The 92276-nt window shown below is 67.9% G+C and carries 83 protein-coding genes and 1 pseudogene; 33 read left to right on the top strand and 51 right to left on the bottom strand.

The window, feature by feature from the left end:
* Window positions 1–59 precede the first annotated feature (59 nt).
* On the bottom strand, window positions 60–3962 hold the full coding sequence (locus B0W80_RS13660; RefSeq protein ID WP_076999686.1) for a patatin-like phospholipase family protein: 3903 nt from the start codon (window positions 3960–3962) through the stop codon (window positions 60–62).
* Window positions 3963–4235: 273 nt separating this feature from the next.
* Here B0W80_RS13660 and B0W80_RS13655 point away from each other — a divergent pair, with 273 nt between their 5' ends.
* A complete protein-coding gene (locus B0W80_RS13655; RefSeq protein WP_076999685.1) occupies window positions 4236–4826 on the top strand; it encodes a hypothetical protein in 591 nt (196 codons plus the stop codon).
* On the opposite strand, the gene B0W80_RS13650 is transcribed toward B0W80_RS13655, so the two are convergent.
* The 3 genes from B0W80_RS13650 to B0W80_RS13640 all read right to left on the bottom strand — a co-directional run bounded on the left by B0W80_RS13650 (window position 4795) and on the right by B0W80_RS13640 (window position 7916).
* The gene (locus tag B0W80_RS13650; RefSeq protein WP_083745372.1) at window positions 4795–5808 is read right to left on the bottom strand and encodes an isopenicillin N synthase family oxygenase; all 1014 of its coding nucleotides are present in this window, start codon (window positions 5806–5808) and stop codon (window positions 4795–4797) included. The two genes, B0W80_RS13655 and B0W80_RS13650, sit on opposite strands and share 32 nt — an antisense overlap.
* Window positions 5808–6860, bottom strand: coding sequence for an ABC transporter substrate-binding protein (locus B0W80_RS13645; protein WP_083745371.1), 1053 nt, complete (start codon window positions 6858–6860; stop codon window positions 5808–5810). Before B0W80_RS13645 ends, B0W80_RS13650 begins: the two co-directional genes overlap by 1 nt.
* Window positions 6861–6992: 132 nt before the next feature.
* Window positions 6993–7916, bottom strand: coding sequence for a LysR family transcriptional regulator (locus tag B0W80_RS13640; RefSeq protein ID WP_076999683.1), 924 nt, complete (start codon window positions 7914–7916; stop codon window positions 6993–6995).
* Between the two features lie 190 nt (window positions 7917–8106).
* Between B0W80_RS13640 and B0W80_RS13635 the strand changes: the two genes are divergently transcribed.
* The gene (locus B0W80_RS13635; RefSeq protein WP_076999682.1) at window positions 8107–8565 is read left to right on the top strand and encodes a DUF4440 domain-containing protein; all 459 of its coding nucleotides are present in this window, start codon (window positions 8107–8109) and stop codon (window positions 8563–8565) included.
* Window positions 8566–8599: 34 nt separating this feature from the next.
* Here B0W80_RS13635 and B0W80_RS13630 read toward each other — a convergent pair whose 3' ends face one another.
* Together B0W80_RS13630 and B0W80_RS13625 are read right to left on the bottom strand one after the other, a co-directional pair.
* Window positions 8600–9004: a RidA family protein gene (locus B0W80_RS13630; protein ID WP_076999681.1), complete on the bottom strand. Its 405-nt coding sequence runs from the start codon at window positions 9002–9004 to the stop codon at window positions 8600–8602.
* 149 nt (window positions 9005–9153) lie between these two features.
* Window positions 9154–10404, bottom strand: coding sequence for a hypothetical protein (locus tag B0W80_RS13625; protein WP_076999680.1), 1251 nt, complete (start codon window positions 10402–10404; stop codon window positions 9154–9156).
* 117 nt (window positions 10405–10521) lie between these two features.
* Between B0W80_RS13625 and B0W80_RS13620 the strand changes: the two genes are divergently transcribed.
* On the top strand, window positions 10522–10908 hold the full coding sequence (locus B0W80_RS13620; RefSeq protein WP_076999679.1) for a YkvA family protein: 387 nt from the start codon (window positions 10522–10524) through the stop codon (window positions 10906–10908).
* 68 nt (window positions 10909–10976) lie between these two features.
* On the opposite strand, the gene B0W80_RS13615 is transcribed toward B0W80_RS13620, so the two are convergent.
* From B0W80_RS13615 to B0W80_RS13580, 8 genes are all read right to left on the bottom strand, one after another.
* Window positions 10977–11189: a hypothetical protein gene (locus B0W80_RS13615; protein ID WP_076999678.1), complete on the bottom strand. Its 213-nt coding sequence runs from the start codon at window positions 11187–11189 to the stop codon at window positions 10977–10979.
* On the bottom strand, window positions 11186–11947 hold the full coding sequence (locus tag B0W80_RS13610) for a hypothetical protein (protein ID WP_143684612.1): 762 nt from the start codon (window positions 11945–11947) through the stop codon (window positions 11186–11188). The genes B0W80_RS13615 and B0W80_RS13610 overlap by 4 nt, the downstream gene beginning before the upstream one ends.
* A gap of 231 nt (window positions 11948–12178) precedes the next feature.
* The gene (locus tag B0W80_RS13605; RefSeq protein WP_076999694.1) at window positions 12179–13114 is read right to left on the bottom strand and encodes a restriction endonuclease; all 936 of its coding nucleotides are present in this window, start codon (window positions 13112–13114) and stop codon (window positions 12179–12181) included.
* A gap of 71 nt (window positions 13115–13185) precedes the next feature.
* Window positions 13186–13608 (bottom strand): N-acetyltransferase, encoded by a 423-nt coding sequence (locus B0W80_RS13600; protein ID WP_076999676.1) that lies wholly within the window; start codon window positions 13606–13608, stop codon window positions 13186–13188.
* A 193-nt stretch (window positions 13609–13801) separates the two neighbouring features.
* Complete coding sequence (locus B0W80_RS13595) at window positions 13802–15175, bottom strand: amidohydrolase family protein (RefSeq protein ID WP_076999693.1); 1374 nt, start codon at window positions 15173–15175, stop codon at window positions 13802–13804.
* 479 nt (window positions 15176–15654) lie between these two features.
* Window positions 15655–16290: an aspartate/glutamate racemase family protein gene (locus tag B0W80_RS13590; protein WP_076999675.1), complete on the bottom strand. Its 636-nt coding sequence runs from the start codon at window positions 16288–16290 to the stop codon at window positions 15655–15657.
* Window positions 16290–17192, bottom strand: a complete 903-nt coding sequence (locus B0W80_RS13585; RefSeq protein WP_076999674.1) for a polysaccharide deacetylase family protein — start codon at window positions 17190–17192, stop codon at window positions 16290–16292. The genes B0W80_RS13590 and B0W80_RS13585 overlap by 1 nt, the downstream gene beginning before the upstream one ends.
* Entirely contained in the window at window positions 17189–18502 is a 1314-nt protein-coding gene (locus tag B0W80_RS13580; RefSeq protein ID WP_076999673.1) for an MFS transporter, read from the bottom strand. The genes B0W80_RS13585 and B0W80_RS13580 overlap by 4 nt, the downstream gene beginning before the upstream one ends.
* Between B0W80_RS13580 and B0W80_RS13575 the strand changes: the two genes are divergently transcribed.
* Both B0W80_RS13575 and B0W80_RS13570 read left to right on the top strand, forming a co-directional pair.
* The gene (locus B0W80_RS13575; protein ID WP_179106911.1) at window positions 18484–19524 is read left to right on the top strand and encodes a LysR family transcriptional regulator; all 1041 of its coding nucleotides are present in this window, start codon (window positions 18484–18486) and stop codon (window positions 19522–19524) included. The genes B0W80_RS13580 and B0W80_RS13575 overlap by 19 nt on opposite strands.
* Before the next feature lie 213 nt (window positions 19525–19737).
* Window positions 19738–21106 (top strand): annotated as a pseudogene (locus tag B0W80_RS13570) (IS1182 family transposase); the annotation flags it as partial.
* 773 nt (window positions 21107–21879) lie between these two features.
* On the opposite strand, the gene B0W80_RS13560 reads toward B0W80_RS13570, so the two are convergent.
* A complete protein-coding gene (locus B0W80_RS13560; protein WP_076999670.1) occupies window positions 21880–22338 on the bottom strand; it encodes a DUF3037 domain-containing protein in 459 nt (152 codons plus the stop codon).
* Window positions 22339–22579: 241 nt separating this feature from the next.
* Between B0W80_RS13560 and xylF the strand changes: the two genes are divergently transcribed.
* From xylF to B0W80_RS13540, 4 genes are read left to right on the top strand one after another with little or no spacing between them, the layout of a single operon-like run.
* Window positions 22580–23605, top strand: coding sequence for a D-xylose ABC transporter substrate-binding protein (xylF, locus tag B0W80_RS13555; RefSeq protein ID WP_076999669.1), 1026 nt, complete (start codon window positions 22580–22582; stop codon window positions 23603–23605).
* 19 nt (window positions 23606–23624) lie between these two features.
* Window positions 23625–24815: a sugar ABC transporter permease gene (locus tag B0W80_RS13550; RefSeq protein WP_076999668.1), complete on the top strand. Its 1191-nt coding sequence runs from the start codon at window positions 23625–23627 to the stop codon at window positions 24813–24815.
* On the top strand, window positions 24812–25603 hold the full coding sequence (locus B0W80_RS13545; protein ID WP_076999667.1) for an ATP-binding cassette domain-containing protein: 792 nt from the start codon (window positions 24812–24814) through the stop codon (window positions 25601–25603). Before B0W80_RS13550 ends, B0W80_RS13545 begins: the two co-directional genes overlap by 4 nt.
* 26 nt (window positions 25604–25629) lie before the next feature.
* Window positions 25630–26808 (top strand): ROK family transcriptional regulator, encoded by a 1179-nt coding sequence (locus B0W80_RS13540; protein ID WP_076999666.1) that lies wholly within the window; start codon window positions 25630–25632, stop codon window positions 26806–26808.
* On the opposite strand, the gene B0W80_RS13535 is transcribed toward B0W80_RS13540, so the two are convergent.
* From B0W80_RS13535 to B0W80_RS13490, 10 genes are all read right to left on the bottom strand, one after another.
* Window positions 26796–27773 (bottom strand): tripartite tricarboxylate transporter substrate-binding protein, encoded by a 978-nt coding sequence (locus tag B0W80_RS13535; protein WP_076999665.1) that lies wholly within the window; start codon window positions 27771–27773, stop codon window positions 26796–26798. The genes B0W80_RS13540 and B0W80_RS13535 overlap by 13 nt on opposite strands.
* 175 nt (window positions 27774–27948) lie before the next feature.
* Window positions 27949–29148, bottom strand: a complete 1200-nt coding sequence (locus B0W80_RS13530; RefSeq protein WP_076999664.1) for a hypothetical protein — start codon at window positions 29146–29148, stop codon at window positions 27949–27951.
* A 214-nt stretch (window positions 29149–29362) separates the two neighbouring features.
* Window positions 29363–30820, bottom strand: coding sequence for an NHL repeat-containing protein (locus tag B0W80_RS13525; protein WP_179106910.1), 1458 nt, complete (start codon window positions 30818–30820; stop codon window positions 29363–29365).
* Between the two features lie 204 nt (window positions 30821–31024).
* Complete coding sequence (locus B0W80_RS13520) at window positions 31025–32272, bottom strand: phenylacetate--CoA ligase family protein (protein ID WP_076999663.1); 1248 nt, start codon at window positions 32270–32272, stop codon at window positions 31025–31027.
* On the bottom strand, window positions 32269–33081 hold the full coding sequence (locus B0W80_RS13515) for an ABC transporter ATP-binding protein (RefSeq protein ID WP_076999662.1): 813 nt from the start codon (window positions 33079–33081) through the stop codon (window positions 32269–32271). Before B0W80_RS13515 ends, B0W80_RS13520 begins: the two co-directional genes overlap by 4 nt.
* A gap of 84 nt (window positions 33082–33165) precedes the next feature.
* Window positions 33166–34482, bottom strand: a complete 1317-nt coding sequence (locus B0W80_RS13510; RefSeq protein WP_076999661.1) for an ABC transporter substrate-binding protein — start codon at window positions 34480–34482, stop codon at window positions 33166–33168.
* Between the two features lie 55 nt (window positions 34483–34537).
* Window positions 34538–35602 (bottom strand): branched-chain amino acid ABC transporter permease, encoded by a 1065-nt coding sequence (locus B0W80_RS13505; RefSeq protein WP_076999660.1) that lies wholly within the window; start codon window positions 35600–35602, stop codon window positions 34538–34540.
* 17 nt (window positions 35603–35619) lie between these two features.
* A complete protein-coding gene (locus B0W80_RS13500; protein WP_076999659.1) occupies window positions 35620–36549 on the bottom strand; it encodes a branched-chain amino acid ABC transporter permease in 930 nt (309 codons plus the stop codon).
* Between the two features lie 4 nt (window positions 36550–36553).
* A complete protein-coding gene (locus tag B0W80_RS13495; protein ID WP_076999691.1) occupies window positions 36554–37369 on the bottom strand; it encodes an ABC transporter ATP-binding protein in 816 nt (271 codons plus the stop codon).
* 26 nt (window positions 37370–37395) lie between these two features.
* Window positions 37396–39354 carry a long-chain fatty acid--CoA ligase gene (locus tag B0W80_RS13490; protein ID WP_076999658.1) on the bottom strand — a complete coding sequence of 653 codons (1959 nt, stop codon included), beginning with the start codon at window positions 39352–39354 and terminating at the stop codon, window positions 37396–37398.
* A gap of 84 nt (window positions 39355–39438) precedes the next feature.
* Between B0W80_RS13490 and B0W80_RS13485 the strand changes: the two genes are divergently transcribed.
* Window positions 39439–40173 (top strand): Crp/Fnr family transcriptional regulator, encoded by a 735-nt coding sequence (locus B0W80_RS13485; RefSeq protein ID WP_076999657.1) that lies wholly within the window; start codon window positions 39439–39441, stop codon window positions 40171–40173.
* A 10-nt stretch (window positions 40174–40183) separates the two neighbouring features.
* Here B0W80_RS13485 and B0W80_RS13480 read toward each other — a convergent pair whose 3' ends face one another.
* Window positions 40184–40825 (bottom strand): SOS response-associated peptidase family protein, encoded by a 642-nt coding sequence (locus B0W80_RS13480; RefSeq protein ID WP_076999656.1) that lies wholly within the window; start codon window positions 40823–40825, stop codon window positions 40184–40186.
* Between the two features lie 100 nt (window positions 40826–40925).
* Between B0W80_RS13480 and B0W80_RS13475 the strand changes: the two genes are divergently transcribed.
* The gene (locus B0W80_RS13475) at window positions 40926–41690 is read left to right on the top strand and encodes an SDR family NAD(P)-dependent oxidoreductase (RefSeq protein WP_076999655.1); all 765 of its coding nucleotides are present in this window, start codon (window positions 40926–40928) and stop codon (window positions 41688–41690) included.
* A gap of 111 nt (window positions 41691–41801) precedes the next feature.
* Here the strand turns inward: B0W80_RS13475 and B0W80_RS13470 are convergent, their stop codons facing one another.
* A complete protein-coding gene (locus B0W80_RS13470) occupies window positions 41802–42764 on the bottom strand; it encodes a tripartite tricarboxylate transporter substrate binding protein (RefSeq protein ID WP_076999654.1) in 963 nt (320 codons plus the stop codon).
* 179 nt (window positions 42765–42943) lie between these two features.
* Window positions 42944–43150 carry a hypothetical protein gene (locus B0W80_RS13465; RefSeq protein WP_076999653.1) on the bottom strand — a complete coding sequence of 69 codons (207 nt, stop codon included), beginning with the start codon at window positions 43148–43150 and terminating at the stop codon, window positions 42944–42946.
* A gap of 413 nt (window positions 43151–43563) precedes the next feature.
* Here B0W80_RS13465 and kdpF point away from each other — a divergent pair, with 413 nt between their 5' ends.
* The 8 genes from kdpF to B0W80_RS13430 all read left to right on the top strand — a co-directional run bounded on the left by kdpF (window position 43564) and on the right by B0W80_RS13430 (window position 52697).
* Window positions 43564–43662 carry a K(+)-transporting ATPase subunit F gene (gene kdpF / locus B0W80_RS13460; protein WP_076999652.1) on the top strand — a complete coding sequence of 33 codons (99 nt, stop codon included), beginning with the start codon at window positions 43564–43566 and terminating at the stop codon, window positions 43660–43662.
* Window position 43663: 1 nt separating this feature from the next.
* Complete coding sequence (gene kdpA / locus B0W80_RS13455; RefSeq protein ID WP_076999651.1) at window positions 43664–45466, top strand: potassium-transporting ATPase subunit KdpA; 1803 nt, start codon at window positions 43664–43666, stop codon at window positions 45464–45466.
* 95 nt (window positions 45467–45561) lie between these two features.
* Window positions 45562–47646: a potassium-transporting ATPase subunit KdpB gene (gene kdpB / locus B0W80_RS13450; protein WP_076999690.1), complete on the top strand. Its 2085-nt coding sequence runs from the start codon at window positions 45562–45564 to the stop codon at window positions 47644–47646.
* Between the two features lie 12 nt (window positions 47647–47658).
* Window positions 47659–48234 (top strand): potassium-transporting ATPase subunit KdpC, encoded by a 576-nt coding sequence (gene kdpC, locus B0W80_RS13445; protein WP_076999650.1) that lies wholly within the window; start codon window positions 47659–47661, stop codon window positions 48232–48234.
* A 7-nt stretch (window positions 48235–48241) separates the two neighbouring features.
* Complete coding sequence (locus B0W80_RS35465) at window positions 48242–48379, top strand: hypothetical protein (protein WP_179106909.1); 138 nt, start codon at window positions 48242–48244, stop codon at window positions 48377–48379.
* A gap of 18 nt (window positions 48380–48397) precedes the next feature.
* Window positions 48398–51154, top strand: coding sequence for a DUF4118 domain-containing protein (locus B0W80_RS13440; protein ID WP_076999649.1), 2757 nt, complete (start codon window positions 48398–48400; stop codon window positions 51152–51154).
* Window positions 51155–51175: 21 nt separating this feature from the next.
* A complete protein-coding gene (gene kdpE, locus B0W80_RS13435) occupies window positions 51176–51868 on the top strand; it encodes a two-component system response regulator KdpE (RefSeq protein WP_076999648.1) in 693 nt (230 codons plus the stop codon).
* Between the two features lie 25 nt (window positions 51869–51893).
* The gene (locus B0W80_RS13430; protein ID WP_076999647.1) at window positions 51894–52697 is read left to right on the top strand and encodes a pseudouridine synthase; all 804 of its coding nucleotides are present in this window, start codon (window positions 51894–51896) and stop codon (window positions 52695–52697) included.
* A 21-nt stretch (window positions 52698–52718) separates the two neighbouring features.
* Here the strand turns inward: B0W80_RS13430 and B0W80_RS13425 are convergent, their stop codons facing one another.
* Window positions 52719–53480: an SDR family oxidoreductase gene (locus B0W80_RS13425; protein ID WP_076999646.1), complete on the bottom strand. Its 762-nt coding sequence runs from the start codon at window positions 53478–53480 to the stop codon at window positions 52719–52721.
* Window positions 53481–53622: 142 nt separating this feature from the next.
* Between B0W80_RS13425 and B0W80_RS13420 the strand changes: the two genes are divergently transcribed.
* On the top strand, window positions 53623–56982 hold the full coding sequence (locus B0W80_RS13420) for an AAA family ATPase (RefSeq protein ID WP_076999645.1): 3360 nt from the start codon (window positions 53623–53625) through the stop codon (window positions 56980–56982).
* Window positions 56983–57017: 35 nt separating this feature from the next.
* Here the strand turns inward: B0W80_RS13420 and B0W80_RS13415 are convergent, their stop codons facing one another.
* From B0W80_RS13415 to B0W80_RS13405, 3 genes are read right to left on the bottom strand one after another with little or no spacing between them, the layout of a single operon-like run.
* Window positions 57018–58472: a hypothetical protein gene (locus B0W80_RS13415; protein ID WP_076999644.1), complete on the bottom strand. Its 1455-nt coding sequence runs from the start codon at window positions 58470–58472 to the stop codon at window positions 57018–57020.
* Complete coding sequence (locus B0W80_RS13410; RefSeq protein WP_076999643.1) at window positions 58472–59119, bottom strand: hypothetical protein; 648 nt, start codon at window positions 59117–59119, stop codon at window positions 58472–58474. The genes B0W80_RS13415 and B0W80_RS13410 overlap by 1 nt, the downstream gene beginning before the upstream one ends.
* Window positions 59116–60159 carry a catalase gene (locus tag B0W80_RS13405; RefSeq protein ID WP_076999642.1) on the bottom strand — a complete coding sequence of 348 codons (1044 nt, stop codon included), beginning with the start codon at window positions 60157–60159 and terminating at the stop codon, window positions 59116–59118. Before B0W80_RS13405 ends, B0W80_RS13410 begins: the two co-directional genes overlap by 4 nt.
* Window positions 60160–60329: 170 nt before the next feature.
* Between B0W80_RS13405 and B0W80_RS13400 the strand changes: the two genes are divergently transcribed.
* The 7 genes from B0W80_RS13400 (at window position 60330) to B0W80_RS13370 (ending at window position 65269) form a co-directional block, all read left to right on the top strand.
* Complete coding sequence (locus B0W80_RS13400; RefSeq protein WP_076999641.1) at window positions 60330–60989, top strand: response regulator transcription factor; 660 nt, start codon at window positions 60330–60332, stop codon at window positions 60987–60989.
* 5 nt (window positions 60990–60994) lie between these two features.
* The gene (locus B0W80_RS13395; protein ID WP_256856567.1) at window positions 60995–62374 is read left to right on the top strand and encodes a HAMP domain-containing sensor histidine kinase; all 1380 of its coding nucleotides are present in this window, start codon (window positions 60995–60997) and stop codon (window positions 62372–62374) included.
* Window positions 62375–62468: 94 nt separating this feature from the next.
* Complete coding sequence (locus B0W80_RS13390; RefSeq protein WP_143684610.1) at window positions 62469–62783, top strand: hypothetical protein; 315 nt, start codon at window positions 62469–62471, stop codon at window positions 62781–62783.
* Between the two features lie 47 nt (window positions 62784–62830).
* Window positions 62831–63079, top strand: coding sequence for a hypothetical protein (locus B0W80_RS13385; RefSeq protein WP_076999639.1), 249 nt, complete (start codon window positions 62831–62833; stop codon window positions 63077–63079).
* Window positions 63080–63227: 148 nt separating this feature from the next.
* Window positions 63228–63614 (top strand): DUF4148 domain-containing protein, encoded by a 387-nt coding sequence (locus tag B0W80_RS13380; RefSeq protein WP_179106908.1) that lies wholly within the window; start codon window positions 63228–63230, stop codon window positions 63612–63614.
* A 61-nt stretch (window positions 63615–63675) separates the two neighbouring features.
* Window positions 63676–64821, top strand: a complete 1146-nt coding sequence (locus tag B0W80_RS13375) for an MBL fold metallo-hydrolase (protein WP_076999638.1) — start codon at window positions 63676–63678, stop codon at window positions 64819–64821.
* A 118-nt stretch (window positions 64822–64939) separates the two neighbouring features.
* Window positions 64940–65269, top strand: coding sequence for a hypothetical protein (locus tag B0W80_RS13370; protein WP_076999637.1), 330 nt, complete (start codon window positions 64940–64942; stop codon window positions 65267–65269).
* Between the two features lie 7 nt (window positions 65270–65276).
* On the opposite strand, the gene B0W80_RS13365 is transcribed toward B0W80_RS13370, so the two are convergent.
* The 6 genes from B0W80_RS13365 to B0W80_RS13340 all read right to left on the bottom strand — a co-directional run bounded on the left by B0W80_RS13365 (window position 65277) and on the right by B0W80_RS13340 (window position 70632).
* Window positions 65277–65570 carry a hypothetical protein gene (locus B0W80_RS13365; RefSeq protein ID WP_143684609.1) on the bottom strand — a complete coding sequence of 98 codons (294 nt, stop codon included), beginning with the start codon at window positions 65568–65570 and terminating at the stop codon, window positions 65277–65279.
* A 268-nt stretch (window positions 65571–65838) separates the two neighbouring features.
* The gene (locus tag B0W80_RS13360; protein ID WP_076999635.1) at window positions 65839–67872 is read right to left on the bottom strand and encodes an SdrD B-like domain-containing protein; all 2034 of its coding nucleotides are present in this window, start codon (window positions 67870–67872) and stop codon (window positions 65839–65841) included.
* A gap of 116 nt (window positions 67873–67988) precedes the next feature.
* Window positions 67989–68798, bottom strand: coding sequence for a hypothetical protein (locus tag B0W80_RS35460; protein WP_076999634.1), 810 nt, complete (start codon window positions 68796–68798; stop codon window positions 67989–67991).
* Window positions 68798–69268, bottom strand: coding sequence for a hypothetical protein (locus tag B0W80_RS13350; protein WP_143684608.1), 471 nt, complete (start codon window positions 69266–69268; stop codon window positions 68798–68800). The genes B0W80_RS35460 and B0W80_RS13350 overlap by 1 nt, the downstream gene beginning before the upstream one ends.
* Window positions 69265–69894, bottom strand: a complete 630-nt coding sequence (locus B0W80_RS13345; protein WP_076999632.1) for a hypothetical protein — start codon at window positions 69892–69894, stop codon at window positions 69265–69267. Before B0W80_RS13345 ends, B0W80_RS13350 begins: the two co-directional genes overlap by 4 nt.
* A gap of 96 nt (window positions 69895–69990) precedes the next feature.
* Window positions 69991–70632, bottom strand: coding sequence for a hypothetical protein (locus B0W80_RS13340; protein WP_076999631.1), 642 nt, complete (start codon window positions 70630–70632; stop codon window positions 69991–69993).
* A gap of 279 nt (window positions 70633–70911) precedes the next feature.
* Between B0W80_RS13340 and htpG the strand changes: the two genes are divergently transcribed.
* On the top strand, window positions 70912–72975 hold the full coding sequence (gene htpG / locus B0W80_RS13335; protein WP_083745365.1) for a molecular chaperone HtpG: 2064 nt from the start codon (window positions 70912–70914) through the stop codon (window positions 72973–72975).
* Between the two features lie 7 nt (window positions 72976–72982).
* A complete protein-coding gene (locus B0W80_RS13330) occupies window positions 72983–74242 on the top strand; it encodes a cytochrome P450 (protein WP_076999630.1) in 1260 nt (419 codons plus the stop codon).
* Between the two features lie 5 nt (window positions 74243–74247).
* On the opposite strand, the gene B0W80_RS13325 is transcribed toward B0W80_RS13330, so the two are convergent.
* The 3 genes from B0W80_RS13325 to B0W80_RS13315 are packed head-to-tail and all read right to left on the bottom strand — an operon-like array spanning window position 74248 to window position 78055.
* Window positions 74248–75372 carry a CaiB/BaiF CoA-transferase family protein gene (locus B0W80_RS13325; protein ID WP_076999629.1) on the bottom strand — a complete coding sequence of 375 codons (1125 nt, stop codon included), beginning with the start codon at window positions 75370–75372 and terminating at the stop codon, window positions 74248–74250.
* A 14-nt stretch (window positions 75373–75386) separates the two neighbouring features.
* On the bottom strand, window positions 75387–76355 hold the full coding sequence (locus B0W80_RS13320) for a tripartite tricarboxylate transporter substrate binding protein (protein ID WP_076999628.1): 969 nt from the start codon (window positions 76353–76355) through the stop codon (window positions 75387–75389).
* A gap of 35 nt (window positions 76356–76390) precedes the next feature.
* On the bottom strand, window positions 76391–78055 hold the full coding sequence (locus tag B0W80_RS13315) for an acyl-CoA dehydrogenase family protein (protein WP_076999627.1): 1665 nt from the start codon (window positions 78053–78055) through the stop codon (window positions 76391–76393).
* Window positions 78056–78166: 111 nt separating this feature from the next.
* Between B0W80_RS13315 and B0W80_RS13310 the strand changes: the two genes are divergently transcribed.
* Entirely contained in the window at window positions 78167–79045 is an 879-nt protein-coding gene (locus tag B0W80_RS13310; RefSeq protein ID WP_076999626.1) for a LysR family transcriptional regulator, read from the top strand.
* A gap of 26 nt (window positions 79046–79071) precedes the next feature.
* Here B0W80_RS13310 and B0W80_RS13305 read toward each other — a convergent pair whose 3' ends face one another.
* From B0W80_RS13305 to B0W80_RS13275, 7 genes are all read right to left on the bottom strand, one after another.
* On the bottom strand, window positions 79072–81879 hold the full coding sequence (locus B0W80_RS13305) for a pitrilysin family protein (protein ID WP_076999625.1): 2808 nt from the start codon (window positions 81877–81879) through the stop codon (window positions 79072–79074).
* A gap of 37 nt (window positions 81880–81916) precedes the next feature.
* Window positions 81917–82942 (bottom strand): serine/threonine protein kinase, encoded by a 1026-nt coding sequence (locus tag B0W80_RS13300; protein ID WP_076999624.1) that lies wholly within the window; start codon window positions 82940–82942, stop codon window positions 81917–81919.
* 45 nt (window positions 82943–82987) lie between these two features.
* On the bottom strand, window positions 82988–84100 hold the full coding sequence (locus tag B0W80_RS13295; RefSeq protein ID WP_076999623.1) for a DUF2855 family protein: 1113 nt from the start codon (window positions 84098–84100) through the stop codon (window positions 82988–82990).
* 98 nt (window positions 84101–84198) lie between these two features.
* Complete coding sequence (locus B0W80_RS13290) at window positions 84199–84627, bottom strand: organic hydroperoxide resistance protein (RefSeq protein ID WP_076999622.1); 429 nt, start codon at window positions 84625–84627, stop codon at window positions 84199–84201.
* Between the two features lie 80 nt (window positions 84628–84707).
* Window positions 84708–85163 (bottom strand): MarR family winged helix-turn-helix transcriptional regulator, encoded by a 456-nt coding sequence (locus tag B0W80_RS13285; RefSeq protein ID WP_076999621.1) that lies wholly within the window; start codon window positions 85161–85163, stop codon window positions 84708–84710.
* Window positions 85164–85350: 187 nt separating this feature from the next.
* Entirely contained in the window at window positions 85351–86166 is an 816-nt protein-coding gene (locus B0W80_RS13280) for a crotonase/enoyl-CoA hydratase family protein (protein ID WP_076999620.1), read from the bottom strand.
* 22 nt (window positions 86167–86188) lie between these two features.
* Window positions 86189–87037: a 3-hydroxybutyryl-CoA dehydrogenase gene (locus B0W80_RS13275; RefSeq protein WP_076999619.1), complete on the bottom strand. Its 849-nt coding sequence runs from the start codon at window positions 87035–87037 to the stop codon at window positions 86189–86191.
* A gap of 135 nt (window positions 87038–87172) precedes the next feature.
* Between B0W80_RS13275 and purT the strand changes: the two genes are divergently transcribed.
* The 3 genes from purT (at window position 87173) to B0W80_RS13260 (ending at window position 90897) form a co-directional block, all read left to right on the top strand.
* On the top strand, window positions 87173–88375 hold the full coding sequence (gene purT / locus B0W80_RS13270) for a formate-dependent phosphoribosylglycinamide formyltransferase (RefSeq protein ID WP_076999618.1): 1203 nt from the start codon (window positions 87173–87175) through the stop codon (window positions 88373–88375).
* A 28-nt stretch (window positions 88376–88403) separates the two neighbouring features.
* On the top strand, window positions 88404–89348 hold the full coding sequence (locus B0W80_RS13265) for an alpha/beta hydrolase (protein ID WP_076999617.1): 945 nt from the start codon (window positions 88404–88406) through the stop codon (window positions 89346–89348).
* Window positions 89349–89454: 106 nt separating this feature from the next.
* A complete protein-coding gene (locus tag B0W80_RS13260; RefSeq protein WP_143684607.1) occupies window positions 89455–90897 on the top strand; it encodes a hypothetical protein in 1443 nt (480 codons plus the stop codon).
* An 84-nt stretch (window positions 90898–90981) separates the two neighbouring features.
* Here the strand turns inward: B0W80_RS13260 and B0W80_RS13255 are convergent, their stop codons facing one another.
* The 3 genes from B0W80_RS13255 to B0W80_RS13245 form a co-directional block, all read right to left on the bottom strand.
* Window positions 90982–91233: a hypothetical protein gene (locus B0W80_RS13255; RefSeq protein ID WP_076999615.1), complete on the bottom strand. Its 252-nt coding sequence runs from the start codon at window positions 91231–91233 to the stop codon at window positions 90982–90984.
* Between the two features lie 78 nt (window positions 91234–91311).
* On the bottom strand, window positions 91312–91515 hold the full coding sequence (locus tag B0W80_RS13250) for a 4-oxalocrotonate tautomerase (RefSeq protein ID WP_076999614.1): 204 nt from the start codon (window positions 91513–91515) through the stop codon (window positions 91312–91314).
* Between the two features lie 47 nt (window positions 91516–91562).
* Window positions 91563–92276, bottom strand: a 714-nt coding sequence (locus B0W80_RS13245; protein ID WP_076999613.1) for a class II aldolase/adducin family protein, incomplete at its 5' end; no start/stop codon positions are given.

Below are 92276 nucleotides of genomic sequence, written 5' to 3'. Positions count from 1 at the left end.
GCGTGGTAACTCCAGTCTCCCAGACCCTTCCGGGTGAACAACCTATTGAGACATCACAGCTAGCTCGGTGGTGCCGGCGTCGAAGCCGGTGCGACGGGCGGCGGCGGGGCGGCAGAGGGCGCGGCAGCGGGCAGCGGCGATGCGATCCACACCTCGAGCGTCCTGGGCGCCGCCTTGAGCCGCGCCGACAGCGGCTCGACACGCCACGTCTCGCCGACGGCCGGTGCCAGTGCATCCGCGCAGGCCTTCGCGTCCAGGTCGTGGAAGCGCACGGTCGTCCGTCGGATCGCTTGGGGTTCGGGGCGGCCGCGTGCGCGCGCCGTCTGGTCGACGTCTTCCACGGGTAGCGGCCGGGCGCCGAGCTGCTGCTGCCACTTCTGCTGGTAGCCGCGAGCGGTCGGCACCTGCCCGGGGCCGTAGACCTGCACGAACACCCGGACGTCCTTGCAGGTGTCGGGCGATGGTGGCGGCGAAGGCGCCTGGGTCTGCGGGGGCGGTGGAGGCGGCGGTGGAGGGGCCGCGCCGTCGGCGGGTGGACGAGGCGGTGCCGTCGACGCCACCGTGACGGTGCCTGCGTGCATGCCGAACCACGACAGCACCCACGCCTTGGGGTCGCTCCAGACCGACTTCACGCCCAACCACAAGCGCTTGAAGCTGATGGGCTGCAGCACGGTCACGTTCTCTTCCTGCGCGTACTCCGCCGCGGGGATGTGACAGCGCTGCAGTTCGCCCGACGGAATGCGCCCGCGGTACAAGGCCGTGCTCTGCGGCGAGCTCACCTTGTTGCCTCTTTCGGTGAAGGTTTTTTCCGCGCGCGCGAGGCTGCGCACGAGCGGGTCGCAGGGGTGCCAGAAGTCGATCGACCGGGTGGCCGAGTAGTCGTACGCCCAGTACTGCGGTGGCGGAAACGACGCGCGCTTGGTCTCCGCGGCGGCCAGGCAGTTGGGCAGCCGGCTCTTGAGCTCCGGGTCGGTGGCGCTCAGCAGCAGGTTGCATGCATCGCCGCGCATGGCCAGCGGCAAGGCCGTGCACCGCTCCACCGCGTACTGGAACACGTGCGTCGCCACCGGCGAACGCGTGAACCAGTCGGCCTCGCCGCTGGGGCACAGGGTGTCGGCCGTTCGCACCAGCGCCGAGGCCAGCTTGTCGATGGGGGTCGATGTCGTGGCGGGTTCGTTGGCAACGCGCACGGGCACGTTGGCCCACAGGTCGGCCAGTTCCTTGAGCGCTGCTCTCTCGGCCTCGACCTGCTTGCCGTAGGACGTGCGCACGCTGTCGATCGCCTGCCAGGCCGACACGCCCAAGGTGGCAGCGGCGCCGAGGCCCAGCGAAGCGGTCACGGCCGATCCGCCGAAGCGCGACGGGAGCCGGCTGGCGGGCGCGCCTTTCTCGCTCTCCTTGGCCTTCTGGCCGGCGGCCTTGCCGGGCTTGCAATCGTCGTATTCGAAGAAGTCGTCGCAGTCGGCGACCAGGGTCTCGATGAGCTTCTGGTCCAGGTGGCTGCCCAGGTACTGGCCCAGCAGGAAGTAGCTTTCCCACTGCGCTTCCGAAAAGAACTGGTCCGCCGTGGTCTGCTGCGGAAAGCTCGGGTTCTGGCCCTTGAAGTTGAGCAAGTCGACCGGCAGGCCGGCGCAGATGTTCGGCTTGATCAGGATCAGGATGCCCTGGCCGGGCTTCTGGCCGCCGTACTTGACCTTGGCCAGTGCGAGGCAAGCGCTCGAATCGGCCAGCGCCAGGTCGTTGATGGAGCCGAACTGGTCCAGCGACTTCAGCCCCTTCGCGCTGCCGCCGGTGCCGGCGGGCTTGCCGGCCGACGAGCGGGGCCGCAGGAACTGGATGTCGGCCTGCAGATCGACGCGGGCCAGCCGGACCAGGTTCTCCAGGTCTTCGAATCGGTAGTCCGGGTCGGCACCGCAGTCGGCCAGCACGATCACCTCGGCCCGCTGGGCCAGCAGCGAATAGGCGGCGGTGTTGTCGAAGTGGCCGCCGTCGGTCAGGTACCAGTCCTGCCCGGTCGTGCCCTTGAAGCGGCCGAAGATCTCGTCCACCAGCCCCTTGGTCTTGGCGAAGGGCGGCGACTTGGTCGTGGCCGCCGCCGTGCGCTCGGCGTAGCTCCACCAGTAGCCGAGCCGCACGCCCGCGAAGGTCAGCAAGGCAGACAGCCCGCCCAGCGTGCCGCGGCCCATGCCGCTCGACACCGCCGCGCCCGAGATCGCCATCCAGCGACCCACGCTCATCGACGCGGCTATCGGCAAGGGCTGCCAGGCTTCCTGGCCCACCTGCATCAGGCCGCCCGAGGCCATGGTCAGGTTCAGACCGCGCCGGTCTTGATTGAAGATGCCGCCGCGCGGGTCCGTCGTCTGGTTGACGCATACGCCGAACAGGTGCACCGGCCCGCCGCCGCGTTGAGGCTGGTAGTCGGCCAGCGACAAATCGTCGTCGGGCCACACGTCGTCGATGGACGCGGTGGGCGAGTTGGTCGGCATCACCGTGTCGATGGGCTTCAGCGCGCCGAGCGGATCGGCCTGGCCGAAGCGCTTGCCATTGGCCGCGCCCATGTAGCTGCGAACGAGCCGCGCGCGGTAGAACGAGTGCAGCGAAGACAGGTTGAGAAACGCGAAGTTGCGCCCTGTCCACCACAGGTAGGCCACCACCGGAATCGCGATCAGCACCAGCACCTGGCCCGCGTCGTCGTACTGCAGCGTCTCGCCGCCGAACATCGAGCCCAGCACGGCCTGGTAGACCAGCGACACCCACCACGTGCACAGCAGGAAGGTCAGCAGGTAGCCCAGCAGCCGCCCCACCCAGCGCAGCAAGGCGCCGCTGTTGCCGCCCGCGCTGGAAGACAGGTTGGACAGCGTCGGCAGCACCGTACGCAGCAGCGCCGCGGCCACGCCCAAGCTCAGGCCCGAGGTGACCAGCGACACCCCGGTGAAGGCCAGGTACCACGCCAGGCGGTCGACGAAGCCGGCCAGCAACAGCAGCGCCACCACGCGCAGCCGATTGGCCAGCTTCTTGGTGAGCACGTTGCGTGCCGTGTCGGCCTGCAGGGCAGGCCCATGGGTCTTGTCTGCGCGGCGCATTTCGGCATCGGCCAGCGACGTGCCCCAGGCCCATACGACGATGAGCAGGCCGCAACTCCACCAGGCCACGGTGCGGACCGTGTCGCCGTACTCGCTGCCGTTGTCGCCCAGCAGCGAGAACGCGACGATCAACAGCACGCCCAGCGCCAGCACGATGCGGCTGAGGCGCCGCAGGCTGGTGCCGGCCACCTGCACCCACGGCACCGCCCAGTAGGCCGCCAGGTGGCGCGCACAGGCCAGCAACGCGAAGGGCATGCCCACCCAGACCGTGGCGAACCACCCGTTGCCCGGCACCAGCCGCAGTATGTCGAACAGGCCGCGCGACGAGTACAGGTAGCCCAGCGTCTCGAGCCCCTGCCATGCGCCCAGGTCGACGATGCACAGCAGCAGGCCCAGCAGCATCGCGAGCAGGCCCAGCTCGAAATGAATGGCCAGCAGGTTGCGCAGGTAGAGCGCCACCGCGAAGGTCGTGTCCTTGGCGCCCCTGGGAATCAAGTAGCGGCCGTTGGCCCGCAGCCACCACAGGAACCAGCTCGACGTCTGCTCCGCATTGGGGCCGTGGCGCGGCGCGGCGGGCGAGGCCAGTTGGCCGTCCAGTGCCTCGACCACGGCCTCGGCCTCCGCACGGTTGGTCGCCCGGTTCAGCAGCGAGCCGACCGCCGTGCCGATGTAGCCGCCGCCCGACACGGTCGAGAGCAGGTCGAAGCGCAGCAGCGACTTGCGATGCGCCAGAGCGCGCAGCAGCCCGAAGCAGAAGGTCGCGCTGCGGATGCCGCCGCCCGACAGCGCCAGCCCCCATTGACGGCTTGCGTCGGCGGGAATCCTCGGGTCGTCGAGCTGCTTTCGCCTGCGGACCACCTCGTTGTCGATCGGTGTCACGGAATGCCCTCCTGCGCCAGGCGAGTCGGGGCATGGTTGATGGCGTTGTCGTGGCCCCGTTCGCGTGCTCGCCGCTCGTATGTAATGGACAAGCGCGGGTTTGGCAACGGTGTTGTTCGCTGCTTGCGGCGGCGCGCCCCTGGCCTGGCGTACCTCGTGTTGTGGATGCAACCCGTCGGTCGGCTGCATGCCACGGTTGACGCAGGCTCGGCTCAGCCCCTAGTCTTGTCAGCCTTGGCCCGGTCGTCGCGCGGGCCGCGGAAGGAGTCGAGGATGTACATCGCCCAGGCGCCTTCGTGCGCGGTTCCCGTCGCATCCGTCGGCGTCGACACCACCCAGGCGCCGTTGAGCATCGGCGCCACGTACCGTCCGGCGAAGTCGCTGTTCGTGCTGGCCGTGCTGGTGCTGCTGGCACTGGCCCTGGGCTACAGCGGCCTCGCGCTGCTGGGCGCCTTCGCCGCCATCATGGGCGCCGCGGCCGGCTGGGGCGGCGCGGTCACGAGCCTGCAGGTCTTCGAGACGGGGCTGGTCATCACCAAGCGGCAAGGCGCCTTGGGCGACGGCTACGAGGCCTACGAGCTGCCTTGGGCCATGGTCGAGCGGCTATCGCTCGATCAGTCGCGGCTGCTCATCGTGCACAACGACGAACGCCTGCGTTCGCTGGTGGGCAGCCGGCTTCTGTTCTTTCCGCGTGAAGAGGGCATCCTGCTGTTGCATGCCGAGTTGACGTGGCTCAAGCGCAAGGGTGCCTTGAGAAGGGCGTTCAAGTCGCACCCCACCATTCATGCGAAGGCGACGGCGCACCCCCTGGCCAATTTGCGCCTCATGCCCATCAACTCCGCCACGACTTCCGGTCGCGCTTGAAGCCTGCGCCGACGAACTCGCCCGCCTGAATCACCGGATACCGCACCTCGCCCCCACCCGGAATGTCGGCCGGGTCCACTTCGGCGAAGTAGTTCAGGTGATGAAACTGCGGAATCGAGAAACGCTCGTTGCCCGACACATTGACCACCCGGTGCACCGCCGAGCGAAAACGCCCGTTGGTCCAGCGCGTCAGAAGATCGCCCACGTTGATGATCAACGCCCCCGGCCGTGGCGGCGCGTCGATCCACTGGCCGTCGGCCGACTGCACGTGCAGGCCGCCGTTCGCGTCGTTGAGCAACAGCGTGATCAAGCCCTTGTCGGTGTGCGGGCGTGCGCCGATGCCGCCATCCACCGCGGGCGGCTGCGGCGGGTAGTGCACCAGCCGCATGTTGGTAAAGGGCTGCCTGCAGCGCGACACGAAGAAGTTGGCGTCGAGCGCCAGCGATTCGGCCATGGCCCGCAGCACCTGCTGGCCGCAGTTCAGCATCGCGTAGTAAAGGTTCTCCACCCGATACCGAAAGCCTGCATCCTGCGGCCACGCATTGCGCGAGTAGAACGGCAGGTCCGCGAGCCGGGCTAGCGCCGCGTCGTCCAACGGAAACCCCATGTCGAAGGACTCCTTCACATCGGGCGCCTCGCCCTCGCGCTGGGTGTCGAACATCGGCTGGTAGCCGCGGTTCTGCCGGCCCGTCGAGGCCTTGCAGGCGATGCGTTCGTCCAGCGGCAGCGCGAAGAACTCGCGCGCCGCGTCGAAGGCGTTGTCGACCAGCTCGGTCGCCATGCCATGCTGTTCGAGGTAGAAGAAGCCGTAGCGGCGGCAGGCATCGGCGATGGCCTGGCTCACGGCGGTGCGCTGCTGGCGCGTGCCGTAGAGGTAGCCCGAGAAATCGATGACGGGAATCGACTCGGCCGACATGCCGGTGTCGGCTTCGACGTGGGTGTCGTACTGCGCTTCGGGTGGCGCCACCGCTGTGCTCGTCATCACGCGTAGATCCTTCGCTCGGCGGCGTTGGGCAGGAACTGCATGTCGATCAGCGCCGACGCCTTGGGCACGCTCTTGAACTCGAGCGCCTTCGCCAGCGAATCGATGCCTTGCTGGTAGCGCGCCGCGTCGATCAGCCCGATGCCGGCCTTGCGCACGTTGGCCGTGCCGATCTCGTCGTCGAGGATCACGTCGAGCCGCAGCGCCTCGATCTTGTCGTCCACCAGCGGCTCGTGCGCCTTCAGCGCAGCCACCGTGCCGGGCCGGTCCTTCACCGCTTCTTTGTACGCACGGGTGAGTGCGCGCAGGTAGGCTGCCACTGCTGCCGGCTTCTCGCGCATGAAGGCGTTGCTGGCCATCACCGCGTTGCCGTACAGCGGCACGCCGAAATCGGCGAAGCGCATCACCGCGATGTCGTCGGGCTTCACGCCCAGCCGCTGCAGCGACACGAAGCCCGAGGCGATGTACCCCGTGATCGCATCGGCCTGGCCGCGCACCAGCATCGTCTCGCGCAGTGCGGGCTCCACCGACAGCCATTTGACGTCCGACTGCGCGTTGATGCCGTTCGCATTGGCGAACAGCGGAAAGATGCGCCGCGCACCGTCGTTGGCCGGTGCGGCGATCGTCTTGCCTTTCAGGTCGACGGGCTTGCCGATCGCGCCCTTCTTCAGCGAGAACACCGCGGCAGGCGTGGTCTCGTACAGCACCATCACCGCCGTGGCCGGCGACTGCGCGTTGTTGCCCGCGAACTCGGCCAGCGAATTCAGGTCGCCCGTGCCCATGTCGAAGTTGCCCGATGCCAACCGCGTGACCGTCGCCGAGGCACCGGCGCCGACGTTGAGCGTCACGTCCAGCCCTTCTTCGGTGAAGTAGCCTTTGCGCAGGGCCAGGATGTGCGCGGCCGTGCCGGCCTCGAAGCGCCAGTCGAGCTGGTAGCGCACCTTGGTCAGGGCGCGCTGGGCGAAGGCCGGCGCACCGAGGGTCGCCACGGCGGCGGCTGCGCCCATCTGGGCGACGAAGCGGCGCCGGGAGCAGAAAAGGGTCGATGGCATGGTGGAGCGAACGAAGCGTCGAAAGTAGCAAGACGAGACTGTCTGCGTTCGAATCTAGGCCACGCCGCTCGGGACCACAAGCACCGATTTTCGGTGTCTGCGTTCTCTTCGAGGCAACGGAAGCCGGTCGTTTCAGGCGCCGGACGAGGGCGCGCCGGCCAGCGCGTCGAAGCGCGATTCCAGCAGCTCCAGCATCAGCGACACCGACGGCGAGAGCGCGCGATCGGCCCGCACGAACAGCGACAGCGACACGCTGCCGATGCCCCGGTCGGAGATGGGAATGTGCCGCAGCGCGCCCGCGTCGATCTCGTTCTGCACCGTGGCGCGCGTCATGATCGAGATGCCCGCTCCGGCCACCAGCAGCGCCACGATGGTGGGAATCGAGTTGGTCTCCACGAAGGGCGTGACCCGGCCGGACGCGCCGCGCGACACGTCTTCGACCATGCGCCGCAGCACCGCGTCTTGCGACTGGATGATCAGCGGATAGTGCAGACACTCCGCCACCCGCATCGACCGCCGCGCGGCCAGCTCGTGCCCCGACGCCACCACCACGCCCACCTGCACCGGAAACACGCGCACGTTGCGCACCGGCATCGATGCGGCCGGCTGCCAGCACAGCCCGATGTCCAGGTCGCCCCGCACCACCGCATCGACGATCTCGGGCGAGTTGCCGGTGTACACCGTGTACGAAATGCCCGGGTGGTCCTTCGACACGTCGACGATGAGCTGCGGCACGAAGCGCGCGCTCATGTACTGCAGCACCCCGATGCCCACATGCCCGCGGCTCGTGCCCTTGAGCGCATCCACCTGCGCGACGGCAGTGCCGAAGTCGCGCTGCATCCGGCGTATCTGCCCCAGCATCATCTCGCCCGCCGCAGTGAGCCGCACGCCACGCGGCAGCCGTTCGAACAACGGAACGCCGAGCTGCTCCTCGAAGCGCGCGATCTGGCGCGTGACGGCCGAGGGCGCGATGTTCAAGCGCTCGGCGGCGCGGCGGATGGATTTTTGTGCGGCGACCTCTTCGAAGTAGCGGATCGAGTGTGAGAACGCGTGCATGCGGTGATTATGTTGGGCAGCGGAATTCTGTTCGGCGTTGCGGCGGATGCCGCAAACATTCAAGACGGGCAGGGTGCAGCGCGCGCACCATCGAGCGATCAGACGATGGAGGTGCCATGCGTTTACTCTTCTTGATCGATCGACCCGAAGGCGAAGAGTCTTTGCTGCTCGGCTGCACCGAGGTGCAGCCATGAGTGGCTACGCACCCGGCAGCGACGAACTCGAGGCGTTGCTCCAACGCACCGACACCGCCAACACCGCCTTGCTGCAAGGCGACATCGACGGCTACCTCGGCCTCATCTCGCATACCGACGACTTCACCTTGATGCAGCCCTTCGGCGGCCCCGTCGTCCGCGGCCTTCACTGGCCAGAAGAGCGCAAGGCGGAGCTGAAGCGCTTCTTTCGCGGAGGCGAAGGGCAGGTCGAGTTTGTGCAGTGGTACGCGTCGGGCGACCTGGCCGTGCTGGTTGCGATCGAGCGGCAGCGGGTCGTGATTGCGGATCTGCCCGAACAGGACTGGTCGCTGCGCATCACGCTGGTCTATCGCCTCAGTGCGGAGGGCGCGTGGCAGCTGGCGCATCGGCATGCGGACCCGATCGTGCGGTCGATCAGTGTGGCGAGGGCCGCCGCCATTGCGCGCGGCGCATAACCGGTCGGACCTGAAAGGTGCGCAGTCTGCGCCCTCAGTGCGCGGCGCCTTCCGGCAGCTTGGCAATTACCTTGATCTCGAACTGAAACCCGGACAGCCACGTGACGCCGATCGCCGTTGCGGTCGGATACGGCGCCTTGCCCCAGTATTCCGCGGCCACGGCCCATGCGCGCTCGAAATTGGCGTCGGGGTTCACCATGAACACCGTCACGTCGATCACGTCGTCGAAGCTGCATCCGGCCTCGGCGAGGATGGCGTTGAGGTTCTTGAATGCGAGGCGAACCTGGTCGTCGAGTTCGGGCTCCGGAGAGCCATCGGGCCGGCTGCCGACCTGGCCGGACACGAACAGCAGGCCATTGGCGCGGATGGCTGGGGAATAGCGGTGCAGCTCGTACAGGGCGTGGCGCTCGGGCGGGCTGACGACGTCGCGTGTGGTCATGAAAGGGTTTCCTTCAAAGCAATTGCAGATGCAAGCAATGTAGGAGTTCGCAGCTCGGGGATAAACCAGCGGCCGGCAACAACACTGTTTGCATCGGCCAAACAACTGAACGCCGCGATGGATCGCGTTGAACCGCTCGGGTGCCTCGGTCAGGCGAGCGCGTCGCCCTTCGCATCCGCGGGCTTGGCGACAGGAATCTTGCCGTCGGCTTTCCAATCTTCCCCGGCTCGCAAGTCTTTCAGTTCGAGGCTCGAAGATCCGAAGTACAGGGGCTGACCCAATCGGTACCTCGGATAGTTGGCGCCCAGGTTCTTCACCAGACCGACCACGGCCGTGCGTGCCTCCAGGTACTGCGCAAGGGCCGGGCCCCTGGCACTTGCCGCCTTGATGGCGTAGCCGTGCACGAAGACGTCGAACTCCGTCGGCTGCAAGCGAGCCGCGCGGAGTTCCACCGACACGACCATCGTGCTCGAATTCAGATCGATGTTGATGCCGCGTTCGATCATTAAGCGGGCCTGTTCTGCGGTCTTCCACAGGTCTTGCTGGCCGGGCCGGTGATCGCCCTCGAACTGAATCCTCAGCGTCGCGCTGATGTCGAGATCGATGGAGCGCGCATCGCCCTGAGGGGAGTCGAACAGCTCGGCCAGCAAGGCGCGGAGCTCCTCGGCGCCGACGAACTCGGACAGCGCAAGAATGGCGAGCTCGCGCTGCGCCAAGTTCGGGCTGCTCAAGCGGTCGAAGAATGTATGAACGAGGTTCGCCACCGTGCTGCCGTGTTCGCGCGCGAGCTTGACTGCCGAGACCTCGATATCGATGTCCGATGCGCCCGTGGTTCGACGCAGCCGTTCCCGTTCGAGTTCGATTCGCTGGTCTTCGCGGCTGAGGGTGGCGAATTGGTGCGTCTCTTGAATGTCTTGGTCCCTGGCCTTCTGCATGGCTTGAAGCTGTCGATCCTTGGCCGCCAGCGCATCTGCTGCGTCGTCCTTGACCTGCTGCAGCACAAGCTCGTGTTGCTGCCTGGCTTGGTGCAGTGAAAGCTCGTGGCCGAGCTTGGTGTTCTGAAGTTCCGACTCGACATCGCGCCGCTTGTTGGCGGCGACGATGATGCCGATCAGCGAGGCAATCGCCGTGACCAGTGCGGCCAGCACGGCGGAGGTGAACCACCCGGGGCCCGTGCTGGGTTGCGGCATGCCGTCGATCTTGATGGAGACCCTGTCCGGCAGCGTCACGACGATCGGCGCGCCGCCTGACATGGCAGCCGGTGCGGCGCCGCTCACGCCCGCCGTGGGCGCGCTTGCGGGCGAAGCGATCGGAGGTGCTGGGGCGGGGGCGGCCTGGTCCTGGGCGGCAGCAGCCATGCCCCAAAGCATCAGCACGGCGAGTGTGATTGCAGCCTTCATCGAAGCACCTTTGCGCGTAGTTGGGGCCGAGTGTGCTGCGACGGCCCGAGAATTTCCATCCCCAACCGTGAGGGCTCCCGTCATCATTCCAACGTAGCATCGCCGCAGGAGGCCGCCATGGCAGTTCTCGACACGCTGCGGCACTGGGCAAAGCGCATCAAGCGCGACGGCGTCACGCTCTGGTTCGCCGCCAAACACCCCGCCACCCCGTGGTACGCCAAGGTGCTCGGCCTCTTCGTGGTCGGCTACGCGCTCAGCCCCATCGACCTGATACCGGACTTCATCCCTGTACTGGGTTACCTGGACGACTTGATCCTGCTGCCGGCGTTGATCTGGCTGGCGGTGCGCATGGTGCCTGCGCCGGTGCTCGATCAATGTCGTGCACAGGCGGATGAATGGATGCGCAGCACCGGGACGAAGCCTGTCAGCCGAATTGGCGCGGTGGTGATCGTGGCCTTGTGGATCGCTGCCGGGGCGGGACTAGGTTGGTGGTTGTTCCGGTAGAACGTCCCTCGCTGCTCATCCCGGCCCTGCAACGTCCGCCCGGCACGGGGCAGGGCGGGACTGTCCGATCAGCGCTGCCGAATGAAGGTCGTACCGTCCGGCAGCGCCCAGCTCTGCCCAGGTTCGAGCGTCTGCGTGTCGAAAGGATCGATGCTGAAGTGCCCGTCGGGGTTTGCTGCCTTGGCTGCCGCAATGTCCTTGGGGTTCATGTTGTAGATGCCATCGTCGAACTTGTAGTCGACATAGATTGGCGATCCGTTGGCGGTGAATGTCATCGTCATGTTGTTGCTCCTGGGTTGGGTGCTGCCAGTGGTGCCTGTGGTTCGGGCGCCTTGCTCACTTGCTGAGGCGGAGCGGGAGGTGGTGAACTCCCCGCAACCGCTTTTGCTGCCGCGACTGCGCCGGCCTTCGTGGCTTCTGCATCTCGCGACGTGCTCTTGGTGACGAACGATCCGATGAAGGCTCCGAGGGTGAGCTTTGCCATATCGAGAAATATCGTCGCTGCGCCGTCGAATGGCGCGCGGGGTCCAGTTTTGCCCGCTGTGCTTAATAGATCAGGAAACACGGGCGCCGCCAGCCCCAGCAGGCAAAACAGAATGGTCATGAGAATCGTCGCCAAGGGCATTCCCGAAAGCTCCAGCTTTCTGAAAACCCCCGTGCCACCCGTCAGGCCCACCAGCTTCGTCCAATCTCCGATCGGATCAGCCGAATGCTCGATAACCGAGCCGAGAAGCCGCCGCGCATCATCAGGAAGCGCATTGCCAGTCGTGGTCGCCTCGATGTTCTGCCCGGCTCGCATCAGGAAGTAGCCGAAGCCTGCTGCGAGCACCGCGACAAAGATCACTGTCTGCACCCCAACCAAAGTGGTGTTCTCCCCAAGCATCGACCGGATGACGGTAGCGGCGACAGCGCCGAGCGACCCGATGGCGACAATGAAGAAGCAGGTGCTGCAGAAGTAGAGAGCGCGACGTGCCCAGGGGCTTGGATCGTGGCGCGGCCCTTCGTTGGAGGTGTCGGACCTCGGAGCTTCTTCAGGCATGGCCATTCCTTTCCGTTCTTGCGCTTGCCCGGCTCGGAGCCGCAGCGAGTGGCAAAGTGTGCGGCTCGACCGATCGCCACGAATCATCAAATTTGAGGACGCGCGGCACATCACGCCGGGTGTTCACAACCTGACTTCCGACGACGATGCCTGTTCGTCGGGAGCCGCGACAACTCGCGCTTGCAATCCACTACGGCGACAGGTCACCCGGGCCGTCAACGCAAAGACCCATCAACTCCGCTTGCTGATCAACCATTCCACCAACCCCGCGCGAATTACAAGCTCAGCCAGTTGCGGGCCAGCCAGCACGTGAATGTTGTCTTCCTCCGCCTTGTAGTGGGCGACATCCTTGCCCGTGTGGCAGATGAAGAAGAAGTCGTCGTACTGCGGCATGTCGTTGAACTGCTCGATGCTCTTGGTCAGCGACGCAACCGTGCCATTGGACTTGACCTGCACGAATGCACGACGCCGCGTGACCGGCGCCACCAGGTCGAGATCGATGGCCTTCGTGGTCTTGCCCAGCACGTCCAGCCTTTGAAAGCCCGCGCGAGAGAACATCAGGTCTGTCAGAAGCTCGAAGTCTTTCCAGTGCATGCCGCGGATCAGCACCTCGACCGCGTCGCGCAATTGCGCCATCGTGTCCACGGCCTTCTGCACGTCGGGCGACTGTTCGCAGTTGATCCTGCGCACCAGATACTCGGCGACCTGAGGCTGCACCGCACAGATGGTGCCCCGGTACATGCCGACCTTCGCCAGCCGGTCATCCAGCGTTTCGATGTTGAGTGCGCCCCCGGCGATGTCGGTGCTCTGCCACTGGCCCTTGACCGCGCGCACGCGGCTCCCGTCGTCGAGCAGCCGCACTTGCTTCTTGGCAAAGCACCACCAGAGCTGGCGCGCGTAGAAGGTGAACCACAGCGTGGTCTCGGGCTCTTCGTAGAAGTCGCGGATCTGGCGGACATCACTGGTGGTCGTGCTCTTGTTGCCCTTGCGCTTGGCAAGCCAGTGCTTGGTCACGGCCTTCCAGTTTCCGGCAAGGCTCTCGTCGTGCAGCGGGCTGGTGTACCCGAGCCGAATGACTTGATCGTGTTCGATCGACGACTGCTCCCACGTTCCGCGACGCCCGAGCTTGATGAAGCGGACGTCGGTGGGATGGATGGCTTTGCTCATTGGGACATCGTTCTTGTTGGAGGAGCCGGCGCGGGTGTGCACCGGCTGCGGCATTCTGCGGTGCTGCGCGATCAGAGCTTCTTCATCATGTACGCCAGATAGAAGCCCTGCGTGTGGTCGTCGATGCGGCCGAACTCCTGGTAGCCGCGCTTCACGTAGAAGCCGCGCGCCTGCCATTCGAAGGTTTCGAGCTTGGCGCTGTGCGCGCCGAGGTGCTTGGCCTTCGCTTCGGCTTGCGCCAGCAGATCGCTGCCGAGCCCGGTCGCCCGGGCTTCCTCGTCGACCCACAGCACGTCGATGTGAAGCCAGTACAGAAACACGTAGCCGCGAAGGCCACCGATCGTCCGGCCTTCTTCGTTCTTGGCGTTGAGCCAGACGGGTTGCGATTCGGGGTGCTCACCGACGAAGCTGTAGTTGAAGCGGCGAAGTCGGCGGCCGAGTTCGCCAGATCTGACCTCTTCTGGCGTGGCCTCTGCGATGGTCCAGGTTTGCATGGTTGCGGTTGTCGGTAGTGGGCGCAAAGCGGCACCAAGTCTATCGACCTCGCCTTCAGCCTCATCGGCGCGCTCGCTCGTCCGCCAGGCAAGGTCGCGTCATCGGCACGCTGGCTGTGACGCTGAGCGCCGCAACGTTTGAGATCGACGAATTCACGATCGACGGGCGGGCGCCCTCACGGCAACTCAACTGCTAGGCAGCAGGATCGAACACCCTGAGGAACTCGCGTCGCGTCTTCGGCCCGTAGGTCTTGAAGTGCGGATCGGGCCGCTCCAGGTAAGCCATGCGCTTCTGCGCGACCGAGTCGCGTGCGGTGTATCGCTTCACTTCCGTCGGCGTCAAGCCGTACACCTTCGCGGCGTTGAGCCCGAATATCTTGGCCCGCAGCGCCGGCGTCATCTGGGCGTAGCCATGCCGCTCGCGCAGCTCCGTCGAGATCTGGAAGGTCCGGAAGGCCTGGATCTGATCCTGTGGTGAGCCGTACCAGATCGAATCCGTGCCCCACAGCACGTTGTTCTCGCCACACGCGGCGATCAGCTTCCCCAGTGCGTGCGCCGCCTGCTCGGGGTCACGCATCAGAAAGCGCCACGTGCTGCCCAGCTCTGCATAGACGTTGCTGTTCGGCTTGACCTGGTTTTGGCGCAAGGACGTGATCAGCGTGTCGATGCCGTCGCGCTTGCCGCTCGCGTCGTAGGCCTTCTCGGTCACCGTCGTGACGAAGCCCGAGTGGTAGATCAGGAAGTTCACGTCCGGGTAGCGCTTGGCGACGATGCCGATGTCGCTGCACTGGCTGTGCTCGTACGAGCGCTGCCCGAACGGCAGCCCCTTGTGGATGCAGATGTTCTTGACGCCCAGCGCGCGCGCCTTCTCGATGAACCGGATGCCGACGTCATCGTGCAGGAAGTAGCCCTTGCCTTCCGGTCCGTACTGCGTGTAGGTCTTCCAGGCGCTGATGCCCCACTTCTCGCGCAACTCGTCCATGCCTTCGAGGTCTCCGGGCTGGTTCGGGTTGACGCGCCCATGCAGCAGCAGGCGGTGCGTTCCTTCGAGCTTGTCGACGAGCCTGCGCACCTCGTCGGCGGCCTGGATCGTGACCGGCTCGGCGTCGCGCGCGGAGGGCACGAAGGACAGCACCATCACGTCGGTGTCGCTGTCCATGAAGATGTCTTTGAGGAAGACCTCCGCGTTCTTCGAGTTGCCCTTCGGCGTGTCGATGAAGTGGCCTTGCACGTCGAGAATGAACTCCTGCTTGGCGGGGCCGACCTGGGCGCGGGCGAGCTGCGTGTCGAGCCCGGCATCGCGGGGCAGGTCGAAGAAGCCGCCGGTTTTGCCGGCTGCGGCGTTGGCGGTGTTGAAGGCCAGCAGGGTGCTGGCTGCGCCGCATGAGGAGGTTAGGAATGCTCGCTTCGAGAAGCCCAATCGCTTCGCGTTGATTGCTGCGGTCTCGTGGGCGAGGCGGTTGGCTTCGACGTTCGCGGGCCAGAGCGAGACTGGGGCGAACTCGCCGTTTGATGTGGTGTCGAGCTTGATGGGAAGGCGCTTGCCTTCGGGGTCGCTGTCTTGCATGGTGGGTCCTCGCGTGACCGAGAAGCACTGCGCGCGTGTCAATGCCGCCATGAGCGCGCTTGGTTACGAGACTTCCTCATTGTGCTACGTACGGTGGTTGACCGCGTCAGCAGGACTGCCTCACGATGGAGCGTGGAAGGAGGGCTTTGGGTTCGGCCGAGGGGCCGCTCAAGACTGGTTGCCGAAGTTCATTTGTCCGGGATGAATGACAGCGGCTGACGAAAGCCGACCTTGGCACCTTCCTCGACGTACGACTCGTCTGCCTCGGAACTTGGCCTTCGCAAACATCGTCGATGCTCGATCCAGAAAGACGCGGGCATGAATGGCTGCTTCTGAATGCCGCGAAATGGTGGTCCGGGCCCGATGTGGTCTTGCAGTTCCCGCCGCTCAATGTCTGCCTTGCAGGCAAAAGGCGTCTTCAATGCCTGGCAACGGCGACAACTCGACTGGCTCGCTGCATCAGTAGTTTGCTAGCGGTACTACGCGAAGCTCAGCCACGCTAGGAGATCTGCCACAGGATCAATCAGCGATCGGATGCCCTCGCCACGCAAGGTTGCGGCCAACTCCAGGCCAACGGCACCCACCACGAAAATTCCGTCACCCGGAGAAGTCGCTATTTCGCGGCAGAGCTCGCGCAAACCCGCGAGCGCGGCCTCGGGCCGGGCCGCAACGGCGGATGGGGTCAAGTCCAATACGAGCCAGTCGTTGATCACCGCCCGGTGACCCGTCTCCTCGAAAGCCTGCTCGTACAGCGCGGTCATGCCGGCGTCGAAGGTGACGACGTGCAGCCGGTGGCCGAGCCTGCGGTGTTGCGAGAGCACGCTGCGGGTGAAGCCGAAGGCGGCGTTGCCCAGTTGCCTGCGCGCGATGTCATACCCGGTGTCGACCGAGGACATCATGACCACCCGGTCATAGCCGGCGGTCAACGCATGCAAGCTCTGATCCAGGACCGCTTCTGCCTCGAGGTTCTCTGCTGCCGAGCCGATGATGCTCGGTGCATCCACCACCTTCGCTACGTCCCATTGCCCGGCCGGTCCGCCACAGCGGTCAATGTGACGCCGCAGCGTTACCGTGATCTTGTCGCTCGAGTTGGGGTTGAGAAAGAGTGTCTTCATCAGCGGCCCGCAGGAAACTTCCTGCGCCAGAACTCGGCGATGTCGCGCCGGCGGCAGAACCACACTTCCGGGAATTTCGATGCCTCGAGCAGGAACTCGCGCAGGGCATCGGCGCGCCCAGGCCGCCCCGCCAATCGCAGGTGCAAGCCGATGGACATCATCGTCGGATGGCGGCTGGCCTCGCGGCGCAGGCAAGCCAGGGTACGGCGCAAGTGGTCTGTAAAGTCTTCCGGGGTGTTGAAGCCGGGCGCGGAAGCGAAGCGCATGTCATTGCAGTCGAAGCTGTAAGGCAGCACCAGGTGCGCGCGGCCACCGACATCCGCCCAGTAAGGGAGATCGTCGTTGTAGGCATCGCTGTCGTACGTCAGCCCCTGCTCGACGGCGAGGGCACGGGTGTTGGCGCTGACGCGCCCGGTGTACCAGCCCACGGGGCGCTCTCCGCACAAACGCTCCAGCACATCGAGAGAACGCACCATGTGCTCGCGCTCGGTGGCCTCGGGCATACCGTCGTGGTCGATCCAGCGCGCACCATGCGACACCACCTCGTGCCCGGCCTCAGCGATCGACCGGGCCGCCTCGGGATGCTTCTCGAGCGCGCTGGACACCGCGAAGTAGGTGGCGGGGACTCCGCACTCCTGAAGCAGGTCCAAGATGCGCCAGTGCCCTACCCGGCTGCCGTATTCGTAGTGCGACTCGACTACTAGGTTGCGGCGCCCCGCTCGGGCCACCGCACCGGCCACGTCGCTATTGAGCACCTCGGAGTGGGTGTCGCCGTCAAGGACGCAATTCTCTCCGCCCTCTTCGTAGTTGACGACCACGCTGACGGCGACCCGCCGTCCGCCCGGCCATTCGAAGTTCGGTCGGACTCGGCCGTAGCCGACGAAATCTCGAGCGGCGTTCATTGCTGCGTCCTGGCCTTCGACACGCACAGGGCAATCAGCGCGAGACCGACGGTGCAGTAGAAGGAGATGTAAAACGGATTGTCGAAGCGGTCGAGCAGCCACACGCAGATGCTCGGCGCCAGGGCGCCTCCGAAGACGCCGGCCAGCTGGAAGCCAAGCGACGCGCCGGTGCACCGAACCTTGGACTCGAACATGTCCGGAATGAAAGCGGCCAGCGGTGCCCACAGGGATGCTTGGCAGATCATGCCGATCACGGACGCCAGGATGACGAGTTGTGGGACCCGCGTCTCGAGCATCGGAAAATACGCGAATGACCAGATGACCGATGCTGCAACGCCGGCCAGGAGCATGAACTTGCGCCCGAAGCGATCCGACAAGGCGCCGAAGAGGGGGATCGCGACTACGCCGACGGCAGCACCCCACAGCACGGCGTTCAAAGCGACCTGACGCGGGAGGCCCAGGCGGGTCGGCACGTAGATCAGCAGCAGCAGCGAGAAGACGTACCAGATGATGCCTTCGCCGGCCCGCACGCCGATGGCCAGGAGGACTTGGCGCCAATGGTGGCGCAGCGTCTCCATCAGGGGTGCTTCGGCCTTCTGCGATCCGTGCTCCAGGCTTTGGAACACCGGCGATTCGGAGACGGAGCGGCGGATGAAGTAGCCGATGCCCACGAGCAGGATGCTCGCGAGGAACGGAACCCGCCATCCCCAGTCCATGAACTCGGCGTCGTTGGTGATGGTGTTCATGAAGCCAAACATGCCGTTGGCGATTAGCACGCCTATTGGACTGGCCACCTGCACGAGGCTGCCGTAGAAGCCGCGCCGGCGTCCGGTGGTGTCAAACTCGTTGACCATTAGCGCCGCCCCGCCCCATTCGCCGCCGAGCGCAAGGCCTTGCGCGAATCGCAGGATGGCGAGCATCACCGGCGCCATCAGGCCCACCTGCGGATAGGTCGGCAGCAACCCGATCAGGAATGTCGAGAGGCCCATGATCAGCAGGGTGGAGACCAGCACGAAGCGGCGCCCGATCTTGTCGCCCAGTGAGCCGAAGATGGCGGCGCCCACCGGCCGGGCGACAAAGGCAATCCCATAGGACAGGAGCGACAGGATGGTCGCCATGAAGGGATCGGACTGCGGGAAAAACAGCTTCGGAAACACCAGCGCGGCGGCGGTGCCAAAGATGAAATGGTCATAGAACTCCAGCGTCGTGCCGACCAGGCTCGCGGCGGCGACGCGCCGGGGACTGGTCGTGCGCGTCGATCGCGTCTCGTCGCGATCGGCTGGCGTGGCAATTGCGGAAGCAGTTGTCATGGCGTCTCCTGGGTTGGTGGTGTAGCGCGATTGCAGCACCGCAGGAATCCTTCGACAATCAGAATGATCTGAACAATTATTCTGATTTGATGAACATTACGTTGCGCCAGATCCGCGCCTTCCTGGCGGTTGCCGACACAGGCGCCTTCACGCGGGCTGCCGAGCGCATACACGTGTCGCCCTCTGCGCTCTCGACCTTGGTCAAGGAGCTCGAGGACCAGATCGGTCTGCGGCTTTTCTACCGCAGCACGCGCGTCGTCCAACTGACAGAGGCGGGCGCGGAGTTCCGGCCTCTGGCTCGAAAGGCGCTCGACGACCTGGAGGCGGCCGTCGCCGGTTCCCGAGCGCTCGCCCAGGTCAAGCGCGGCAGGGTCACGGTGGCGGCGTCCATCGTGGTGGCGGCCACGCTGCTGCCTTGGGTGATGCAGTCCTTCCGGCAGCGCCACCCCGGCATCCAATGCATCCTCAAAGACGGCTTCGAGGAGACAATCCGCGACCAAGTGCGCCGGGGGGAGGTCGACCTGGGCGTCGGAACGCTGATCGAAGGCGAGCCCGGCCTGTCGGAGGTGACGCTCTATCAGGACCATCTCGTCGCGCTGATTCCCGATGGCCATCTGCTCGCCGAGCGGGGCTCGGTGAGCTGGCGCGAGCTGGCGCAACAACCGTTGATCTGCCTTTCCGCCGAGAGTCCGTCGCGCGCGCTGGCCGATGCCGCGTTCGAATCCGCCGGTATCAAGCCGGTGGCTGCCTACGAAGCGACCTTCTCGTCCACCGTGATCAGCATGGTGGCCGCGGGGATGGGCGTCGCGGCGCTTCCGGTCAACGTTCGCCAGCTGTCGCGTCGCGCCGGCGTGCAGGCGCGAATGCTGGTGCGCCCGACCGTGAAGCGGGACATGGGTGTTTATTCACGCAGCGATGCGGAACTCACGCCAGCGGCGAACGCGTTTCTGCAGCACATGCAATCCTTCGTTCGCACACAGCGCGGTCTGCCGGACGAGGCGGCGGACGCTGCGGGCCGTTGATGCCAGCCCAACTGACCCCCTACTTTCACGAGTTGTCAGCGAATTGAGAGTCGACTGCAACTTTGTTTACTCTCGGAGTACGAAGCGGACGTTCGAAGCCGGAGCGTGGATGTCCGTTCCTGGCCGAGGCTGTGTGAAAACGGGTTGAATAGGTGACGGTGCTCGCCTAGATTGTGGCAACGCTACTGAAGGCCAGCCACATGAAGCGATTCATCGAACCCGGTGCGAGTTGTCGATGCCTTCGTCGAGGAGCTGGATCTGCATGCACTGGGTTTTGAAGGCGTCGATCCGGCAGCCACTGGTCGACTCTCGTATCACCCCTCGGTCCTGCTAAAGCTCTACATTTATGGCTACCTGAACTGCGTCCAGTCGAGCCGCCGCCTGGAGCGCGAGGCGCAGCGCAACGTCGAGCTGATGTGGCTCACCGGCCGACTCGCGCCGGACTTCAAGACCATCGCCGACTTCCGTCACGACAACGGAGCGAGCATCCGCAATGTCTGTCGCCGTTTCGTCGCCCTGTGCCGCGACCTCAAGCTGTTCTCTCACGCCATCGCCGCTATCGACGGCAGCAAGTTCAAGTCGGTCAACGGCCGCGACCGCAACTTCACGCCCGGCAAGATCGATGCGCGTCGGCGCCAGATCGAGCAGAGCATCCAGCGCTACCTCGACGCCCTGGAGACGGCCGACCGCACGCAGCCGGCCGAGGTGGAGGCCAAGACCGAGCGGCTGACGGAGAAGATCAAGAAGCTGCGCGAGCAGATGAAGCAGCTCGATCGCACCAAGGAGCAGTTGAAGAAGGAGCCTGATGGGCAACGCTCGCTCACCGATCCCGATGCGCGTTCGATGAACTCCCAAGCAACAGGCTCGGGCCTGGTGGGCTACAACGTCCAGGCGGCGGTCGACGCCAGGCACCACTTGATCGTGGCGCACGAGGTCACCAACGAGGGCAACGACCGTGCGCAGCTCAGCAACATGGCCAAGGCTGCGCGCAGGGCGATGGGCAAGTCCAGGCCGCAGGCCCTTGCCGACCGCGGCTTCTTCAACGGCAGGAGCTCAAGGCCTGCGAGGACGCGGGCATCACGACCTACGTGCCAAGCCGATGACCTCGAACGCCAAGGCCGAAGGGCGGTTCGACAAGAGCGACTTCATCTACATCGCCAAGGCTGACGAGTATCGGTGTCCTGCTGGCGAGCGAGCCATCTACAGGTTCACCACGCTCGAGAAGAATGGCAACAAGCTTCGTGTCTACTGGACCAGTGCCTGCCCCACGTGCCCGATGAAAGAGCAGTGCACGACCGGCGACTATCGTCGCATCCGTCGTTGGGAGCACGAAGAGGTGCTTGAGCGCGTCCAGCAACGCCTGGACCGCCAGCCTGTCGCAATGACGCTGCGCAGGTGCACGGTTGAACACGTGTTCGGGACATTGAAGTACTGGATGGGTTCAACGCACTTCCTCACCAAGACGCTGGCGCACGTGAATACAGAGATGAGCTTGCACGTGCTGGCATACAACCTGAAGCGGGTGATCGCGATCCTGGGTGTTGCCAGAACGATGAAGGCAGTCAGGCTGGCCGGGGCGTGAGCCTCTTTAACGGCCCTTTTTAGCTTGCCAGCGACTCTCGCCTTGACATCCGCGCGTTTGTGCAATGGGACCACTGGATGACTCCGTGGCGACAATGACGCCTATACGGTCGCGCCATCGGCATACTTGCTAGTCAAAGTCGTTTCCACACGGCCTCGGCCGGAAGGGGTCTTCTCCGCAAAGAAGGGGACCGGCAGCAACCGGGTGGATCGCCCGACACACTTCACCGACGCACATAACTCTTGTTTCCGTTGTCGCTCAAGCAGTAGCGTCCTCCTCGCGGCCCGATGCATATTCGGCCCGACCGGCAAGAGCAATCGCCTTCATTACCTCCGCTTCGCAACGGGAGCACCGCACGAGCAGCCCCGCTCTGCGGCCCGGAGCAGATCTTCCTCGAGCCACTGATCGATCCGTCGTTGCAAACGAAGAGTTCGCCCGCGCAATGTGAGACGCCGCCCTTGCGCCCAGAGCAAGGGTAGTTAGCAGCGTACGTTGGCGTGTTTGCCAACGTCAGCCATGAAAGCGCAATGGCGCAGCAGAGGGCCGATCGCTTCATGCGAGAACACGACGCAGCGTGGCATTGCCCGCGCTGCCAAACTCACTTCGCAAACGCTTCACGCATACCTCGGCACTTCGGAAACCCTATGCAACCCCAGAAGTCCTTTCCTGCATGCGGTAGCGAGCAGAGCGGGCATGGCATCGAGATCATTCGACGACGAAGCTATGCATCGTGACGTTTGGCACGAACTCCCCGCGCAACGCGGAGCAGAAATTCAATGTCCTTGCCGAAGCTCGTTCGACAAGACAGAGCGCTCGTAGATCGCCTGCAGCGCGGCGATCAGTGGGCCGCCTGCTCCCGAGCCAATTGGAGACCAAGGAAGGGCGCCATCCTCCAGCGGCAACACGCGGCGAATCAGCGCCATCAATGATGGTCCCTCGCAAGCCCGCAGCGTGGCGCATCGTGTTTCGTCGATGGCATCGAAGCAGGCTTGCAATCGCTTCATGCGCGCCAGAAAGACCTCGCCATCGAGCGACGGAAACATGGCCTTGACGCGCGCAATGTCTGTCCTGAACTTCGCCGCGACCTGTGGCGCATGGGTTGATGCAACGACCACGCCGACATTGACGAACTCGGCAGTGCCGATGTCATGCACGTAGCGGAGGATCGTGTACGTGAAGTGGCCAAGCGTTGTCTCATCCGCTTGCTGCCCCGTCGAGATTGGGTTCGTCATCGACCGGCGATGCTCCAGCAATCCCGCCCCGCCCGCTCTACGAAATTCGTAGAGAACCTCGCACCTCCGCCCCAGCACGCCAGCCCTGTAGTGCCTTCGCTCGCAGGGATATCCCGGATACCCGCCACCAAATCACCTCGCCATAGTTAGTTCGCCTCCCGAACTAACCCAGCGCGCCCGAGCAAGCCAGTCAAAACAAAAAGGCAAGCCGGCACGCCCAACACCCCGGAGATCCAAACCCATGAACACCCCTCAACGCGCCCTCTGCGCACTGGCCGTGGGCCTGTCCGCCATCGCCGCAAGCGCCCAGACGGTCGTCGGCGTGAGCTGGTCCAACTTTCAGGAAGAGCGCTGGAAGACGGACGAGGCCGCGATCAAATCGCAGCTTGAAAAAATGGGCGCGAAGTACATCAGCGCCGACGCGGGCGGCTCGCCCGAGAAGCAGCTGGCCGACATCGATGGGCTGATGTCGAAGGGCGCCAAGGCGCTGATCGTGCTGGCAATGGACAAGGACGCGATCCTGCCCGCGGTGAACAAGGCGGTGAAGCAGAAGATCCCGGTGGTGGCGTACGACCGGCTCATCGAGACGCCCGGCATCTTCTACATCACCTTCGACAACATGGAAGTGGGCCGCATGCAGGCGCGCGCGGTGTTCAAGGTGCAGCCCAAGGGCAACTATGTGTTCATCAAGGGATCGCCGACCGACCCGAACGCGAACTTCCTGCGCGCGGGGCAGCAAGAGGTGGTGGCCGACGCGGTGAAGAAGGGCGACATCAAGATCGTGGGCGACGAGTACACCGACGGCTGGAAGCCCGAGGTGGCGCAGAAGAACATGGAGCAGATCCTGACCAAGGCCGGCGGCAAGGTCGATGCGGTGGTGGCGGCCAACGACGGCACGGCGGGTGGCGCGGTGGCGGCGCTCACGGCCAAGGGCATTCGCGGGATTCCGGTGTCGGGGCAGGACGCGGACTTCGCGGCGCTCAACCGGGTGGCGCTGGGCACGCAGACGGTGACGGTGTGGAAGGACTCGCGCGAGCTGGGGCGCGAAGCGGCATCTGCCGCGCTGGCGCTGGTGGGCGGCAAGACGCCGGAGAAGGCGGCTAACTGGAGCGGTGGCGAGAAGAAGGTGGCCATCTCGTCGCGGCTGCTGACGCCGGTGCCGATCACGCGCGACAACCTCGACGTGGTGGTGAAGGAAGGCTGGATCAAGAAAGACGAGCTGTGCCGCGGGGTAAGCGGCGATAAGGCTCCTGCCGCCTGCAAGTAAACAACAGCAGCGCATCGCGATGAGCGAACAGCAATCGCTGTGGCAACGCAGCGGCGTGGACTTGCGCCTTGCACTGATGTGCGCCCTGCTGGTGGTCATGGCCCTGGCCTTCCACTGGCTCTCGGGCGGGCTCTTTCTCACGCCTGAAAACCTCTACAACCTCGCGCAGCAGACGGCGGTGGTGGGGATCGTCGCGACGGTGATGGTGCTCGTCATCGTCGCGCGGCACATCGATCTGTCGGTGGGCTCGGTGATGGGCTTCGTGGGCGTGCTGGTGGCGTACCTGCAGTACACCTCGGGCTGGTCGTGGCCGGCGGCGTGCCTGGCGGGGCTGGCGGTGGCGCTGCTGGTGTCGCTGTACCAGGGCGGGCTGACGGCGATGCTGGGGGTGCCTTCGTTCGTGGTCACGTTGGGCGGGCTGATGTCGTTTCGCGGCGCGGCCTTTCTGGTGGCGGACGGCAAGACGCAGCCGGTGAACGACGAGTTCTTCCAGCGCCTGGGCGGCGGCTACGACGGCGGCATCGGCACCACGGCTACGTGGGTGTTGGCGACGGTGATCGCGGTGGTGCTGTTCGCGCGCATGCTGCAGCAGCGCCGCGCGCGGCAGCGGCACGAGATGCCGGTGGAGCCGCTGGTGGTCGACGTGCTGCTCACGGCGGTGCCGGTGGTGGCGGTGTTCGCTTTCGCGTGGTCGATGAACAGCTACCAGATCGCGTCCAAGCCCGAGCCGCAGGGGCTGCCGATTCCGGTGCTCATCTGGGCACTGGTGGCGGTGGCGCTGTCGTTCATCGTGCACCGCACGCGCTTCGGGCGCTACGTGTTCGCGATGGGCGGCAATCCGGATGCGGCGGCGCTGGTGGGCATTCCGGTCAAGCGGGTGACGATGATGCTGTTCGCGCTGCTGGCGGTGCTGGTCACGGTGGCAGCCATCGTGTCGATCGCGCGGCTCAACGCGGGCACGAATTCGCTGGGCACGGGGATGGAGCTGTACGTGATCGCGGCGGCGGTGATCGGCGGGGCGGCGCTGGCAGGCGGCAGCGGGTCGATCTTCGGGTCGGTGTTGGGCGCGCTGATCATGCAGTCGCTCGACAGCGGCATGCTGCTGCTCGACGTGGCGATCGGCAAGCGCATGGTCATCATCGGGCAGGTGCTGATCGTGGCGGTGGTGTTCGATGTGCTGTACCGCAAGCGCTTCGGGGACACGCGATGAGTGCCGCGGCAACGGCCAACGCGGCGCCGCTGGTCGAGCTGCGCGAGATCCGCAAGGCCTTCGGTGGCGTGAAGGCGGTCGACAACGTCAGCATCAACCTGTACCCCGGCGAGGTGGTCGCGCTACTGGGCCACAACGGCGCGGGCAAGTCGACGCTGATGAAGATGCTGGCCGGCGCCTACCCCATCGACTCGGGCGAAACGCGCATCGCGGGGCAGGCGGTGACCATTCGCACGCCATCGGAAGCGCAGGCGCAGGGCATCGAAACCATCTACCAGACGCTGGCGCTGGCCGACAACCTCGACTCGGTGGCCAACCTGTTCCTCGGCCGCGAAAAGCTGACGCCCTGGCGCACGCTCGACGATCACTTCATGGAGACGGAAGCGCGCAAGGTCTTCAAGCGACTCAACAAGAACTTCACCAACATCCGCGTGCCGGTGCGGCGGCTGTCGGGCGGGCAGCGGCAGGTGGTGGCGATTTCGCGGGCGCTGTACTTCAATGCGCGCATCCTGATCATGGACGAGCCCTGTGCCGCGCTCGGCCCCGAAGAAACGGCGATGGTCGGCGCGCTGGTCAAGCAGCTCAAGGCCGACGGCGTGGGCATCTTCCTGATCACGCACGACATGCCCGACGTGTTCGGCCTCAGCGACCGGCTGGCGGTGATGAAGAACGGCAAGCTGGTCGGCACCTATCGCACCGCGGATGTGACCGAAGACGAGGTGCTCGGAATGATCATCGCCGGCAAGCGGCCCGAGGGGAAGGCGCAAGCCGAGCACGCCGCGGCCTGATCGCCATGTCACGCGCATGACCTGAGATGACCACGCTCGGCGACCAGCAGCTGGTCAAGCGCATCAACCGCAGCGTGCTGCTGCGCCTGCTGCGCGCACGGCCGGGGCTGTCGCGGGCGCGGCTGGCGGACGAGAGCGGGTTGACCAAGTCCACGGTGAGCCTGCTGGTGCGCGAGCTGCTCGACGACGGCTGGCTGCTCGAGTCCGGCGCCGCGGTGGGCGACGGGCTGGGGCGGCCGTCGATCCCGCTGCGCATCCATGCGGGGCTGCGTGCGCTGACGGGCGTCGAGATCGCGGTCGATACCTTGCGCGTGGCCTGCGTCTCGCTGCTGGGCGACTTGCTGCATGCCGAGTCTCAGCCGCTCGCATCGCATGCGCCTGGCGCGGTGTGCCGTCAGGCCGCGCGCATGGTGGCGGCCGCGCATGCCAGGCTGCAGGCGATGGGGCTGCGGCCCTCCGGCATCGGCGTCGGCGTGCCGGGCGCGGTCGACGATGCCAGCGGACAGGTGCGCTTCGCGCCCAACCTGGGCTGGCGCCGCGTCAACTTGCTGCCGGGCCTGGTCGACGCACTCGCGGCCGAAGGCATCGACGGATTGCCGGTGCAGCTTCAGAACGATGCCGATGCGGCCGTGCTGGGCGAATACGAGTTCGCCTGCGGCGAGAGCGAAGACCCGCTCGTCTTCGTGAGCTGCGACGTGGGGGTGGGTGCCGGCGTGGTGCTCAACGACCGGCTCTTCACCGGCGCGCAAGGCATGGCCGGCGAGATCGGCCACACCATCCTGCAGGTGGACGGGCCGCTGTGCTCGTGCGGCCGGCGCGGCTGCGCCGAGGCCTTTCTGGGCTCGCGTGCGTTGGCGGGCAACTTCGATGCGCTACGGGGCGCGGCCTACCTCGGCGTGCTGCTGCAGAACCTGTGGGTCACCTTCGAGCCGCGCGCGATCGTCGTCGGCGGCCAGTCATGCCGCCGGCACCCGGCGCTGCTGCCGGAGGCCATCGACACGGTCGAGCGCTATGCGCAGCATGCGGGCATGCGGCCGCCGGTGGTGCGTGCTGCTCGGTATGGGGAATGGGCGTCGGCGGTGGGAGCGGCGGCACTCGCGTTGCACGAGTACCTGAGGCCGCTCCACCCGGATTCGAAGGCGCGGCGCGCCCGCGCCGCCACCTTCATCTCATCGACAGGAGCTGCTCAGGCTCAGTCGGCGTAGACGCCGGCCGCCTTGATGATCGGGCTCCACTTGGCGATTTCGGCCTGCACGAACTTCTTGTGCTCGGCGGGCTCGACGCGGTTGTCGGCGGCGACCACGGCACCCAGGCCTTCCTGCTTCTTGATGAAGTCCGGGTCTTTCAGTGCGGTCTTGAGCGCGTCGTTGAGCTTCTTGGTCACGGCGGCCGGCGTGCCCTTGGGCGCGTACAGGCCGTGCCAGATGGTGACCTGGAAGTCCTTCAGGCCCGCCTCCTGCAGCGTGGGCAGGTCTTTCAGCAGCGGGGTGGTGAGGCGCTTGGACGTGGTCACGGCATAGGCCTTGACCTTCTTCGATTCGATCTGCGGCGACGTGTTGGTGGTCTGGTCGCACAGCAGGTCGATCTGGCCGCCGATCAGGTCGGTGATGGCGGGTGCCGTGCCCTTGTACGGCACGGGCGTCATCTCGGTCTTGGTGGCGCTCTGGAACAGCAGGCCGCACAGGTGCGATGCAGAGCCCACGCCGGCGTTGCCGAGGTTGATCTTGCCCTTGTTCGCGGCCATCCAGGCCGTGAGTTCCTTGTAGTTGTTGGCCTGCATCGCGGGCTTGGCGATGAGGGTCATCGGCACGTCGTTGATGATGCCCAGGTACTCGAAGTCGGTCTCGACCTTGAAGGGCACGTTGCGCACCAGCGTGGGCACGGTCGACATGGCGATGTGGTTCAGGAGCAGCGTGTAGCCATCGGGTGCGGCACGTGCCACCTTGGCTGCGCCGATCGAGCTGCCGGCGCCGGGGACGTTGTCCACCAGGATGCTGGCGCCGTTGAGCGGCTTGCGCAGCGCTTCGGCCAGGTCGCGGGCCACGCGGTCGGTCGGGCCGCCGGCGGCGAAGGGCACCACGATGGTCACGGGCTTGCCGGCGGGGAAGTCTTGGGCATAGGCGCCGGTGACAGCGGTGGCGATGGCCGCGAAGGCCAGCAGTCTCTTCATGTGCTCTCCTGATGAAACGAATCCGGGTTGAACAGTCCGGGTTACGGGGTCCGCGATCTTATCTCTGCGTGGAGTCGGCCAAATCCCGGATTGCCCTTAGGAAGTCCTTGGAACTTCAGGGGTCTTGTCGGCCGTCGCACGGGTGGGTGCGGCGGCCTTTTTCGGGATTCGGGCTTTAGCGCTCGCGGGTCGAGTTCCAGTTGTAGACCGGGCCAGGGCCGCGCGTGACCGGCGGGCCTGCATCGTCGTCGGCGGTGGCCACGGGCGAGCGCGTCCGGTAGGCGGGCTGCGGCGCGGGGCCCGCTGCGAGCGGCGGGCCGCCATCGGCCGCGACCGCGCCGCCGGGCGAGTTGTAGTTGTAGACCGGGCCGGGGCCGGGCGCGACCGGTGGGCCGCCGTCGCCACGCGCATAGGCCGCGGTGCGGGGCGGGGCGACCACGGGTGCGGAGTTGTTGCGGCTGATGGCCGGGCCGGGGTCGTCGCGGGTCCAGCCCGGCGGGCGAATCCACGACATGGTGGGTGCGGCCGAGTTCGGGGCCACGTCATCGTCATCGGCGGTGCGCGCTGCGGCGCGCGGTTGCTGTCGCTCGGCGCGGCCCGCTTCGCTGCGCCGGCGTTCGCTCGTCGGCGCGGCCGATGCGGTGCGGGTGCCAGGCGCTGCTGCTGGCGGTGCAGAGGGTGCGGCGGGTGCGGTTGCTGCTGCTGCGGCGGCGGCGCGCGTCGATGCGGCTGCCGGGGCCCCCGTGTTCGGGGGCGGCTCGGTCCTCGCCTCAGTACGCGCCGACGCAGGAGGCGAGGCGCGCTTGGCGGTGGTCGCAGAATTCGGCGCGGCCAGTGCCAGTGCGTCCGCTGCGCCTAGTGGCGCCGGCGATTCCGCCTTGCTCGGTGCAGCAGCGCTCCGCGTCGATTCCTCGGGCGTCGCCAGGTCCCGCGCTTCTTCCGGCGTCGGCTTGCGTTCTTCCGTCGACAGTGCGGCCGTCACGTCGTTGACCAAAGCGGGCGAGTCGACGCCGCGCGTCACGTACACATACCAGCCGATGAAGACCACGCCCATCGCCACGCCGACCATTCCCAGTCGCAGCCAGAACGCCGGCGTTTCGGCCGGCAGCAGCGCGAGCGGATCGTCGCGACGCCAGGCGCTTCCGCTGCGTGTCGAATGGCTTGCGCTTCGCGCCCCGCGCGGATCGGGTTCGTCCGTTGGGCCGATGGCGCTGAACGCTCCGAAGGCTGGCGCCAGCGGCGCAGGGCTGCTCGGGGTGGCGCCGAGCGCCGCAGGCCCACTCGGCGCGAAGCCGGGCAAGCGACCCGCGCAACCGATGCAGAACTTCGCGTTCTCCCGGTTGCTGCTGCCGCAGGCCGCACAAATGACGGGCATGACGAGATTCCTCCGTGGATGGCCTGGAGGTGATCTCCAGGCGGACTGACACAAACGTACTCACTCTCCACGGGAAGTGGTGCGTGTCTGTCAGTCATCTCCTACGGCTGGGTTCGGACGCGGGCGATCCGGCGGTCTTTACATGGCCGGCGTACGCATGTCCTGAAGCCATCGGCTGGGCGCGGTGGGCGACCGATCGCTGCGTGCCGGTGCCTCAACGCCGCGCTGCGAGCTTGCGGATCGTGTGGCCAAAGTAATCGGCGACGTAGACGTGGCCAGCCGCGTCGACCGCAATGCCCATCGGCGTGTTGTGCCGAGCATCCTTGCCGGCACCGTCGACGGTGCCTGGGCCCGCCAGCGCAGAGCCGGACACCGTGGTGACCGCGCCGTCGGGCGAAATCTTGCGCACCGTGTGGTTGTTGGTGTCCGCCACGAAGACGTTGCCCGCGCGATCTGCGGCGACGCTCGACGGAAAGAAGAAGGAGGCGTCTGCACCGCGCCCGTCCGCCGAGCCCGAGCCGGTTCGTGACCCGGCCAAGGTGCTGACGACGGCTGCCGGAGTGACCTTGCGGATCAAACTGAAATCGTGGTCGGCAAGGTAAAGGTTGCCGCTCGCGTCGATCGACATGCCCATCAGCGCACTGAACGACGCGTTGAAATGGGTGCCATCGGTCGCGCCGTAGACCGAGCCGGCGAGGGTGCTGACCACGCCCCCCGGCGTGATCTTGAGCACGAGACTTCTGCGGAAATCCGCCGCGTAGAGGTTGCCCTGCGCATCGAGCGCGAGGCCGTACGGCTCGATGGACGCCGGCCCGCCGGCGTCGTCCAGCAACGCCAGCGTGGTGACGTCACCGGCCGGGGTGATCTTGCGGATGGCATGGTTTCCCTGGTCTCCCACATACACGTTGTCGGCGGCGTCTACCGCGACGCTGACCGGGGAGCTGAAGGAGGCGCTGGCGCCTCGTCCGTTTTGAAAGCCCGGGCTCGTCGAACCTGCGAAGGTGGTGACGGTGCCATCGGGCCCGATCTTGCGGATGGCATGGCCGAAGTATTCGGCGACGTAGACGTTGCCTTGCGAATCGGTCGCCACGCCGATCGGACCGTTGAAGGACGCCTTGTTGCCGACGCCGTTCACCGAAGTCCCGCCCATCAGCGGATCGCCCGCCAGCGTGGTGACGCCGACTGGCGCGGCCGTGCAATTCACGCTCACGTCGACGATGGCCTGGGCCGCGATCGTCCCGCTGGCATTGCCGAGCGTGCAGTTTTGCCAAAGCGGTTGTGTGCCGATCGTCACCGAGTAAGTGGTGCCGGATGCCAGCGCCGTGGCGAATCGGAACGAGCCCGCCGTGGTGACCGTCAGCGCATCGGCGCCGTTGTTCAGCAGGACGATCGACTCTCCGCCAGCCAGCCCGCTCAGGGTGCCTCCGACTGCGTGCAGCTTGAGCGGCGGCGCTTCGTCTGATTTGGGAGATGCGGCATCGGACGGTGCGGGTTGGGGCGATTCGGTCGGCCCCGGCGATGCAGATTCCGGTGTCTGCGTGGGTGCGGAGGCGGATGCCGGCGCTCCGATTGCGGCAAAGGTGCCGAATCCATTGCCACCACCACCACCGCCGCAGGCGGAGAGAAGCATCGTGCAAAAGGCTGCGGCGAGCAGCCAAGGTCTCTGGGTCATGTCGAACAGGTCTCGTGAAGTCGGCGCCTGGCGTTCGCAGCGGCGAACTGCACGCATTCAGGCGGCGCGGAGCGAATGCGCGCCGGAGTCTAGGCAGACTTCTCAGGACCAAATCTGATGATTTGTCGCGCACCGAAGTGGCGACCGATGTGCGCGTGAGCAAGCGCACATCCCGCGGGCGAGACGCTTCGGCTAGCGCTTCGGCTAGCGGTAGCTGCGCGCGTCCTCGATGACCTTGCCGTCGTTCGGCAGGCTGCCCGGCGCGACCAGTTCGACGTCGCCGCGCAGCTTGGTGTGCTCGCGAATCGCATCGGCCACCCGCTCGGCCAGGCCTTCGGGGCGATCGGCGCATTCGAGCTTGAGCGTCATGCGGTCGTCGCCCATCTCGCCCGCGACGACGAGCCGCGCGCGCTGCACTTCGGGAAATCGCTTGGCAATGCTCGCCACCTGGCCCGGATGCACGAACATGCCGCGCACCTTGGTGGTCTGGTCGGCGCGGCCGAGCCAGCCCTTGATGCGCGCGTTGGTGCGGCCGGTGGGGCAGCGGCCCGGCAGCACGGCCGACAGGTCGCCGGTGCCGAAGCGGATCAGCGGGTAGTCGGGGTTGAGCGTGGTCACGACGATCTCGCCGACCTCGCCCTCGGGCACCGGGTCGCCGGTGCCGGGGCGCACGATCTCGACGATCACGCCTTCGTCGAGCACCAGGCCTTCGCGTGCCGAGGTTTCATAAGCGATCAGGCCCAGGTCGGCGGTGGCGTAGCACTGCGTGCCCGTCACGCCGCGCTCGGCGATCCAGTCGCGCAGGCTGGGCGGGAAGGCCTCGCCCGACACCAGCGCCTTGGTCAGCGAGGGCAGGGCGACGTTCCGTTCGGCGGCCTTCTCCAGGATGATCTTCAAAAAGCTCGGCGTGCCTGCGTAGCCGGCGGGCTTCAGGTCCACGATCGCATCGACCTGCTGCTCGGTCTGGCCGGTGCCGCCGGCGAACACGGTGCAGCCCAATGCGCGCGCGCCGCTTTCCATGATCGAACCGGCCGGTGTCATGTGGTAGCTGAAGCAGTTGTGCACCAGCTCGCCGCTGCGGAAGCCCGCCGCGTGCAGGGCACGTGCGGTGCGCCAGTAGTCGCGCGCCTCGCCCTCGGGCTCGTAGATGGTGCCGGGGCTCGCGAACACGCGAAGCATGCGCGGGCCGAAGCGGATGGCCGAGAAACCGCCGAAGGGGTCGCTCGCGCGGCCGGCCTGCTGCAGTTCCAGAAGCTCGGATTTGCGCGTCACCGGCAAGCGGGCCAGCGCCTCGCGGCTCGTGACGTCGGCAGGCTTCACGCCGTCGAGGATCTTCGCGAAGGCCGGCGCAGCGGTCTGCGCCTGCATGATCTGCTTGGGCAGCGCGGCCAGCAAGTCCCGCTCGCGTTCTGCGGGGTCGCGTGTTTCGAGCGGGTCGTAGAAGTCGCTCATGCCAACCACCGCTTTCTGCGCTTGTAGCTTTTGACGTCACGGAAGCTCTTGCGGTCCGCGCCGCCTACGCCCAGGTAGAACTCTTTCACGTCCTCGTTCTCGCGCAGGCTCTTCGCCTCGCCGTCCATCACGATGCGGCCGTTCTCGAGGATGTAGCCGTAGTCGGCGTAGCGCAGCGCCATGTTGGTGTTCTGTTCGGCCAGCAGGAAGGTGACCTTCTCCTTTTCGTTGAGGTCCTTCACGATGCCGAACACCTCGTCGACGATCTGCGGCGCCAGGCCCATCGACGGTTCGTCGAGCAGCACCATGCTCGGGTTGGCCATCAGCGCGCGGCCGATGGCGCACATCTGCTGTTCGCCGCCCGAGGTGTAGGCGGCCTGCGAGCCGCGCCGCGTCTTCAGGCGGGGGAAGTAGGCGTAGACCTTTTCCAGCGTCTGCGCCACCGCGGCCTTGCCGTCGGTGCGCGTGTAGGCGCCGGTCATCAGGTTGTCTTCGATCGTGAGGTGGGCGAAGCAGTGGCGGCCTTCCATCACCTGGATGAGCCCGCGCTTCACCAGCTCGGCCGGCGACAGCGCCTCGATGCGCTCGCCGCGCAGCTCGATGGTGCCCTTGGTCACCGCGCCGCGCTCGCCGGCCAGCAGGTTCGACACCGCGCGCAGCGTCGTGGTCTTGCCCGCGCCGTTGCCGCCCAGCAGCGCGACGATGCCGCCTTCGGGCACCGTGAGCGACACGCCCTTGAGCACCAGGATCACGTGGTTGTAGATGACCTCGATGCCGTTGACGTCGAGGAGGGTGTTGGCTTGACTCATGGAGTGGTCTCGGTCATTCGCAAGCGCAGCGCGCACTGCGCGCGGGGCGCTTGCGAATGGCGGCTCTTGCGAGCCGCCGATTCGTCATGCGGCACAGTCAGAGGCTTCGCGCTTGGTGAGTTTCTTTTCGCCCGCGTACTTGTCACCGGCCTGCTTCACCATCGGCTTGATGATCTGCTCGTCGGCTTGGTACCAGTCGGACATGCCGCCCCACTTGGCGCCGTCCCAGGTGTGCACGCGCGCCCAGGTCGAGCCCATGTGGTCCTGGCACGAGGTGCTGATCGGCCGCAGCACGCCAGAGAAGCCCAGCGAGTCCAGCTTCTTCTGGTCGAGCGCCAGGTTCTCCAGGCCCCAGCGCACCTGCTCGCCGGTCATGACCTTGCCCTTGCCGAAGCGCTCCTGCGCACGGCGCACGGCTTCGACGCCGAGCATCTGGATGATCAGGCCGCGCGTGTAGAGCACCGAGCCGACTTCGTCGCGCGGGCCGGTGCCCTGGTTCTTGTCGTGCACGTTCTTCAGGATGTCCTGGATCACCTTCGGCTGCGTGCCCGAGGTGTTGAGCGCCAGCGCGTTGTAGCCCTTGGCCGAGGCGCCCACGTCCTTCACGTCGGGCTCGGCGCCGGCCCACCACACGCCGTACATCTTCTCGCGCGGGTAGCCGGTGGCCACGGCTTCCTTGAGGGCGGTGGAGTTCATCACGCCCCAGCCCCACAGCAGCACGTAGTCGGGCCGCTGCTGGCGCACCTGCAGCCAGGCCGACTTCTGCTCGATGCCGGGCGCGGCCACTGGGATGAGCGACAGCTCGAAGCCGTTCATCTTGGCGCGCTCCTGCAGCAGCGGAATCGGCTCCTTGCCGAAGGGCGAGTCGTGGTAGACCAGCGTGATCTTCTTGCCCTTGAGCTTGTCGGCACCGCCTTCCTTCTTGGCGATGTGCTGGATCAGGATGTCGGCCGCGGTCCAGTAGCTGCCCATGAGCGGGAAGTTCCACTTGAACACGCTGCCGTCTTGCGAGGCCGAGAGGCCATAGCCCAGCGTGATCAGCGGGATCTTGTCGACGGGTGCCTTGTCGGTCAGCGCGAAGGTGATGCCGGTGGCCTGCGGATCGAAGAGCGTCGCGTCCTTGTTCTTGAGCCGCTCGTAGCATTCGACGCCCTTGTCGGTGGCGTAGCCGGTTTCGCATTCTTCGTACGAGATCTTCACGCCGTTGATGCCGCCGGTCGCGTTGATCAGCTTGATGTAGTCCTGCTTGCCGTTGGCCCACGGCGTGCCGTTGGGCGCATAGGGGCCCGTGCGGTAGACCAGCAGCGGGAAGAACTGCTCCTTGGCCTGCGCGAAGGCCGGCGCCGTGCCGGCCAGCGCCGAGATGGCAGCGACGGCGAGTGCGAGTGATTTCAGCTTCATGCGTGTCTCCTGTTGTTGAAGGTGCCGGTTGAATCGATGCGGGATGAACGAGAAATCAATGCGGGAAAGGCCAGAGGCGCAGCTTCTCTTTGGCGGTCGACCAGAGCCGCGCAAGGCCGTGCGGCTCCACGATCAGGAAGAAGACGATCAGTGCGCCGAAGATCATGAACTCGAGGTGCGATGCCAGCGCGGTCGACATCGACACGCCGAACCAGCCCGGGATCTGGTTGAGCAGAATGGGCAGCAGCACGATGAAGGCCGCACCGAAGAAGCTGCCCATGATCGAGCCCAGCCCGCCGATGATCACCATGAAGAGCAGCTGGAACGACCGGTCGATGTTGAAGGCCGCCGGCTCCCAGGTGCTCAGGTGCACGAAGCCCCACAGCGCACCCGCCACGCCGACGATGAACGAACTGACCGCGAAGGCCGTGAGCTTGGCGTAGACGGGGCGGATGCCGATCACCGCGGCCGCCACGTCCATGTCGCGCATCGCCATCCATTCGCGGCCGATGGCGCTGCGCACCAGGTTCTTGGCCAGCATCGCGAAGACGACCAGCAGCGCCAGGCACAGCAGGTATTTCTGCGTCGCCGTCTCCACCGGCAGGCCGAAGATGTTGAGGCCCGCCACGCTGACCGAGCCGGAGGCCGAGTTGTTGGTGAGCCAGTTGATGCGCAGGAAAGCCCAATCCAGGAAGAACTGCGCCGCCAGCGTCGCCACCGCCAGGTACAGCCCCTTGATGCGCAGGCTGGGTATGCCGAAGAACACACCCACCACCGTGGCACACAGCCCGCCCAGCAGCAGCGACACGAGCAGCGGCATGCCGTCGATGCGCACGTGGAAGTTGTAGGCCGCATAGGCGCCCACCGCCATGAAGGCACCGGTGCCCAGCGAAATCTGCCCGCAGTAGCCCACCAGGATGTTCAGGCCCAGCGCGGCGAGCGACAGGATCAGGAAGGGAATCAGGATCGCGCGGAAAAAATACTCCGACGCGAACATCGGCACCACCGCGAAGGCGAAGGCCAGCAGCGCCAGCATCAGCACGCGGTCTTGCAGGATCGGAAAGACCTGCTGGTCGGCGCGGTAGGTCGACTTGAACTGGCCGTTTTCTCTGTAGAGCATGGTGATTCGATGCCTGCCTAGACGCGATCGATGATCTTCTCGCCGAAGAGGCCCTGCGGCCGCACGAGAAGGAAGACGAGGGCCAGCACGTAGGCAAACCAGATCTCGATGCCACCGCCCAGCATCGGGCCCAGGTAGATCTCGGAAAGCTTCTCGCCCACGCCGATCAACAACCCGCCGATGATCGCGCCCGGCACCGAGGTCAGCCCGCCGAGGATGACCACCGGCAGCGCCTTCAGCGCCACCAGCGACAGCGAGAACTGCACGCCGAGCTTCGATCCCCAGATGATCCCGGCCACCAGCGCCGCGAAGCCCGCCACCGACCACACGATGACCCAGATGCGGTTGAGCGGAATGCCGATCGACTGCGCGGCCTGGTGGTCGTCGGCCACCGCGCGCAGCGCGCGGCCCGTGGCCGTCTTCTGGAAGAACAGCGCCAGCACCGCGACCAGCGCGGCAGCCACGCCGGCGGCGATCAGGTCTTCCTGGCTCAGCAGCAGGCCGCCCTGGAAGGTGCCTTCCATCACCATCAGCGGCTCCTTGGGCATGCCGACGTCGATCTTGTAGATGTCGTTGCCGAAGAGCGTCTGGCCCAGGCCGTCGAGAAAGTAGGCGATGCCCAGCGTGGCCATCAGCAGCGTGATGCCTTCCTGGTTGACCAGCTTGCTGAGCGCCAGCCGCTCGATGAGCCAGGCCACCACGATCATGATGGCCATGGCGACGACGAAGGCCAGCACGTTGGCCAGCACCAGGCTTTCGAAGCCGAGCCAGCGTGGCAGCCATTCGGCAAAGCGCGCCATCGCGAGCGCCGCGAACAGCACCATCGCACCCTGCGCGAAGTTGAAGACGCCCGAGGCCTTGTAGATCAGCACGAAGCCGATCGCGATCAGCGAATACAGCATGCCGACCATGAGGCCGCCGAAGAGGGTTTCGAGAAAAAAGCCCATGGTGTCAATGCTCCGTGCCGAGGTACGCCCGAATCACGTCTTCGTTGCTCCGTACCTCATCGGGCGTGCCGTCCCCGATCTTCTTGCCGTAGTCCAGCACCACCACGCGATCGGAGATATCCATCACCACCCCCATGTCGTGCTCGATCAGCACGATGGTGGTGCCGAACTCGTCGTTCACGTCGAGGATGAAGCGGCTCATGTCCTGCTTCTCTTCGACGTTCATGCCGGCCATCGGCTCGTCGAGCAGCAGCACCTGCGGCTCCATCGCGAGCGCGCGGCCCAGGTCCACGCGCTTCTGCAGGCCATAGGGCAGACGGCCCACCGGCGTCTTGCGGTACAGCTGGATCTCGAGAAAGTCGATGATGCGTTCGACGAACTCGCGCTGCGCCAGCTCTTCGCGCTCGGCCGGACCGAAGCGGAAGGCCTGCGCGAGCAGGCCGCTCTTCATCTTGAGGTTGCGGCCCGTCATGATGTTGTCGAGCACGCTCATGCCCTTGAACAGCGCCAGGTTCTGGAAGGTGCGGGCCACGCCCATCTCGGCCACCTGGCGCGAGTTCATGTGCTTGAAGGTCTTGCCGCGGAAGGTGATGGAGCCCTGCTGCGGCTGGTACACGCCGTTGATGCAGTTGAGCATCGAGCTCTTGCCCGCGCCGTTGGGGCCGATGATGGCGCGCACCTCGTGCTCGCGCACGTCGAAGCTGATGTCGGTCAGCGCCTTCACGCCGCCGAAGGACAGCGAGATGTTCTTCACGTCGAGGATCACGTCGCCGGTGCGGCGGCCGCGGGCCGTGCCTGCACCCGTGGCGCCGGCCAGCATCGCGGCCTCGGTGATGTTCTGCGCGTTCATGCGGCGGCCTTCATCGGTGGGAAGCGCTTGGCCTCGACGATCTTCAGCGTGGCGCTGACCATGCCGGTGCGTCCGTCCTCGAACTTGACCTGCGTCTCGATGTACTGTTCGGCCTTGCCGCCGTAGAGCGCATCGACCAGCACGCGGTACTTCTCGGCGATGAAGCCGCGCCGCACCTTGCGTGTGCGGGTCAGCTCGTCGTCATCGGGGTCGAGTTCCTTGTGCAGTACCAGGAAGCGGGCGATCTGCGTGTCGCCCATGCCTTCTTCGCTCGCCAGGTCGGCATTGACCTTGGCCACGCATTCGGCGATGAGCTCCAGCACCTCGGGCTTGCCGGCCAGGTCCACGTAGCCGCCGTAGGGCAGGCCGCGCCGCTCGGCCCAGTTGCCCACGGCCTCGTAGTCGATGTTGATGGCGGCGCAGACCTCCTGGCGGCCGTGGCCGAAGCACACGGCTTCCTTGATCTGCGGAAAGAACTTGAGCTTGTTCTCGATGTAGTTGGGCGCGAACATCGCGCCGCCCGAGAGCTTGCCCACGTCCTTGGCGCGGTCGATGATGCGCAGGTGCCCCTCGGCATCGATCACGCCGGCGTCGCCGGTGTGGAAGTAACCCTCGGCATCGAGCACCTCGGCCGTGGCGTCGGGCCGCTTGTAGTACTCCTTGAGCACCGACACGCCGCGCACCAGCACTTCGCCGTCGGGCGCGATGCGCAGCTCGATGCCGGGCGCCGCGCTGCCCACCGTCTGCAGCTTGACCTTGCCGTCCTGCTGCAGGCACACGTAGGCGCAGGTCTCGGTCTGGCCGTAGAACTGCTTGAGGTTGACGCCGATCGAGCGGTAGAAGCGAAACAGGTCGGGCCCGATCGCCGCGCCCGCGGTGTAGGCCACGCGGATGCGGCTCATGCCGAGCACGTTGCGCAGCGGCCCGTAGATCACGAGGTCGCCCACCTTGTAGAGCAGGCGATCGCCCAGGCCCACCTGCTGGCCGTTGAGGATGTCGGCGCCCACGCGCTGCGCGAGCGCCATGAACTTCGCGTACAGCCAGCGCTTGGGCGCGGCCGCGTCTTCCATGCGAATCGACACGGCGGTGAGCAGCCCTTCGAAAGTGCGTGGCGGGCCGAAGTAGTAGCTGGGCCCGATCTCGCGCATGTCGTTCATCACGGTGGCCGACGACTCGGGGCAGTTGAGCGTGAAGCCGCCCACCAGCCACTGCGCCACCGAGAACAGGTGGTCGCCGACCCAGGCCATGGGCAGGTAGCTCATGATGTTGTCGCCGGGGCCCAGCTTGTCGGTGTCGACGCCGCCGCGGCCCGCCGCGATGAAGCTCGCATGCGTCTGGCACACGCCCTTGGGCCGGCCGGTGGTGCCCGAGGTGTAGAGGATCACGCCCACGTCGCCGGGCTCGACCGCGTTCGCGCTTTGCTCGAAGAAGCCCTTGTGCGCTGCGTCATAGGCTCGGCCGAGTTCGCGCAGCTGCTCGTAGCCGATCAGGCCCGGCTGGTCGTAGTGGCGCAGGCCGCGCGGGTCGTCGTACACGATGTGGCGCAGGCCCTGCTTGCCTTGCGCGGCCAGCAGCTCGCGGCATTCGAGCAGCTTGTCGACCTGCTCCTGGTCTTCGGCGATCACGAAGTCGATGGCGGCGTCTTCGAGCATGAAGACCATCTCCGCCGCCACCGCGTCTTGGTAGAGCGGCACCGGCACGCCGCGCAGGCTTTGCGCCGCCACCACCGCCATGTACAGGTGCGGCCGGTTGGCGCCGACGATCGCGAGGTTGTGGCCGGGCGCGAAGCCCAGGCTCGCAAGCCCGCAGGCGATCTCACGCACCTCGCGGGCCACGGCCGACCAGGTCCAGGTCTGCCAGATGCCCAGGTCCTTTTCACGCACGGCCGGCGCGTCGGGCTGGCTCTGCGCATGGGCCAGCAGCAGGCGGGGGAAGGTGTTGGCGTTGCTTTGCACGATGGGCGGACTGTAGAACCGCGCTTGTCGTCGACTTGTCGTTTGAACGACAATCCTAGGGACACTACTCCCCGGAGTTTCCCGATGATTCCCGGCGCGAACACCGGCACTTCTTCGTTGCGCGACCGCGTGCGGCCGGCCACCGCGGAAGAGGTGCACAACATCCCGTGGATGCACACGCTCACGCCCACCGAGCGGCGCCGTGCGGAGGCCGCGGTGGTGGTAGGCGACGCCGAACCCGGCGACCTGGTCTGCCGCATCGGCCGCTCGCCGACCTACTGGTTCGGCGTGGTCGAGGGCCTGCTCAAGATGAGCAACGACAACGCCGACGGCACCTCGATGACCTACAGCGGCCTGCCGCCCGGCGGCTGGTTCGGCGAGGGCACGGCGCTCAAGCGCGAGCCCTACCGCTACAACATCCAGGCCCTGCGCCGCAGCGTGGTCGCTGGGTTGCCGGTGGACGACTTCCACTGGCTGCTGGACCATTCGATCGGCTTCAACCGCTTCGTGATGAACCAGCTCAACGAGCGGCTCGCGCAGTTCATCGCGGCACGCGAGGCCGACCGGCTCAACGACCCCGATGCCCGGGTGGCGCGCAACCTGGCGGCGCTGTTCAACCCGGTGCTGTTTCCCGGCGTGGGCGAACTGCTGCGCATCACGCAGCAGGAGCTGGCCTACCTGATCGGGCTTTCGCGCCAGCGCGTCAACGAGGCGCTGCAGACGCTGCAGACGCAGGGCGCGATCCGTGTCGAATACGGCGGCCTGCGCGTGCTCGACCTCGCGGCGTTGCGCGAGGGCGGCTCGGGCCGCGCGCAGTGAGCGGGGTCGTTCAGGCGCGTTGGGGCAGCGGGATGTCGGGGTCGCGCACCAACGTGCGGCGCACCAGTTTGTCGAGCGCGTAGGGCCGCAGGTAGGCGGCCGTTTCCTCGACGGGGCAATGCAGCCAGTCGTCGACCCAGGCCTCGCGCAGGAAGACCACGCGGCGGTGCGTCGGCGATTCGACGGCCGGCAGCGTGATCAGCGCGAAGCTTTCCACGCATTCGCCGTCGGGTGCGCGCCAGCCGTTCCACAGGCCCGCCATCGCCAGCGGCTGGCCGTCGGCACGCTCGACGCGGACCATCTTGTCGTCGGCGTCGCCGCGGCGGTACAAGGCATCGGCCAGCACCACGCAGCGGTGCCCGCGCTTCCAGGGCTGGTAGAAGTTGCGCTCGCTCGCGGCCGTCTCGCCGCGGGCTTCGAAGGTGTGCGGGTACTCGCGTTCCTTGGAGAACAGCGGAATCAAGCCCCAGCGGCCCTGCGCGGCTTCGAAGCGGGCCGTGACCGCGGCACCTTCGCGGTCGCCGCGCGGGCGGCGGATGAAGGTGCCCAGCCCGCCCGGGCGAATCACCGGGTGCTGCTGCGCGGGGCTGTCCAGTCCGAAGCCCCGGAGGAAGTGGCGCCCCTCGCGTGTGGGCTCGTATTGAATGGGCATCGGCGGACTTTAAGAAGGCACCGCGCGTTTCGTCAATGCGCCGATAGGATCGGGCCTGCACGGCACATCGCCGCCGCTGCAGCTTTTCACGAGATCACGCATGAATTCGACACAACTCACCATCATCACGGGCGCTTCTCGCGGCCTGGGCCGCGCCATGGCCGAGCAGCTGCTCGCGCGGCCCGGACAGCGCCTGCTGTGCATTTCACGTCGGGCCGACGACGCGCTCGCCGCGCGTGCCGGCGAAACCGGCGCGGAGCTCGAGCAATGGCAACAGGACCTGGCCGACCCGGTGCCCGTGGCCACGCGCCTGGCCGCATGGCTGCGTGGCCTGGACGGTAGAACTTTCGACAGCGTCACGCTGATCAACAACGCCGGCACCGTGGGCCGCACGCGGCCGCTGGCGCAGGCCGAGGCGGACGAGCTGGCGCAGGCGCTGCGCGTCGGCCTGGAGGCGCCGCTGCTGCTGACCTCCGCCTTCCTCGCCGCCACCCGCGGCTGGCGCGGCGCGCGCAAGGTGCTCAACATCTCGTCGGGCCTGGGCCGCAACGCGATGGCCAGCCAGGCGCCTTACTGCGCGGCCAAGGCCGGCATGGACCATTTCTCGCGCGCGGTGGCGCTGGAGGAAGAGGCGCTGGGCACCGGCGCGAAGATCGTTTCGCTCGCACCAGGCGTGATCGACACCGACATGCAGGTGCAACTGCGCGGCGCCGAGTCCGAGATGTTCCCGGATCGCGCGCGATTCGAGGGCCTCAAGGCGCAGGGCAAGCTCGACAGCCCCGAGACGGCCGCGGAGAAGGTGCTGGCCTACCTCGCGCGGGCGGACTTCGGCAGCAAGCCCGTGGCGGACGTCAGAGAACAGTAGCTTGTTGTCGACTCTTTACCAGTAACACCGCGGAACCGGCTTTGCCGGGCCGCTGGTGTTGCCCCCTGCAAGGAGGTTGGCGGTCCACACGAAGTGGGGGAGCCTGGGGGTTTACTCAATTACGGCGCCCGAAGCCTTCACGATGTCCTTCCACTTCAGGTAGTCGGTCTTCAGCAGCGTGCCGAACTGCTCGGGCGTCATGCTCTGCGGCTCGGCACCCTGCGCGATGATCGCGGCCTTCATCTCGGGCGTGGCCAGCAGCTTGTTCACTTCGGCGTTCACCGCCGTGACGATTTCCTTGGGCGTGCCGGCCGGTGCGAAGAGGCCGTACCACGTGCTCACGTCGAAGTCCTTGTAGCCCAGCTCGGCCACGGTCGGGATCTCGGGCAGCGAGCTGCTGCGCTTGGCCGAGGTCACGGCCAGCGCGCGCAGCTTGCCCGACTTGATCTGGCCCATGGCCGAGGGCAGCGACGACACCATCAGGTCGACGTTGCCGGCCAGCACGTCCATCATGGCCGGGTTCGAGCCCTTGTACGGCACGTGGCGCATCTTGATCTTGGCGGCGCCGTTGAAGATCTCGCCGGCCAGGTGGATGGTGGTGCCGTTGCCGGGCGAGCCGTAGGTCACCGTGTCGGGCGCGGCGCGGGCGGCGTCGACCACGTCCTTCAGCGTCTTGAACTTCGATTCGGTGCGCGTGACGATCACCACCGGCGTGTAGGCCACGTGGGCGATCGCCGTCAGGTCCTTGGTGGGCTCGTAGCTCAGGTTCTTGTAGAGCCAGGGCGCGACGACCATGTTGTCCTTCTGCCCCATCACGATGTCGTAGCCGGTGGGCGTGGCGCGCGCCGCCTCGGCGATGCCGATGGTGCCGCCCGCGCCCGCGCGGTTGTCGGGCACCACGGTCCACTTGCTGACCTCGGTGAGCTTGGTCGCGACCAGCCGCGACAGGATGTCGGTGCCGCCGCCGGGCGGGAAGGGCACGATCAGACGAACGGGCTTGGCGGGATATGGCTGGGCCTGCACGGCCACGGCGGCCAGTGCCAGGACCGAGGCGGTCAGCAGCTTGCGGATCATGGGTTGTCTCTCTGGGTTCGGGCGCAGCGGGAGGCTGCGGGATGCGGCCGGCAGTGTGCCGGATGTGAGAGCGCAAAGCCTACACGAATCGCGATGGGCGGCCTGCCTAAGGGCGAAGGCGGCCGGCTGGACTCCGCGTCCCAGGACGCAAGCGAGGCCGTTGCAGACGGCCGGCCGGCTCAATGCACCGTCGGCGGCCCGCTGCGCGCGTCCTGCCGGCGCTGCAGCGCGGCGATGCCCGCCATCATGGCGGCGCCGTAGGTGGGCATCGGGCCTTCGGCGGCGTCGATGGGGCGGCAGTCGTTGCCGTCCTGCTTTTGCAGGACCCAGTAGAAGTGGCCGTCAATCGGCTCGTCGACGACCAGTGCGATAGCGTCATTGCTCATTCTTGTTCCTCGTGTTGCAGTGATTGCGCCGTTTGTACGCAGCCCCAGAACGAACGAAAAGCGAGGAATTCACAAAGCGCCGCGCACCCCGCCACAAAGGCGTGTGGACCGTGTGCAAATGCACGGCACGGATGGAACCGGTTGGAAGCGACGAGTTTTCGACGCAGGTCACACTGGCCTCGATGCGCGAGCGAGCGCCGCATTTACGCTTTCTTTACGGCTCCGCCCCGACTCTCTTCCCCATCTTTACGTGCGCCTCGCGAGACTCGTCCGCACATGGCTTGCATGCAGGAGAGAAAGATGGACTTCGTATGGATCGCCGCCATCGCGGCGTTGTGGGTCGTCATGGCCGAGACGGTGTTCGGGCTCGCGAAGCTCGATGCACCGAAGCAGGAACGCACCGGAGAAGCCAAGTGATCGGCCTCGACGTGCTCTATGGATTCGCCGGCTTGCTGGCGGTGATCCTGTTCGCGTACCTCGTGTTCGCGCTGATCTGCGCCGAGGAGTTCTGACGTGAACGCCTCGGCATGGACCCTGCTGGGTCTTTTTCTCGCGGCGCTGCTGCTGCTCGCATGGCCACTGGGCCGGTGGCTGGCTGCGCTGTGCGAAGGTCGCCTGCCGCGCTGGATGCAGCGCGCCGAGCGGCCCCTCTACCGGTTGGCCGGCGTCGAGGAAGAACGCTCGATGCACTGGCGCAGCTACGCGCTCGCGCTGCTGGCCTTCAATGCGATCGGTGCGCTGGTCGTCTACGGCCTGCAGCGGTTGCAGCACCTGTTGCCGCTCAACCCCGCCGGCATGGCGGCTGTGTCGCCCGACTCGGCCTTCAACACCGCGGTGAGCTTCGTCGCCAACACCAACTGGCAGGGCTACGCGGGCGAGACGACGATGAGCTACCTCACGCAGATGCTCGGCCTGTCGGTGCAGAACTTTCTCTCGGCCGCCACCGGCATCGCGGTCGCTTTCGCACTGGCGCGTGGCTTCGCATCGCGCCACGGCGACGGCCGCGGACTGGTCGGCAACTTCTGGGTGGACGTCACGCGCATCACGGCCTGGCTGCTGGTGCCGCTGTCCTTCGTGATCGCGCTGTTGCTGGTGGGGCAGGGCGTGATCCAGAACTTCGACACCTACAAGACGGTGAACACCATCGAAGCCACGGCCTACCAGAACCCGAAGCTCGACGCGCAGGGCCAGCCCCTGAAAGACGCCGCCGGCAACGCGCTGACGGAAGACGCACGCACCACCACGCAGACCCTGGCCATGGGCCCGGTCGCCTCGCAGGAGGCGATCAAGATGCTGGGCACCAACGGCGGCGGCTTCTTCAACGCCAACTCGGCGCACCCGTACGAGAACCCCACGGCGCTCGCCAACTTCGTGCAGATGCTCGCCATCTTCCTGATCCCGGCCGCGCTGTGCTTCGCCTTCGGCCGGGTGGTGGGCGACCGGCGCCAGGGCATCGCGATCCTGGCCGCGATGACGGTGATGTTCGTGCTCGCGGTGGTCGCCGTCACGCCGGCCGAGCAGGCCGGCAACCCCTTGCTGCCGCCCTTGGGCGTGGACCAGGCTGCGAGCGCCATGCAGGCGGGCGGCAACATGGAAGGCAAGGAAACGCGCTTCGGCATCGGCGCTTCCGCGCTGTTCGCGGCCGTCACCACCGCCGCGTCGTGCGGCGCGGTCAATGCCATGCACGACTCCTTCACGCCGCTGGGCGGCATGGTGCCGCTGGTGCTCATGCAACTGGGCGAGGTGGTGTTCGGCGGCGTCGGCACCGGGCTCTACGGCATGCTGGTGTTCGCGGTGCTGGCGGTGTTCATCGCCGGGCTCATGATCGGACGCACGCCCGAGTACCTGGGCAAGAAGATCGAGATCCGCGAGATGAAGCTCACCTCGATCGCGATCCTGGTGACGCCCATCGTCGTGCTGGCCGGCACCGCGCTGGCGGTGGCCACCGGCGCCGGCCGCGCCGGCATCGCCAACCCGGGCGCGCACGGCTTCTCCGAAATCCTGTACGCGCTGACCTCGGCCGGCAACAACAACGGCAGCGCCTTCGCGGGCCTGTCGGCCAACACGCCCTTCTACAACGCCCTGCTCGGCGTGGCGATGTGGATCGGCCGCTTCGGCGTGATCGTGCCGGTGCTCGCCATCGCGGGTTCGCTGGCCGCCAAGAAGCGCCTGCCGGTCACGCCCGGCACCCTGCCCACGCACGGCCCGCTGTTCGTGGTGCTGCTGATCGGCACCGTGCTGCTGGTCGGCTTGCTCAACTACGTGCCGGCGCTGGCCCTGGGCCCCGTCGTCGAGCACCTGATGCTCTGGAAGTGAGGCCCAAGGCCATGAAGAAGAATCCCTCCGCCGTCCCCGCATTGGGGGACACCGTCGCGGCGAGTGCCGCGGCCGAAGACAAGAACCCGGCACGAATGAAGAGCCTGGCCCTGCTCGATGCCGAACTGGTGCGCCCCGCGCTGTGGTCGGCCATCGCCAAGCTCGACCCGCGGGTGCAGTGGCGCAACCCCGTGATGTTCATCGTCTACATCGGCAGCATCCTGACCACGTTGCTGTGGGTGCATGCGCTGAGCTTTCCGGGCGACACCGGCATGCAGCCCGGCTTCGTGCTCGCGATCTCGGTGTGGCTGTGGTTCACCGTGCTGTTCTCCAACTTCGCCGAGGCGCTGGCCGAAGGCCGCAGCAAGGCGCAGGCCGCCTCGCTGCGCGGGCTGCGCAAGGACACCTGGGCCAAGAAGCTCGCCGAGCCGTACCACGGCGCGAAGTGGCTGCCCCAGCAGGCGCCCGAACTGCGCCGCGGCGACGTGGTGCTGGTGGAAGCCCATGACGTGATCCCGCTCGACGGCGAGGTGATCGAAGGCGTCGCCTCGGTCGACGAGAGCGCCATCACCGGCGAATCGGCGCCCGTGGTGCGCGAGTCGGGCGGCGACTTCTCGGCCGTGACCGGCGGCACGCGCGTGCTGTCCGACTGGCTGGTGGTGCGCATCACCGTCAACCCGGGCGAATCGTTCCTCGACCGCATGATCGGCATGGTCGAGGCCGCGCGGCGGCAGAAGACGCCCAACGAGATCGCACTCAACATCCTGCTGGTGGCGCTGACGCTGGTGTTCCTGATGGTCACCGTCACGCTGCTGCCGTACTCGATCTTCAGCGTCGATGCGATGCAGTCCGGCAGCGTGGTGTCGCTCACCGCGCTGGTGGCGCTGCTCGTGTGCCTGATCCCCACCACCATCGGCGGCCTGCTGTCGGCGGTGGGCGTGGCCGGCATGAGCCGCATGATGCAGGCCAACGTGATCGCCACCTCGGGCCGCGCGGTGGAGGCGGCCGGCGACGTCGACGTGCTGCTGCTCGACAAGACCGGCACCATCACGCTCGGCAACCGCCAGGCCAGTGCCTTCCTGCCCGCACCCGGCGTGCAGCCGCAGCGCCTGGCGCGCGCCGCGCTCATGGCCTCGCTGGCTGACGAGACGCCCGAGGGCCGCAGCATCGTCGAGCTGGCGCGCCGCGGCGGCATCGACGAACGCGCCGCCGAGGGCACGCGCTTCGTCGCCTTCACCGCGCAGACGCGCATGAGCGGCGTCGACCTGCCGGCGCTGGGGAGCAGCCTCGACGGCGAGCCGGTGCTGCTGCGCAAGGGCGCGGTCGACGCGGTGCGCCGGCACGTCGAAGCGATGGGCGGCAACGTCGCGCCCGAACTGCTGCGCAGCGCCGACGAGGTGTCGCGCCGCGGCAGCACGCCGCTGGCGGTGGCCGAGGGCGCGCGCGTGCTGGGCGTCGTCGAGCTCAAGGACATCGTCAAGCCCGACATCCAGTCGCGCTTCGCCGAGCTGCGCCGCATGGGCATCAAGACGGTGATGATCACCGGCGACAACAAGCTCACGGCTGCCGCCATCGCGGCCGAGGCCGGCGTGGACGACTTCCTGGCCGAGGCCACGCCCGAGGACAAGCTGGCGCTGATCCGCCAGTACCAGTCCGAAGGCCGCCTGGTCGCGATGACCGGCGACGGCACCAACGACGCCCCCGCGCTCGCGCAGGCCGACGTGGCGGTGGCCATGGGCAGCGGCACGCAGGCGGCCAAGGAGGCCGGCAACATGGTCGACCTCGACTCCAACCCGACCAAGCTGCTCGAGGTGGTGGAAACCGGCAAGGCGCTGCTGATGACGCGCGGCTCGCTGACCACCTTCTCGATCGCCAACGACGTGGCGAAGTACTTCGCGATCATCCCGGCGATCTTCGTGTCGACCTACCCGCAGCTCGCGGCGCTCAACGTGATGCGGCTGGCCAGCCCGTCGTCGGCCATCCTGTCGGCGGTGATCTTCAACGCGCTGGTCATCGTGTTCCTGATTCCCCTGGCGCTGAAGGGCGTGCGCTACCGCCCCGTGGGCGCGGCCGCGCTGCTGCGCCGCAACCTCGCCCTCTATGGCCTGGGCGGCCTGGTCGTGCCCTTCGTCGGCATCAAGTTGATCGACTGGCTGCTCGTGGCCGTCGGTCTGGTCTGAAGAAAGCCTGTCATGTTCAAGACGCTTCGTCCCGCCCTCGTGCTCTTCGTGCTGCTCAGCGCGCTGACCGGGCTTCTCTATCCGCTGGCCGTGACCGGCGCCGCGCAGGCGCTGTTCCCGGCGCAGGCCGAGGGCAGCCTGGTGCTGCGCGGCGGCAAGCCGGTCGGCTCGGCGCTGATCGGCCAGAACTTCAGCGACCCCGGGCACTTCTGGGGCCGCCCGTCGGCCACCGCGCCGATGCCGTACAACGGCGGCGCGTCGGTCGGTTCCAACCAGGGTCCGCTGAACCCGGCGCTCGTCGATGCGGTGAAAGGCCGGGTCGAGGCGCTGCGCGCAGCCGACCCCGCCAACGCGCAGCCCGTGCCGGTCGACCTGGTCACGGCGTCGGCCAGCGGCCTCGACCCGCACATCAGCCCGGCCGCGGCGCAGTACCAGGCGGCGCGCGTCGCGCGCGTGCGCGGCCTGTCGCTCGACCGCGTCGAGTTGCTCATCGAAGACCACACCGAAGGCCCGTGGCTGGGCCTGCTCGGCGAAGCGCGGGTGAACGTGCTCGCGCTCAACATGGCGCTGGACGCCGCGGCCCGGTGAGCGCGCCGTGAACGAGGCATGGCTTCATGCGCTGTGCGCGCTCGCGGCCTTCCTGGTGCCGCTGTGCTTCGCCTGGCTCATGGTCTCGCGCGTGGTGCGCCGGCAGACGCGGCGCCGTCGACGCGGGGACGGGTCGATGCGATAACCTGCCTTGCCCGTGCCCATGAACGACGCCGCCCGACCCGACCCCGACGAGCTGCTGGCCGAGCTGCGCGCCGGCGAGGCGCGCGAGCGGCGCGGCAAGCTGCGCATCTACTTCGGTGCCAGCGCCGGCGTGGGCAAGACCTGGGCCATGCTCAGCGCCGCGCAGCGCGAACGCGCATCGGGCCGCGACGTGGCGATCGGCGTGGTCGAAACCCACGGCCGCAGCGAAACCGCCGCGCTGCTGGCCGGACTGGAAAGCCTGCCCTTGCGGCAGGTGGCCTACCGCGGCCACACGCTGCTTGAGTTCGACCTCGATGCCGCGCTGGCACGCCGCCCTGCCGTGATCCTGGTCGATGAACTCGCGCACTCCAATGCGCCCGGATCGCGCCACGCCAAGCGCTGGCAGGACGTGGAGGAACTGCAGGCCGCCGGCATCGACGTCTGGTCGGCCCTCAACGTGCAGCACCTCGAAAGCCTCAACGGCACCGTCGGTGCCATCACCGGCGTGCGCGTGCACGAGACGGTGCCCGACACCGTGCTCGACGAGGCCGACGAGGTGGTGCTGGTCGACGTCACGCCCGACGAACTGACGGCGCGCCTGGCCGCCGGAAAGGTCTACCTGCCGCAGCAGGCCGAGCGCGCGGCGCAGAACTTCTTTCGCAAGGGCAACCTGATCGCGCTGCGCGAGATCGCGCTGCGCCGCACCGCCGAGCACGTGGAAGACGACGTGCGCGGCTGGCGCATCGAGCAGTCGGGGCGCGTGGGCGAGACGGCGCCGCCGGCCTGGAACACCTCGGGCGCGATCCTGGCTTGCGTGGGTCCGTCCGAGGCCGCTGGTCAGACCGTGCGCACGGCTGCGCGGCTGGCCGGGCAGCTCAACGTGCGCTGGCATGCGGCCTACGTCGAAACGCCGCGGCTGCAGCGGCTCGACGCACCGCAGCGCGACCGCATCCTGGCCGTGCTGCAGCTGGCTGAAAGCCTGGGCGCCGAAACCGCGGTGCTCACCGGCGAAGACGTGGCCGAGGCACTGGCCGAGCAGGCGCAGCGGCTCAATTGCGCGATGCTCGTCGTGGGGCGCGCCGTGCCGGCGGACGGCTGGCCCCGGTGGTGGCCGCGGCACGCTTTCGCGCGCGAACTGGCGCACGCCGCGCCCGGCGTCGACATCGTCGAGGCGGCGCATGCGCAGAGCTCGCGCCGCATCGCCCACGCGCGCCCGGGCCGACCGGGCGATGCCGAGGTGGAAGACGGCGACCGCCCGCAGGCGCATTGGCACGGCTATGCCTGGGCGGCCGCCATCGGTGTGGCGATCACGCTGCTGGCCACGCCGCTGGCGGGCGTGCTGGAGCTGGCCAACATCGTGATGCTGTACCTGCTGGGCGTGGTCGGCGTCGCGATGCGCTTCGGCCGCGGCCCGGCCGCGCTGGCGGCGGTGCTCTACGTCGCGGCCTTCGACTACTTCTTCGTCTCGCCGCAGTTCTCGTTCGCGGTGAGCGACGTGCAGTACCTGCTGACCTTCGGTGTGATGCTGGGCGTGGGCCTGCTGGTGGGTCAACTCACCGCGGGCCTGCGCTTCGCGGCCGGCGTGTCGGCCAGCCGGGAGCGGCGGGCGCAGTCGCTCTTCGAACTGACCCGCGAGCTGTCGGCCGCGCTCGAGGCTTCGCAGGTCGTCGCGCTGGGCGCGGCGGCGGTGCAAGGCCACTTCGGCGGCCGCGCGCTGGTGCTGGTGGCCGATGCGGGCGATCGCCTGGTCATGCCCACCGAGCCGCCCCAGGGCTTCGACCCCAGCGTGGCCGATTGGAGCTTTCGCCAGGGCCAGCCCGCCGGCCTGGCCACCGCCACGCTGGCCGCGCAGCCCTGGCATTACGTGCCGCTGAAGGCGCCGATGCGGGTGCGCGGCGTGCTGGCGCTGGTGCCGGCCCAGCCGCGCTGGCTGCTCATTCCCGAACAGGCGCAGCAGCTCGACACGCTGGCGCGGCAGATCGCCATCGCGCTCGAGCGCGTGCACTACGTGGACGTGGCGCAGCAGGCGGTGGTCGAGATGGAATCGGAGCGGCTGCGCAATGCGCTGCTGGGTGCCATTTCGCACGACGTGCGCACGCCGCTCACCGCGCTGATCGCGCTGGCCGAATCGCTGCAGTCGCCGGCGCCGGCCGGCGGCTCGGCCGAGGCTGCGCCCGCCGTCGCGCGCGCCATCGTGGCGCAGGCGCATCAGCTGCATGCGCTGGTGAACAACCTGCTCGACATGGCCCGGCTCGAAAGCGGCATCGCCGGCGGCAGCGTCAACCTGCGGCGCGACTGGCAGTCGGTTGAAGAGGTGGTGGGCGCAGCCATCCGCGCGGCGCGCCCGGGGCTCGGCAGCATGGCGGTGCGGACCGACCTGCCGGCCGACCTGCCCCTGGTCGAATTCGATGCGGTGCTGATCGAGCGCGTGCTCGTCAACCTGCTGGAGAACGCCGGCAAGTACGGCGCGGCGCCGGTCGTGGTGGCCGCCCGCGCCACCGAGCGTTCTCTGGTGATCGCGGTGCGCGACCATGGGCCGGGCTTGCCGCCGGCCCTGAAGGGCCGCGAGCAGACACTGTTCGACAAGTTCACGCGCGGGCAGGCCGAATCCGCGACGCCGGGCGTGGGCCTGGGGCTGGCGATCTGCAAGGCGGTGGTGAGCGCGCATGGCGGTGAGATCGGCGCTGCCGATGCGGTGGGCGGCGGGGCAGAATTCACCGTCACGCTGCCGCGCCGGGAGCCACCGCCCGTGCCGGCCGCGCCCATCGACGACTGACCCACCGTTCGCGTTTCCACCATGCCCGCACCCACTGCCGTCGTCATCGAGGACGAGCCCCAGATCCGCCGCTTCGTGCGCGGCGCGCTGGAGGCCGAGGGCTGGCAGGTGCACGAGGCCAGCACGCTGCGCGAGGGCCTGGCCGCAGCCGGCACGCGCCAGCCCGACCTGCTGGTGCTCGACCTGGGCCTGCCCGACGGCGACGGCATCACCTTGATCCGCGACGTCCGCGGCTGGTCGGGCGTGCCGATCATCGTGTTGTCGGCCCGCATCGACGAGGCCGACAAGATCGAGGCCCTCGACGCCGGCGCCGACGACTACCTGACGAAGCCCTTCGGCACCGGCGAGCTGCTGGCCCGCGTGCGTGCCAACCTGCGCCGCCCGCGCGCCGCCAGCGGCAGCGAGGAGCCCGATGCCGTGTTCCGCTTCGGCGAGGTCGAGATCGATCGCAGCGCGCGCCTGGTGCGGCGCGCCGGTGCCGAGGTGCACCTCACGCCCACCGAATACCGCCTGCTGTCGGTGCTGGCGGCCAACGCGGGGCGCGTGCTCACGCAGCGCCAGCTGCTGCGCGAAGTGTGGGGGCCGGCCCATGCCGGGCAGAGCCACTACCTGCGCATCTACATGGGCCACCTGCGCCAGAAGCTGGAGGCCGACCCGGCGCAGCCGCGGCATCTGCTGACCGAGACGGCGGTGGGCTATCGCCTCGTGCCTTGAGCTCCCGCCGGCCGAATCACTGACAATGGCGCGCCCTTCGCCGCCGCTCCGCGCCATGCCACCCGACACTCCCGCCGAACCGACCCGACTCAACAAGCGCATGGCCGAACTCGGCCTGTGCTCGCGCCGCGAGGCCGACGAATGGATCGCGCACGGCTGGGTCAAGGTCAACGGCCGGGTGGCGGAGATGGGCGTGAAGGTGGTGCCCGCCGATCGCATCGAGGTCGAGCGCCGTGCGCAGGAGCACCAGCAGCAGCAGGTGACCATCCTGCTGCACAAGCCGGTCGGCTACGTGAGCGGCCAGGCCGAAGACGGCCACGAGCCGGCGGTGGTGCTGGTGAATGCGCGCAGTCACTGGCGCGACGACCCGAGCCGCCACCGCTTCGCCCCGCAGCAGCTGCGCGGCCTGGCACCGGCCGGACGGCTGGACATCGATTCCGTGGGCCTGCTGGTGCTGACCCAGGACGGCCGCGTGGCGCGCCAGCTGATCGGCGAAGACTCGGAGATGGAAAAGGAATACCTGGTGCGCGTGAGCTACGGGCCCGTCGCGCAGAACCCGCAGGCCTCTTTCCCGCGCGAGCAGCTGCAGCGCCTGCGGCACGGCCTGAGCCTGGACGGCCAGGCGCTCAAGCCGGCGCATGTCGACTGGCAGAACCCGGAGCAGTTGCGCTTCGTGCTGACCGAAGGCAAGAAGCGGCAGATCCGCCGCATGTGCGAACTGGTGGGCCTGCAGGTGGTGGGGCTCAAGCGCATCCGCATCGGGCGGGTGATGCTGGGGCGATTGCCGGTGGGGCAGTGGCGCTACCTGGGGGCGGACGAGCGGTTCTGAGCCGGCGTTCTGCCGAGCGTCCTAGATCGCGGTGAAGCCGCCATCCACCGCGTGCGCGACGCCGGTCACGAACGACGCGTCCGCCGAGCACAGCCACAGCACCACCGCCGCCACTTCGTGCGGCTCGCCGATGCGCCCGACCGGGTGCATGGCCGCCATGCGGGCCGGCATGGCGGGGTCCATGCTGGCCCAGCGTTCGGACATCGGCGTGCGGATCATGCCCGGGCACACGGCGTTGATGCGGATGTTCTGTTTGGCGAATTCGGCTGCGGTCGATCGCGTGAGCCCGACCACCGCGTGCTTCGAGGCGGAATAGGTCGCCAGCCGCGGCGCGCCCTTGAGGCCGGCGACCGATGCGGTGTTGACGATCGCGCCGCCGCCTTGCGCTTCCATCTGCTTGAGCTCGTGCTTGAGGCACAGCCACAGGCCCTTGACGTTGACCGCCATGATGCGGTCGAACACCGACTCGTCGCATTCGGTGATGCGTGTGGTCTCGATCTCGATGCCGGCGTTGTTGAAGGCGCAATCGACCCGGCCGTAGGCCGCGACCGTGGCCGCGACCATGGCGGCGACATCGGTCTCGCGGGTGACGTCGACGCGCAGGAAGCTCGCTTCGCCGTGCTGCGCGCGCACCAGGGCGGCCGTTTCTTCGCCCGCGGCCGTGTCGACGTCGGTCAGCATGAGTCGCGCGCCGGCGGCTGCGAAGGCCAGTGCCGTGGCCCGGCCGATGCCGCCGCCGGCGCCGGTGACCAGCACGGCCTTGCCTTTGAAATCGTGGGTCATCGATGCCTCGCTTCCGTGACGCTGCGGGGTGACGATTGTCGTGCGCCGGCGCGCCATTCGGTGGGGCGAGGCATACACTTCGGTCGCGTCGATCGGGCACGATCGATTGGCACGCTCTTTTCATGTTCCGATCGAGGAGCGCATGAGCAAGGTCCGTGAATGGCTCGACGACCACAGGCTCTCCGAGATCGCGGAGGTGTTCGAGCGCGAGCAGATCGACTGGGACGCACTCGTGCTCCTCACGCCGGCCGATCTGCGGGATCTCGGCCTGCCGATCGGGTTGCGCGCGAAGTTGTCCGCCGCCTTGCGTTCGCTGCCGGGCGCGCATGCGTCGTTCCAGGCCGGGGTCGAAGCACCGTCCAAGCCCGAGGGCGGCATGGCGCCCCCGGCAGACGATGGCGAGCGCCGCCAGCTGACCGCGCTCTTCTGCGACATGGTCGGGTTCACCGAACTCGCCAACCGCACCGACCCCGAAGTGCTGCAGCGCATCGTCCGCGCCTACGAGAACGCCTGCGAGGTGTGCATCGCGCGCTACGAGGGCTATGTGTTCCAGCTGCTGGGCGACGGCATCGTCGCCTTCTTCGGCTACCCGCTCGCGCATGAGGGCGAGGCCGAGCGTGCCATCCATGCCGGCCTGGAAATCATCGAGAGCTTGTCCGGCCTCGACATCCCCGTGGCCGGCCGGCTCGCGGTGCGCATCGGCATCGCGACCGGCGTCGTCGTCGTGTCCTCGGCGGGCAAGGGCGCGGTCGGCGAGGCCATGAACCTGGCGGCCCGGCTGCAGGCGCTTGCGCGGCCCGGCCACGTGCTGGTCAGCGAACAGGTCCACCGGCTGGCCGGCGGCAGCTTCGACTACGAGGACCTGGGCGAGCAGGTGTTGAAGGGCATCGCGCGGCCGGTCCGTGTCTACGGCATCGCGGGCGTCAGCGAAGCCGCCAGCCGCTTCGAGGCCGCGACGCAGGACGGGCTGACCCCGCTGATCGGCCGCGAGCAGGAGATCGGGCTGCTGCTCGAGCGCTGGTCGCTGGCCCAGGACGGCGAAGGCCAGGTCGTCATGCTGTCGGGCGAACCGGGCATCGGCAAGAGCCGCATCCTCAACGCCTTCAGGGAGCGCGTTGAAAGCCAGGGCGCGAAGGCACTGAACTTCCAGTGCTCGCCCTATTACGTGAACAGCGCGTTCTGGCCCAGCGCCAACAACTTCGAGCGCGGGCTGAAGTTCGCGCCCGACGAATCGCCCGAGTCGAAGCTCGACAAGCTCGAAGGATTGATCGTCGGCGTCTACGGCCGGCCGCTGGCCGACGTCGGCTTCGTCGCGTCGATGATGTCCATTCCCTGCGGCGACCGCTACGGCACCGCCGCCATGACTGCGCAGAAGCGCAAGCAGGAAACGCTGCGCACGCTGGTCGACCTGACCGAAGCCGCGGCGCGCACGCAGCCGAGCGTGATGCTGTTCGAGGACGCGCACTGGGCTGACCCGACCTCGCTGGAGGTGCTGGACCTGCTGATCGACCGGGTGCGCGGCATTCCGCTGCTGGTGGTGCTGACCCATCGGCCCGAGTTCGAGTCGCGCTGGTCCGAGCAGGGCCACGTGAGCGCGTTGAACCTGTCGAAGCTGACCCGGGCGCAGGGTGCGGCGATGGTGTCGCGGCTGGCGGGCAGCAAGGCCTTGCCCGCCGCGCTGCTCGAACAGATCCTGGCCAAGACCGATGGCGTGCCCTTGTTCGTGGAGGAGCTGACCAAGGCCATCCTCGAATCGGGCGAGCTGACCGAACAGGCGGATCACTACGAATACCGCGGCGCGGCGAGTGCCATCACCATTCCGGCATCGCTGCGGGATTCGCTGATGGCGCGGCTCGATCGATTCAACCCGGTCAAGTTCATCGCGCAGATCGGTGCGGCGATCGGGCGCGTGTTCAGCTACGAGCTGATCGCGGCGGTGGCGCCGATGACGCCGGAACAGCTCGACGAATCGCTCGCGCGGCTGACCGAGTCGGGCCTCGCGTCGCGTCGCGGCTCGCCGCCGGAGGCGACCTACACCTTCAAGCATGCACTGGTGCAGGACGTGGCGTACGACTCGCTGCTCAAGAGCCGGCGCCAGGACTTGCACGCCAAGATCGCCCGCGCGATCGAGGCGCGCTTCACGAATGCCAAGGTGGCCGAGCCCGAAGTGCTGGCCCACCACCTGACCGCCGCGGGCCTGGCGGCCGAGGCCGTTCCGCTGTGGCAGAGCGCCGGCGAACTGGCGTTCAAGCGCATGGCCCTGGTCGAGGCCATCTCGCACCTGAACCAGGGGCTGCGGCTCGTGGCCACGCTGCCGCGCTCGATCGACAACGACCGGCGCGAACTGGCCCTGCGGCGCGCACTGGGCGTGGCCTGGATGGGCGCCCGGGGCTGGCCGGCGCCCGAGGCGCGCGAGAGCCTGCTGCCGGCGCTCAAGCTGGTCGGCTCGGCCGCGTCGGGTCGCGACACGCTGCCGGTGTACTGGGGGCTCTTCGCCAACACGCTGAGCATGGGCCGCGTCGCGGAGTCGGTGCAGTGGGCCCAGCAGCTGCTCGCGATGGGCCAGGACGGCGGCGACAGCGACGTCCTGGTGACGGCGCATCTGATGATGTGCGTCTCGACCTTCTGGCTCGGCGACCTGCTGACCTGCCGCACGCATGCAGAGGCCCTGACGCACGTCTACGACCCCGTCGCGCACCGCCACATCGCCGACGAGATCAACCACGACCCGCTGACCGGCGCGGGCATCTACCAGGCACAGGTGAGCTGGATGCTCGGATATCCGGACCGGGCCGTCGCCGAATGCGATGCGAAGGACCGGCACGCGCGTCAGCGGGGCCACGTGTTCGACCGCGGCTTCGCGCTGGCCGCCGGCGCGGACGTTTTCGAGTACCGCGGCGAGCCCGACGCGCAGCGTGCGCGCGTGCAGGAGTGCGAGCGCCTGGGCCGTGACAACGGGCTAACGGTGTTGTGGCAGGTGGTCGCGCCGCTGCGCCATGGCGCAGCGCTGGTGCGCGCCGGCGAAGCGGCCGAAGGCGTCGGCCTGCTGCGGGCCGGCCTCGCGATGCGCGAGGCGGGGGGCGGCTACGGTGGCAGCAATCCCTATTTGCAGGCGCTTCTCGCCGAGGGCATGGCCGCGTTGGGCGACGTGTCGGGCGCGCTGCGCGTCATCGAGAAGCAGATCGAACAGATCGAGCGGCCGGGCTGGGGCGAACGCTGCCACTACGCCGAGATCCGCCGGCTCGAAGGCAGCCTGCATGCCTTGCGCGGCGATGCCGAGGCGGCCGAAGAGAGCTTTCGGCTGTCGCTCGAATGGGCGCGCGTGCAGCAGGCGAGGTCGTGGGAGCTGCGTACCGCCACCGGCCTCGCGGACCTGCTGCGTCGGCAGGGCCGGGTGGCAGAGGCCCGCGCGGTGCTGGTGCCGGTGTACGAATGGTTCACCGAAGGGCTGGGCACGCGGGACCTGGTTCGTGCCCGCGAGCTGATCGCGTCGCTGAACTGAGCGATCGAATTAACGGACGAACGAGCGCAGGCGCTTCAGTGCGCGGCGTTCGACCCGATCCAGCGCAGCGCATTGAGGCTGGGCAGGAAGGTGTAGGCGCCGCCGCGCGTGCGAACGAGCCTCGGCAGCCCGCGCAGGCGCACCGAACCCGCCGGGGTCGCCACGTCGAACCAGCTCGCGTCTTCCTGGTTGGCGCCGAGCAGCGGATCGTTCGAGCCGGTGATGCGAGGGTCTTGCAGCCCGAGGTTGAGCCAGTCGTAGCAGACGGCCTCGAACTGGGCGGACAGGTCGGCGCAGATGAAGTTGCCCAGCAGGCCGCGCTCGGCGCCATCGCCGGCATGGCCGTCGCCCGGGTTCCAGCGCGGTCCGTAGGGCATGCCGCGGCGCACGAGCCGGCGCGTGTGGTTGGCGATGCGCTGCACGATCCTCGCGCTGCGCGGGTTGGCGCGCCGGGCATGGGCACCCAGCGGGCAGCGGAAGCCGTCGCTGTCGTCGGCGTAATCGAAGTCGGTGTCGGACACGCGCGGCGTCGGCGTGGGGTCGCTCGGCGACAAGGCCAGCGGCGTGCCGTTGCGCCATCGTCCCAGCAGCTTGGCGGCGACGACTTCGCGCATGGCCGCGAGCCGCTGCGATGCGTCGGCTGCGTCGCTTGCGCTGTTCGCAGCGAGCATGCCGTCGGCCAGCGGGCTGGCCAGCAATTGCGCGGCGGCGCGGTCGAGGAAGTTCTCGAAAGCGGACACGTCCTGCTCGAGCACGCGGAACGCATTGAAGGCGCCGTTGAAGCCGAGCACGGGCGGGTCGGGCAGGGTCCACTGCAATTGTTCGAGCGCGGTCGGGTAGCCCATCAGCACGGTGCCGAGCGGCGCGATCGGTTGGTCGTCGAGCCTGTCGGGCGGGGTGATGCCGGCGAAACGCGGCTGCGAGATGTTGTCGCGGTAGCCGAAGTGCACTTCGTCGCCGTTGAACTTGGCGCCTTCGTTGCGGCCGCAGATGGCGAATGCGCGGGCCGCAGGGCCCGCCATCATGGCGTGCTCGAACCCGTCGAGCAGAGCCGCGGTGTCCGCGTGCAGCGTCACGACCAGGTGGACGGCGTCGCTCGCCCGGAACCATGGTTGCCAGTGCGCGGGCGCGGAGTCGCCCCAATCGCCGACCTTGGAGGCGCGCGCGGGCATGCCTTCGCGGTAGGCCTCGGGGAAGGCCTTGGTCGCGGAAGAGGGCACGCCCAACGCCTGCAGGCCCGTGAACGTGATGCCGAGGTTGAAGCACACGTCCGGCGGCTGTGCGCCCCAATGCGCGGCATCGGTGATCGCGGGCGCGTGCTCACGATCGGGCCCGGCCGTGGCGCCGACCCAGGCGCTGGCCGCGCGGGCATCGGTCACCCGGCAGGTCAGGTGGCGCACCATTGCCTTGCGGTAGCCGCGCAGGATGTTGCCCTGCACGTCGGCCAGGTCCACGGCTTCGCCGACGGCGGTGCCGGGCGGCGCGGCCATCACCAGCCCACCCCGAGCTTCTGCCGCACCTGGGCCACCGAGTAGCCCGGGTAGGCGCGGTAGGCGCCGAGCTGGACGTTCGGGTTCTTGTCCAGCTGGAGCACCAGGTAGCGCGACAGGTCCTGCAGGTTGTCGAGTTCCGGCGCCACCACGTCGATCATGGTGCCGGGGTCGTCCGGCAACTGGAAGGCGTCGCGCTCGTGCACCCATTCGATGAAGGCGTCCACGTGCTGCCAGCATGGCAGCGGCGGCGGGTCTTCGACCAGCGACACGATGCCGTCGAAGGCATGGCCCAGCGTCATGATGAAGTCGCGGATGTAGGCGTGAAAGTCGCCGTCGTAAAACGAGAACATCAGCAGGTTGTTGTCGACGATGGTGAAGCGCGCCATGTGCACGGTGCCGACGTTGTCCAGGCCGCTGTAGATCTCGTCGAGGCTGGAGCCCACCACCAGCGCGGCCTGGGCGCGGCCGATCGCGGTCTTGTTCTTCAGCGGCATCACGAGGTTCATGGTGCGCATCACGTTGTCGGTGGGCTGCCGGCTGTCGCGCGGGCCGCCCGGCGCGACCTGCGTCGGCTGCAGCCAGCTCCAGATGCGGATGAGGATTCTCTCGAGGAGTTGCTTGAGCGCGCCCGTGACCGAACTCATCGAGCGCTCCCGTCGTGCGCATGCAGGGGACAGCCGATGCCCTGGCGTTCCTTGCATCCGAGCTGGTAGATCTCGCCGCGGGCACGCAGGATCTCGTCGCCGGAGGCTTCGAGGCCCGCGGGCAGCCGCATCGGGTTGAAGCTCAGCCGGTCGACATCCACGTCGCGCTCTTCGGCGAGCCGGTCGATGAAGAGCGTGCCCATGTCGATGCTCCGTCGTGTGACGGGCCAGGACTGCGACGGATCGTTCAGCGCGTCGCCCGGGTCGCCGATCGCCATCTTCAGCGTGAACTGGGCAGGGGCGCGGGCCAGGCGGGCCCGCATCTCCGCCGTCAGGAAGTCGGTAGCCTTGGCGGCGATCTGGTCGGCCGGCACGGGGAAGACGCCATCGACGGGCTGCCACGAGAAGCGCACCGGGCGCCGCTCGCCGTCCGGCGCCACGGCGATGAAGGTGTGCACCGCGTGGTATTCGGTGCGTGCCCAGCTCACCGGCACCTGCGACAGCCCGGCCTCGATGGTGAAGGCCCGCACGAAGGGATGCGAGCCGGCGTACTGCGCGAGGCCGGGGCCGCCGCTGATCGTCACGCTGGCGGGCAGGGGCGGGGGCGGGCTGCGCAGCATCAACGGGTCGAGGACGTGCTGGCGGAGCCACGACTCGGGCTGCACCGGCTTGGGAACGAAGGCCTTCGCCACGCCGAGGAAATCCTTGCGGGTCGTGGAGCCGAAGACGCTCAGGGTCATCGACAGCAGGTCGTGGTCGACGGCATCGGCGAGATGAAACTTCACCGCCAGCCCGCGGGTGTCGGGCCGTTCGTCGTGGCGCACGGGGTCGGAAGATCCGTTCGAGAAGCGGGCCGTGACCGGGATCGAGCGGCCCTGGAAAGGCTCGGCGATGCAGAAGTCGCCGGCCACGCGTGACGCGACGAAGTGGCCCAGGACGCCCAGGCCGTGGGTGTGCGCCCAGCGCGTGTCCGCAACATGTCCGGGGGCGTCCTGCTTGAACGCGTCCAGCATCTGCGCTGCCGTGATTTCCTCTTTCATGCTTGGTGCCTCCGGCGACAGATGCGCGAGCGTACTTCCGCACTATCGGCGCCACAAGCGAATTCGGCCGCGGGCGAACCGGCCGGTGCCTCGCCCTGGAGCGTGCAACCCTCATGACACGCTAAGAATCCGCGTGTAGCCTTCGGTGCGTTTTGCGAAAAGGAGGCGCCGTGCGCACGCTGCTGGTGGAAGACGACGAAATGATCGGGAGCAGCCTGCGGCATGCGCTCGAGGGCGCCGGCTGGTCGGTCGACTGGGTGCGCGACGGCGCGCTGGCGCAGAGCGCGCTGGCCGATGGCGACTACACATGCGTGCTGCTCGACCTCGGCCTGCCCAAGCAGGACGGCACCGAGGTGCTGCGCCGGGCGCGCGAGCGCGGCGACACCACGCCGGTGCTGGTGCTGACCGCGCGTGACGGCCTGGAAGACCGCATCCAGGGCCTGGACCTCGGCGCCGACGACTACCTGCTCAAGCCTTTCGAATTTCGCGAGCTGCTGGCACGCATGCGCGCGGTGATCCGCCGCCGCGACGGCGCAGCGCATTCGGTGATCGGCCTGGCCGGCATGCAGCTCGACCTGACCACGCGCGAGGTGCTGCGCAACGGCGAGCGCGAGGCGCTGACCGCACGCGAGTTCGCGCTGCTGCATGCGCTGCTGGAGCGGCCCGGCGCCATCCTGTCGCGCGAGCAGCTCGAGAACCGCATCTACGGCTGGGGCGAAGAAGTCACCAGCAACGCGGTGGACGTGCTGATCCACGGCATGCGGCGCAAGCTGGGGCCCGATGCGATCCGCAACGTGCGCGGGCTCGGCTGGCGGGTGGCGGCGGCATGACGGCCATGAAGAAAATGGCCGACCACCCCTGGTACAAGCCCTGCTCGCTGCGGGGCAAGCTGCTCTTGTGGCTGGTCACGCTGCACCTGATCGCGGCCGGGGCCGCGGCCTGCGCCTCTTATATGAGCTACGGCCGCATGGTCCGCACCTTCATGGAAGACCAGATGCAGCTGCTGGCCAACTCCTACGCGGGCAACGACAGCACGCCGGTGCTGCAGCCGCTGGCGGACGACGGTGTGTACCAGTGGGGCTCGTTCATCGTGCAGATCTTCGACACCGAGGGCCGCCTGCTCGCCACCTCGTGGCCGCGGCTCACGGCGCCGCTGCAGGCTGCACCCGGCCTGCACAACGTGCGCACCGGCGCCGGCCGTGACGAGGACTGGCGCGTGTACACCGCCGAGGCCGGCACCCGCGTCGGGCAGCCGCGCGTGCAGATCGCGCAGAGCGGCAGCTTCCTGCGGCACGAGGTGGCGCATCGCGCGCTGTTCGCCGCGCTGCCGATCGCGCTGCTGCTGCCGGTGTCGCTGGCGGTGCTGTGGCTGGTGGTCTGGCTCAGTTCCTATTCGCTGCATGCGGTGGCCCGCGAGGTGGCGGCGCAGGACGAGCGCAGCCTTTCGGAGCTGTCGCTCGCGCGCGTGCCCGACGAGATCGCGCCGCTGGTCACGGCCTTCAACAGCCTTCTGGCCCGCTTGCGCGATGCCTTCGCCGCACAGCGCCGCTTCGTGCAGGACGCGGCGCACGAGTTGCGCACGCCCGTCGCGGCGATCGGCCTGCAGCTGGAGAACCTGCGCGCCCACGTGCCGGCCGGCGACGCGGCCGAGCGCTTCGCCCAGCTCGAGGCCGGCGTGACGCGCGCCCAGCATCTCATCGAGCAGCTGCTGCGCCTGTCGCGCCAGGAAAGCGCCGCGCCCGCAGCCGTCGCCCAGCCGGTCGACGTGGCTGCGCTGCTGCGCGAGAGCCTGGGCCAGTTGATGGTGGTGGCCGACCGGCGCCGCATCGACGTGGGCTTCGACGGCAGCGTCGCGCCGGTGGTGAGCGCGCCGGCCGCCGAACTGCGCAGCGTGTTCGACAACCTGATCGACAACGCGCTGCGGCACGCGCCCGAGGGTGGGGTGGTGGACGTCCGGCTGCACGAGGTGCAAGGGCAACCGGTCGTCGACGTGGTGGACAACGGGCCCGGCATCCCCCCAGAATTCATCGGCCGCGTCTTCGACCGCTTCTTCCGCGTTCCCGGTACGTCTGCCGCAGGCAGCGGCCTGGGCCTGGCGATCGCGCGTACCGCAGCCCTGCGGCACGGCCTGCGCATCGCACTGCTCAATCGCAGCGAGAACGGGGGAGGCGAGGAAGGCACCGGGCTGATCGCCCGCGTATACCTTCCGGTGTAATACTTTATGTACTAATTCACCAAACGGCCGATGTAAGTAAAAAAGTTCTAGTTGCGGCTTGTAACCTTATGTTTACATAGGCACAATGTATTACATGCAAGTTCAAGCCGACACCCAAACCCAGTGGTCCTCCAAGGGCCTTCTCCGACTGCTGCGCGCCACCCTGCCGCCTGCCGGCAAGGCGTCGGCTCCGGCTTCGTCCAACTTCGACGCGCCGCCGCAGCGCCTGAGCAGCGACCAACTCGCCGAGCTGGCCGAAAAGTGGCGCCGCCGCTCCGCCCAAGGCGACAAGGGCGCCGACTCGGTCGCGATCGCGCTGGAAATGCTGGCCGAGCGTCGCGCCATGGAGCGTCCTTCGCGCTTCCAGGCCGTCGGTCGCCGCATCTCGGAATTGATGCAGCTCAGCTGAGGGCTTCCCTCCAGCTTGCTTCTCGTCCAGTTAGCAAAGTCGGAATCATGAAGACCCAAATCGAAGCGATCTGCGAAGGCTACAACGTCGATCTGTCGGGACCGGGCCGCCCGATGGGCGCCAAGGGCAACTATCCCAAGTACGAGGTGATCCCGCTGCTCACCGACATGGAGGCGGAACTGCTCAACACGCTGGGCCTGATTCGCACGCTGCTGGTCGAGGGTGCCCCTACCCCCGAGGCACGCGACGGCGTGGTCCACGCGATCGACGGCCTGCTGTCAGTCGCCCGAGCCTGAGGCTGGGAGGCTCCCAGCGAAGGGGCTAAGACTCGGCTAAGTTTCCTCTAACGATCGGCTCAATCTGGCTGCCTAGAGTGCAACCAGGTCAGCCGAGGCGCATGTTGCATCCGGCGAGAGACCTGCCTCTCATCCGGAGCCCATCGCCATGCAAGCCTCCCTGAAGTTCCTCGCCGTCACCGCCCTGAGCGCCCTCGCGGGCCTGGCCTCGGTGGCCGTTCACGCCGAAAGCTACGACGGCGTGCACCAGCACGCATCGGCGCTGAGCCGTGCCGACGTGGATGCCGAAGCCGTGCGCACCGCATCGTCGCGCGACCAGAACGTGGTGCGCGGCTCGCGCGGCGCCGAGCCCTTCAAGGCCATGGCCGACCGCAACGCGGTGGCGCAGGACGCGATGCGCGCAGCCGCCGCGCCGGACCAGAACGTGTCCGCCAGCTCGCGCGTGAACAGCAAGGTGATCTCCACGATGACGCATCCGATGGATGCGCGCCCCGCCACGGCGACATCGACCGCCGCCGGCGGCAGCCGCTTCTGATCGACGCGCAGTCCGGCCAGGGCGCTGCCCGGGCCGGACGCGGAGCTGCCCCGTGCATCCCATGCGCCTTTCGCACCCGCCGCGCCGCGCGGCCGTGTTCCTCCTCTTACTTCTGATCACCACCATGACCACGCTGGGACTGAGCGCCTGCGGCAGCACTGCCGCCAAGAACGATGGCCGCAACGCCATCGACGCCCGCAAGGCCGAATCGCCGCAGTACCGCGACGGCACCTTCCACAACCCCGTGGAGCCCAAGACCATCGGCTGGCGCGAAACGCCGCGCATGCTGTGGCGCTTCATGTTCGACAAGCCCGCGGAGGCCGTGCCCGCCGCACCGCTGCCGGTGGCGCAGCTGAGCCGTGCGCAGTTGCTGGCAGCGCCCGACCGCAGCCTGGTGCGCCTGGGTCACTCGACCGTTCTGCTCAAGCTCGACGGCGCCTTCTGGCTGACCGACCCCGTGTTTTCCGAACGGGCCTCGCCGGTGCAGTGGGCCGGACCGAAACGCTTCCACGCGCCGCCCATCGCCATCGACGATCTGCCGTCGATCCAGGGGGTGGTGCTGTCGCACGACCACTTCGACCATCTCGACAAGGCTGCGGTGCTGCAACTGGCCGACAGGGTGCAATGGTTCGTCGCGCCGCTGGGCGTGGGCGACCTGCTGATCGAATGGGGCGTCGACCCGGCGAAGGTGCGGCAGCTCGACTGGTGGCAGTCGACCACGGTGGAAGGTATTCGCCTGGTCGCGACGCCGGCGCAGCACTTCTCGGGCCGCAGCCTGTTCGGCCGCAATGCCACGCTGTGGGCTTCGTGGGTCATCCAGTCCGGCGACTTCAAGGTCTTCTTCAGCGGCGACACCGGGTACTTCGACGGCTTCAAGGCCATCGGCGAGAAGCACGGGCCCTTCGACGTGACGATGATCGAATGCGGCGCCTACGACCGGCAGTGGTCCGGCGTGCACATGCAGCCCGAAGAGACGCTGCAGGCCCACCTGGACCTGCGAGGCAAGCGCCTGATGCCGGTGCACAACGGCACCTTCGACCTGGCGCTGCACGACTGGCACGACCCGTTCACCCGCATCGCTGCGCTCGCCTCCGCGCGCGAGGTGCCGCTGCTCACGCCGCGCATCGGCGAGCCGCTGGACCTTCAAGCGACCACGGCCACGGCCGCCTGGTGGACGAAGCCCGCCGAGCTCGCGCACGCGGACTGACACGCGGGCAGCGCAGGTCAGGTTGGCCTAAGCGCCGCTTCCTAGATTGGACGCACGGGCAGCCGCCGCGGCGCATGTCGCGCCGGGGCTGTGCCCGACTTCCTTTCAGGAGACAGGCATGCAAGCATCCATCCGAGTCCTGGCCGCCCTCGCCGTCGCGGCACTGGCTTCTTTCGGCGCGCAGGCGCAGGAGAAGACCGACGGCTCCGACTACCACCCGCTGATGATGAGTTCGCCGGACAGCGCCGAAGTGCAGGCCGGCGCGATGGCCGCGGCGCGGCCTTCCAACACCGAACTGTCCGGGCAATCGACCTCCGCGCCCGCGATGACATCGACGATGTCCAACGCTGATGTCTACGCCGGCGCGGTCTCGGCGTCGCACCCATCGGGCACCGAATTGCCGGGCCAGAGCACATCGCCGATGCCGCTCACGGGCAGCACGCACTGAGGCCGGGTCAGAGCCCGTGCACCACGTACAGCGCCGAGGGTGCCGCGGGCACCTGCAGCGTGGCCTCGCCGACACGGTCGAAGCGGAACTCGCGGCCGTTGAGCACCACCGAGCGCTGGTTGGTCCACACGCGGTATTCGTAGCCGCCCGCCGACGGCGTGACTTGCAGCACGCGGAACACCGGCGGCACGATCACTGTGAAGTTGAGCCGTGCCGTCGCGTTGTTCGTGCCCAGCCGGGTTTCCGCCAGGCAGGCCGGCGGCAGCGGCAACAGCAGCAGGGCCGAGAGGGCACTCCTCATGCAGACCCCTCTGGAGAACACGGTGGCGGACATCGGGCGGCATTCCGAAAAATGAAGAAGGCGCGTGCGAATCGGCGCCCGTCCTTCGCATATCGGCAGCCCCGGTAAAAAGTTGAAGTGCGTCGTGGACCGCGGTTGCCGACTGCCCGGAAGTAAATAGCGTGGGACTGTCCGGCGCTGTCGGACAGAAAGCCATTTCGGCCCCGCCGTCCGAATGCCGCGCGCGCGTGCGTGAACTGCGCCACGCTCCGCTGGGTCGGGCCGCGGGTCAGCGCTCTTTTTGCACCGGGAAATCGGCGGCGACGGTGTCGCGCACCCGCACCTCAACGCGGCGCGAAGGTGCGACGGCGCTGCTCCATGGCAGGGGCAGGTTGTCCTGCACCAGCTCGATCTCGTGCGCGCCGGCCGCGACCTGCGGAAAGCTGTAGAAGCCCTGCGCATCGGTGCGCGCCACGTAGCGGCGGTCGAGCACCACCGTCACGCCGGGCACGCCGCCTTCGCTGGCCTCGCGTCGGCCGTTGTTGTCCTGGTCGAAGAACACGTGGCCTTCGAGCCTGCCCGCGCCGCTGCCCGGCAGGCCGCCGATGGGTGCGCTGGCCAGGCCGGCGCGGCTCTCGTATCGCAGGGCCACCATGAAGCTGCGGCTCGAAGGCGCGACCAGCACCGGCGACAGGGTGGCCGCGGTGAGCGCGGACACCACGGCCGGATTCAGCGACTCCTGCCCGCGTGCCGCGGTGTACTGAGCGACGAAGGACCAGCCCAGGCCCAGCGGCCAGCTGAGGCGCGCGTTGGCGCTCAGGAAGCGCGTCTCGTTGTCGCCCACGCCGTTGCTGCCGCGCACGCTCAGGTCCAGGCGAGCGCCGCCCGGCAGCGGCGTGGTGCCGAGCACGCCCCAGTGAATTGCGCGACGAGGCACACCCTGCTCGCGCGCATGCTCGAAGGCCAGCGAGGTCGACAGCGTCTGGGTTTCGCCCACGCTCCAGGCATGGTCGACGCCGGTGCGCACCACGCGCAGGTCGCTGCCGTGGGCCGCGTCGGTGCGCCACTGCGTGTAGCCGAAGTCGGACTTGTGCTCCCAGGTGAGCTGCACCGACTGCGCTGCGAAGCTGCCGGTGCGCGCGGCCACGATGCCGGAGATCGCGTCGCGCGAGTCGAAGCGCCAGCGGCCGAAGACATTGCCGAACACTGAATTGCCGCGCAGGCCGCTCACACTGTCGCTGAGCTCGACGTTGGCGCCCAGCTGCCATTGGCGCGTGGAAATGTCGCCGCGCCAGGAAGCGCCGCGCAGGTCGCTCGGCAGCTGGTCGCCGCCCCAGCGCAGCGAGGGCTCGAAGTAGAAGACCGAGGCAGCCTGCTGCATCAGCCCGCCGCGCCAGGCGGCATCGACCCAGGCCCCGGTGCCGGCGTCGCGCGGCGCCAGCGATCCGATGCCCGAAGGCCGGCCCTCGCTGCGCGCGATGTTGGCCTGGACGCGCATGCCGCCGACCTTGTCGGCCACGTTGCCGAAGCCGCTGCCCAGCGAGTCGGCCCAGGGCGCCAGGCCTTGCCAAGACACGGCGGACCAGATCGAGCGCGTGTTCTGCGCGTAGCCCGGCACGCCGTTGGCGTTGAAGTCGCGCGTCTCGATGACTTGCACCGCCGCGTCGGTGCGGTTCAGCGCCAGCGCGTCCTCGGCGCCGGTCAGCTGGGTCTGGGCGCCAGCGCTGGCGGCGCTGCCGCGGCCGGCGCTGAAGCCCTGGAAGTTGAGTCCGTCGAAGTAGCCGAGCCGCCCGGCCGAGGCATTGATGGTCGTGCGGCCCGGCCGCTCCAGCGTCGCCGACACGCCTTCGATCGGCAACGCCGGCATGTACACGCGGCCGAGGCCGCGCGCCAGCGGCGTGGTGGCCATGTTGATGTTGCCCACGCTGTTGTGGCCGAACCAGCCGCCGTCGAAGGGCATGCTGCGCTGGTCGATGCGCCAGGTGCTGCCGTTGCGGTAGCTGTACGGCACGACGGTGGTGGGCAGGCCGGTGCTGTTGTAGAAGCCCAGGCCACTCACTGGCGCGGCATCGCGGTTCAGGCTGGCGTTGGCGGAGAACGTGCCGTAGCCGGGCGTGTCGAGGTAGCCCGAGAACAGCAGCGATTGCGTGTTCTGCCGCACCAGTCCGCTTTGATGCGTGGACTGCGCCTCGACGCTCCAGCCGCGTGGCCAGCCGGTGTCGATGCGGGCGGGCTCGTCGTCCAGCCTGGCCTGCTGCGGGCTGTCGTCGAGCACGCGGTCGACGTAGTCGCCGCCCTCGGCCAGCGCGGGTTGCGTCTGCACGGGCGGTGCCGGTTGCTGTTGCTGTTGCTGTTGCTGTTGCTGCGCCCATCCGGCCGCACCGGCCAGGGCGGTGCCCGCCCAGCACAGTCGGAGGGCGTGACGCGCCAGCCTTCTTTTCATTGCGACGTGAACCGCTTTTCGATGGGCATCGACCCCCTGCGGCCCCATTCCAGCTTGCCGCTGACGTCGAGCGGATAGCGGAACACGACCGCGGACTCGGTGTCGCCCGGTCGGGTGGCCACCAGCGCGATGTCGCGCGTCTCGCCCGGCATGATGGGCATGGTGGAGGCCTGCATCTCGAGCGTCGTGCCCGCGGCATCCTTGCCGTTCAAGAAGCCCGCGAGCCGCCCGTGCGCGGTGCCGGTGTTCCGGATCTGCAGCACAGGCGTTGGCTTGCCGTCGACCGTGCGCACCGTGGCGCCGGCCAGTTCGAGCGATGGTGCCACGTCGCCCACGGACACGTAGACGATGACGCCGATGCGCGCGCCCAGTGCGATCGGCATGCCCGGGGCAGCGGCCGGCTGCTGCCCTTCGATCATGATCGCGAAGCGGCATTCGGTCGGCGGCGTGCCGGGCGGCGGTGTGACCTCGAAGCGAAAGCGGTAGGGCCGGCCGGGCGTGATGCTGAGCTCGCGTCGCTCGATCGCGACCCAGGGCCGGCAGCTGCCGGGCAGGAGTTCGTCGCTGAAGTCGACCGAGCCGTCGGGCCGCAGGGTCCAGTCTGCCGTTTTGAAGCGATAGCCGCCCGCGCGCGCATCGCTGTGCGTGAGTTCGAGCACCTCGCGCACCCGGTCGCCGGGCGCGGCCGACAGCTCGAAGCGCGGCGGCGACACGGCCAGCGAGAACTGGGCATGGGCCGGCAGGCAGGCCCAGGAGCACAGGGCGAGGGCGGCTGCGAGCCGAAGCAGGGCGGAGAAGGAGCGCATCAAGGGTTGACCTCGATCTCGAAGAAGAACTGCAGGGACTGCGGGCGGTCGATGGCGCGGCCGTCGGCCATGAGGTCGAGCACGATGCTTTCCTGCAGGAAGGCATCGCGCACCACGCCCTCGTAGACCAGCGTGCGGCTGCCGCCGCGCACCGAGCCCGGCAGCAGCCGGCCCTGGGTGCGCCAGCTGGCGATCATCTGTTCGCCCTCGGTCGGCGCCAGGCCCATGTAGACGCGCGCCGGACGGTTGAGCCAGGGTGAGAGATTGAGCCGCAGCGCGACGGTGACGCGGCCTTCCACCGTGTTGTCGCCAGCGCGGCCGGGTGCCAGTTGCCGCCAGCGCATCGGCGTGGCGGGCTGGCTCAGGTAGGTGCCGGTGTCGTCGACGCGGTATGTCGCGGCGCCGGACGGGGAAGCGGCAGCTACGGCCAGAAGAGCCACCCCCGCCAACTTGACGACTAGACCCTTCATGGCGCCGTCAACGTGAACGTCGCTCGCCCGGTGAAGGTGCCGGCTGGAACGATCTGGGTGTTGAGGTAGCGGAAAGCCAGGCAGCTCTCGAACCAGGTATTGCGCGTGACCGACAGCAGCCCCTGCGAGCCGCCGGTGAAGCTCCCGCTGGGAATGGTCGGCGACGAATCCCCGTTGCCCGACGAGGTCCAGGCGATCGTGCTGAACGCGACCGTGTCGCCGTTGGCGTTGACCAGGTTGGCCGGCGTTGTCACGCTCAACGTTGCCGCCGCACCCGTCGAGCCGGGCACGCGATAGAAGCCGCCCACGTAGATCTGCCCGGTGGTGGCCGGCGAATTGCAGAAGCCATAGCCTTCGAAGGGGCTGCTGGTGACGGTGCTGTTGGTCGTCATCGCCTGCGCGGTGCCCGAGCCCAGCTGGGCGCTGGGCACCGTCACCGAGGCGGTGTTGACCGTGCTGTTGTTGCCCGGCGTGCCGCCGGCGCTGAAATAGCCCCCGCTCATCGTGCCGGTGCCGACCTGCAGAAACAGCGCGCGCTGGCCGGGCGTGATGCCGACCGTGTACGCCTGGGCTGCCGGCAGTCCGGCAGCGCACAGGGTCAGCGCGAGGCAGGTCTTCGTTTTCAAGCGGCTCTGTCTGGGGTGCATTTGCAGCCGGTGCCCGCCGACCGGCATGGTGTGGGAATCGGCCCGATCTGGCGGCGGGTGAATCCGGGGGACGCGTCAGGGCGCGGTGGCGGTGTAGGTCACGGTGCCGTTGTTGGCCACCGTGTTGCCGTAGGTGCCGGCGGGCAGCGCGGCGGTGTTGGCATACGCGAACGACCAGCTGCCTTCGCGGCGAACCAGGCCGCCTGTCGCCGGCAGCGTCGTGCCGGTGGCGGAGGTGCCGCCGCCGGCAGCCGTGTTGAATGCCGGGTGAGCGATGGCTGTGTTGTTGAAGCCCGGCGTGGTGGCGGGCAGGATGCCGGCCGACACGGTGATGTCGCTCCACGGCACGGTCGGGTTGCCGACGACGCCGCTGCTCAGCGGCCCGGTGACGGCATTGTTCAGCGTGACGGTGCCGCTGTTGCCCATCACACGCACCGTGACGCCGCCGCCCGCCAGGTCGCCGCCTGTACCTGTCACAGCCGTGCCGTTGCCGACGTTGCCGGCCGGTACGGCGAATGCGATGTCGTTGACGGTCGTGTTGTTGGCGTTGCTCGTGCCCGCGCCCACTTGAAGGAACAGCACCTTCGGCACTGTGATGATGAAGTCCAGCTTCGCAGTCGCCGTCAGGCTGCCGGTTCCGGTGACGAAGTTCGATTCGGCTTGGGCGGCCAGCGGCAAGGTGGCAGCGATGACGGTGGCGAGGAACAGCTTTTTCATTGCAGGAGTTCTCGTTCGAGATAGCGTTGAAGGAAGCTGGAATGTAGGCGACGGCCTACAAGCGTCGCTGTGACGAAGTGCGCAGATGCAGTTCGATGAATACTTTCGTTAAAAACTGGCTATGTAAGTTTTGGTGAAACGTCGCGCGGTTGCCACACGTGATGTGAAGTTGCTTGCAGGGGCTGGACAACTTCGCGTTGGCCCCCAGTTGGCGCTCTTGTACAGTCGCCGGTTCGCCTGCGTGGCGTTTTTTTTCCCCTCGTTTTCGTTCCCCGAGTCATGACGATCACCAAGACCAAGCTCCCCTTCCAGGCCGAAGTTGCACAGCTTCTTCACCTGGTCACGCACTCCCTTTACTCCAACAAGGAAATCTTTCTTCGCGAGCTGATTTCGAATGCTTCGGACGCCTGCGACAAGCTGCGCTTCGAGGCCATCGACCAGCCGGCGCTTTACGAAGAGCAGCCAACGCTCGAAGTGCGCGTGTCCTTCGACAAGGACGCCAAGACCCTCACCATCGCCGACAACGGCATCGGCCTGTCGCAGCAGGAAGCCATCGACAACCTGGGGACCATCGCCAAGAGCGGCACCAAGGAATTCATGAGCCGCCTGTCGGGCGACCAGAAGGCCGACGCGCAGCTCATCGGCCAGTTCGGCGTGGGCTTCTATTCGGGCTTCATCGTGGCCGACCGCATCACCGTCGAATCGCGCCGCGCGGGCCTGCCGGCCGCCGAAGGCGTGCGCTGGGTGAGCGCCGGCGCCGGCGACTTCGAGGTCGACACCATCGAGCGCCCGCAGCGCGGCACCAGCGTCACGCTGCACCTGCGCGACGATGCGGAGGAGTACCTGAACCTCTGGAAGCTGAAGTCCATCATCTCCAAGTATTCGGACCACATCTCGCTCCCGATCCTGATGGAGAAGGAGGAGTGGAAAGAGGGCGAGGACAACAAGGGCGGCGAGATGGTCAAGACCGGCGAATGGGAGCCGGTCAACAAGGCCAGCGCGCTCTGGACGCGGGCCAAGAAGGACATCGACGACGAGCAGTACGTCGACTTCTACAAGAACATCAGCCACGACTTCGAGGCGCCGCTGGCCTGGAGCCACAACCGCGTGGAAGGCAACACCGAATACACGCAGCTGCTCTACATCCCGGCCAAGGCGCCGATGGACTTGTGGAACCGCGACAAGAGCGCGGGCGTCAAGCTCTACGTCAAGCGCGTCTTCATCATGGACGACGCAGAGGCGCTGATGCCGAGCTACCTGCGCTTCGTCAAGGGCGTGATCGACTCGGCCGACCTGCCGCTCAACGTGAGCCGCGAACTGCTTCAGGAAAGCCGCGACGTGAAGGCCATCCGCGAGGGCAGCACCAAGCGCGTGCTGTCGATGTTCGAAGACCTGGCGAAGAAGCAGAAGACCACCACCAGCGCCGCCGAGGGCAAGGTGGACGTGGGCTCCGGCGAATCGGTGCCCGCGCCTGAGCCGACCGAGGGCCTGAACGACGCGACCGCCGCGGGCGATGTCACCGACGTGGTCGACAAGAACGCCACCACGCCGGCCGCCGAGGCCGCGGCTGCCTTCAGCGACGAATCCGGCAAGTACGCGAAGTTCTATGCCGAGTTCGGTGCCGTGCTCAAGGAGGGCCTGGGCGAGGACTTCGCCAATCGCGACCGCATCGCCAAGCTGCTGCGCTTCGCCTCCAGCACCAGCGACACCGTGAGCGTCGGCTTCGCCGACTACAAGGCGCGCATGAAGGAAGGCCAGGAGGCCATCTACTACATCACCGCCGACGCGCTTGCCGCCGCCAAGAACAGTCCGCAGCTCGAGATCTTCCGCAAGAAGGGCATCGAGGTGCTGCTGATGACCGACCGCGTCGACGAGTGGGCGCTCAACTACCTCACCGAGTTCGACGGCACGCCGCTGCAGAGCGTGGCCAAGGGCGCGGTCGACCTGGGCACGCTGCAGGACGAGGCCGAGAAGAAGGCGGCCGAGGAAGCGGCCGAGTCCTTCAAGCCGCTGCTGGAGCGTTTGAAAGAGGCGCTCAAGGACAAGGCCGAGGACGTGCGCGTCACCACTCGCCTGGTCGATTCACCGGCCTGCCTGGTGGTGCAGGACGGCGGCATGAGCACGCAGCTCGCGCGCATGCTCAAGCAAGCCGGCCAGCCCGTGCCTGAACTCAAGCCGGTGCTCGAAGTGAACGCCGAGCATCCGCTGGTCAAGAAGCTCGAAGGCTCGGCGCATTTCGACGACCTGGCGAACATCCTGTTCGACCAGGCCCTGCTGGCCGAGGGCGGCTTGCCAGCCGACCCGGCCGCGTATGTGCGGCGCGTGAACGCGCTGCTCGCGTAGCACCGACATGAGTCGAGCCGGCGCGTCACCCATCGACCTCGCCGGCTTCGACTTGCGCGATCCGGGCGCGGCCTTCTACGAAGACCCGTACCCGTTCTACGCCGCCTTGCGCGAGACCTCGCCCGTGCGGCACATGCCCGACGGCTCGCTGCTGCTCACACGCCATGTCGACTGCGTGGCGGTCTACAAGAACACCCACGCCTTCAGCTCCGACAAGCACGCCGAGTTCGCCCCCAAGTACGGCGTGGGCAGCCCGCTCTACCAGCACCACACGACCAGCCTGGTCTTCAACGACCCACCGCTGCACACGCGCGTGCGCAGCCTGATCAACGGCGCGCTCACGCCGCACGCCATCGAGTCGCTGGAAGACGGCCTGCGGCACCTGGTCGACGGCCTGCTCGATCGCATGGAAGAGCGCCAGCACGCCGGCGGCACGGTCGACCTGATCGAAGACTTCGCGGCCGCGATTCCGGTGGAGATCATCGGCAACCTGCTCGGCGTGCCGCACGGCGAGCGCGAGCCGCTGCGCCGCTGGTCGCTCGCCATCCTCGGCGCGCTGGAGCCGCAGCCCAGCCAGGCGCAGCTCGATGCGGGCAACCAGTCTGTCACCGAGATGGTCGACTACCTGCGCACGTTGGTGGAAGCGCGCCGGCAGAACCCGGGCGATCCGGCGCACGACGTGCTCACCCGGCTGATCCACGGCGAAGAAGACGGCGGGGCACGGCTCACCGAAAACGAGCTGTACCAGAACTGCATCTTCATCCTGAACGCGGGCCACGAGACCACCACCAACCTGATCGGCAACGGCCTGGTCGCGCTGCTCGACTGGCCCGATCAGAAGCGCCTTCTGCTCGACGACCCTTCGCTCGTCCGCTTCGCGGTGGAGGAATTCCTGCGCTTCGAAAGCTCCAACCAGTTGGGCAATCGCATGAGCGTGCAGGACAGCCGCATCGGCGACGTCGACGTGCCATCCGGCACGCGCATCACGCTGTGCATCGGCGCTGCCAACCGCGACCCGGCGGTGTTCGCCGACCCCGACCGCCTGGACATCACGCGCTCGCCCAACCGCCACCTGGCTTTCGGCTCCGGCGCGCACCAGTGCGTGGGCATGAACCTCGCGCGGCTCGAGGGCAAGGTCGCCATCGGCGCGTTTCTCGCGCGCTTTCCGGACTACCGCATCTTCGGGCCGGTGAAGCGCGGCGGGCGTGTGCGCTTTCGCGGTTATCTCAATGTGCCGTTGAGTTTGGGGTTGCCGATCGAGTCCTGAGGCAATCAGGCGTCGAGAAAGCGCTCCCCCGGCGTCAGCGGCGCATGCCGATAGCTCGCCGGCGTGCGCGACAGCTTGATCGGCGAGGCGATGCCGCGGTAGCCGCCTTCGAGCTCGACCACCATGCCGCGGTGGGCCGTGTGCGGATGTTCCAGTGCGGCATCCACCGGCAGCACCGGCGCGGCGGGCACGCCGGCGGCCATCAGTGTGTCGACCAGCGTGCGGCCGTCGAAGGCGGCGAGTGCGGCTTCGAGCTGCTGCTTGAGTGCGTCGCGATTGACCGAGCGCGAACGCGCGTCGCGGTAGCTCGGATCGTCGGCCAGCGCGGGCTGGCCGATGCATTGGCAGAAGCTTGCGAACTGGCGGTCGTTGCCAACCGCGAGGAAGATCGGATCGGTGCCGGTCGCCAGCGCGTCGTACGGGTAGATGTTGGGATGTGCGTTGCCCGTGCGCCTGGGTGTCGCACCGTCGAGGAACCAGTTGGCCGCATGCGGATGCAGCAGCGCCAGGCCGCTGTCGTAGAGCGCGGCCTCGATGAACTGGCCGCGGCCGCTCTTCGCGCGCTCCTGCAGCGCGAGCAGCACACCGATGGTGGCGTTGAGCCCGGTCACCATGTCGACCACGGGAAGGCCCACGCGCAGCGGGCCGCCCTCGGCCTCGCCGTTGATGCTCATGATGCCGGTCATGGCCTGCACCGCGGCGTCGTAGCCCGGCAGCGCGCCCAACGGGCCGTCGGCGCCGAATCCGGACACGCGGCACCACACGAGCCGCGGGAACTGCTTCGACAGCGTCTCGTAGCCGATCCCCCAGCGCTCCATGGTGCCGGTCTTGAAGTTCTCGATCAGCACGTCGGCCTCGGGCAGCAGCGTCATCAGCGTGGCGCGGCCTTCATCGGAGCCGAGGTCCAGGTGCTGCACGCGCTTGTTGCGGTTGAGGCCACGGTAGTACGAGGACACGCCGTCTTGAAAGGGTGGACCCCAGCCGCGCGTGTCGTCGCCCTGCGGCGGCTCGATCTTGAGCACGTCCGCGCCGTGGTCGCCCAGCACCTGGCCGCAGTAGGGGCCGCCCAGCACGCGGGAGAGGTCGAGCACGCGCATGCCCGCCAGTGCGCCGGTCGTCGTCGTGGTCATGTGCGTTCTCCCGCTCAATCGAGTTGCGCGCCGGACTGGCGCACCACGCCCGACCACATCTGCATCTGCGCCTGGATGAACTTCGCCAGTTGCTCCGGCGAGGTGGCCGGCGGCGGCTCCAGCCCCTGGGCAGCGAACTGCTGCTTCACCTTCGGCGAGGCGAGCACTTCGGCGAACGCCAGGTTGAGCTTCTTCACGCGATCGGGCGGGGTGCCGGCCGGCGCGACGATGCCGAAGAACACACTGACGTCGTAGCCCTTGAGCCCCTGCTCGGCGATGGTCGGCACGTCCGGCAGCGCCTGCGAGCGTGCGGCGCTGGCCATGCCGAGCGCACGCAGCTTGCCGGCCTTGACGTAGGGCAGGGCGGTGAGCACGTCGGTGAAGCTCATGCCGACCTGTCCGCCCAGCAGGTCGTTGAGCGCCGGGCCGGTGCCCTTGTACGGGATGTGCTGCAGGTCGACGCCGGCGGTGGCGTTGAACAGCACGCCGGCCAGGTGCGACGAGGCGCCGTTGCCCGACGAGGCATAACTTAGCTTGCCCGGGTTGGCCTTCGCATAGGCGACCAGTTCCTTCACGTCCTTGGCCGGCACCGACGGATGCACCACCAGGATGTTGGGCAGGTGGCCGACCTGGATCACCGGCGCGAAGCTCTTCACCGGGTCGTAGCCGATCTTGCGGTAGAGGCTGGCGTTGATGGCCAATGGGCCCGAGGTGCCGAAGAGCAGGGTCTGCCCATCGGCAGCCGCACGCGCGACGAACTCGGCACCGATGTTGCCGCCGGCGCCGGCCCGGTTCTCCACGATCATCGGCTGGCCCAGGCGCTCCTTCATCTCGGCGGCCAGCGTGCGGGCCATCGCGTCGGTGGGCCCGCCGGGCGGGAAGGGCACGACCAGGCTGAGGGGCTTGTCGGGAAAGCTGTCGGCATGGGCCAGCGGCGTCAGGGCCGTGGCACAGGCGAAGGCGAGGGTGGCGATCAGTCGCATGGGGTGTCTCCGTCGTTCGTCGAATCGTTCGGTCGTCATGAATTCCAGTCGGCCGGCACCACGTCGGCCGAGAGCGGATCGCGCGGCAGCACGCGGTGCAACAGCACCGCCTGCGCCCACTGCACGCGTTGCGCCGAGCCGGCGCGGGCGCCTTCCCAGGCCATCGCGATCGCGCTCGCGCAGTGGTAGAGGGCGGATGCGGCCTGCCGGGCCAGCACGTCGCCGCCGTCCTGCGCGGCGCGCAGGGCCAGTGCCACCGCACGCTCCATTGCGCCGCGCAGCGCGGCCGCGAAGCCGGGCGCGATCTCGGCCTCGGCCAGCAGCGCGCCGAAGTGCGCCTGCAGCGCCGGCAACGAGTTCTCGCGCTGCACCGCGCGGATCACGTCGAGCGCCACGATGTTGCTGGTGCCTTCCCAGATCGAGCCCAGATGCGCATCGCGCACCAGTCGCGGATCGGTCCACTCCTCGATGTAGCCGCAGCCGCCACGCACTTCCATCGCATCGCCCGTCACCTTGCGCGCGTCGCGACACGCGCGGAACTTGATGAGCGGCGTGAGGATGCGCAGCAGGGGATATGCGCTCGCATCGCCACCGTCGTTGCGCGCCAACGCCATCGCGGTCTGGAACACCATGCTGCGCGCCTGCTCGGCCGGCAGGCGCAGCTTCTGCAGTTGCCGCTGCATCAAGGGCATCTGGTCGAGGCGGCGCCCGAAGGCGCGGCGTTCGCTCGCGACGAACTCGGCCTCGGCCACTGCACGGCGCATCAGGCCCGCGGCGCGCACGCCGTTGGACAGGCGCGAGTTGTTCACCATGTCGGCCATCTGCTGGAAGCCGCGGCCGGCCTCGCCGACCAGGTACGCGACGGCGCCTTCGAGCCGGATCTCGCCGCTGGCCATCGAGCGCGTGCCCAGCTTGTCCTTGAGCCGGACGATGCGGTAATGGTTGAGGCTGCCGTCGTCGAGCCGCCGCGGCAGCAGGAACAGCGACACGCCCTTCATGCCGGCCGGTGCGCCGTCGGGCCGCGCCAGCACCATCGCGAAATCGGCGTCGGGGTTGGAGCAGAACCACTTGTCGCCGTCGAGCCGCCATTGGCCGGCGTCGTCCTGCCGCGCGCGGGTGGCGGTGGCGGCGATGTCGGAGCCGGCCGCCTGCTCGGTCATGAACATCGCGCCCTGCGCCAGCGTGTCGAAGTCCAGCGACTGGAAGCGCGGCAGGAAGCGCGCCACCAGCTCGGGGCTGCCGAACTTGCGCAGCGTGCGCGCCAGCGAATCGGTCATCGACACCGGGCAGCACAGGCCGAACTCGGCCTGCACGAACAGATAGGTCAGCACGTATTTGACGACCGGCGGCATCTTGCCCTGCCAGCCGAGCGTGTCTTCACGGTGCGACATGGCGGCCAGGCCGAATTCGCTGAGGGCGAGGCGCTCCATCTCGACGTAGGCCGGGTGTTTGATGACGCGCTGCTCGTCGAGGCCGGTGCGGGTGCGCACCGACAGCGTGGGCGGGTTGCGGTCGGCCAGGTGGGCGAGTTCGTCGAGCGGGCCGCCGGCCAGTGCGCCGAGGCGCTCGAAATGCGGCTGCATGTGCGCGAGCAGCCGCGCGTCGAGGTACAGCGGCAGCAGGCGCAGCAACTCGCCGTCGGTGGTGTAGAGGTTCTGCCCGTGGCGGTCGGGCACCGTGTGGTCCGTGGTGCGGGTCATGGCCGTCGTGTCTCCTTTGCAGCGGATTCTTCAGGCCACGACGATTCCTGTCTAATATCGAATAGGTCTTCTTCGATCTGATCTGACTATCGTTGAACAAGGGGCACGCGCATGGAGCTGCGTCATCTTCGGTATTTCGTCGTGCTGGCCGAGGAGCTGCATTTCGGCCGCGCGGCGCGTCGGCTGTCGATCTCGCAGCCGCCACTGAGCGTGGCCATCCGCCAACTCGAAGACGCGGTGGGCGCGCGGCTCTTCGAGCGCAACAGCAAGGAAGTGCGGCTCACGCCGGCCGGCGAGACGCTGCAGGCCTCGGCCAGCCGCCTGCTGCGCCAAGCCGAAGAGGCCGCCTTGGAGGCCCGCGACGTTGGCCGCGGCGCGGCCGGGCGGCTGCGCATCGGCTTCGTCGGGGCGATGCTCTATCGCGGCCTGCCGCAGGCGCTCGCGAAGTTCCAGGCGCAGCATCCAGCGGTGCGCATCACGCTGGCGGAGTTCAATTCAGGCGTGCAGATCGCGGAGCTGCTGCACGACCGCCTCGACCTCGGCTTCGTCCACACCAGCCGCATGCCGGCGGAACTGAGCCATCGGCTGCTGCTGTCGGAGCCCTTCGTGGCCTGTTTGCCCGCCGGCCATCGGCTGGCGCGGCGCCGCGCGGTCGCGCTCGCGAGCTTGAAGGGAGAGCCCTTCGTGCTGTTCTCGCGCGACGCCTCGCCCGACTACCACGAGCGCATCCTCGGCATCTGCGCCGGGGCCGGCTTCCATCCCGAAGTGCGGCACGAGGTGCGGCACTGGTTGTCTGTGGTGTCGCTGGTGTCGCAGGGCATGGGTGTCGCGCTGGTGCCCAGCGCGCTGCAGAACGCAGCACTGCGCGGTGCGGTATTCCGCCCACTCGAAGGGGACGCGGCGCGCTCCGATGCCTACGCCATTTGGCGCGCCGGCCCCGAGAACGTGCTGGTGCAACGGTTGCTGAGCGCGATCGAGGCCAGGGCCTGAGCGCTCGGACGCCGTGATCGTGCCTCTCAGGGAAAGCTGCCCGCCGTGACCTCCACCAGCCGCTCCGGCCGCAGGTACTTCTTCAGCGCCGCGTTGACGGCATCGGCGCTGATCGTCTCGTAGGCCTGCGTGAAGCGTGCGTAGTGCGCCATGTCGCGCCCATGGCGCAGGTTGTTGGCCAGCGTGCCCGCGAGGTTGGCGGGCTGGGCCAATGCATCGGCGCGGCCGCTCACGATGGCGCGCCGCGCGAAGCCGACTTCGATCGCGCTGAAGCCGTTCGCGGCACGGCGGGTCAGCTCGTCGCGGATGGCGGCCAGCAGCCGCTCGCGGTTCTGCGGTGCGAAGCTGGCCTGCAGGTTGATCGCCGCCGCATCGCCGCCGGGAAAGCGCTCGCTGCTGGCCGGCGCGAACAGCGAGGCGGAGATGCCGTAGCTCAGGCCCTCCTGTTCGCGCACGCGCTGCCACAGCGCGGTGCCGGCGCGGCCGCCGAGCAATTGCACGGCGGCGAAGAGCGCAGGGAAATCGGCGGCATCGGCATTCATCGACAACGGGATACGGGCGACGTAGTTGGCATTGGCCTTGTCGGGGACGCGAACCGGCGCGGGGGGCGGCAGCCGGTCGAGATCGGTCGGGTAGGCGAAGACCCAGCCGCGGCGCCGCTCCGGCGCCTTCCAGTCGCCGATGGCTTGCTGCCACCGGGCAGTGGTCTCGTCCGGCGCGAGCGGGCCGATGAGCACCAGCTCGCCGACGGTGGCGCCGGCGAAGCGTTGCCAAAAGGCGCGCAGCTGTGCGGCGTCCGCGGCGCGCAGTTGCGCCTCGGTCTCGTCCTGCGTGCGTGCGCTTCGGGGATCGCCCGGCGCATAGCGGCCGGCAGCGCGGCCGGCGTCGTCCCGCGCCGGCGCGGCGAACACCAGCTGCAGCGCGTTCGACGCCAGCGCGGCGGGGTCGGTGCGCGCGTTGACCATACCCGTGAGCTGTTGCTGGCGAACGCGCGTGAATTCCGCGGCATCGAATGCCGGCTCGCGCAGGATCTGCCCCAGCAGCGCGGTGAAGGCGGCCAGATGCTGCGCGGGCAGTTCGAAGTTGGCCGTCAGCCCGCCGACGCCGGTGTTGATGGTCAGGCGCGCATCGAGCGCCAGCAGGTCGGCCGTCAGCTGCTCGGCACTGCGGCTGCGGGTGCCGCGCAGCAGCATCGGCCCGGCCAGGCTGCCAAGGGCCTGCTGGCCGTTCAGGCTGTCGGCGCTGCCCCATGGCAGCCGCAGCGTGCCGGTGATGCGCTGGTCCTTGCTCGGGCGCGGCAGCAGTGCCACGCGCAGGCCGGGCTCGCCGCCCGCCGTGAGGCGCCGCAGCACGGTGTGGGCGTCGATGTTGGCCGGCGTCAGTGCGAAGTCCTCCACCGCCGCAGAGGGCGCCTTGCCGCGGTAGTCGGCGAGCACCTGCACGATGTCCGTCGGCGGCGCAAGTGGCGCACGTGGCGGCAGCGTGTCGGTGGGCAGGTAGCTGCCGCTGGTGCGGTTGGAGGCCAGCAGCCAGGTGGCGGCCACCCGCTGCACATCGGCCAGGGTCACCGCCTCGATCCAGTCGCGCATCGCGAACCACAGGCGCCAGTCGCCCAGCGCGATCGATTCCGACAGGCCGAGGCTCAGTTGCTCCGGGTCGCGCAGCGCATCGTTGATCGACTTGAGCACCAGGCCGCGCGCCAGCGCCACTTGTGCCTCGGTGGGCTGGACCGTCTCGACCGCGCGCGCCAGCGCCTGCCGAGCCTGCTCCACCGCCGCCTCGCTCGTGCCCGCCGGCAGGCCGACGCTGGCCAGCAAGTGGCCCGGGTCGCGCAGGGCGAACACGTAGGCGGCCTGCCCGACGGCGATGCCCGGCCGCACCAGCGCCAGGTCGAGCGGGCCGCCATTCATCGCGAGCAGTTGGCTCAGCACGCGCATGGCAGCGAAGTCGCGCGCGCTGCCGGGCATCACGTGGTAGAGCACCGCCACGCTCGGGTTGCCGCCCACGCGCCGCAGCGTGACGTGGCGCTCGCCGTCCTGCGGCGGATCCACGGTGTAGCCGGGCAGCAGCGGCACCGAAGGCCGGGCGATCGGTCCGAAGGCCTGCGCCACCTTCGCCAGCGCGGCCGCGGCCTCGAAGCGGCCGCCGATCACCAGCGTCGCGTTGTCGGGCCTGTAGTGGCGTCGATAGAAAGCGCGCAAGCGCTCGAGCGGGATGTGTTCCACGTCGGAGCGCGCGCCCAGCGTGTCGTGGCGGTAGCCGTGCCATTCGTAGGCGGCCGAGGTCATGCGCTTGCCGAGCACGCGGGCCGGGTTGTTCTCCGACCGCTCCAGCTCGTTGCGCACCACGGTGAGCTCGGTGTCGAATTCGCCCTGCAGCAGCTTGGCCCGGGTCATCGATTCGGCCAGCCAGCCGAGCATCCAGTCCATGGTCTCGGCATCGCTGGCGAAGGTGGCGAAGTAGTTCGTGCGGTCGAGCCAGGTGGTGCCGTTCCAGCGCGCGCCGCGCCGGGTCATCTCCAGCTTGGGGTCGGCGATGCTGGCGCTGGACTTGAAGAGCATGTGCTCCAGCAGGTGCGCCGCACCGGTCTCGCCGTTGCCTTCGTGGCGGCTGCCGACGCGGTAGGTCAGGTTGACGGTGGCGGTGGGCTTCGACGGGTCTGGCGCCAGCAGCACGACCAGGCCGTTGGCGAGCTGGTATTCAGTGATGTTCTCGACCTGCCGTACTTCCTTCAGGCTCGAAGGAAGGGCCGGCGCGCCGGTCCCGACCGCGGATGTGCCGCAGCCCGCCAGCAACAGGGCCGCGAAAAAGCTGGCCAGCGATGCCTTCTTCATGTTGTCGCCTCCTCGATGTGCCGGCCCGCCCGGGCTCTCACGCGTACAGCGGCTCCTCCGCCATCGCCTCGCATTGGTCCTGCAGCATCTGGATCTGCCCCTTCCAGTAATCGCTGGTGCCGAACCACGGAAAGTTGATCGGAAAGATCGGGTCTTTCCAGCGCCGTGCCAACCAGGCGCTGTAGTGGATCTGGCGCAGCGTGCGCAGCGGCTCGATCAGCACCAGCTCGCGCCGGTCGAATTCGCGGAACTGCTCGTAGCCTTCGAGCAGGCCGCTCAATTGCGCGGTGCGCTGGGCGCGGTCGCCGCCGAGCAGCATCCACAAGTCCTGCACCGCGAAGCCCGTGCGCGCATCGTCGAGGTCCACGAAATGCGGGCCGCCGTCCGGGCGGTCGGTGGGCGTCCACAGGATGTTGCCGGGGTGCACGTCGCCGTGCAGCCGCAGCGTCTTCATCTCCGTGTAGGTGTCGGCGCCGAGCGCGGTGACGGCGATCATTTCGAAAGCTTCGCTGCACGCCTTTTCATAGTCACGCTGCACGTCGAGCGGTATCGCATCGTTCGCCAGCAGCCAGTCGCGCGAGTCGATGCCGAAGCTCTGCAGGTTCAACGTGGGCCGCTCCACGAAGGGCTTCGCCGCGCCCACCGTGTGAATGCGCGCGAGGAAGCGGCCCACCCATTCGAGCACCTCGAAATCGTCGAGTTCCGGCCGACGTCCGCCGCGGTAGGGGCTCACGCTGAAGGCGAAGCCGGCATGGCGGTGCAGCGTGCTGCCGGCCAGTGCCAGCGGCGCGACGGCGGGCACTTCGGCGGCGGCCAGTTCGGCGGAGAAGCCGTGCTCCTCGGCGATCTGGGCATCGCTCCAGCGCTCCGGCCGGTAGAACTTGAGCACCACCACGCGCTCGTCTTCCAGGTGGGCCTGGTAGACGCGGTTCTCGAAGGAGTTGAGCGCCATCAGCCGGCCGTCGCCGTACAGGCCGAGTGCGGCGAGCGCGTCCAGCACCACGTCGGGCGTGAGCGTTTCGTAGGGATGGGCGGAGGGGGAGGAAGAGGCGTCCGATGTCACCGCGACATTGTGGGCCCTCGGCGCTTCGCCCGCCGCTTCTTGCGATCAGCCGCGCGAAAGCGACAGGATGTGCCCCACGCGGGGATCGCCCCGGCCCGACAGCACCTGCGCATAGGCGGCCTGCGCGGCCGCAGTGCCGTCGTGGTGCTCGGGCAGCAGCCACGGCGTCGCGGGCTGCGCCACCTCGGCGATGAAGGCCTGCCAGGCCTGCACCATGCGCTGGCCGAACCCATCCGCGCCCCATTCCTCGGTGCGCTTCTTGATCTGGGCCGGTGCGAAGAAGAAGGCCGCGCGCGGGCCGGGCAGGTCTTTGGCGGAGCCGGGCGGCGCCAGCTGCTCGACATGCGTGCCGCCGATCACGCAGTCATGCCGCAGCTGCGTGAAGCGCGTGTGGATGGCGCGCCGCAGCTCGCCGTTGCCCGCGAAGTCGATGTACACGCAAGGAACGTCGGCGGGCACCTGGTCGAGTTCGTCGTAGGCCAGCACGCGGTGATAGCAGCCCAGGCTCTGGCAGAAGGCCTTGTTCGCGGCCGAGGTCAGGCCAATGACCTCGACGCCCTCACGCTGGTGCAGCTGAAAAGCGGTGCCGTAGGCCGTCTTGCTCGATGCGCTCGACAGCAGCGCCACGCCTGGCCGCGCGCCGAAGAAGTCGTTGTCGTCGAAGAAGTCGTCGATCAGCCACGAGGTGATGAACAGCGGCCGCAGCAGGGCCTGCAGGTCTTCCGTACCCTCGCTGTAGAGCGGATCGCTCGCGCAGCGGAAGTACTGGTTGTAGACGGCCGGCAGTGCCTCGCGATGCGGCGTGCCGTCGGTGATGCGCGAGGGCATCAGCCGTTGCGGCGTGAGCACCACGCTCGAGGCCATCGGCACGTAGCCGTAAAGCCGTTCGCCCACGGCCACGCCCGGATGCAGCGACTGCACCACCGAGCCGAAGCCCCACACCGGAATCGCGCCCCAGCCGTCTTCGCCCGTCGGGAAGAACTGCCAGTAGTTCATCGACTCGCCGAAGGCGGCGTAGGTGATGTTGTTCGAGGTGAGCGCGAAGCTGTCGATGCGCAAGCGCACCTGGCCCTCGGCGAGCGGCGTGTCGTCGACGGTGCGCGCTCGAATGGAGGCCAGGTCGTCCTTGCGAACCAGCAACTGGGTGGTGGTGCTCATGGGGTGTCGTCTCCGCACGCCTGGGTTGGCGCATGGTCGGCACCTTAGCGCGAAGCTGCGTCGGCTGCATGAAAAAACCCGGCAGGGGAGCGCGAGCGTCAGGCGATCGAGAGTTCGACGTCGATGTTGCCGCGGGTGGCGTTGGAGTACGGGCAGACCTGGTGGGCGGTGTCGACCAGCAGTTTCTTCTGCGCGTCGTCCAGGCCCGGCAGGCTGATGGCCAGCTTGACCGCGATGCCGTAGGCCTTGCCTTCGTCCGTCGGGCCGAGCGAAACGCTGGCATCGACGGCCACGTCTTCGGGCACCTTGACGTTGATCTTCGGTGCCACGGCCTTCATCGCGCCGATGAAGCAGGCCGAGTAGCCGACAGCGAACAGTTGCTCGGGGTTGGTGCCGGCCTTGCCGGAGCCGGGCGGGTTGAGCTTGACCTCGAGCGCGCCGTCGCTGGACTTGCCGGCGCCGCCGTCACGGCCGCCGGTGGTGTGCGATTCGGCGGTGTACAGGACTTTGTCGAGCTTCTTGACCATGGTGATTCCTTCGGGTTGGTGGTTGGGGTTGGGGTGAATGAATGCTTCGTTGCCGAAGCGGCTGGGGACTTCGTTGAAAACTAGGCGGCCGCCTTCACGCGGTCTCGCAGTTGCTGAACCTGCTGCGTGAGCGCCACCAACTCCTCGATGGAGCACTGGCTGGCGGCCATCAGGCAGGCCGGGACGGACGCCGCGCGCGCCTTGAGGCGTCGCCCGGCCGGGGTGAGGTTGACATGCACGCGGCGCTCGTCGGCCACGTCGCGAATGCGGGCCACCAGGCCGCTGGCCTCGAGCCGCTTGAGCAGCGGGGTCAGCGTGCCGGAGTCGAGCGACAGGCGCTCGCCCAGTTCGGACACCATCAGCCCATCGCGCTCCCACAGCACCAGCATCACCAGATACTGGGGGTAGGTGAGATGCAGCTTGTCGAGCAACGGCTTGTAGAGCTTGGTCATCGCCAGCGAGGCGGAATAGACGGCGAAGCACAGCTGGTTGTCGAGCCGCAGCATCTCGTCCTGGGATGGGGTGGCTTGTGGCATGGGTGGAATTGTAGGAGGCGATTAAGTTGTGTGCAAGTTAATTGTTGAAAATAATATTTTTTCCCTGTTCCCTCTCGCTCGGCAGAGGGTTAGGGTGAGGGCACCGTGCGCATCCACCGCTGCACGTTTGCAACCGCCCAGTGCCCTCGCCCCCGCCCTCTCCCAGAGGGAGAGGGAGTAAGACCAATCACCGCCCAGTGAATCGCGCCGGCCTTCTCTCGACGAACGACCGCACCCCCTCCGCCGCATCCTCACTGTTCGCCAACTTCTGCTGCACCGGAATGAACTCATCCACCGCCGCAGCCGGCCCCTGTTCGATCGCCTTCAGCACATTGAGCCGCGTCGCCACCACCGCCAACGGTGCCTGCGCCGCGATGCGCTGCGCGATGGCGAGCGCTTCGTCGAGCTCCTGCCCGGCCGGCACCACCTTCTGCACGAAGTTGAGCCGATACGCCTCGGCACTGCCGAACTCGTCCGCCGTCAGCAGATGCAGCATCGCATTGCCCAGCCCCGCGCGCTCGGCCATGCGCAGCGTCGCGCCGCCGGTGGCCATGATGCCGCGCTGCACTTCCATCTGCGAGAAGCGGCAGTTGTCGGCCGCCACCACGATGTCGGCACCCAGCATCAGCTCGATGCCGACCGTGAAGCAGATGCCCTTGACAGCGACCACCATCGGCTTGGTGCGGCGCCGGTAGCCCGGCAACCCGAAGTCGTGCGGCTCGACCAGGCCTTCGGGAATGGCTTTCTCGCCGCGCTTCATGTACTCGGCCACCGCCGGCAGGTCGAGGCCCGCCGTGAAGTGGTCGCCGAAGGCATGCAGCACGCCGACCCGAAGGCCGGGCTCATCGTCCAGTCGCGTATAGGCCTCGCCCAGTTCGCGGAACATCTTCGGCGTCCAGCCGTTGCGCTTGGCGGGGCGGTTGATTCCGATGAGCAGCACGTGGCCAAGCACCTGGGTGTCGATGCAGCCCTCGGGCGGGGGCACGGTGGGAATGGCGGGCATGCCGGTCTCCTGCGTTCGGGATTCAGTACGTGTAGACGCCGCGTCCTGTCTTGCGACCCAATTGGCCGGCGGCCACCATCTCCTTCAGCAGCGGGCAAGGCCGGTACTTCGAATCGCCGAACTGATCCAGGTACACCTCCATCACCGCCAGGCACACGTCCAGCCCGATCATGTCCGCCAATGCCAGCGGGCCGATGGGCTGGTTGCAGCCCAGCTTCATGCCGGCGTCGATGTCCTCGGCCGTGGCTAGGCCCTCGGCCAAGACGAAGAAGGCTTCGTTGATCATCGGCACCAGGATGCGGTTGACCACGAAGCCCGGCGCGTTCTTCACGGTGATCGGCGACTTGCCGAGCTTGACGGCCAGCGCTTTCACGGCATCGTGCGTGGCGTCGCTGGTCAGGTAGCCGCGGATGATCTCCACCAGCGCCATCATCGGCACCGGGTTGAAGAAATGCATGCCGATGAATCGGTCGGGCCGCGTGGTAGCGGCGGCCAGCTGCGTGATCGAAATCGACGAGGTGTTCGACGCAATGATCACTTCGGGCGCCAGCACGGCCTCGGCCTGCTTGAGGATCTTGAGCTTGAGCTCGTGGTTTTCGGTTGCGGCCTCGATCACGAGCTGCGCGGCCTTCAGGTCGTCGTAGCTCGTCGAGCCTTTGATCAGCGCGAGCGCCGCATCCTTCTGCTCGGCCGTGAGCTTGTCTTTCTTGATCAGCCGGTCGAGGCTACCGGCCACCGTGGCCAGCCCCTTGTCGACCGCGGCCTGCGCCACGTCGACCATGATCACGCTGACGCCTGCCACCGCGCAAGCCTGGGCGATGCCGTTGCCCATGGTGCCGGCGCCGATGATGCCGACGGTCTGGATTGCCATTTCGAGTGCTCCTTGAACTGAAACTGAACTGAGATCCGCGATTGTGGAACAGCCCGCCCGCCGCGGCTGTTGCCGGCGGTGACAGCCGCGGTGATTCACAATGCCGGGCTTCCCCCCTTCACTGCGACGACTTCCATGACGACCCTCGGCACGCCCCTGTCCCCCTCCGCCACCCGCGTGATGCTGCTCGGCTCGGGCGAGCTCGGCAAGGAGGTGCTGATCGCGCTGCAGCGCCTGGGCGTGGAGACCATCGCGGTCGACCGCTACGAGAACGCCCCCGGCCAGCAGGTGGCGCACCACGCCCGCACCATCGTGATGAGCGACCCCGATCAGCTCAAGGCCCTGATCGAAGCCGAGAAGCCCCATCTGGTGGTGCCGGAGATCGAGGCCATCGCCACGCCCATGCTGCAGCAGCTCGAAGAAGCCGGCACGGTGCGCGTGATCCCCACGGCACGCGCCGCACGCCTGACGATGGACCGCGAGGGCATCCGCAGGCTGGCCGCAGAGACGCTGGGCCTGCCCACCAGCCCCTACGAGTTCTGCGATTCGCTGGACGAGCTGCAGGCCGCCATCGACGCCGGCATCGGCTACCCCTGCATCGTCAAGCCCGTGATGAGCAGCTCCGGCAAGGGCCAGAGCAAGATCGACGGCCCGGGTGACGTGCAGAAGGCCTGGGACTACGCCATGGCCGGCGGCCGCGTGAGCCACGGCCGGGTGATCGTCGAAGGCTTCATCGACTTCGACTACGAGATCACGCTGCTGACCGTGCGTGCGGTCGGGCCCGATGGCCAGGTGCAGACGCAGTTCTGCGCACCCATCGGCCACGTGCAGGTCAGCGGCGACTACGTCGAGAGCTGGCAGCCGCATCCCATGGCGCCGGCCGCCCTCGACAAGGCGCAGCACATCGCGCAGGCGGTGACGGCGGACCTGGGCGGCCAGGGCCTTTTCGGCGTCGAACTCTTCGTCAAGGGCGACGAGGTCTGGTTCAGCGAAGTCAGCCCGCGCCCGCACGACACCGGCATGGTCACCATGGCCACCCAGTGGCAGAACGAATTCGAGCTGCATGCGCGCGCCATCCTCGGCCTGCCCGTCGACACCACGCTCAAGAGCCCCGGTGCCAGCGCCGTCATCTATGGCGGTGCGGATGCGCAGGGCATCGTCTTCGACGGCGTCGACCAGGCGTTGCAGGTGCCCGGCACGGAGCTGCGCCTGTTCGGCAAGCCCGAGAGCTTCGTCAAGCGGCGCATGGGCGTGGCGCTGGCGCACGCCGGCGACGTCGACACCGCGCGACTCAACGCCAAGGAAGCCGCGTCGCGCGTCAAACCGCGCGCGGTTTGATCCACACGCACACTTCAAGGAGCCCGCCATGCTGCATCCCCAGGCCCAAGCGTTCATCAACCTGCTCGTCGAGCGGCAAGTGCCGCCCACGCACACGCTGCCGGTCGCGGATGCGCGCAAGTTCTACCGCGAGCGGCGTGCCGTCACCCAGCCCGAGCCCGGCGATGTCGGCGAGGTGCGCGACCTCAGCGCGCAGGGGCCGCACGGCGCGATTCCGCTGCGGATGTATCGCCCGCTGGGCAGCGCCGCCGGCGTCGTGTTGCCGGTGCTCGTCTACTACCACGGCGGCGGCTGGACCATCGGCGACCTCGACACGCACGACACCCTGTGCCGCGAACTCTGCAATCGATCGGGTTGCGCCGTGGTGGCGGTCGACTACCGCATGGGCCCCGAGCATCGCTTCCCCGCCGCGGTCAACGACGCCCTGGCCGCCACCCGCTGGGTGCACGACCAGGCGCAGGCGCTCGGCGTGGACCCGACCCGTCTCGCGGTCGGCGGCGACAGCGCGGGCGGCAACCTCGCGGCGGTGGTGGCGATCGCTGCGCGCGATGCAGGCGACCTGCCGATCGCGTTTCAATTGCTGATCTACCCCGCCACCGACATGCGCCGCGGCCACCCCTCGCACACCAGCAACGGCCAGGGCTACGTGCTGACCCGCGACACCATCACCTACTTCCACGACCACTACATCGCCGAGCCGGAGCACGACCTGGACTGGCGCGCGTCACCGCTGCTGCACACCGACTTGTCGCGCCTGCCGCCGGCGCTGGTGCTCACCGCCGGGTACGACCCGCTGCGCGACGAGGGGCTGGACTATGCACGCGCGCTCACCGCCGCCGGCAATCGTGCGTCGTACCTCTGCTTCGACAGGCAGATCCATGGGTTCATCACCATGGGGCGGTTGATCGACGAGGCGAACACGGCGGTGTCGGTGTGTGCGGCCGAGGTGCGGCGCGCGCTCGCGCCCGGCTGATCGCGATCGGCTGAGGCGGCCGCGCGGGCCGCGACTTTTCGATGGTGTTGCAGTGGAACGCTCTTCGTTTCACAGTGACTGACGTGGCTGATTTCACAGGCCCACCATGTTCACGACCTTCAGCACCCCGATCCATTCGCCGTCTCCTCTTGTTGGCACGCAGACGAGCGGTCAGTGGAAACTTGACCTGATGCTTCACCTGCGGACCAATGCTCAAGCACGCAGCCCGGGTTTCACCAAGGCGCTGGATGCCTATGTACTGAAAGACAAGGAATCAGCCATGAGCCTCCTTGTCTGCGAGTTGATGAGGCACGGGGAAGACAAGGCGCTGACCTACTTGCTGTGCAAACTTGACGCCGCAAGCCTTGACCTGATGGGGACTCTTGGCGAGGCCGAGTTCGGCGTCTTGCAGAGCGCCATGGAGAAAGCGCCCCGAGCTATCGGAAAACTGCAACTGCTGGACCTTTGCCTGGACAACGCGGCTGTCGGGGCAATGCTGCGATTGTTGCCCGTCATGAAGGTGTTGCATTCGCTCTCGCTGGAACACGTCGAAGCGAACAAGATGCCGTGGTTCGAATGGCGATGTCAAGATCTGTACCCTCTGAAGAACTTGACGGTGGAATGCTGGTCCGAGTGCGACATCCACGAGTTGCTTCTCGCGCTGGTGTCTGCATCTGATCTTGAAAGATTGAGTGTCAAGGGCATCCCCAAGGGACTGCCCCATAAAGAGCTGGCCGCGGCGTTGGGCTCTCAGCGAGCGCTCGTCTCGCTGCACTTGGGCGTTGTTGTCCTGGCCGGCAATTTGAAGTTTTATGTTGACTACCTTCGGAACAGCCCGACACTCAGGACGCTCGACTTCAGCGGAAACCGTCAATCTCGCGAGGGGCTCGATGACGAAGAGGTCAAGATTCTGTTCCGTACTTTGACGGGAAAGCCTTTGGAACGGCTTTCACTAAATCAAGCCCTCCAGAGCAAGATGCGTCACTCGATTGGTGTGCTGCCTACATTGCTCGATCTGGATTTGAGTGGGAACCGGCTAACGGATGCTTCAGTGGTCCCGGTGATTCTTCAACTCATCGATGCGAATGTTCCGTTGAGAAGTCTCAAACTGAACGAATGTGAAAATGGGCCGGCATGCCTCGACGCCCTGGCGGTCTTTGTGATGAGCAGCAAAACCCTCGAGAACCTTTCAATCAGGCGGCTAGGGCCCCTCGACTTCTTTTGCCGAGGCGACCTGGACTCGCTGGCCGAGGCGGTCGACAAGAGCCCCTCGTTGCGAAGCCTCGGTGTGTCGCCAGTGCTGGCCGACGCCAACTTCCGTCCTACGTGGAATAAGGTCCAACAAAGGAACGAGCAATTCAAACTTGCTCGCATTGAACATGGCATGTTCGAGATCTTCGACGCGGGCGGAGTCGGAGACCCCCGTTCTCTCGCCCGTAGGACCGCCGAGAGTGAGGGGGCCAGCCTTTCGATGAGAGATGCACGCAACCTCAGGTCGATCAACCGAAGAGCGGCTGGCTATGCGCCCCGTCCCAGCGAAGGACAATGAATCCTGCTGACGGATCTCTAGATGTCAACGCGCCGCGCAGGCGCCCCCTGCTGCGGCCCGTGCAATAACTGCTGGCCTCGACGCTCAGCGCGGCGGCAGCTGAATCACATTGCAGCTGCTTCCGCCACTGCTGGCGCCGTACTCGGCACGGCACACCAGGATGCGGTTCTTCACCGTGTCCAGCATCCAGGCCACCGACGATTCACCCGTGCCCGACACACCCAGTGGAACCAGGGGCGTAGGCGTCTGCACCGGCGCAGGTGGCGGCGCGGCGTGAGCCGGCATCGCCAGCGCGATCGCGATGGTGGTCAGGGCGACGAATCGGTGCGGCAGCATGGGCATCTCCTTGGCGTGGACGGACGGACCACTATCGTCCACGCGCCCGCTGCCCGCAATCGCGGAAACGGGGAGGCGTCAGCCGGCCTTCGAAGGCGCCGGGTCGCTCCAGAGCTTGCCGCCCGTGGCCCAGTCCTGCTTCTGGATGTCGAAGAAGATCACGTCGACCGAATCGGGCGAGGCGCCGATGGTGCGCACGGCGGCTTCGGTCAGCGCTTCGGCGAAGGCACGCTTCTGCTCGACGGTGCGGCCTTCGAACATTTCGACGCGGATGGTGGGCATGGGGTTCTCCAGTGAGGTGATTGAAATTTGAGAGAGGGCTCGGTCGATCAGTCGCGATAGCCGGGCGCCGTGCGGTCCAGGCGGCGCAGCAGGGCGGGCCATTCGACGTCGCCGTCCCACTCGCTGCCGTCGCCGACCCATTCGCCGTAGGTGCGCGCGGCGAGTTCGTCGCTGACCACTTGCACCGCGCCGCCGGTAGCGGCCATCGCGCGCAACTGGGCCTGCGCGGCACGCTCCAGCAGGTGCATCAGCATCCAGGCCTCGGCCACCGTGCGGCCCACGACCAGCGTGCCGTGGTTCTCGAGGATCAATCCGTCGAGCAGGCCGAGGTCGGCCACCAGTCGCTGCTGCTCGTCGGCACCGAGCGCCAGGCCTTCGTAGGCATGGCGGCCCAGACGCCGGTGCAGACGCATCGCGTACTGCGAGGTTGGCTGAAGCCCGCCGGGCAGCATCGACAGCGCCACACCCCACGGCGTGTGCAGGTGGATCACGCATTCGACCTCGGGCCGCGCCGCGTGCACCGCGCCGTGAATGGCGAACCCGCTCGGGTTCACCCGCGCGCCCGAGCCGTCGATGACCTTGCCGCGCAGGTCGACCTTGACCAGGCGCGAGGCCGTGATTTCCTCGAAGGTGCTGCCGAACGGATTCAGCAGGTAGTGCCCCGGCTCGCCCGGCACGCTGGCCGAGAGATGCGTGTAGACCGTGTCGTCCCAGCCGTTCTGCCAGGCCATGCGGTACGCCGCGGCAAGGTCGATGCGCAC

This window comes from Variovorax sp. KK3, from assembly GCF_001984055.1.
Classification (GTDB): domain Bacteria; phylum Pseudomonadota; class Gammaproteobacteria; order Burkholderiales; family Burkholderiaceae_C; genus Variovorax.
The sequence above is the reverse complement of the archived record's forward strand: the minus strand, read 5'-3'. Positions and strand labels throughout refer to the sequence as shown.

What these genes read in the sequence shown, in the direction of transcription:
- B0W80_RS13655 (WP_076999685.1), top strand. Translation starts at nt 4,236, where the DNA reads ATGTACATCGCCCAGGCGCCTTCGTGCGCGGTTCCCGTCGCATCCGTC.
- B0W80_RS13650 (WP_083745372.1), bottom strand. Translation starts at nt 5,808, where the DNA reads ATGACGAGCACAGCGGTGGCGCCACCCGAAGCGCAGTACGACACCCAC.
- B0W80_RS13645 (WP_083745371.1), bottom strand. Translation starts at nt 6,860, where the DNA reads ATGCCATCGACCCTTTTCTGCTCCCGGCGCCGCTTCGTCGCCCAGATG.
- B0W80_RS13640 (WP_076999683.1), bottom strand. Translation starts at nt 7,916, where the DNA reads ATGCACGCGTTCTCACACTCGATCCGCTACTTCGAAGAGGTCGCCGCA.
- B0W80_RS13635 (WP_076999682.1), top strand. Translation starts at nt 8,107, where the DNA reads ATGAGTGGCTACGCACCCGGCAGCGACGAACTCGAGGCGTTGCTCCAA.
- B0W80_RS13630 (WP_076999681.1), bottom strand. Translation starts at nt 9,004, where the DNA reads ATGACCACACGCGACGTCGTCAGCCCGCCCGAGCGCCACGCCCTGTAC.
- B0W80_RS13625 (WP_076999680.1), bottom strand. Translation starts at nt 10,404, where the DNA reads ATGAAGGCTGCAATCACACTCGCCGTGCTGATGCTTTGGGGCATGGCT.
- B0W80_RS13620 (WP_076999679.1), top strand. Translation starts at nt 10,522, where the DNA reads ATGGCAGTTCTCGACACGCTGCGGCACTGGGCAAAGCGCATCAAGCGC.
- B0W80_RS13615 (WP_076999678.1), bottom strand. Translation starts at nt 11,189, where the DNA reads ATGACGATGACATTCACCGCCAACGGATCGCCAATCTATGTCGACTAC.
- B0W80_RS13610 (WP_143684612.1), bottom strand. Translation starts at nt 11,947, where the DNA reads ATGCCTGAAGAAGCTCCGAGGTCCGACACCTCCAACGAAGGGCCGCGC.
- B0W80_RS13605 (WP_076999694.1), bottom strand. Translation starts at nt 13,114, where the DNA reads ATGAGCAAAGCCATCCATCCCACCGACGTCCGCTTCATCAAGCTCGGG.
- B0W80_RS13600 (WP_076999676.1), bottom strand. Translation starts at nt 13,608, where the DNA reads ATGCAAACCTGGACCATCGCAGAGGCCACGCCAGAAGAGGTCAGATCT.
- B0W80_RS13595 (WP_076999693.1), bottom strand. Translation starts at nt 15,175, where the DNA reads ATGCAAGACAGCGACCCCGAAGGCAAGCGCCTTCCCATCAAGCTCGAC.
- B0W80_RS13590 (WP_076999675.1), bottom strand. Translation starts at nt 16,290, where the DNA reads ATGAAGACACTCTTTCTCAACCCCAACTCGAGCGACAAGATCACGGTA.
- B0W80_RS13585 (WP_076999674.1), bottom strand. Translation starts at nt 17,192, where the DNA reads ATGAACGCCGCTCGAGATTTCGTCGGCTACGGCCGAGTCCGACCGAAC.
- B0W80_RS13580 (WP_076999673.1), bottom strand. Translation starts at nt 18,502, where the DNA reads ATGACAACTGCTTCCGCAATTGCCACGCCAGCCGATCGCGACGAGACG.
- B0W80_RS13560 (WP_076999670.1), bottom strand. Translation starts at nt 22,338, where the DNA reads ATGACGAACCCAATCTCGACGGGGCAGCAAGCGGATGAGACAACGCTT.
- xylF (WP_076999669.1), top strand. Translation starts at nt 22,580, where the DNA reads ATGAACACCCCTCAACGCGCCCTCTGCGCACTGGCCGTGGGCCTGTCC.
- B0W80_RS13550 (WP_076999668.1), top strand. Translation starts at nt 23,625, where the DNA reads ATGAGCGAACAGCAATCGCTGTGGCAACGCAGCGGCGTGGACTTGCGC.
- B0W80_RS13545 (WP_076999667.1), top strand. Translation starts at nt 24,812, where the DNA reads ATGAGTGCCGCGGCAACGGCCAACGCGGCGCCGCTGGTCGAGCTGCGC.
- B0W80_RS13540 (WP_076999666.1), top strand. Translation starts at nt 25,630, where the DNA reads ATGACCACGCTCGGCGACCAGCAGCTGGTCAAGCGCATCAACCGCAGC.
- B0W80_RS13535 (WP_076999665.1), bottom strand. Translation starts at nt 27,773, where the DNA reads ATGAAGAGACTGCTGGCCTTCGCGGCCATCGCCACCGCTGTCACCGGC.
- B0W80_RS13530 (WP_076999664.1), bottom strand. Translation starts at nt 29,148, where the DNA reads ATGCCCGTCATTTGTGCGGCCTGCGGCAGCAGCAACCGGGAGAACGCG.
- B0W80_RS13525 (WP_179106910.1), bottom strand. Translation starts at nt 30,820, where the DNA reads ATGACCCAGAGACCTTGGCTGCTCGCCGCAGCCTTTTGCACGATGCTT.
- B0W80_RS13520 (WP_076999663.1), bottom strand. Translation starts at nt 32,272, where the DNA reads ATGAGCGACTTCTACGACCCGCTCGAAACACGCGACCCCGCAGAACGC.
- B0W80_RS13515 (WP_076999662.1), bottom strand. Translation starts at nt 33,081, where the DNA reads ATGAGTCAAGCCAACACCCTCCTCGACGTCAACGGCATCGAGGTCATC.
- B0W80_RS13510 (WP_076999661.1), bottom strand. Translation starts at nt 34,482, where the DNA reads ATGAAGCTGAAATCACTCGCACTCGCCGTCGCTGCCATCTCGGCGCTG.
- B0W80_RS13505 (WP_076999660.1), bottom strand. Translation starts at nt 35,602, where the DNA reads ATGCTCTACAGAGAAAACGGCCAGTTCAAGTCGACCTACCGCGCCGAC.
- B0W80_RS13500 (WP_076999659.1), bottom strand. Translation starts at nt 36,549, where the DNA reads ATGGGCTTTTTTCTCGAAACCCTCTTCGGCGGCCTCATGGTCGGCATG.
- B0W80_RS13495 (WP_076999691.1), bottom strand. Translation starts at nt 37,369, where the DNA reads ATGCTGGCCGGCGCCACGGGTGCAGGCACGGCCCGCGGCCGCCGCACC.
- B0W80_RS13485 (WP_076999657.1), top strand. Translation starts at nt 39,439, where the DNA reads ATGATTCCCGGCGCGAACACCGGCACTTCTTCGTTGCGCGACCGCGTG.
- B0W80_RS13480 (WP_076999656.1), bottom strand. Translation starts at nt 40,825, where the DNA reads ATGCCCATTCAATACGAGCCCACACGCGAGGGGCGCCACTTCCTCCGG.
- B0W80_RS13475 (WP_076999655.1), top strand. Translation starts at nt 40,926, where the DNA reads ATGAATTCGACACAACTCACCATCATCACGGGCGCTTCTCGCGGCCTG.
- B0W80_RS13470 (WP_076999654.1), bottom strand. Translation starts at nt 42,764, where the DNA reads ATGATCCGCAAGCTGCTGACCGCCTCGGTCCTGGCACTGGCCGCCGTG.
- B0W80_RS13465 (WP_076999653.1), bottom strand. Translation starts at nt 43,150, where the DNA reads ATGAGCAATGACGCTATCGCACTGGTCGTCGACGAGCCGATTGACGGC.
- kdpB (WP_076999690.1), top strand. Translation starts at nt 45,562, where the DNA reads ATGAAGAGCCTGGCCCTGCTCGATGCCGAACTGGTGCGCCCCGCGCTG.
- kdpC (WP_076999650.1), top strand. Translation starts at nt 47,659, where the DNA reads ATGTTCAAGACGCTTCGTCCCGCCCTCGTGCTCTTCGTGCTGCTCAGC.
- B0W80_RS13440 (WP_076999649.1), top strand. Translation starts at nt 48,398, where the DNA reads ATGAACGACGCCGCCCGACCCGACCCCGACGAGCTGCTGGCCGAGCTG.
- kdpE (WP_076999648.1), top strand. Translation starts at nt 51,176, where the DNA reads ATGCCCGCACCCACTGCCGTCGTCATCGAGGACGAGCCCCAGATCCGC.
- B0W80_RS13430 (WP_076999647.1), top strand. Translation starts at nt 51,894, where the DNA reads ATGGCGCGCCCTTCGCCGCCGCTCCGCGCCATGCCACCCGACACTCCC.
- B0W80_RS13425 (WP_076999646.1), bottom strand. Translation starts at nt 53,480, where the DNA reads ATGACCCACGATTTCAAAGGCAAGGCCGTGCTGGTCACCGGCGCCGGC.
- B0W80_RS13420 (WP_076999645.1), top strand. Translation starts at nt 53,623, where the DNA reads ATGAGCAAGGTCCGTGAATGGCTCGACGACCACAGGCTCTCCGAGATC.
- B0W80_RS13415 (WP_076999644.1), bottom strand. Translation starts at nt 58,472, where the DNA reads ATGGCCGCGCCGCCCGGCACCGCCGTCGGCGAAGCCGTGGACCTGGCC.
- B0W80_RS13410 (WP_076999643.1), bottom strand. Translation starts at nt 59,119, where the DNA reads ATGAGTTCGGTCACGGGCGCGCTCAAGCAACTCCTCGAGAGAATCCTC.
- B0W80_RS13405 (WP_076999642.1), bottom strand. Translation starts at nt 60,159, where the DNA reads ATGAAAGAGGAAATCACGGCAGCGCAGATGCTGGACGCGTTCAAGCAG.
- B0W80_RS13395 (WP_256856567.1), top strand. Translation starts at nt 60,995, where the DNA reads ATGAAGAAAATGGCCGACCACCCCTGGTACAAGCCCTGCTCGCTGCGG.
- B0W80_RS13390 (WP_143684610.1), top strand. Translation starts at nt 62,469, where the DNA reads ATGCAAGTTCAAGCCGACACCCAAACCCAGTGGTCCTCCAAGGGCCTT.
- B0W80_RS13385 (WP_076999639.1), top strand. Translation starts at nt 62,831, where the DNA reads ATGAAGACCCAAATCGAAGCGATCTGCGAAGGCTACAACGTCGATCTG.
- B0W80_RS13380 (WP_179106908.1), top strand. Translation starts at nt 63,228, where the DNA reads ATGCAAGCCTCCCTGAAGTTCCTCGCCGTCACCGCCCTGAGCGCCCTC.
- B0W80_RS13375 (WP_076999638.1), top strand. Translation starts at nt 63,676, where the DNA reads ATGCGCCTTTCGCACCCGCCGCGCCGCGCGGCCGTGTTCCTCCTCTTA.
- B0W80_RS13370 (WP_076999637.1), top strand. Translation starts at nt 64,940, where the DNA reads ATGCAAGCATCCATCCGAGTCCTGGCCGCCCTCGCCGTCGCGGCACTG.
- B0W80_RS13365 (WP_143684609.1), bottom strand. Translation starts at nt 65,570, where the DNA reads ATGAGGAGTGCCCTCTCGGCCCTGCTGCTGTTGCCGCTGCCGCCGGCC.
- B0W80_RS35460 (WP_076999634.1), bottom strand. Translation starts at nt 68,798, where the DNA reads ATGCGCTCCTTCTCCGCCCTGCTTCGGCTCGCAGCCGCCCTCGCCCTG.
- B0W80_RS13350 (WP_143684608.1), bottom strand. Translation starts at nt 69,268, where the DNA reads ATGAAGGGTCTAGTCGTCAAGTTGGCGGGGGTGGCTCTTCTGGCCGTA.
- B0W80_RS13340 (WP_076999631.1), bottom strand. Translation starts at nt 70,632, where the DNA reads ATGAAAAAGCTGTTCCTCGCCACCGTCATCGCTGCCACCTTGCCGCTG.
- htpG (WP_083745365.1), top strand. Translation starts at nt 70,912, where the DNA reads ATGACGATCACCAAGACCAAGCTCCCCTTCCAGGCCGAAGTTGCACAG.
- B0W80_RS13330 (WP_076999630.1), top strand. Translation starts at nt 72,983, where the DNA reads ATGAGTCGAGCCGGCGCGTCACCCATCGACCTCGCCGGCTTCGACTTG.
- B0W80_RS13325 (WP_076999629.1), bottom strand. Translation starts at nt 75,372, where the DNA reads ATGACCACGACGACGACCGGCGCACTGGCGGGCATGCGCGTGCTCGAC.
- B0W80_RS13320 (WP_076999628.1), bottom strand. Translation starts at nt 76,355, where the DNA reads ATGCGACTGATCGCCACCCTCGCCTTCGCCTGTGCCACGGCCCTGACG.
- B0W80_RS13315 (WP_076999627.1), bottom strand. Translation starts at nt 78,055, where the DNA reads ATGACCCGCACCACGGACCACACGGTGCCCGACCGCCACGGGCAGAAC.
- B0W80_RS13310 (WP_076999626.1), top strand. Translation starts at nt 78,167, where the DNA reads ATGGAGCTGCGTCATCTTCGGTATTTCGTCGTGCTGGCCGAGGAGCTG.
- B0W80_RS13305 (WP_076999625.1), bottom strand. Translation starts at nt 81,879, where the DNA reads ATGAAGAAGGCATCGCTGGCCAGCTTTTTCGCGGCCCTGTTGCTGGCG.
- B0W80_RS13295 (WP_076999623.1), bottom strand. Translation starts at nt 84,100, where the DNA reads ATGAGCACCACCACCCAGTTGCTGGTTCGCAAGGACGACCTGGCCTCC.
- B0W80_RS13290 (WP_076999622.1), bottom strand. Translation starts at nt 84,627, where the DNA reads ATGGTCAAGAAGCTCGACAAAGTCCTGTACACCGCCGAATCGCACACC.
- B0W80_RS13285 (WP_076999621.1), bottom strand. Translation starts at nt 85,163, where the DNA reads ATGCCACAAGCCACCCCATCCCAGGACGAGATGCTGCGGCTCGACAAC.
- B0W80_RS13280 (WP_076999620.1), bottom strand. Translation starts at nt 86,166, where the DNA reads ATGCCCGCCATTCCCACCGTGCCCCCGCCCGAGGGCTGCATCGACACC.
- B0W80_RS13275 (WP_076999619.1), bottom strand. Translation starts at nt 87,037, where the DNA reads ATGGCAATCCAGACCGTCGGCATCATCGGCGCCGGCACCATGGGCAAC.
- purT (WP_076999618.1), top strand. Translation starts at nt 87,173, where the DNA reads ATGACGACCCTCGGCACGCCCCTGTCCCCCTCCGCCACCCGCGTGATG.
- B0W80_RS13265 (WP_076999617.1), top strand. Translation starts at nt 88,404, where the DNA reads ATGCTGCATCCCCAGGCCCAAGCGTTCATCAACCTGCTCGTCGAGCGG.
- B0W80_RS13260 (WP_143684607.1), top strand. Translation starts at nt 89,455, where the DNA reads ATGTTCACGACCTTCAGCACCCCGATCCATTCGCCGTCTCCTCTTGTT.
- B0W80_RS13255 (WP_076999615.1), bottom strand. Translation starts at nt 91,233, where the DNA reads ATGCTGCCGCACCGATTCGTCGCCCTGACCACCATCGCGATCGCGCTG.
- B0W80_RS13250 (WP_076999614.1), bottom strand. Translation starts at nt 91,515, where the DNA reads ATGCCCACCATCCGCGTCGAAATGTTCGAAGGCCGCACCGTCGAGCAG.